The organism is Bacillus sp. DE0042 (assembly GCF_007680225.1).
Classification (GTDB): Bacteria; Bacillota; Bacilli; order Bacillales; family Bacillaceae_G; genus Bacillus_A; species Bacillus_A wiedmannii.
In genome coordinates this window covers 402,992-518,334 of record NZ_VEJP01000001.1, presented here as the reverse complement: position 1 = coordinate 518,334, position 115,343 = coordinate 402,992, and the positions used below count along the sequence as shown (strand labels likewise).

Below are 115,343 nucleotides of genomic sequence, written 5' to 3'. Positions count from 1 at the left end.
TTATGTGTTATATGGTGAGGCAAGCGGAGAAGAACGTAGTGATACGAGCATGCTTCGCAGTCAATTTGCTGATGATAATATGTATACAAGTGTAGAACTAACCTTTCAGTTAAAAGGGAAACGTTATGAAATAAAACGGCAACTTGGACATAAAAAACAAGGGAACAAGACAATTACGGGACATGCAGTAGAACTATATGAAGTGATTGATGAAGAGAAGGTTCCAGCTGTTGATCGTTTCCATGTAACTGATGTAAATAAAAAAGTGGAAGATTTAATCGGTTTAAGTAAACATCAATTTAGCCAAATTGTTATGTTACCACAAGGGGAATTCCGAAAACTATTAACATCTGAGACAGAAAACAAAGAAGAAATTTTACGTCGTATTTTTAAAACGGATCGTTATAAGTTAATGCGTGAGTTACTTGATCAAAAACGAAAACAATGGAAAGACGTTTTACAAGAAAAACAGAAAGAGCGAGAGCTATACTTCCGTAATGTTTTCAAATTACCAATCCGCGATGGAGCATTATTAGAGACATTAGTGGAACAAGAACATGTAAATACGCATCAAGTAGTAGAAGCATTAGAACAAGAAACAGATGTGTATAAGGTAGAGGTTGAGCAATTACAAGTAGAACAAGATGTTCAAACGAAGCAATTAAAGGATGCTGAAACAAGTTTTCATGCAGCGAAATCCATAAATGAGAAATTTATAGATTTACAACAAAAGAATGAGAAATATAACATTTTACAAGAAAATCGTACCGTTATTGAAATGAAAGAAAAATCTTTTAAACGTGCGGAAGAAGCGAAGCGCTTATTACCATTTGAACAATGGTATGAAGAAGCAATGCAAAATGAGCAGAAGGCTGAAAGTTTATTAAAACAAATAATCGCCAAAAAAGAAAATATAACGAATAGCTTTGAACTTGCTCAGGAGAAATATGAAGTAGTAAAGAATAAAGAACCTGAGAGAGAAAATGCAAAAAAACTTGTTCAAAGATTAGAAGAGTTACAACCGATTATTGCATCATTAGCTGAGAAACAGTTGAATTTACAAAATGCAGAAATTCAAATAGGAAAATTAAAAGAAAGTATGCAAAACTTAGATCGACAATTAGATGAGCATACAAATCAAAAACAGCTAATGTCTAGTGAATTAGAGCAATTAGAACGAGCACTTGAGCAATATGTAGCTAAAGTAGAGGAACTAACGAATATGCGAGAAGATGCCAAAGTTTTAAAGCAAGCATATGATGTTTGGCAAGAAAAGCAAAAATTCGAGAAAGAAAAAGAAGCGGCATATAATAAGATGCAATTGGCAGTTAATGCATATGAAAATATGGAACGTCGCTGGCTAAGTGAACAAGCTGGTATATTAGCTCTTCATCTACATGATGGCGAATCTTGTCCAGTATGTGGTAGTACGAACCATCCGAAAAAAGCTACAGAGCAAAGTGATGCGATCGATGAAAAAGAGTTAAATGATTTAAGAGAAAAGAAAAATGTTGCTGAAAAATTACATGTTCAATTAGAGGAGAAATGGAATTTCTATCACCTTCAATATGAGCAAGTAATAGAAGAGGTTAAGAAGCGAGGCTATCGCTCGGAAGAATTAGTTGAAACATATAGTGCGCTTGTTCAAAAGGGAAAACAATTAGTAACTGAAGTGAATACGCTAAAAGCAAGCGAAGAAACGCGTAAGCAAACTGCTGTGAATATAAAAAGCGTAGAAGAAAAAGTGGATGCACTTCAGAAGCAACAGCGTGAGGTAGAAACAGAGCAGCACCGTATAGAAATGGAGTGTATGCAGCTTCGTACGTCATATGAACATGATAAGAAAAATATTCCTGAAAACTTACAAACAGTCCAAGCTTGGAAAGTCCAGTTTGACCAAGCTATGCATGAACTCAAATTAATGGAGGACGAATGGAAGAAAGTGCAGGAAGCGTATCAACATTGGCAAAATGAAAATATACGAATTCAAGCAGAACAGGAAAGTGCTTCTAATCAATTTGAAAGTACAAAATTGAAGAAAGAAGAGACTTTCGTGCGCTTTATGAAAGAGCTTGAACAGAGCGGATTTACAGATCAATCTACGTATAAAGAAGCTAAATTAAGTGATGCCGAGATCGAGATGTTACAAAAAGAAATTCAAAGCTATTATTCATCTCTTGAAGTACTTGCAAAACAAATTGAAGAGTTACATGCTGAATTAAAAGATAAAGAGTATATGGATATTACAGCGTTAGGTGAACACATACAAGAACTAGAAATTAATCTTGATATCATTAAAGAAAAACGTCAACGTGCACAAAATGCGGTAACATATATTTCTGATTTACATGAAAATATTAAACGTATTGATGAGCAAATTCATGAGGAAGAAAAAGCTTTCCAAGAACTTGTTGACTTATATGAAGTAATGAAAGGTGATAACGAAAGCCGTATATCATTTGAACGTTACATCTTAATTGAGTATTTAGAACAAATTGTTCAAATTGCAAACGAACGATTACGTAAATTATCAAATGGACAATTTTATTTAAAACGAAGTGAGCGAGTTGAGAAGAGAAATCGTCAAAGTGGATTAGGCTTAGATGTTTACGACGCATATACTGGCCAAACACGGGATGTAAAAACATTATCTGGCGGCGAGAAATTTAATGCATCGCTTTGCTTAGCGCTTGGAATGGCAGACGTCATTCAATCGTATGAAGGCGGTATTTCCATCGAAACGATGTTTATCGACGAAGGATTCGGTTCATTAGATGAGGAGTCATTAACAAAAGCAGTTGACGCCTTAATTGACTTACAAAAATCAGGCCGATTTATCGGTGTCATTTCACACGTTCAAGAGCTGAAAAACGCAATGCCGGCTGTATTAGAAGTAACGAAGCAGAAGGATGGTTGTAGTCAGACGAAGTTTGTGGTGAAGTAAGTTCAATTGTAATTCATGCACAAAGTATTGTTTGCGATTTTCTAGTAAAGAACTTATGAACAAACAAATGCCGTCTCTTTTTAGAGACGGCATTTGTTTGTTATTCAGAATTAAATAATTCACCTAAGAGTTATCTGTAGAAGGCGGTGTATTTTCCAAGCGATTATATGTTTTAAAGGCCGAAATTGCCGAGATAACACCACCTACTAAAAATAAAGCTGATCCACCGACCAATATGATACGACTGACATATGTTTCGCGCGCTTCTTCAACTTCTTCTTGTAACATTGTTGGCATTTGAAATCCCCCTAAACAACATTTATTTTGTAGATAGTATATACAAACGCCTAAAATATGTTAAAATCACTGGATAGTATTATGAGGAAGTATATAGTTAGATGTGAATTGTTTGAAAAATCTTCATTATAAATATATGCTAACTTCACATAGAGCACATATTAACATTGTATTATGTATATGTACCAAATAAATAAAGTGAATTGTATTTCGTTCTGTTTTTAAAAATTTAAAATTCTATTATTTTTATATAAAGGTTTCTTGTCGGAGTTTTAAATATTTTGGAAATAGATCTAAATAAGAGAAATTCATATAAAAGGGGAATGTCTTATGACAACATATACGAGTGAAATGAGAAAAAGTTTAGTTTCAGAAGAAGATGTAGATATTTTAAAAATTATGGCTCACCCAATCCGATTACAAATTGTAAATGAATTAAGTACGAGAAAAACATGTAATGTAACGCAATTAACAGAATTACTAAATATTCCACAATCGACTGTTTCGCAACATTTATCAAAAATGAAAGGTAAAGTGTTACGAGCTGAGAGAAGGGGCTTAGAAATTTATTATCATATTAATAATTTAAAAGCGAGTAAGATTGTAAGTGTTTTAGGATATATAAACTAATGAAGTATTTTCATATAAAATAGCCGCTGCTGGTGAGCAGGGGCTATTTTTTGTTGTTTTATGTATTCGTATTTAAAATTTTATAGTTTTTATGATTTACAATCGTTCGATCAAATTCAAAAGTACCACCGCTTACATTTGTAATTTCAACTAAGACCGATTCAGTATAAAGTTTTAATACAGATCCTGTAATCTTTAAATTATTTCGTTGAAAAAGTATAGTATCCCCTACGTTTGCTTTCATAGTACCTCCTCATTAAAGACAGAAATATTTTTTTATTATATATATTAAACCACGTATAGATATATTAGTGAATATTTAGTTTTATTTATCAATAAAATATTTTTTATTTTATAAAAAATAAAGTGCATCGTAGTGTGAAAATAGTTTTTTTTGTTTGTATAGGTAAATCGGAATATCGCAATATAGGTATCGTATAACTTGAGACATAATTTTTATAAAGAGAGATGATAAAACAGCTGTAAGTCGTATTGATGCAAAACATTATAATAGCTACTTACGTATTTAATAATTCGTTTTTTGTATTTCGACCTTCGTTTTCTGTAACTGATTCCATATTTTTGACGCTCTATCTTGTAAGTGCTTACATAAGCGGGGACATCTTATACAATGAAGGTGTTAAATCAAATGAGGTGACCAATATGAACATAAAAAAAGAAAATTTAGCTAATAGCATTGAAATAGAAAGAGGAGGCGGAATGATATGAAAAAATCAAAAGTTAATCCATGGCTTGTTGTCCTTGGCACAGTCATAGTACAAATGGGACTTGGGACGATATATACATGGAGTTTATTCAATCAGCCTTTAGTTAGTAAATACGGTTGGAGCCTAAACGCTGTTGCTATAACTTTCTCAATTACTAGTCTTTCCTTAGCATTTTCAACTTTATTTGCGAGTAAATTGCAAGAAAAATGGGGACTGCGTAAACTTATTATGATAGCTGGACTAGCATTAGGACTAGGATTAATACTTAGTTCACAAGCTTCCTCATTAATATTGCTTTATGTACTAGCAGGGGTTGTTGTAGGTTATGCAGATGGTACAGCATATATCACTTCATTATCCAATTTAATAAAGTGGTTTCCAAAGCGTAAAGGTTTAATTGCTGGTATTTCTGTCTCTGCATATGGTTCGGGTAGCTTAATCTTTAAATACGTTAACGCACAGTTAATTGAATCAGTTGGTGTATCACAAGCGTTTATATACTGGGGTTTAATTGTTACAGCTATGATTGTCCTTGGTGCTTGTTTAATCCATCAAGCTGCAGATCAAGGAGCAGTTCATGAAACAAAAACTCAGGAATATACAACGAAAGAAATGTTAGGCACAAAACAAGTATACTTATTATTTATTATGTTATTTACATCATGTATGAGTGGCTTATACTTAATTGGTATGGTAAAAGACATTGGTGTTCAACTTGTAGGGCTTAGCGCAGCGACAGCAGCTAATGCGGTGGCTATGGTTGCAATCTTCAATACATTAGGTCGTATTATTTTAGGACCGTTATCAGATAAAATCGGCCGTTTAAAAATCGTTACTGGTACATTTGTTGTTATGGCAGCTTCAGTCTTGGTTTTAAGTTTCGTAGATTTAAATTATGGTATCTACTTCGTATGTGTAGCAAGCGTAGCGTTTTGCTTTGGTGGAAATATCACTATTTTCCCAGCTATCGTTGGTGATTTCTACGGTATGAAAAACCATAGTAAGAACTACGGGATTGTGTATCAAGGATTTGGATTTGGAGCACTTGCAGGTTCCTTTATCGGTGCACTTCTAGGTGGATTCAAACCAACCTTCATGGTGATCGGTGTATTATGTGTCGTATCATTTGTTATCGCAATTTTAATTCAAGCACCTAAGCAGAAAAAAGAACAAGAAGAAGAGTATCGCAGCGTAGCATAAGTATATAAATCTTTTATCACACTATAAATACGAAAAAGCATCCTATTAAATAGGGTGCTTTTTTTATGAATGATTGTAACGAGGTTATATAACATTTGGGATTTTTTGAGACAAAAAAGTGAGTGAAATGCCTATTTGGATTATATTGGAATATCAAAAAATGATACATCATATTCGAAATACGTATTAAATCTTAAATTATAAACAAGACATACATCAGTAATTGCAAGATATATTTTCAGAAAAATGTTGAGAAAATATATACTTGGTTTTTTGATAAGGCTTTGTAAAGGAAGGTATCTACAGTTAGTCTTCTACAAGTTTAAAAAGAGGAGTATGAATTAAATGTGTAATGTAAGTACTTATTAATGCTTTTAGATGTAATTGTGTTGAGAATCATTAAATTATTTTATCTGAAAAATAAAAATAGGTTGACAAGTTTATTGAGAAAGATTATCATTTCGGTGTAAGAATATTAAATGAAAAACATTATCAATGAATAATATTTTGATGAAAAGTACACTTGACCAATTAGTTTAGTAAGTGTATTATTTTTTACATCAATAATGATAATCATTATCATTATTTGTTTAATTAGATTAATTTTCAAATGAAAGGATAGAGGAAATGAACATAGGGGAATTTGATGGGAAAACGGTTTTAGTAACTGGTGCAGCGCAAGGTATAGGTAGTGTTGTAGCAAACATGTTTTTAGAAAGAGGAGCTACAGTTATTGGGGCTGATCAAACTGAAGAGGGGTTAAACGTACTCTTAAATGAAACACGTGTGAAAACCTTTCGTTTAGATGTGAGTGATAGTGCCGCTGTTGAAGAAGCAGTAGAACGGATTGAAAATGATATAGCACCGATAGATATATTAGTAAATGTTGCAGGGGTTTTACGTATGGGAGCGATTCACTCTTTAAGTGATGAAGATTGGAATAAAACATTCTCTGTAAATTCTACAGGAGTTTTCTATATGTGCCGAGCAGTAAGTAAATATATGATGCAAAGAAAGTCAGGGGCAATTGTTACAGTTGGCTCAAATGCGGCAAATACTCCGAGAATGGAGATGGCTGCGTATGCTGCATCAAAAGCTGCAACGACGATGTTTATGAAATGTTTAGGGTTAGAACTTGCAGCATACAATATTCGCTGTAACTTAGTTTCTCCAGGTTCTACTGAAACTGAAATGCAAAGATTATTATGGGCTGATGAGAATGGAGCTGAAAATATAATTGCTGGTTCTCAAAATACATATAGAATCGGTATTCCGTTACAAAAAATTGCACAACCTTCAGAAATTGCTGAAGCAGTATTGTTTTTAGCCTCTGATAAAGCGAGTCATATTACAATGCACAATTTATGTGTCGATGGCGGAGCTACATTAGGAGTTTAATAAAAAATTCAGGAGGTTTTAATACTATGAATGAACTTATAGCCGTAAAGGAACTGTCGGAAAAATTATTAGAAGATTATAAAACTGAATCTTCGTTCTTTTTTGCTTCACCAACTCGAACGATATTGACAGAAGGAGAGTTTACTAAAGTAAAACATCATGAAATTGAAAGTTTTACAGAACTTGTACAAGCGGTATTAAGTAATGCAAAACAAGCTGGAAATCCGAATCCTATCGTTGTTGGTGCTTTGCCTTTTGATCGTAGAAAAGAAGTTCAACTTATCGTACCAGAACATAGTAGAATTACTGAGCGTTTACAGTTAGAGAAAACAAATGAGATAAAACGAAATGAGAAACTGACATTTGAAATGACACCGGTTCCAGCTCCTGAAGTTTATATGAATGGTGTGAAGCAAGGGATTGAAAAAATTCAGGACGGAGATTTAAAGAAAATCGTTCTATCTAGATCGTTAGATGTTAAATCTTCAGAGAAGATTGATAAACAAAAACTACTTCGCGAATTGGCAGAGCATAATAAGCACGGTTATACATTTGCTGTGAATTTACCGGAAGATGAAAACGAGTGTAATAAAACATTAATTGGAGCAAGTCCTGAATTACTCGTTTCACGTAATGGTATGCAAGTTATTTCTAATCCATTAGCTGGTTCAAGACCACGTAGTGATGATCCAGTGGAAGATAAGAGAAGAGCAGAGGAATTACTTTCTTCACCAAAAGATTTACATGAACATGCGGTAGTAGTTGAAGCGGTTGCTGCTGCGCTTCGTCCATACTGTCATACATTACATGTTCCGGAAAAACCATCCGTTATTCATAGTGAAGCGATGTGGCATTTGTCTACTGAAGTGAAAGGTGAACTAAAGGATCCGAATACTACTTCTTTGGAATTAGCAATTGCTCTTCATCCTACGCCAGCAGTTTGCGGAACGCCGATGGAAGAAGCGAGAGAGGCGATTCAAAAAATTGAGCCATTTGATCGTGAATTCTTTACAGGAATGCTAGGATGGAGCGATTTAAATGGAGATGGTGAATGGATTGTTACAATTCGCTGTGCTGAAGTGCAAGAAAATACACTTCGATTATATGCAGGAGCAGGAGTTGTTGCTGAGTCAAAACCAGAAGATGAGTTAGCAGAAACATCAGCTAAGTTCCAAACAATGCTGAAGGCTTTAGGATTAAGAGATAATTCGCTGAATGAAAAATAGGGGGAAGAAATAATGTTATCAGGTTTCACGGAATGGCCAGAAGAATTTGCAAATCGTTATCGAGAAGAAGGATGTTGGCTTGGAGAAACATTTGGTTCGTTGTTAAGAGAACGTGCTGAAAAGTATGGAGATGAAATTGCAGTTGTAAGTGGTAATATGCATATGACGTATAGTGAGCTTGATAAAAAAGTAGATCGCTTAGCTTCAGGTTTACTGAATTTAGGAATAAAGCAAGAGGATCGAGTTGTAATACAGTTACCCAACATTATCGAGTTTTTCGAAATATGCTTTGCGCTATTTCGAATTGGAGCACTTCCTGTTTTTGCACTACCTTCACATCGAAGCAGTGAAATTAGTTATTTTTGTGAGTTTGGTGAGGCGAGTGCTTACGTTATTTCAGATAAGGCTCTCGGCTTTGATTATCGAAAACTAGCAAGAGAAGTGAAAGAGAAAGTACCAACTTTACAACATGTAATTGTAGTGGGAGAAGAAGAAGAGTTTGTGAACATAAGTGATCTGTATATAGATCCCGTTCCATTACCAGAAGTTCAGCCAAGTGATGTTGCGTTTCTCCAATTATCAGGAGGGACAACAGGACTTTCTAAATTAATTCCTAGAACACACGATGACTATATTTATAGTTTACGTGTTAGCGCTGAAATTTGTAATTTGAATACGGATAGCGTCTATATGGCAGTTCTTCCAGTAGCGCACAATTACCCGATGAGTTCTCCAGGGACATTTGGAACTTTCTATGCGGGTGGAAAAGTAGTGTTAGCAACTGGTGGTAGCCCAGATGAGGCATTTGCTCTTATAGAAAAAGAAAAAGTTACGATTACTGCTCTAGTTCCACCATTAGCAATAATTTGGCTTGATGCAGCTTCTTCTCGTAATAACGATTTATCGAGCTTAGAAGTGATTCAAGTAGGTGGTGCTAAGTTTAGCGCTGAGGTTGCAAAGCGTATACACCCTACATTTGGATGTACGTTACAGCAAGTGTTCGGTATGGCAGAAGGGTTAGTAAATTACACGAGATTAAATGATCCGGAAGAAATCATCATTCATACACAAGGGAGACCGATGTCTACATTCGATGAAGTAAGGGTCGTTGATGAAAATGATAACGATGTGAAACCTGGTGAAGTAGGTAGTTTGTTAACAAGAGGGCCATATACAATTCGTGGCTATTATAAAGCAGAAGAGCATAATGCACGATCATTTACAAAGGATGGATTTTATCGCACAGGTGATCTTGTAAAAGTAAATGAACAAGGTTACATCATTGTAGAAGGTAGGGATAAAGATCAAATTAACCGTGGTGGTGAGAAAGTTGCTGCGGAAGAAGTTGAAAATCATCTATTAGCACACGATGCAGTACATGATGTAGCCATTGTATCAATGCCTGATGATTATTTAGGAGAACGTACTTGTGCCTTTGTTATAGCTCGAGGACAAGCTCCAACAGTAAGCGAATTAAAAATGTTTTTAAGAGAACGCGGTATAGCAGCTTATAAGATTCCAGATCGAATTGAATTTATTGAATCATTCCCGCAAACAGGTGTTGGAAAGGTAAGCAAAAAAGAGTTACGTAAAGTCATTACTGAAAAACTTATTACGGTAAAACAATAAAAAATATAAAAATTGGAAGGAAGTGATTAGATGGCTATCCCATCTATTTCAGTATACAAAATGCCAGTTGAATCAGAACTACCAAAAAATAAAGTGAACTGGACACCAGATCCGAAACGTGCGGTTCTTCTAATCCATGACATGCAAGAATATTTTCTTGATGCATATAGCGATAAAGAATCACCAAAAGTAGAACTTATTTCAAATATTAAGGTGATAAGAGAAAAATGTAAGGAACTTGGTATACCAGTTGTTTATACAGCACAACCAGGTGGACAAACGTTAGAACAACGAGGGTTATTACAAGATTTTTGGGGGGACGGTATTCCTGCTGGACCAGATAAAAAGAAAATTGTCGGTGAACTTACTCCTGATGAGGATGATATATTCTTAACAAAATGGAGATATAGTGCATTTAAAAAGACAAATCTATTAGGAATTTTAAATGAACAGGGAAGAGATCAACTTATTATTTGCGGTATTTATGCGCATATCGGCTGCCTTTTAACAGCTTGCGAAGCATTTATGGATGGTATAGAGCCATTTTTTGTAGCAGATGCAGTTGCTGATTTTTCACTAGACCATCATAAACAAGCATTGGAGTATGCATCTAATAGATGTGCAGTAACGACATCAACAAACTTACTGTTAAAAGATTTACAAAGTGTAAAAAGTGATGAGAGTGAAGGAATCACTATACAGGAAGTGCATGAACTAGTTGCACAACTACTTCGTGAGCCAGTAGAGAGTATTGATATTGATGAGGACTTACTAAATAGAGGACTTGATTCGGTCAGAATTATGAGTTTAGTAGAGAAGTGGCGTCGCGAAGGGAAAGAAATAACTTTTGCAGATTTAGCAGAACGTCCAACTGTTTCCGATTGGTACAGTTTACTATCTTCACAGACAGCACAGGTGCTGTAACAAATAGACTACATAATAAAGGGGTAGTAAAGAATGCCTAATAGTCAAAAGGTTCGTCATTCGTTATCATCTGCGCAGACTGGTATGTGGTTTGCACAGCAATTAGATCCGCTAAATCCGATTTATAATACTGGGGAATATGTTGAAATAAACGGAAATATTAATCAAGAAATTTTCGAATTAGCAGTACGTAAAGTTGTAACAGAAGCAGAAGTACTACATGTTCGTTTCGAAGAGGATGAAATTGGCCCGTGGCAAGTTATTGAGAAATCGTCAAATTTTCATATGCATTTTATTGACGTTCGTAAAGAAGAAGATCCTGAAGAGGCTGCTAAAATATGGATGAAAAATGATTTATATATGCCAGTCGATTTGAAAACAGATAAATTATTTACTGAAGCACTTATTCAAGTTGAAAATAATCGTTTCTTTTGGTATCAGCGCATCCATCACATTGTGATGGATGGCTATGGATTTTCACTTCTTAGCCAAAAGGTAGCGAAAGAGTATACATCACTTATAGAAGAAATAAGAAAGAATGAAAAGCCATTTGGTTCTCTTGCAAAAGTTGTACAAGAAGATATGGAGTATCGTGAGTCTAAACAATTTCAGGAAGATCGTACTTTTTGGTTAGAAAAGTTTGCAGATGAACCAGATGTCATAAGTTTAGCAGAACGAGCGCCGAGAACATCAAATGGATTTTTACGAGAAACAGCTTATTTATCCAGTTCTAGCACGAAAACTTTACTAGAAGATATCAATGTTTCGTTAACAAATTGGCCGGAATTTATTGTCGCTGTAACAAGTATTTATATGCATAAATTAACAGGTGCAAATGATATTGTTTTAGGTTTACCAATGATGGGGCGTCTCGGTTCTGCATCTATTTATACACCGAGCATGGTAATGAATTTAGTACCACTTCGTATTACAGTAACTCCAAATATAACTCTTGCGGAATTATTACAGCAAGTTTCTAAAGAGATTCGAGAAGTACGTCGTCATCATAAATACCGTCATGAGGAATTAAGAAGAGACTTAAAGTTACTAGGTGAAAATCAAAGGTTATTCGGGCCGTTAGTGAATGTGATGCCTTTTGATTATGGGCTTAATTTTGCTGGGAATCGTGGTATTACACATAATTTATCAGCAGGACCTGTCGATGATTTATCGATAAATGTTTATAAACGTTTCGATGAAAATGAGTTAATGATTCATTTTGATGCGAACCCGGAGGTATATAGTGATTCGGAACTAGCATTGCATAAAGAGAGATTTATGAATGTATTAGAATTAGTGATAAATGACTATGAAAAAGACGTGTCGATTGGAAATATAAACATTACTCTTCCAGAAGAGAATCATAAAGTTTTATTCGAATGGAATGAAACTAAGGAAGCTGAGGATCTAATCACTCTACCTTTATTATTTGAAAAACAAGTACAAAAAAATCCAAATAAAATAGCGGTTACGTGTAACGGAGTAGACCTTACGTATAAAGAGCTAAATGAACGGGCGAATGAACTAGCGCACTATTTAGTAGAAGAAGGAATAGGGCCAAATCATTTTGTAGCTTTAGTATTTCCAAGGTCAATAGAGATGGTAGTTAGTATGCTAGCAGTTTTAAAGGCTGGTGCAGCGTATTTACCGATAGATCCAGAATATCCAGCCGAGCGAATAAATTATATAGTAAATGATGCAAAACCAATTTATATCATCACACATTCATCTGTTTCATCTACTTTAGTTATAGAAAATGATATAAAAAAAATCGAATTAGATCGAGAAGAAACAGAACTAGCATTAAAAGCATATTCTCATAGGAACCTACCATTTAGAAATGAAGAATCACTTTTAAAGCCTGCGTATACAATTTATACGTCAGGCTCAACCGGAAATCCAAAAGGTGTAATTGTTCCTATGAAAGCTTTAAGTAACTTTTTATTGGCTATGGACGATATGTTTTCACTAAATGAAAACGATCATTTAGTAGCAGTTACAACGTTTGCTTTTGATATTTCTGCACTAGAAATTTATTTGCCTCTTATTAGTGGTGCAAGTTTAACGATTGTACAAAAAGAGGTAATTCAAGAACCTTCGGCGTTAACGGCACTGTTACATGAAGAAAGAGTAACAATTATGCAAGCTACACCGACGTTATGGCAGGCGTTAGTAACTGAATATCCAGAGAGGCTACAAGGGCTAAATGTGCTCGTTGGTGGTGAAGCGCTTCCGGCCCATTTAGTAAATACATTAAAAGAATTAGGTTGCTCTATTACAAATTTATATGGACCAACTGAAACGACTATTTGGTCTACTTTCATGAACATCGATGAAAGGGAAAGTGGTATACCTCCTATTGGAAAGCCAATTTGGAGTACAGACGTGTATGTATTAGATGCAGGTTTACAACCAGTACCACCTGGAGTAATTGGTGAATTATATATTGCAGGGGAAGGGCTTGCGAACGGATATTTAGGAAAATCAGAGTTAACGGCTGAACGGTTTGTTGCAGATCCTTATGGAAAACCAGGGAAGCGCATGTACCGCACAGGTGATCTTGTGAAATGGCGTAACGATGGTGTGTTAGAGTACATGAGCCGCGCAGATCATCAAATTAAAATTCGTGGTTTCCGAATTGAATTAGCTGAAATTGAAATGGTATTACAACGACATGAATATATTCAACAAGCGGTAGTAATGGTACGAGAAGATCGCCCAAATGATAAACGAATCATTGCGTATATCGTTGCCGAAGGGAGTGAAGGGATTAACCTTTCAGAAATTCGTTCTTATGTTTCAGAAAGTTTAGCGAATTATATGGTGCCATCGGCATTTGTTGTGCTAGAAGAATTACCATTAACGCCAAATGGTAAGGTTGATAGAAAGAAATTACCTGCTCCTGATTTTAATGAAATGAACAAGGAGAGAGTTGCTAGAAATCCGAAAGAAGAAATATTATGTGATTTATTTGCAGAAGTACTTGGTGTTTCTCGCATTAGCATTGATGATAATTTCTTTGAAATGGGTGGCCATTCGCTTCTTGCATCTCGTCTAATGGCAAGAATCCGTGAAACGTTAAGTGTTGAATTAGGAATTGGAAAACTATTTGAATCGCCAACTGTTGCTGAACTTGCGAAACAATTGGATCAAGCAAAAACTGCAAGACCAGCTATTAAGAAAGTAAGTAGACCAAATGAAGTTCCACCTTCATTTGCACAGCGCAGGTTATGGTTTTTAAATTGTTTAGAAGGTCCAAGTCCTACTTATAATATTCCATTAGTCATTCGTATTTCTGGAAAGTTGAACGAGGAATCATTGCAAGGTGCCTTTTATGATGTAGTTGAGAAACATGAAACGCTTAGAACGATTTTCCCTAACGTATTAGGTAGTTCCTATCAGAAAATTTTAGATATGGAAAATTTAAATCTAGAGATGATAATAACAAAAACATGTAAAGATGAATTAGAAAGTGTGCTTGCAGAGGCGGTAAGATATAGTTTTAACCTTGATGTTGAACCAGCAGTTCGTCTGCAACTATTTACAGTGAATGAAAACGAACATGTATTACTAATTCTATTGCACCATATTGTAGGGGATGGCTGGTCATTACAACCGTTAACGAGAGATTTTACAGCGGCATATAAAGCACGATGTCAAGGTAACAGAGTTCAGTTAGAGACACTTCCAGTTCAATACGCAGATTATGCACTTTGGCAACAACAGTTGCTTGGTGATGAAACTACAGAAGAGAGTCTTATTTCAACACAATTAGAGTTTTGGAAGAAAGAGCTAGAAGGTTTACCAGATCAGCTGGAGTTACCTACAGATTACCAGCGACCAATTGAAACGAGTTATCGCGGAGAAACAATTCATTTTCAAATAGATGCGGGTATGCATAGTAGGTTAGTAGAGCTTGCACGGAAAAACGGAGTTAGTTTGTTTATGGTGTTGCAAGCAGGACTTAGTGCGCTATTTACAAGATTAGGTGCAGGTACTGATATACCAATCGGTAGTCCGATTGCTGGAAGAAACGATGATGCACTCTCTGACATAGTCGGTTTATTTGTAAATACATTAGTGTTACGTACAAATACATCAGGAGATCCAAGTTTTAAAGAATTATTGAATAGAGTGAAGCAATCAAATCTTGCAGCTTATGAAAATCAAGATGTTCCATTTGAGCGACTCGTTGAAGTGTTAAACCCAGTACGTACTCGAAATAGTCATCCGCTGTTTCAAGTTATGTTAGCTTTCCAAAATACGCCAGAAGCAACATTTGATGCTCCGGATATAGAAGCGAACCTTGAAATCCAAAGTGTTGGCTCTGCGAAATTTGATCTAACATTTGAAATTAGCGAGAGTAACGGAGTTCATGGTACGCCAGACGGCTTACACGGGTTACTAGAGTTTAGTACCGATTTGTATAAACGTGAAACGGTTCAACAATTAGTAGAACGATTCATTCTGTTATTGGATGATGCAGCGAAACATCCGGATCAATCAATTGGCACATTAGAAATTTTAACAGTAGCAGAGAGAAATACAGTGCTAGAAAAGTGGAATGGTGGTTTTCAAATTGTACCAGAAATAACATTATCACAATTATTTGAAAAGCAGGCTCATATAAATCCAAATTCTATTGCTGTCGTCTTTGAAGATGAAAAGTTAACTTATGAAGAGTTGAATAAAAAAGCGAATAAAATAGCTCGATTGCTAATAGCAAAAGGAGTTGGTCCTGATCAACTCGTTGCTTTAGCAATGCCGAGATCTTTAAATATGGTTGTAAGCTTACTAGCTGTTCTGAAAGCGGGAGCAGGTTATCTTCCATTAGATCCGGATTATCCGTCAGATCGTATTTCATTTATGCTCCACGATGCGAAACCATCATGTGTTTTAACAAATTCAGATGTGGAAATTGAATGTGATGAGGAATTGAAAATTTTAGTTGATGATGTGAAGGTAATAGAAGAAATTGAGAAATATAGTGAAGACAATATTGATGAAATGGAGCGTGTGAAGCCGTTAACTCCTTCACATATTGCTTACGTTATTTATACGTCAGGCTCAACTGGTAGACCGAAAGGCGTTATGATACCTCATCAAAATGTAGTAAGACTTTTAGGGGCAACTGATCATTGGTTCCAATTTGACGCAGACGATGTTTGGACGATGTTCCATTCATACGCTTTTGATTTCTCGGTTTGGGAAATTTGGGGACCTTTATTATATGGAGGACGTCTAGTCGTAGTACCACATACTGTAAGTCGCTCGCCGAAAGAATTTTTACAACTTCTTGTTAAAGAAAAGGTAACTGTTTTAAACCAAACTCCATCAGCGTTCTATCAATTGATGCAAGCAGATCGTGAAAATGAAGAGATTGGCCAAACATTATCTTTACGATATGTTGTTTTTGGCGGAGAAGCACTTGAACTAAGTCGATTAGAAGATTGGTATAGTCGACATCCTCATAACGCACCGAAGCTTATTAATATGTACGGTATTACGGAGACGACAGTACATGTTAGTTATATTGAATTAGATGAAACAATCGTCTCTTTACGAGCAAACAGTTTAATTGGGTGTAGTATACCTGATCTTAAAGTGTATGTGTTAGACAACTATTTACAACCGGTGCCGCCTGGAGTAGTTGGAGAAATGTATGTTGCAGGTGCAGGGCTTGCTCGTGGATATTTAGGAAGAGCAGGCTTAACTGCAGAACGTTTTATTGCAGATCCATTTGGTAAGCCAGGTACAAGAATGTATCGTACTGGAGACTTAGCACGTTGGCGTCAAGATGGGACGCTAGATTATATAGGACGTGCAGATCATCAAATAAAAATTCGTGGATTCCGAATTGAATTAGGGGAAATAGAAGCGGTCATAATGAAACACCCTAAAGTTGAGCAAGTAGCCGTTATTGTACGGGAAGATCAACCAGGGGATAAACGGTTAGTTTCTTATATCGTCGCATCAAATAATGAAATGATTGATACGAATGAAATGCGTAAGTATGCTGGAGGTAGTTTACCAGATTACATGGTTCCATACGCTTTTGTAGTAGTAAATGAGTTGCCTTTAACTCCAAACGGTAAATTAGATAGAAAGGCATTGCCGGCTCCAGAATTTATCGCATCATCTTCTAGTCGTGGACCAAGAACACCGCAAGAAGAAATGTTATGTGACTTGTTTACAGAAGTTTTAAGTGTGCCGCAAATTGGAATTGATGACGGATTCTTTGATCTAGGTGGCCATTCACTTCTTGCAGTGCAGCTTATGAGTCGTATTAAAGAAGCACTTGGGGTTGAACTAAATATCGGAACTTTATTTGCAGCACCTACTGTTGCGGGTCTTGCTGAAAGACTTGAGGTGGGAAATGGACAAAGTGCACTTGATGTGTTGCTTCCATTACGAGCAAGCGGAGACCAATTACCATTATTTTGTGTACACCCAGCAGGTGGATTAAGTTGGTGTTATGCAGGACTTATGAAATCTTTAGGAACAGATTATCCAATCTACGGTGTCCAAGCACGTGGTATCGCTAAAAATGAAGAACTTCCAAGAAGTTTAGAGGAGATGGCAGCGGATTATTTAAAACACGTTCGTGAAGTACAGCCTCACGGACCATATCGGTTACTCGGTTGGTCGCTCGGAGGAAATGTTGTTCATGCAATGGCGGCGCAACTACAAAGTGAAGGGGAAGAAGTAGAATTACTCGTTATGCTAGATTCTTACCCAGGTCACTTCTTACCGAATACGGAAGCACCTACTGAAGAAGAAGCGTTAATCGCATTACTTGCTTTAGGCGGATACGATCCAGATAACATGGATGGTAAACCACTTACGATGGAAAGTGCAGTAGAAATACTTCGTAAAGATGGAAGTGCATTAGCAAGTCTGGAAGAGGAGACTATTTTGAACTTGAAAGAAACATATGTAAATTCGGTAGGATTGTTAGGGAAATATGTACCGAAAGTTTATAACGGAGATATTTTATTCTTTAGATCTACTATTATACCAGACTGGTTTGATCCTATCTCTCCAAATACGTGGCTAAATTATTTAGCTGGGCAAATTGTGCAACACGATATTGATTGTAGACATAAAGATTTATGTCAACCAGGACCACTTACAGAAATTGGACAAGTGTTAGCGAAATATTTGCAGAATAAGAAAGGGGTAAGTACAGTATGACGAATCCATTTGAAAATGATAATTACACATATAAAGTATTAAAAAATGAGGAGGGCCAGTATTCTCTCTGGCCTGTCTTTCTTGATGTACCTATTGGTTGGAATGTCGTACATGAAGAGGCTAGTAGGAATGATTGTTTACAATATGTTGAAAATAACTGGAAAGATTTGAATCCAAAAAGTAATCAAGTTGGCGAAAAAATATTAGTAGGAAAACGATAATGAAGGCAAAAATAAATCAAAAAGTAGTTGTAAGTATCGTATATATAACAGCGATGTTTATGGCTGCGATGGATGCAACGATTGTGAATGTAGCACTGCAAACGATAAGTAAAGAATTACAAGTGCCACCATCTGCAATGGGGACGGTTAATGTTGGGTATTTAGTTAGCTTAGCTGTTTTCCTTCCGATTTCTGGTTGGTTAGGAGATCGCTTCGGTACGAAAAGGGTATTTCTAACCGCTCTTTTCGTATTTACAACTGCGTCTGTATTATGTGGAATAGCGAACGATATTACTTCATTGAATATTTTTCGTATCATTCAAGGTGCTGGCGGGGGGCTTTTAACGCCAGTTGGGATGGCGATGTTATTCCGAACATTCTCACCAGAGGAAAGGCCGAAAATTTCACGGTTTATTGTTTTGCCAATTGCTGTCGCACCGGCGGTTGGACCAATTATTGGCGGTTTCTTTGTAGATCAAATGTCTTGGCGCTGGGCATTTTATATTAATTTACCGTTTGGAATCGTAGCGTTACTATTCGGTCTACTATTTTTAAAAGAGCATATTGAAAAATCAGCTGGTCGCTTTGATTCTCTCGGTTTTATTCTTTCAGCACCAGGATTCGCGATGCTTATCTATGCACTTAGTCAAGGGCCGTCAAAAGGCTGGGGTTCTTCAGAAATTATAAGTACTGGAATAGCTGGGATTGTATTCATTACATTGTTTATCATTGTAGAACTTAGAGTAAAGCAACCGATGTTAGATTTACGCTTATTAGAAGAACCAGTCTTTAGAAAAATGAGTCTTATTTCATTGTTTTCATCCGCTGGTTTACTAGGAATGTTATTTGTTTTTCCGCTTATGTATCAAAATGTAATAGGAGTTTCCGCATTGGAATCAGGTCTTACGACATTCCCAGAGGCGATTGGGTTAATGATATCGTCACAGATTGTGCCATGGTCATATAAGAAATTAGGAGCTCGAAAGGTAATTTCTATTGGATTAATTTGTACGGCGATTATTTTTGTTTTATTAAGTTTTGTAAATCACGATACGAACCCATGGCAAATTCGGGCATTATTGTTTGGTATCGGTATTTTCTTAGGTCAGTCTGTTGGAGCAGTTCAATTTTCGGCATTTAATAATATCACGCCACCTTCTATGGGGAGAGCTACGACTATATTTAATGTGCAAAATCGATTAGGTTCAGCGATAGGAGTTGCAGTTTTAGCTAGTATACTAGCCGGTTTTGGAAATAATAGTGTACAAAATAATGCTCAGTCAGATTTCTTACCATATCAAGCTGCATTAATTGGATCAGCAATATTTTTACTCGTAGCATTACTATTTTCTTTACGTATTTCTGATAAAGAGGTAATGGCAAAGAAGAAGAAAAAGCCGTTACCTGTATTACAAAAAGAGAAAGAAGCTGTAAATGAATAAGTTATAGCATGATAATATTTTTGGAATAAAGTGATATTCGTACTAAGAAGGAGAGAGTTTACATGATAGAGAGTAAAGTTGTAGATTCTGTACCAACTCTTAATGAGAATAGTTGTCAAATATGGTGGGCAAGAATTTCAGATTTACAATCATGGCATTACAATTTACTAAACGATGTTGAACGAGAGAAAGCAAATTCATATCATCAATCGGCAGATCGTGCACGATTTATAATAGGTTGTGTAATTAGTAGATTAGTTCTTGGAAAGATCCTTTCTATGTCGCCAGTTCAAGTACCGATTGATCGAATGTGCCCTGTATGTAAGTTACAACATGGTAGACCACAATTACCAGAAGGAATGCCGCAAATATCTGTTTCACATTCGGGTGAGTGGGTTGTTGTTGCATTTACAAAGTCTGCACTTGTTGGCGTTGATGTTGAACAAATGAATCCAAATGTAGATGTTATGAAAATGGCAGAGGGCGTATTAACAGACATTGAAATAGCACAAGTTATGAAATTACCTAATGAACAGAAAATAGAAGGTTTTTTAACATATTGGACTCGAAAAGAAGCAGTACTAAAAGCGACAGGTGAAGGACTAATGATTCCGCCAGTACATATTACTGTGTCGGCTCCAAATGATCCTCCAAATTTGTTAGTTTTTAAGGATAGGCAAGAATTAGTAGAAAATACAATGATGGCAGATATAAGGCCTAGTGTAGATTATATGGCTTCAATTGCAATATTTAGTAAAGAAGTAACTGAAATCACACAGTTAGATGCAGTAGCGCTTTTAAATTATAAATAAGTTAAATAAAAAATCTTATAGAAGAGGTGTTCCTCATGTTAGTAGCGGAAAATAGAACAAATGAATTCACTTATAATGTACAAGCAATTAAAAATATTTTATTTTCTGGAGATACATCATCTATTCATGCATTAGAAAAGCTTTTGAATGATACAGTTCAGTTTGATGTTCTCGAACAAGAGGTACTTGATAGACAGTACATCCCGAAAGAAGCAAAGAATTTCTTTGATAAAAACGGAACATTTCTTTACCGTGTATCCAATGTTAGTTATAAAGGAAAAGTGTTATCTGAGAATCTAATTTTTGCGGACACTTCGTTTTTACCAAATACAATTAAGAGTGAATTAGAGAGTGGAAATATTTCAGTTGAAAAACTTATAGAAAAGATGGAAGTAAGAAGAAACGTACTATACGAAGGATATCAGCCATCTGGGAATATTATTGAATTGTTTGATGGATGCTCTGTTACGGCGAATGTGTATCCAACTAGAAAATATCAAATTGTAAGTAACTGCAAATGTATATTTTATATTTGTGAAGTGTATCATGCTGAGAATATAAAGGAATTACTTAAATAAAACAAGAAACCAGCCTATAAAATGGCTGGTTTCTTGTTTATTTAACAGCTTCTTTTAACTCTTTACCTGCTTTAAATGCTGGAACTTTACCAGCAGCGATTTGAATTTCTTCGCCAGTTTGCGGGTTACGTCCTGTACGAGCAGATCTTTCGCGCACTTCAAAAGTTCCAAAGCCGATTAATTGAACTTTATCGCCTGATTGTAATGCAGTAGCAATTGTGTCAAATACGGATTGTACCGCTGCAGAAGCTTCCTTTTGAGAAATATCAGCGGATTGTGCCACGTTTTTAACTAATTCTGTTTTGTTCATGTTTTCACCTCATAAAAAGTTTTTTAGAATGAATGTTTTAGTATAATGGATAGTATAGAGAAAGCTATTTATATGGTTAGAAAGAATACTATATAGTTATGTTAATTTCGTTGTAAGAGACTGAATCCCTGCTAATAATTAGGGATTAATTAAGAATTGATGTATAGAAAACGCTGTAATATGAGGATGAGGGGGAATATATGAATGATTTTTCGTGAAAAGAATGAGAAAGAAAGTATATTAATTCGTCAACATGATCATGGTTTTTTAGCTGGAGAGATTGCAAAGCATATAAAAGAAGATCTTTTTGAAGATGAAACATACTTAAAAGAGACAATTGATGCAATATATGAGCATGATAGAGGATGGATAGAACTTGATAAAGTACCAATTTTGAATGATGCTAAAAATATTCCATATACATTTATGGATTGTCCAAGTTCATTGCGTTTTGTTTTTTATACGATTGGTTTGAATGAAATTGAAGATTCGAATCCATACGGAGCATTAATTTGTAGTAAACATTTTTTATCATTTTCATTAAATGACGAAGACGAAGAAATGATGTCTTTTTATAAACATGAATTGGAACGACAAAAAAGAATTTTGAAAACGTTAACAAAAGAACAGTTTGCGATGTTCGATAAACATTATAAATTATTAAAGTTTTGTGATGAACTTTCATTATATGTATGTATGAATAAACCTGGTGTAGACAAGACAGATGAAATTGATTTATTTAAAGGTGGTTTTGAGGGAACAGAAATGTTTAATAGTAAAGAGGAGAAACCTATTCAAGCTGAATGGGTGGACGAGGAAACAATTCGGATTACACCGTTTCCATTTCAAACGGAATTTCATACGTATGTAAATTATAAAACTATAGATAAACGTGAAATTGAAGAAAAAGGAATTGCAAAAGCTGATAGAGAATCGGAAATGGAGAAACAAAACATTCGTTTCGTACAATAAGGAGGCGATTTAGATTGAAAGAGTACATGTTAAAACAGGTGGATTACCATGCTTGGGCTAATATACGGTTATTCAATCGACTAAAAGAATTACCAAGCTATGAGACTATTTTTAATGAACAGATACAGAGTGTATTTCCATCAATTAAGGATACTTTTACGCATATTTATATTACAGATCAAGTGTGGTTACACATATTGCATGGTAAAAGTATGAATGAAGCAATACAAGACCGAGAAAATTTACGAAAACAAATCGAAACTAAATCGTTACATGAATTAGAAAAAATGTTTGAAAACATGGCAAATCAATATAAAGACTTCTTAATTACAATACAAGACGTGAATGCTGTATTTGTTATCGAGAATCCATATGCAGGGAAATTAGAAACTTCAATTTTAGAGTTAGTACAACATGTCGTAAATCATGGGACATATCATAGAGGAAATATAACAGCGATGATCCGTCAACTTGGTCATCCGTCGACAATGATGGATTTTGTACTGTATCTACATATGGTGCAGAAGGAGGGGGAGTAATATAGTTTGTAAGAAGGAGAGCCTTTAATTGTAAAAGACTCTCCTTCTGTTTTATCCCGCACTAATGGCAGATCGACTGATTAAAGTTTTACATTATTTCTTAAGAGGCTTTATTTTCTTGTAATTGCTTAGCGTATTGTATAGCTTTATATGCATTGACTCTACCGTTTTTCCAATACGTACCTGTACCACTAATTTTATCAGACGTTGACTCAATAATTTGGCGGATTTGTGTATTGCTATATCCTTGATTTGCTAAAAGAGCAGCGACTCCTGCAACATGAGGTGTTGCCATAGATGTACCACTTAATGATTGATACGTGCTTCCTTTATATGTGGAATATATATTTGAACCTGGTGCTGCAACATCTACCCAGCTACCATAAGTAGAAAATGAAGATTTTCTATCTGATTGATCTGTAGAAGCAACTGCAATCACCTCGTTGTAATAAGCAGGGTAATTAGCTTTTGTATTTCCAGCATTTCCAGCAGCTGCAACAATAACAGAGCCTTTATTCCATGCATATTGAACGGCTTGTTGTAAAGCAGTCCCACCATTTGGGGCGCCTAAGCTTAAACTAATTACTTTTGCACCTGAATCAGCAGCTTCTCTAATCCCTTGCGCTACAGCATCAAGAGTACCACTCCCTTGATTATCTAATACGCGGACAGCATAAATTGAAGTTTGTGGGGCAACACCAGCAATTCCAACACTATTATTCGTAAGTGCTCCAGTAATTCCAGCGCAATGCGTACCATGACCATTACCATCATCAGATGTATTGTCGTTATCAACATAATCATGTCCGTAAATTACTTTCGAAGCTAAATCAGGATGTGAACCTTGAACTCCTGTATCAATAATAGCTACTTTTACACCAGGATCACTTCGTTGACTATCCCAAGCTTGTGGAGCTTGAATTTTTTGCAATCCATATTGATTTTTAAAAAATGGGTCGTTCGGAGTCCAAAAGGCGTGAACGTAATAATTCGGTTCTGCATATTCCACATCTGGATTATTTTTATAACTTTTTATTTTTTCTTTGACAGTACCTTTTGAAAATTGAACGACTTCAAAACCTAACGAATCATCTTTAGATAAAACGTTAGCACCGACAGATTTGTGAAAAGATTGAACATTACTTAAAGAGGCATTTTGTTTGAACTTAACGATTAATTGGTTAGGGACGTAATCAGTAGATGATGTTTCAGCACTTGAAGTATTTGTGTTAAAAAAGAAACCACCGATAACGAATGATAAAACAGATAGGAAAACAATGATTTTGTTTTTCAAAAGATTTTTCCTCCCTTTTCTCGGATGAGTTTTTCGGCGACACTTTAATATCGCATTCCTTTTCAACTATATAGTTAGACCATACGATTTATGTCATTTATGTGAAAAACTTTTAGTGGAATAAAAAAGGGAAAGATTGATATAAATATATTTTTAATGATATTTACTGAGTTAGAAAACGAAAAAAGGAATGCTCATTATGTATGAGTCATTCCTTTTTTTTAGATTAACTTGCCTGTTTTTTATGACTTTCTTTCAATTTCTCTTCTTGTAAAAAGCGATTCGTTTCAGCAACAACAATACCACTTAACCCAATAAGTCCAATTAAGTTTGGAATCGCCATAAGTCCATTTGCAATATCAGCAAATGTCCATACGATACCTAGTTTTAAATTAGCCCCAATAGCAATCATGACGATAAAGATTGCTTTATAATATTTAACAGCACCTTCTCCAAATAAATAAGCCACGCACTTCTCGCCGTAATACGACCATCCTAAAATAGTAGAGTAGGCAAATAATATAATTGCGATACCAAGAATCATACTACCAGCAGTGCCAAATACAGATTGGAACGCAAGTGTCGTCGCTTCAACGCCAGTTTTACCTGATTTCCATGCACCTGTAGTAATTAATACTAGCCCTGTAATGGTGCATACAATAAACGTATCTAGAAAAGTACCAGTCATAGAAACTAAAGCTTGCTTTGCAGGTGAATCAGTTTTTGCGGCAGCTGCGGCAATAGGGGCACTCCCTAAACCAGCTTCGTTCGCAAATACACCGCGCGCCATTCCGATTTGAATTGCAGATGCAATTGTTGCGCCAATAAAACCACCAGCAGCTGCAGTCCCATTGAATGCGCCAGAAAAAATAAGTGAGAATGCTTCTGGAATTTGATCGTAGTGATAGAAAATAATAATAAGCCCAGCAATGATATAAAAGAAAGCTTTAATAGGAACGATGTATCCTGTCACTTTCCCGATTTTTTTCACACCGCCTAAAATAACAATGGCGATTAAAAACGACATGAATATACCAGTTAAAGCAGGGGGGAAAGAGAAATTAATTCGCATTGCCTCTGCTACTGAGTTAGATTGCACCATATTACCGATACCGAAAGAAGCAGTTGTGCCGAATATAGCGAATAAAACAGCAAGCCATTTCTTACCTAAACCACATTCTAAATAGTACATTGGTCCGCCTGAATATTCACCATTTTCATTACTAACACGGTATTTCACCGCAAGAATTGCTTCGGCATACTTTGTTGCCATACCGAACAAAGCAGTAATCCACATCCAAAAAATTGCACCGGGTCCACCGATCGTTACAGCAGTTGCAACACCAGCTATATTCCCCATACCAATCGTTGCTGCCATAGCTGTCATAAGTGCTTGGAAGTGGCTAATATCTCCAGTGGAAGATGTATCTTCTGATTTTTTAAAAGCTAGTTTGTGAGCGTATAATAGTTTACTAAACTGTAATCCTTTTAAACGCACTGTGAGAATGATACCAGTACCAACAAGTAGCAACAACGTTGGTAATCCCCACACATAGTGATTGATTTGTTCTAATACTGTACTTACTGTCTCCATCTGTATTCTCCTTTTTATGAAAAAATAAAAACCACTTCAAGTAAATGAAATGGTCTCTGGAGAAACAAGGGATAGAAAAATAAACCGATACAAATCGGCATTTTCTTTCGCTTGTCTCTGTCCTTTTACCTGAGAGATTATCCGCTATAGTAGCGGATTTGCTCCTTCGGTGCTCTTTTTCCTCCGCGCTATATCAAGCGAGAGGGAGTCTCTCCAGAGATTCGTCCCCATGCAGTTCTACTTGTAACCAAGACCTGAGAGTTTCAAAGTTGATTCAGCAACTTTTTGCCCCGTCGGTAGATCAATAGACCTTCTCCTGAATGGTTCATCCGAATTATAAAATTTATAAAAACATTGATTGTAAATCAATAAAAACATTATAGACAGACAAAATGTGAATTGCAATCTTTTTTTATTTTAAAATAGTAACCAGTTTTATTTTTTTGCAAGTCCTAATTTAACTTCAACTTCATTTAACGTAGATAAAGCGAGGACAATATGTTGGTCCGCAAGTCCTAAAGCATGTTTAGTATTTTCAATTGTTTCATTGGAAGGAGTAGAGTTATTTGCTCCGTCTATAATTAAATCTGCTGCGTTTTTCATAAATTTAGAAGCAGTCTTAAATTCAGTTGTGAAATAAATTAGTTGTTCTTGTATTTGTACTTCCGATATATTTTCTTTTATTTTCACAGTGTCTATTTCGTTTATTATTTTTTCATATTGCTTGGAAATAGCAGTCATTGTGACTAATAGTTTATTTCTGTCTACTGAATCTCCGTTCGTGTTAATCTCTTCCCAGGCAGGCAACCAATCTTTTTCGATGATGTCATTATAATTTGTAGTTAATTCATCAATTTTTGGTTGTAATTTAGTTTTAAAAGTTTTTGTATCAATTGTTTCTACGGTGGTTTTTTCGTTATTATTTTTATCTTTAGTTGCGTAGAAAATCGTACAGGTAATAATAAAAATAGAAATAACTATTGTCCATTTATTAAAAAATAATTTCTTCAATGGGTAATCCCTCCAAAAATAAACATTTTATAATTATAATATATAACAATAATATTATTAATGGTAGAGAATATAGTATGTAATTGATTTTAATTATATTTTTTATATACATAAATAACTAAGATTAGTAAAATGATGAAAGTAATATGTGAGAAAAGAGGGTTTTTAGTGAAAACGAATAGAAAAAAGCTAGTTTCAAATATTTCAATGGCTATGATATTAGTTGGCTTATTTGCACTCATATATCTGGACAAAGAATCTAAAATGGAAGATTTTCCAGTACCAATGTCAGCAATCCATATTAACGATGATAATGAAGCGGATTATAAATATATAAGTGTAATACCTATTACAAAGGCAAGTGGATGGGAGCACTTAGGGGAAAACGGGCATACTAATAGTTTTAAAAAAGGGGAGAGGAAGGTAACGGTAGTACATTATCCGGGAGAAATTACGTATTATTTATTTGAACAAAAGATGAATAAGGAAGGGAGGTAAGATAAAGTTGTAATTCGTTAAGGGTTACATCTTTTCTTTTGATTCAGAATTATTTGAAATAAAATCAGATAGATGGTTTGATAGATATAGTGATAAATATGATTAGTTCTATATGCACATAAAGAGCAATGAGGAGATTATAAAAATATTATGTAAACTAAAAAATATAAGTGGAAGATAAATTATATCCTAAGGGGGAGTTAAAAATGTTACTAAAAACAATCTACTGTAAGGTGGAAGAAGAGAAAAAAGAGTTATTTTCAATCGCACAAGAAAAATGGCGTGATATACAGCATCTAGATGGTTTTCACGGACAATTTGGTGGATGGAATGAAGATGAGGCGTGTGTTTATACTTTATGGAATGATAGGGGGGCGTATCAATCATTTATGAATGGTGCTCACGATACCATTTATTTAAATAGTAATCAAGAGGATACGTTTCTTTCATGTGAAATTGAACTGTTTCAAACATTGTATGATATAACTGATATGCCTTTGAAAGAGGTTGTTACAGAAGGGTCATTTGTCAGAGTTGCTATATGTGATGTAAAGGTGGAACAGGAAAAGCAGTTTTTACATAAACAAGAAACAATTTGGAATAAAGGAATGAAAAAAGCAAACGGGATGATAGGTGGAGTAGTTGGGAAGTCTTTAAAAACTGAAAATCGTTACATAGTGTTAACTTATTGGAAAGATGAAATGGCGCATCAAAATTATGTAGAAGAGATTTTCCCAGAGCTGTATAAACTAGCTAATATTCATGAGGATTTAAAAGATATAAGAGGTAAACAAGCTGTATGTAAGGAAGAGTGGCTTGTATATTAAGTGTTCAAAACGTGCATAAATGAATGTATAATAAAGATATTTTCTTATAAACGAGTAATTAATAGAAGACGTTATATACCCTTTCATGTTAATATATTTAAGTTATAATAGAAGGCTTACCCTTTTGTATTGTACGGTAGAAGCAGTGTGAGCTTGAAATTTTGTTTAGAAAAGGATGTGCCTAATTTGCGTATCAATAAATTTATTAGTGAAGCTGGAAAAGCGTCTCGACGTGGAGCAGATAAATTAATTAATGAGAGAAGAGTAATTATTAACGGTAAGGTTGCAAAAATTGGTGACCAAGTAAATCCAGGTGATGATGTACGCGTAAATGGAGAGCAGCTTCGTATTGCTCGAGATCACGTATATATCGCTTTAAATAAACCAGTAGGTATTACATGTACGAGTGAAAAAGCTGTAAAAGGTAATATTATCGATTTAGTGAATCATCCATTACGAATTAGTCACATTGGACGTCTTGATAAAGACTCAGACGGTTTAATTTTATTAACGAATGATGGTGATATTGTTAATGAAATTTTACGTGCTGAAAACAAACATGAAAAAGAATACATCGTTTCAGTAGATAAGCCAATTACACCTGATTTTCTAGAGAAAATGGCAGCTGGTGTGAAAATATTAGGAACGAAAACGCTTCCTTGTGAAGTAACACAGTTATCAAAATATGAATTCCAAATTATTTTAACTCAAGGGTTGAATCGTCAAATTCGTCGTATGTGTGAAGCTTTAGGTTATCAAGTATACACGTTAAAGCGTACAAGAATTATGAATATAGAATTAAATAATTTACCTGTTGGACAGTGGAGAGATTTATCGAAGAAAGAGAAACGACGTCTATTTTCAGACTTAAATTACGAACCACAAGATTGGTAAAATTGAGAAGGGAAACCAAAAATCTATTTTTGGTTTCTTTTTTTATTAAATAAAAAATCATTTTTAAACACTTGCAAAAATAAAATGAATAAGATATAGTAAATAACAATTAATGGATGTACTTTTAAAAGCAAAGAAAAGGACACGAGTTATTTTATCCGGTTATACAGAGAAGGAAGGAAAGCTGAGAACTTCCTAACGCAGAAAAATAACTTACCACCTTAGAGCTGCACTGGGGAAATTAAGTATCTAGTGCCGTGTAAGCGACGTTATCGCAATAGAAGCCATTATGTTTTTTGTGATGGGAATCTGGGTGGAACCACGGATATAAGCATATTCGTCCCTATTTTAGGGATGAATATGCTTTTTTGTATTCAATTTCATAATAAGCGAAGAAAAGGACACGAGTTATTTTACCCGGTTATACAGAGAGGGAAGGAAAGCTGAGAACTTCCTAACGCAGAAAAATAACTTACCACCTTAGAGCTGCACTAGGGAAATTAAGTATCTAGTGCCGTGTAAACGACGTTACCGTAAAAGAAGCCATTGTATGTTTACGATGGGAATCTGGGTGGAACCACGGGTATAAGCACGCTCGTCCCTATTTTAGGGATGAGTGTGCTTTTTATTATGAAATGGAGAGATGAAAAATGAAAGAACAAATGATTGAAATTAAATTTCCAGATGGTAGTCTTAAAGAATTTGTAAAAGGAATTACTTTAGAAGAAATTGCTGGATCCATTAGCAGTAGTTTAAAAAAGAAAGCAGTCGCAGGGAAAGTTAATAATCAGTTATATGATTTACGCCGAATTATTGAAGAAAATGCGGAAGTAGAAATCGTTACTATAGATTCAAATGAAGGTGTAGAAATTGCAAGACACTCTGCGGCACATATTTTAGCGCAAGCTGTAAAGAGAATGTATGGTAATGTAAACCTTGGTGTAGGGCCTGTTATTGAAAATGGATTTTATTATGATATGGATCTTCCGAGTAGTGTAAACGTGGAAGATTTACCGGAAATCGAAAAAGAAATGAAAAAGATTATAAATGAAAATGTAAAAATAGAACGAGTTGAAGTCTCAAGAGAAGAGGCGAAAAAACTGTTTCAAGAAATGAATGATCACCTAAAGTTAGAATTGTTAGAAGCAATTCCTAGTGAGGAAAGTGTAACACTATATAAACAAGGTGAATTTGTAGATTTATGTAGAGGACCACATGTACCGTCAACAGGCTATTTGAAAGCCTTCCAATTAACTCACGTTTCTGGTGCATATTGGCGAGGTGATAGTAACAATCAAGTGCTTCAGCGTATATATGGTGTTGCGTTCTCTTCTCAAAAAGAATTAGAAGAGTATTTACATTTCGTTGAAGAAGCAGCAAAAAGAAATCATCGTAAATTAGGTAGTGAGCTGGAGTTATTTATGTTTTCTGAAGAGGCTCCGGGAATGCCATTTTATTTACCGAAAGGACAAATTATTCGTAATGAATTAGAAGCATTTTTAAGAGAAATTCAAAAAGAGTATAAGTATCAAGAAGTACGTACTCCGTTTATGATGAACCAAGAATTATGGGAGAAATCAGGACACTGGGGACATTACAAAGACAACATGTATTTCTCTGAAGTAGACAATAAAAGTTTCGCATTAAAACCAATGAACTGCCCAGGACATATGTTAATGTTCAAAAATAAATTACACTCTTATCGCGAATTGCCAATTCGTATGTGTGAGTTCGGTCAAGTACACCGACACGAATTTAGCGGGGCATTAAATGGATTATTAAGAGTACGTACTTTCTGCCAAGATGATGCTCATTTATTTGTGACTCCAGAACAAATTGAAGATGAAATTAAATCAGTAATGGCGCAAATTGATTACGTTTATAAAACTTTTGGATTCGAATATGAAGTAGAGCTTTCTACTCGTCCAGAAGATTCAATGGGTGATGATAAGTTGTGGGAGCAAGCAGAAGAGGCATTAGAAAATGTATTACATTCATTGAATTATAAATATAGACTAAATGAAGGTGACGGTGCATTTTATGGACCGAAAATCGACTTCCATATTAAAGACGCTCTAAATAGAAGTCATCAGTGCGGGACAATCCAACTAGATTTCCAAATGCCAGAGAAGTTTGACTTAAATTATATAGATGAGAAGAATGAAAAGAGAAGACCAGTTGTCATTCACAGAGCAGTTTTAGGATCTTTAGACCGTTTCTTAGCGATATTAATTGAGCACTTTGGAGGTGCGTTCCCGGCATGGGTGGCACCAGTTCAAGTGAAAGTTATTCCAGTTTCGAATGCAGTCCATGTACAATATGCAGATGTAGTTGCAGATAAATTAGCACAAGCTGGTGTTCGTGTAGAACGAGATATACGAGGCGAAAAGTTAGGATATAAAATAAGAGAAGCACAAATACAAAAAGTTCCTTATATTCTTGTTATTGGGGATAAAGAAATGGAAAGCAAAGCTGTAAATGTACGTAAATATGGTGAAGACCAGTCAGAAGTGATTGAACTAGATGGGTTTGTGGAAAGTGTAAAAGAGGAAATAAAAAATAAGAAATAGAGATTGATAATAAAATACACCATTAACATGTATTACTGAATTTAAACTCATTAAAGAACCATAATAAATGATGAAGGGATAGCTTAATCGCTATCCCTTCATCATTTATTTCCATATACTTCACTTCAGACTGTTAAATCATTTTCTGATTTTATATTAATGGCTTCTTGTAAGAGCTTTTGGAGAACTGCAGTAAAAACGGCAATTACGATAGAGGAAAAAATAATGATCAATCCAATTGGTATAAAACTTGGAGGATCAATTTTTTTTGCCATTAGATAGTAAAGTGGCATACCTAGTAAGTATATAGTGCCGATCGTGAGGGCACAGTATTTTATATTTTTTAAAGCCTTTACTGATAATTCCGAGAACGCTTTGTACTTATCAATATAGCTTAAAAGTTTAAAAACTTGATACAGAGCGAAGTAAAAAGGGATCGTCGCTACGTACATATCGATTAAAACGAGAGATTTCATATAAGCAATAGCTGGATACAATTCTCCAGCGAAATTCCCGATTTTAGGAACTAAAAATATGCACAATGCAAGTACTACTATACCTATAAAAATAATAGCTAGTTTTAAAAAGAGTGTTGTAACTTGTTTCATAAAAAGCACCTCGTTTATTTAATGACAACATGATTTTATCATATAATTTATTGTTTTAAAATAAAATTATATTGTTTTTTAACTTATTATTATTGTTATTTATGTATCCTATTAATTTTGATGAAAATAAAAAGCCTTTTTCATTACAAAGAAAATTCCCTTATAAAGTGGTCTGTAATATTTTTACCTTACAAAAATGTAAGGTAAATGTAAGCGAAATCGAAGGAACGAGTTGTAGAAAAGTGAGAATATGAAATAGGAAAAAGGTTTACGTTACCTGTGTAATCCTTACTGATTGAAAAATTATTAAGGGTTTACATGAGAAAAAGATAAGAAATATGTGAGAAATTAATTTTATACAAAAGAGATGGAGTGAAAGAGATGTCAACAAATGTAGTTACTGTAGAAAGTGTAGAAAAAACGTATGGGAAAAGAAATGAGAATCAGTCAAAAGCGTTAAGGGGTGTGTCATTAAGTATTAAAGAAGGAGAATTCGTCGGGATTATGGGTCCTTCTGGATCTGGAAAAACGACTTTACTTAATGTGATTAGTACATTGGATCAAGCGACAGGTGGCAGTGTGACAATAGCTGGTACTAATATTACTTCGATGAAGGGGAATGCATTATCTGATTTTCGATCTCAAAAATTAGGATTCATTTTTCAAGATTTTAACTTACTTGAAAACTTATCAATTTATGAAAATATCGCTTTACCACTTTCTCTGCAAGGCGTACCTTCAAGTGAGATTACTGGAAAGGTGAATGAGGTTGCGAAGAAGTTAGGGATTACTGAAATTTTAACGAAATATCCAACTGCTGTTTCTGGTGGACAAAAGCAAAGAACAGCGGCAGCACGAGCTTTAGTACATAATCCAGCAATCGTATTAGCAGATGAACCGACAGGAGCGTTAGATAGTAAAAATGCAAAAAGCTTGTTAGAAGCGATGCAAGACTTACATGAAAATCACAATGTAAGTATTTTAATGGTTACACACGATGCATTTAGTGCAAGTTATTGTGAACGTATTTTATTTATTCAAGACGGACTTCTATATAAAGAGCTAAAGCGTCAAGGAACGCGAGAAAATTTCTATCAAGACATTTTAGGTGTGCTCGCTCATATGGGCTCAGCTGCTGAGTCTAAGTAGGGGGGCGAGACTATGTTATTCAAATTATCACGTCATAGTATGAAAAAGATGTTAAAAGATTATATGGTGTTACTAATTGGTCTCGTTATTAGTATTAGTATTTTCTACATGTTCCAAACAATGGCGATGAATAGTGAATTTACGAAGGATAATAGTCTTATTAGTAGTATTAGACTCGTATTTTGGGTAGGTGCCATACTATTATCTTTCATTACTGTATTTTATATTATATATGCCAATTCGTTCTTACTCACATTAAGAAGAAAAGAACTCGGTATGTATATGATGCTCGGTGCGAAAAAGAAAAAAGTAGCACAGTTACTATTTATTGAAACATTCGGTATGGGTATTGTCAGTATTATTATCGGTATTTTAGTAGGGATGTTACTTGCAAGTGTAGCAGGAAACCTTTTAATGAATGGTATGGAAATTTCAGCAAAAGGTAGTTATTCATCTGTATATACACCAGCAATCTTAGTTACAGCTATTTTCTTCTTAATACTATTTTTTATTACTGGTTTAATGAATAGCATCCGGTTATTACGTAAAACAGAATTGGAGTTAATTCGTGAAGATGAAACACTAGATGAAGTAAAGAAAAGTAAAACTCGCATTATTATAATGACGGTACTTGGTATATTGCTAGTAAGTATAGGATACTACTTTATGATCAATGTAAAAATATATGCTGAATTAGGCTTTATAATAGCGACAATCGTTACAACTCTTGGAACATATTTTATCTTTAGTTCATTACTCCCATTTTTTGTGATGAAAATTAAAGGGAATAAAAAACGAAATGAAACGGGCTTAAATAGTTTTACATATGCACAGCTGCGCTTTCGCGTAAATAGTTTATCGAGAGTATTAGGCACTGTAGCGATGTTAATTGCATTAGGCGCAGGTGCGATGACGGCAGGGATGGCATTTCAAAAAAATGTAGGTATTATGACAGACTTCTCACGTGTATATGATGTTGTAATTCATGATCCAAATGATCAAGATAAAGCGGCATTAAAAGAAATGGAAATTGTGGAAGAAAGCAAGTATAAATATAAAGTAGATGGAGAAGCGGTGTATTACTTACGTAACGACTTAACGGCGAAACCACCACTCGTTTCCGATCACTTCGATACAAAAACTTTAAAAGAGCCTGCTCGTAAACGTGTTGCTGAACCTTTAACTGAACCTGTCTATTCTGCTTTGGAAGCTCCCGAAGCAGCCAATAAGCTTCCTCGTATGCCAAAAGATTGGGAAGATGCAGTTGTAAGAGAAATACAAATTACACATAATCAATTTAACGGAAAACCTGTAAGAATTGCTGATGAAGAACACTACAAAGCAGTTCAAGGAACGGAACATAGTGTAACATTAGCAAAAGTAGATGATATGAAAAAATATAAACCGTTGTTGCTCGATATAGATAAGAGACAAAAAGAGCAAATTGAAAAAACAACAGGTACAAAAGTAGACTTATTTACAAAAATGACAATTTATCAGTTTATGAACAGTTTCATGAGTGGAACAATGTTTATGGGATTTTTCCTTGGAATTGCCTTTTTAGCAATGATGGCAAGTTCGCTAATGTTCAAAATATTAACAGGTGCTTCTCGTGACGTACGCCGTTATGAAATGTTACGAAAAATTGGTGTGAGACGTAGTATGTTAACGAAAAGTATTTATAAAGAAATTTCATATTTATTTATCTTCCCAGCGATTATCGGAATTTCCCACGTGTTAGTAGGGCTTAACTTATTCAGTTTTATATTAGTTGACCCGTTTGTAAAAGTATGGGTGCCGATTGGGATTTTCTTAGTCATTTATTTCATCTATTACTGGATTACTGTCCAACTTTATAAAGGTATGGTAATGCCGAAAGAAGAAGTAGCGAAATAGTTAAAGGAAAAAGTCTTTGTTTTGAAAACAAGGGCTTTTTTCTTTATTTCTAATACATTGTGATCGAGTCATTCTATGAATTTTATATTGAAAATTAAGGAAATATTAAGAGTTTATATAGCGGAAAGTTAAGAAGTGTATGGGATATTAAGAATGTGCAAAAGATCAAGGTGAAATTGTTGTATATTTATATTTTTTTGAGGTAGTTTTACTGAACTAAATTGATGTTTTTATAAATTTAAAAGAAAGGAAACTACTTATGAAGAAGATAAAAAAATTAATAAAACTTATTGGAGTCATCATTTTACTATTATTAATCGTAGCACTAATATTTCCTACATGGACCTCGCAAATAAAAGGGAAAAACAGTATAAGTACATTAGAGCAAGTAGAGATAAATGGAAGTGATCATGAAATTATGATACGCGGAAAAGATAAGAACAATCCGGTTATTATTTTTGTACATGGTGGACCAGGTACTTCAGAAATACCATATGCGCAAAAATACCAAAACTTATTGGAAGAGAAATTCACAGTTGTTAATTACGATCAAAGAGCGAGTGGGAAGTCGTATCATTTCTTTGAAGACTATTCGAATCTTACATCAGATCTTCTTGTAGAAGATTTATTAGCTATGACAGATTATGTTTCAAAACATCTTGGTAAAGAAAAAGTAATATTGGTTGGTCATTCTTACGGTACATATATCGGAATGCAAGCTGCCAATAAAGCCCCTGAAAAATATGAAGCATATGTTGGCATAGGGCAAATGAGTGATACAGTAGAAAGTGAAATGGATAGTTTAAACTATGTGATTGAACAGGCACAAAGTGCTGGGAATACAGATGAGGTTGCCTATTTAAATGAGTTGACTGAAAAAATTAAAAATGGCGATACATACACTCCGAGGAATTATGTTGCAAAATATGGTGGAACATCAAGACTCATTGAAAATCCAGATGGTGATAATATTGGGATGCTACTCAGTAATGAATATAACTTTTTAGATGTAATTCGTTATAACGTTGGATTATCACATTCTCAAACTGTCTTATTAGAAAAGGATTTAAAGAACCCATTGCCTACTAAGGTGACTGAAATGAAGCTACCGCTTTATTTCCTTATGGGAAAATACGACTATAATACTTCATTTCATGCAGCGAAAAAATATTTTGATATGATTGAAGTGAATCAAAAAGAATTCATTACTTTTGAAAAGTCAGCTCATTATCCGCAATTTGAAGAGAAGGAAAAATTTTATGAGTGGATGTGCGATACATTCATAAAATAAATAAAGTATATCCGAACTTTAGAGAATTAAAATAGTTAGCGAGACGTATAAAGATTTTAGCTACATATCATTACGTGAAGCGAAGTTAAATAAAAAGACTCTTGTATAAAAAACAAGAGTCTTTTTTATAATGTGCTCTATACAGAAGGAAAAGATTGGATAATAGTCGAAAAATATAATATAACTTCCGAGAAATGACTAGAATAATAAAATTTTGTCGAGAGAAAGGATACGAAGTATGAAAGAAATGCTACAGTTATTTCGTAACAAAGTGTATGCACGTTTTTTTCTAGCAAATATTTTAGAGCGACTCGGTTCTATGATTGCTGGAGTTTCTTTAATGTTTTATTTGTTAGACCAATACGGAAAACAACCAGTTTACGCAACGATGACACAAATTATGATGGCATTACCTGCATTAATCTTTTTTCTATTAGTAGGGACAGTAGTGGATCGTTTTGATAGACAGCGTATATGCACGGTAAGTAACATATGTTGTTCGCTCTGTAATATCGGAATTCTAATTTCGCTTTATTACGGGATGATTATACTCGTCTTTATATTTTTATTTTTGGAAAATGCATGTATACAATTTTTCTCTCCATCAGAACAGTCGATGATACAGGGAGTAGTTGAATCCGACCAATACGGTGCAGCAGCAGGTGTGAATCAAATGGTGAATAGTTTGTATGCTTTGTTTGGTGTAGGAATTGCAACGATGGTGTACTGGACTTTTGGAATATACGGGAGTATTTTAGTAAATACGCTCACTTTTATTATGAGTGGTATTTTGATTCAAACGATCTCCATTCCAGAAAAAGTGCGTTTGCCAAACGGTAGAACAAAATGGAAAGAAGTTAATTTGAAAATGTTAATAACAGAGTTTCAAAAAGGGATCAAGTATATATATCAAAATGACACTTTAAAAAAATTACTTTTAGGATTTATCGTGTTTGGACTATTAAATGGTATTTTAAGCGTATCCACAACTTACATATTAAAATATAAATTAGCACCAGCAACGTATGAAAGTTTAGCGATGGTGGGTGGTGTAGTTGGAGGGATTTCATTACTAATTGGAAGTGTAGTAGCAACAAGTGTAGGGAAGAAATATGCACCCAAGCCTATTATTGTCTTTGGTATGGCTGGCTCAGGGGTCTTTTTCGGTATGTGTTACTTTGTAAACCACGTATGGTCTTTTTATGTATGTATCGCTTTTGCGACTTTCTTTTTACCGTTTATTAATGTTGCAATTATGGGCTGGATGTATGAAATTGTAGAAGAATCATTCATGGGACGTGTTCAAAGTTTACTTAGTCCATTAACGACAGGATTCCAGCTGTTATCTCTCGGTGCGATAGCGATGTTGTTCCCGAAATGGATTAGTGCAGATACGTTGTATATTATTTTATTTGGTTTATTATTTTTTGTTACGTGTTTATATCAAACCATTTTACCGAGTGGGAAGAAACGGGTGCAAAGTATAGCTGAAGAGATGTAATATATGTGGTTTTTGATTTCTGAATATTCTATCGGATGGTAAGGGGAAATCGTTATGTTGATGCGAATTGTTAAATGGTGTGGGGTTACTTGTTTACAACTAGTAGCTGCAATTTTATGTATAATCTGTCTAGGCGCGCTACCGCGTTTATTTAAGGGATTGCAAATTGATTTAATCGGTTTTTGGAACACGATTGTCTTTCTTGGAGGGAAGATACTTCAACCGGGTGAAATTACATATGGATTTCGAGACTCAAGAAAATTATTTCCGCAAATATGGATTCATTATTTTGAAACGATGATTGTATTTCTATCAGCGTTTTTACTATCTTTGCTTATAGCGTATATACTTGTCGTTTGGGTATTGCAGCGTTCTTATATGAAACAGAAAATGTGGAACGGGGTTTTTCTTACGCTTGAGAGTATACCGGATATTTTACTTATTTTATTATCGCAACTTCTTGTCGTAATTATGTTTCAAAAAACAGGATTTATGCCGGTCAAACTGGCTGGATTAGGGGAAGAAAGGATACGTTTGTTACCAATTATATGTCTTACAATACCAACAACATTATTGTTTATTAAACTGTTGTTATTACGGTTTAAAGAAGAATTAGAGAAAGATTATAGTTTGTTTGCCAAGAGTAAAGGGCTAAGCTTCCGGCATATTTTGACACATCATATTTCAAGAAATGTTTTATTAACGACAATTTATTACGCGAAAACAAATATTTTATTCATGCTTTCCAATTTATATATTATTGAATGGATATTTAATACATATGGTATGTTTGTTTTTGTAAAAGAAAATTCAAAATTGGAAATATTTACAGTGAGTCTAGTAATATTATACGTACCGCTTTTTATACTATTTCGTATATTACATACGCTTTTACAAAATGTTATAAAGGAGCGTGTGTAACATGTGGCAAGTTGTAAAAAGAGATGTGAGATTTTGGATAGGTATTACTTTTTTGAGTGTACTAACGATTGTTAGTATTGGATATACGGTGTTTTTTGATGGGAATATTCGTGAACTTACGATGATGTATAACGAAAAAGGGGAACTAGAGGCAGCACCATTTTCGCCATCGAGTAAATTTTGGTTTGGAAGTGATGTGAAAGGTCGTGACCTTGTTCAATTAATAATAGAAGGTGCAAAATGGACAGTTGGAGCGAGTATAATTATAGCGATTTTACGAGTTATAGTTGGAGGGGGAGTTGGTTTACTTCTTGGTATGTATGGTAAACGTTCTTTTCCAGTTATTTCATCCTTTTTTGATCCTTTTAGTATTGTACCGATGGTTATGATTTCTTATTTTATGTTAAATGAAGTTTTAACGTTTGATAGTGGAGCAGAAGTTGTGCCGTTGTATTTGCGTGTGGCATTTCAAATTATAGTTCTTGTATGTCTTGCTGTACCAACGGTTATGTTGTATGTAGCGCAAGAAGTAAAGCGTATTAAGAAAGAAGAATTTATGTTGGCAGCTACTGTGCTCGGCGGAAGTAAGTGGCATAGGTTGAAGCGCCATATATGGCCGCATATGTTACCGCCATTTCTTTTATTAGTAGCGCAACAATTTGTAAGTACTTTATTACTACTTTTACACCTTGGTTTGTTGCAATTATTTTTTGGTGGAACAATAACCTTCAGTGGAATGGATCCAGATAGTGTAACAAAGGAATGGACGGGCCTAATTGGTCAAAACTTCCGCCATTTAACTACACATACGTGGATTGTACTTATACCAATTACTTTTTATAGTATGACAATTTTAGCGGGAAATCTAGTTAGTAATAGTATGCAAGATGCGATTAAACTAGGAAATGTAAAAATACCTAAGAGCAAGGATAAAGAAGTAAAGGAAGAAAAACGAGTACAAACTAATGTGAATGATTTTTCTTTTTATAGAGAGATACAAAAATAAAAAAGATAGCTGAAGACAAATTGTTTTCAGCTATCTTTTTTTGTTTATAGTGGTGGTAAATCAATCTTACCTTCTTCAAATAATTCTTTTATCATATGTTTCGTATAACCAGCTGCTTGACCAAAGGTGATTTTTGCTGGCATTGGTGCTTCGTTTGCATCTACAACTACATCGATAATACATGGTTTATTTTGTTTTACCGCACTTTCGAAAGCAGGAAGTAGTTCATCTAAATTTTCAACGCGGTATCCAATACCTCCGCACGCCTCTGCGTATTTTGCGAAATCAGGGTTTGTTAAGTCTGTACCAAATTCGATATTACCCATAACTTCTTGTTCGAATTTAATCATGGCAATCTTATTATTATTTAATACGATGACAACGATTGGCAGTTTATATTTAACAGCTGTTACAAAGTCGTTCATTGTCATTCCAAAACCACCGTCACCACAAACTGCAAACACTTGTTTATCCGGGAAAGCAATTTTTCCAGCAATTGCACCAGGTAAACCGCAGCCAAGAGTTGCGAGCCAGCTAGAAATGATAAATTGCTGGTTTGTCATACGGAAGTGCCTTGCAGTCCATACTGTTACATTTCCGACATCGACTGATAGTATTGCATCATCATGAGCTACTTGTTGCAGTGTATGCATAACGCGTTGTGGTTTAATTGGAGTAGAAGAATCGTCTTCTTGATTGTGTAATTTTTCTTCCCAATTTTTCATCATTTCTTGGTGATGCTTTAAGAAGGAGTGATTCTCGTGTTTTTCTACATTTTCAATTAACCATTTTAATGTTTTATCAGCATCACCAGCTAAGCCGATATCAGTTACATAACGTTTTCCGATTTGGGCAGGATCAGTATCGATATGGATTGTTTTTGCTTTTTCGGGTAAGAAACCGGTGAACGGATAAGAAGTACCAATCATAATTAAAGTATCCGCATGTTTCATTGCTTCATAAGAAGGTTTCGTTCCAATTAATCCTAATCCACCGATACAAAGTGGATGTTCATCAGGGATAATGCCTTTAGCTGGTAATGTAAGTACGATTGGAGCACCGATGTGTTCTGCGAAAGTAAGTAAAGATTCTCTCGCATGTTTCGCACCTTTTCCAGCTAAAATTACAGGCTTTTTCGCTTCATTTATTGCGAGTTTTGCAGCATGTAAATCTTCTTCTTGCGGAAATAACTCAGGTAATGTAAAAGAAGTATTTGTAACACGAGCACCACTTTTTACTTCGAATTTCGGAACATCATCTGGAATCGTAAGAACAGATACACCTTTTTTCGTATAAGCCATTCGAATCGCTTGATTCACGACAGCAGGCAACTGTTCTGCTGACATAATGCGCTGGTTATATACCGCAACATCATCGAATAATCTTTCTAAGTTTACTTCTTGGAAAAAATCCGTCCCGAGTAAATCTGTTTCTACTTGACCTGAAATTGCTAGAACAGGGGCTTTATCGAGTTTAGCATCATATAAACCATTTAATAAATGAATAGCGCCCGGCCCTGCGATTGCCATACAAACGCCGAGTTTTCCTGTTAACTTAGCATAGGCAGCTGCTGCTAGTGCACCAGCTTCTTCATGGCGCACTTGAATGAATTTGATTTTATCTTGTTTTTTTCTTAAAGCTTCAATTATAGAATTGATAGAATCTCCAGGCATTCCGTAAATGTGTTCTACTCCCCAGTCAATTAATAGGTCAACTAATGCTTCACCGGCTGTTTTCCCAAACATAATTTTTCCTCCTTATAATAGGTAGATACTATTATGTTTTGGAGAAAAAGGAAAAATATACAAATGATTATATTATTATCTTTAATGATGACCAGTAAATAGTGTAAATACTGTTATTAGTAAAAACCCGCTAGTTGCCCATGTTAAAAATGTAAGGAAGGAGAGCTGTTTTTTAGCCTTCCAAAGCATTTCATGAATTGTGACATAGCCAAGTGAACCGATAGCGCTCCCCATAATGAGCCCTTGTAAATGTAGAGCCTTTCCTTCCATCAAAATACCAAAGACAGTACCAGTTCCGAGAATAAGTGAAAGTAATAAAGTCGTAAATAAAAATGAAATGCATTTATGCTTTGTAAAGAGGAAGGGGATGATTAATGCTAGGCCTTCAGGAATATGGTGAATTATAATCGCAAGTAAGAAAGGAATGGCAGAATCATTATGATTTATAAATGCTGTACCTAATGCAAAGCCACTCGGCAAATTATGAATAAATATAGCAAAAGAAAGAAAAAGGAAAGTTTGCCACGCTTGTTGATCTTTTTTATGTATCATTGGATGATGACAATAGTTATCTAATAAGTTCATAACCAAAATACCGATAGCTATACCGAGTATAGGGCCGATTATTTCATAGCTTGTAAAGGTTTCAGGAATAATTTCAAGGGATAAAAGCCCAAGCAAAATTCCGCCACATAATGCATATAAACGATGCATTTTTTCTTCGATTAGCTGGCGCGTAGCAATGCCGACAGCGCCGCCTAATAGTAATCCACCGAATGAAAAAAATGTAACTATCATAGGAATCCATAATCGTTCCATCGTATCACACTCCGATTCTTCCACTTATTTTTAGCTTACGAAAAGGAAAGTTAGATTAGTCCAAGTAATTGTGTTTGATTATAGAGAAAAAACTAATAATTCGTTATAATTTATATATTAAGCTTAAGTGGAAATATGAAATGGGGAATACGTTTGCAAACAAAATGGAGTCTATCTGAATATGAAAATCCAAAACGATATGATGTGGAAAATAAAAGTTTGTCAGATTTTCCGTTCTTACTATCATGGGCAAAAAAACTAAGTATACAAAATGAATGGATTCTAGATATTGCCTGCGGAACAGGAAGGGTTACAATTCCATTTATAGAAAACGGATATAAAATGATTGGTGTAGATATACATGAAGGTATGCTTGCTGAGGCGAAGAGAAAATCTATGAAATATAAGAAAGTAAAATAGTTACAACAAGACTGCTTACAAATGAAGATTGAAGAAACAATTCCGTTAGCATTTATGGTTGGTCATGGATTTCAGCATTTTCTTACGAATAATGATCAAAATAAGTTATTAACATCTATTCATCATGTGTTAGCTAATAATGGTATATTCATATTCGATACACGTTTTCCTTCAAAAGAAGAATTAATACAACCATCTACAGAAGAATATTGGACAACTATTCGTGATGAAATGGGAAGAAAATGTGATTTATATACTGAAATGACATATGATTCAATTCAGCAAATACAGCACTACATAACAACAAGAAGGTTTTATGAGGATGATGGGCAAGTAGAGGAACTGAAAACAACGATTGACCTTCGCTATACATATCCGCAAGAGTTAGAAAGATTATTAGTAGCGAATGGTTTTGAATTATTACATATATATAATGATTGGGAAGGAAATGAGTTAGGGGAAGATTGCTATTCTATGGTAGTAGTTTGCGGGAAGAAAAAATAGTGTTATTTTAAAAATATGAGTGTAAAAAGCTTTTAAGGAGAGAAAAAGATGTCTTGGTACTTAGATAATGTTTATGAATTAAATAAAGGAGCACCATATACTTTCTATCTACCTAGCTCAGAAGTGTTGGAGAAATTAAAGGTTGGAGATTTGGTAAAGTTAATTTTTGTAACTAAAAATGAAGAAGAGGATGGGTTTAATGGAGAAAGAATGTGGGTTGAAATTACTGAAAGAAATGAGAAGAAGTTTGTAGGGAAACTCAATAATAATCCGTATCGTTTAAATTTAAAAATAGGTGATGAAATTTCATTTGGAATTCAAAATATATGTGATACGGAATATCAGGATCCAGCTTCAAAAGATTGGGATTTTTATTTTGATACGAAGGTAATTGTTAGTAATGATGTACTGGAAAGAAGAGAATTTAACTTTATGCTTAAAGAGGATTCGAGAGAAGAAGGCGACTCTGGTTGGTCAATATTAAGTGGCTATGAAAGTGATGACTATGTAAATGATCCTAAAAATTTTCAAGTTATTTCAGTTGGAGTCATATTGAATATAGATGATTCTATTTTAAAATTTCTTGAGGAACCACCTTTATGTGCATATGAAAGAAATGATAAAGGTAGATTCTATAAGATTGAAGACTATGATTGGGATGCGTATTTAAATGGATAGAAGAATTTACTACGTTGTAAAGAAAAGTACATTTTGTTTCGGAATCATATTAACGTTATTTTTAAGTGGATGTATCAGTTTTGGTAAAGAAACTACAGATACAATTTACGTAATTCCTGAAGAATATGAAGGGGATTTAATTGTTTTATATAACGTACCTGGTGCTGAATTGTTACCAAAAGAAGAAGAGTTTAGTGTTGTCACTTTCGCAGCTGACGGTACTGCTGTTACATCTACAAAAGATATGAAATATGGTACAGTGAACGATTTATATTACACAGTAAATAAAGAAGGGAGGCGTACGAAGCTTGATTCTAGCTGTATACGCCTTGCTTCAACTGGAAGTAGAACCGAAAATTCGTGGGAATTTCCACTTGCAAACTTAGAAGTAACTCGTACAGCATGTTCTAAAGAATTTTCAGCAAATGGTAGAGAGGTACCAGAGAACCAAGAGCATCCTGCTGAAAAGAAGATGAGAGATTTAATGCAGCATGTACAAGAACAGTATATGAATAAAGGGAAATAGTTAGTATGTTAGATGGAAGAAATTCATAAGTAGTATAAATTGCAGAGAATAGTAGTAAATGGAGGAACTAATTATGCAACAAATTAAAAAAATAGGAAACTCATTTTGGTATATGACACCTGTTTCTGAAACAGATAGACCTATATTAGGAATGGTCGTCGGACAAGAAAAAACTTTAATGATTGATGCAGGGAATTCAGAAGCACATGCACAATTATTTTTAGAAATGCTAAAAGAACAAAACGTATCAAATCCTGATCTCGTAGCACTAACACATTGGCATTGGGATCATATTTTTGGATTGCCTGTACTACAAAATGCATTAACTATTGCGCATACTGAAACGAAAAAAGAGATGCAGAAACTAGTATCTTATGAATGGACAGATGAAGCATTGGACGCACGCGTAAAAGAGGGTACTGAAATAGAATTTTGTGCGGATTGTATCAAAAAAGAGTTCAGTGAAGAACAAAGAAATATTAAAATTATTCCTCCGACCTTAACGTTCCAGGATCAACTTGAATTAGATCTTGGTGAAGTGACATGCGTGTTAAAACATATAGGCGGAGATCATGCACATGACTCTGTTGTTATGTATATAAAAGAAGAGAAGATATTGTTTTTAGGAGACTGTATATATGCAGATATTTTTTCTTCGAAGTGGAACTATACGACGAAACGAACGTCTAAATTAATAGATGAATTAGAAAAATTTGATGCTGAGACATATATTCTTTCTCATGGGACAGCTATAAATCGGGATGAGTTTTTACAAGAAATGCATTTGCTGAAAACAGTAGGAACATATACAGAAGCTCATAAAGGCGATGAAGAGAACATAAAGGCAGCGTATAAACGAGACGTAGATAGAGAATTAAACGAAGATGAACTAGAAACAATAACGTTTTTTGTAAATGGTTATGAAATGGTGAATCTATAAAACGCAACTTTAATCAGATAACATTAAACTGCACAAAAAGAGTATTGAATTAACTTTCAATACTCTTTTTAATATTAAGTTCCAACCAATTTCTAATTATTTTTACTGTACCATCTGAAGCTACATCATTTTTGGGTTTTCCATATAGATAAGTTTTTAATTAGAGACTTTCTTTGCTAACCCAGTTATATAGTCGAAAAACTCATTGTGGTTTACATCATATACTACATTTACCGGCCGTCCATCAGCAGTTTCCTCTGTACGTCCTTGGCTTGGTCCATATGTATGAACGATACTATTAATCGCTTGAGATTTTGCAAGGCTAGTGTTTCCGACAAGTGCGGTAGTTAATACATCCCACAAATAGTAAGTAGAGTTCGTTGAGAAATGAACGAGGGGAGGAACCATCGCATAGCATTGACCAAGGAAATCCATACCAATATATTTACGCTCTTTTGCCCACTGTTCACGTATGTCTATAGTTAATGGGACTTGGTTTGTACTTTCTAGTGTCACTAAGTCGATTTTAATTTTTGATTCCCATACACGAGCTACTGCTTCAGGATCCCAAAAAGAATTCCACTCAGCTGTTCCATCATGTTCTGGTTCATGTACATTGCCGGCAGTACGAAATGTTCCTCCCATCCAAACAAGGCGCTCAATTTCCCCCTCGATTACAGGTGCTTCATATAGTGCACGAGCTAAATCGGTAAGAGGACCTGTAAATAATAAAGTTGTTTTCTCTTCAGTTTGTAGTAGGGTTTCAATTAAGTGATGATGTGCAGGTTTTGCCGCTATAGGTGTTACATCTTTTCCAGACTCATTTAAAATTGGTAAAGCATCTACATAAAATGCATGCATCCGCCAGTCTTTTGGAAATGGATTTTTCGCACGGGAATTTGATGCGGCAACTTCAATATTTTCTTTGCTGAAGCGATCAATAATTTTGCGACTTGCTGAGATTGCTGGTTCCAAATAGCAATCTGCTGGGATAACTGAAACACCTGTAAGCTTGACATTATCCATCTGGAGTAATAAAAATAGTGAAATTAAATCATCTACACCACCATCATGATTGAAGTACACTTTTTTCATCATTGTAATCTCCATCCTATATGATTTAGTTAGGAATTAAATATGAATTGTGGAAAAATCATCAATGATTTCCACCACTTCAATTTTTCCATTGATTAATAACTCAGGAAGTCCATTATTTACAGTTCCTTTCCAATACTCTCTAGCTTGTTCAATTTTTTGAGAGAAAGGAATACCATCTTCTTTCGGTAAAAGATTTCCGTCACCTTCAAAACAATGTCCAATTACTCGTAGTTTAACAATCTGCAAAACTTCTCGATTGTAAGAATCAAATAATACTTTCCATTTTAAAGCATCATCATAGCTCTTTGCAGCATATAAACAAGATAATCTTGAAGGGTATTCAGGAAATTCTTGTAGTCTAACCATTTCTACAATCGTTTCTCTAACCGCTCTAATTGTTTGATCGATATAACTCATAACTACTTTAGCATTTTCATTCTTTATATGTAATTCTTCATTTTTATAGTGGTTATTTATAATTTTTATGCCATCTTCACCACTAGAATTCAAATGTTCTCTTTCAAAAAAGAAATGAAATAGGGTATTAGTTTGATTTTTATCGAAATGAATGATTTGTCTAATATCCATTTTTTTCCTTGTAACGATGTGGTATACGTAAAATTCTGTGTCATTCATGGTTATCCTCCTAGTAGTAATGTAATTCAATGTTAAATTTAGTAATTCAACATTGAAATATATAAAACCTTTATAAGTAAGAGTGAGAATTTAATCAGAAAGTATAGTGAATATATGATAACGCTTTAAATTTGTTCACAAAATGTTCACTTACGAAGAGGTTTCCACAATCGATATAATGACAAAGACTCAAACAGAAAGGATGATAAAAATTGCCAACAACAAGAAAGGAAAACCTCCAATTTGGTATGATGATGTGCCTTGGGATGGTTATTGTAATGACGTTTTATAATTTATTACTGAATGGAGCAGGAGGGCCAATTCATATTAAGGAGATCGCATTAGAACTAATAATTGGATTCATTATTGCATTATTAATTGAAATATGTATCGTTGGACCTTGTGCGAAAAAACTTGTATTCATGTTACCGTTTGATAAATCGAAGAAAATAAATATTATAGTTGCGATGGCGACAGCTATGGTAATCGGAATGGTTTTCTTTATGTCTTTTTACGGAATGGCTATGATGTATTTACATGGTGGACTACAAGGAGACTCATTTGTATCAATGTATTTTTCAATTTTCATTAAAAATTTCATTTTGGCGTATCCACTACAATTAATTATTATGGGGCCAATTGTGCGTGTTTTATTTGGAAAGTTTGTTATGAAGAATAAACCTGTTAATATAGCGTAGTTATAATTATTAAAATATTATATAACGATAAAACAATAAAAAACACATCTCAAATATTTTGAGTTGTGTTTTTTATTGTTCATTTGTAGCTATTTTCATACTGATGTGACATTTGTCCTTTTGCCTTTATAGGATTATAGCTTTTAATTAAGTTAGAAATAGAAGATTAGGAGATGATTTTTTGAAAGGCGTTGTATTTGCTATTTTAGCTGGCGTATTTATTACACTTCAAGGTACATTTAATGCAAAACTTAGTTCACATATCGGTATATGGTCAACGAGTATTATAACGCATTTAATTGGAGTCCTTATTGCAACAACTGTATTTTTGTTAAAGAAAGAAGAGAAAGTAGTTGCTTTAAAGGATGTGAAAAAAATATATTTAGTAGCTGGTGCACTTGGTGGGTTAATTATTTGTGCAGAAACAATAGCAATACATTCAATGGGAGTTACATTAACAGCTGGAACACTTATGGTTGCTCAATTATTAACAGCAACTCTAATTGAAATGAAGGGATTATTTCAAATAAAAAAGATACAGATGGAGAGATATCATATTGTGGGAACAATAGTAATGATTATAGGTATTGTTGTATTTAATATGTAAATGAAAGGAGGAAATGAAAATGGAGAATAGATCAGATTTAATTATCCATTATTTGAAAACTAATAAAATGCTTGAAATTTTTTCAGAGATAGATACAGCTTATTTTCAAGTAAATCATTTTGAGAAAGGTAAGTTTATATGCAATATAGATGACGCAATGGATCGTTTATACTTTGTTGTTAAAGGTAAAGTAAAAGTTTATACGATTACACCAGAGGGGAAGAAACTGATCCTTCGTTTTATCAACCCATTGGCGGTTGTTGGTGATATTGAATTCATACAAAATAGCAAAGCGCATAATGTCGTTGAAGCTTGTTCAGATGTTATAGCCATCTCTATTTCTCATGCTGTAATTAGAAATAAGTTATTACATGATCCTATATTTATGAACTTCTTGCTTGAAAACATTGCAAACACATTAAAAATATCGACTCGTTTTACAGCACTTAATTTACTTTATCCAGTAGAAGTACGTGTAGCTAGTTATTTACTTTCTATTTCTACTGATAGTAATGGGAATATGAATAAAAAAGATTTGGATGCAACTTCGATATCAAGTATTGCGGATTTTATAGGAGTAAGTTATCGGCACGTAATTCGGGTGTTACAAAAATTTTATAAAGAAAAATTAATTGAAAAGAGAAATGGAGTTATTGTAATTAAAGACTTTTTTAAAATGAAGGAAGTTGCTAAAGATAATATATATGAGTAATGAAAGGGAGAGGGAGATTTTGATTGGATTTAGTTTAGCTATATTAGCAGGAATATTAATTAGCTTACAATCTGTTTTTAATACGAAAGTGAATGAAAATATAGGGCAGTGGTTAACAACTACATGTGTTCTTGGAATAGGTCTTATAAGTTCAGTGTTATTTTATATCATTACAGAGAAAAGTATAAGCGTTAATTTTTACACTACAAATTATTTGTTTTATGTAAGTGGGTTATTTGGTATCGGATTAATTATTTGTATAATGGGTGCAATAAAGAGTTTAGGTCCAGCGTATACGGTGTTAATTAGTCTTATTACACAATTAGTTGTTGCATTATGTATTGATACATTCGGATTGTTTGGAATGGAGAGCGTTCCAATACAAATAAATAAATTAGTTGGAATAGGTGTATTAATTGTAGGGGTAGGAATTTTTAAAAATCTATTTTCGAATAAGAAAGCTATTCATATAAACAAGGATAGGGTCTAAAGAATTTAAAGGAAAAAGGTGTTAATGATTAGAATAATTACACTTAGCTCGAATGGCTGAGGAACAATTAACTGGCCAATATAGATTAGACTAAGTTAAAGAAATGAAAAAAGAAACTATATATAAAATGGGTTCTTTTTTTACATAAATTTCAAGATTTTTGATGGTGAACTAGAAAAATGGCTTCTCAAATTCTTTTAAAATGATCCTTTAAAGTGAAGTTAATACCATAGGTATCATTAGAGAAAAAATCTCATATGAGTAGTCAGAGGGTGTTTAAATAGCATTTCGTTTTTATTTATAGTATTTAATAAACTATAATACAACTTCATTTAAAGGCATTTTGATTCTTAATTAAAAATAAAGTGGAAAATTAAGAATATGTTGATGTGGTGCGGTATTAAAGCTAGGTAGCATAAAGATTAATAATACAAAGATGAACAACATATAAATAAAGTTTATTCATATGTTCTATCTCCTCTGCAATTCCTAGTATTTTTGAAATCTATATATTTCTTCCTCATTTGTGGAAAATAAAACTAATGTTGGGACCAGTAATATTGTGGGGATTAGATAAAAATAGTTGTCCTTATATCGCCAGAATTTTAAATATTCCATTCGTTTTTTATGTTTTCTTTTTTTATTTTTGTACTGATGATAAGATTCTTCTCTCAATTAGATCTTTAAATAACGTAGACCTATTTGGTGCTTGAATTTCTTCCAACGTGTACTTTCCGAAGCATAGTGGTTCATAAATAGTCTTATCATTGTCCTCTGTTGTTAATTTCCCGACTTTTTGTTATCTTTGTCTAAAATTTGAAACACAGTAGGTTTTCAGTTTTACATTTAAATTAGCATTATCTATTTTTGGAATTCAATTTGTACAAGTAATTGAATTGAAATTTTGATTGTTGTTTCTTGCGGTGGTACAGTATCTCCTGTTACTTTCGCTGTATTTTGAATCTTTTTTCCAGCTTGGTCCTCGCATTGAGTACCACTGTATTTTGTATGTTCTCCACTGTTTTCTCAAGTGTAATGATTAGATCTTGTAGAATTAAGAAATGACCTTCGTTCATTTCATTTTCTTATCTACTCTACTCTGATATTTAGGTGCTAATTACAATTAAATAATATATGATTTTCATAAAAAAGATATAGTAATATTTTGTCGTGAATTGTACTAATTTGATATTTTATAGTATTATTTGTCGTGAATTATACCTAGCAGAATATATTTTATGAAACTATAAAAGGAACAATGCGGAAATTCATCAAATAATTTACTTAAAAGGAGAATGTAATGAATACTTCCATCGATATACAACACTTGTGTGATCTTGCACATAAAGTATTTAATGCCCCTGTACATATTTTATCTACAGACAAAAAAATTTTATATCATTCTATATCTGATGATGTTTATAGTCCTTTTTATTCTTCAAAAGAAGAACATCTTAGTGATATTTATCAAGAAAACGATCCCTTTAACTTACCACTTTTCAGATGTAACAGCTATCTTGAAAATTTTGTTCTAATACATATAGAAAATCATGATCACATTAAAGGGACTATTATTATCGGTCCCACTATACATCCAAAAGGTTCAGATGATATGACCATAAAACTTCAAAAAGAATTTAAATCAAATGATAAAATTCAAGAAAGACTAACCTATTATCAGTGTTTATCTGAAATTAAAAAAACTACATTAATTGATATGGGAATTTTATTACATTACATGATTTTCAATGAAAAGTTAGATGTAGGTATTGTTTTAGAAAAAAATAAAGTACTAGAGGAAGTTCCTAATAAAATTGTGAAACCTGATTTATATATTTTAAAACGCCGACAAAACAAACCTAAAACTCACAACATGGCATTAGTAAATGATTTCTTTTTGACTATCAAAGAAGGAAATAAAAAAAAGTTAATACAGTATATGTATGCAGTTTCACAAGAGGATGTTGAACTTATGTTAATAGAGGATCCGCTCAGGAACCAAAAAAACCTTGGAATTATTGCGATTACCTTAGCTACTCGATATGCGATAGAAGGAAACCTGCCACCAGATATTGCTTTTGCTCATAGTATTTTATATATACAAACCTTGGAACAATTAGATAACGTAGAATCTGCAAAGCGATTGTCAGGAGACGCTTTACGTACCTTTGCAGATCGTGTGAAAGAATACAATGCACAAAAGTATTCATACGCGGTTACTACATGTATGAAACATATTAATAAAAATGTTTACGATGGAATAACTCTCAATGAACTTGCTAATCATTTGGAAATTACCCCTACTTATCTGTCTAAACTATTTAAAAAAGAAATGGGAATTACTTTAAGCGAATATATTCAAAGGGAACGAGTGGAAGAAGCAAAAAAATTATTAACTCTAACTACTTATTCGTTATCAGATATCTGTGCTTGGCTTAACTTTAATGACCAAAGTTATTTTACGAGGGTTTTCAAAAAAATTACTAGCATGACCCCTAGACAGTACCGTGAAAAATATACAATAATATAGGTTTGTTATCTGGTTTCAATGTAAAAACTTAAACATAGGTGTAAGTAATCTCTAAAACTTGAAAATACTGAGCTTATTACTCTAGAAAAAGTGTGTGATTTGTTTAGATAAGGAACTTGTATTCAAATAGACGTATGATCAACCTGATATTATCTTGTTAGCGGAACAGTTTCAATTTTCAGGAGTTGGCAAAAATAATGGAGAAACGAAGCTTATCTATTTTTTAAATAATAATTATGCGCTGGATTTATCAGTATAGTTCTGAATTAGACAAACGAGTTTGACGTCAGCTCAAACAAATAGCTTTTGAAGAGTCCATGAAACATATATCCAAGCAAAATGGAAATGTTTATACCATATTGTTAACTTGAAAGAATACACTAACCACTATTTTTCTAAAGAAAACAAAAAAACAGGAGGCTGCAAAGGATTTTTAAGAAAGCTTTGCAGCTATTTTATATTTTAAAACCTATGGTTATAACGATGGATAAGATTATAGATTAATATCTCCATTTTAAATATTTATTAATGTTAATATTAGGGTATATTTCGTGAAAATTAATAATGTAACATATATCACATGATATATCTATGTTTTATGCAATTATACATAACTAAATAAAGGTAAAAAAGTATAAAAAAACCTATTAAATTATTCTATAAGTATTTTTTCTAAAATATAATTTCTTGGTTAAGCTAAAATAGTTATTTTTTAACCTTATACATATTAATTTATAATCATTACAATTGCAGAGGTGAAATTTTTAATTAATTATATTTGTATAATGTTTTTGGCTGGTGTTTTTACTTAACAGTTAAATTATTGAGTACAATCGACAAAATTTTGCTATTTACGCATTAAAAATTTAATGTTTTAATGAACAACATAACTGGTATGACCAGAGAGAAAGGAGAAGATTACGCTAATAGGAGTATAGCGAAGTTGTAAGTAACATTATGTCGGATATAATTTTCCTAATAATCAGTTAATTAACGAGAGACCTAGAATCTCAGAAGGATCAAGTTTGTAATAAAAGTGTTCTAAGTTTTTGCATAACAAAAGTGAATTTATTCCGCAATAAAAGTATAAGCAATGTACAGTATAAGTTCATCTTTTGTAGTCTTGTAAGGCTCTTGCTGACAAAACTAAGAGACATATTATGTAATTGATATTAAACAAGGTCAAAACAGGATTAACTGTAAGCATTGGTTTATCTATCTTCGCGGCTCTGTAAGTTAAACCGCAACTCTATGGGAGAATTAATATTTTACTACCCATTGGGTGTCTAATTCAAATATAGCTAATGAATTTTTATTGTTTATTTTTGAAAAATAGAGTATCTAAATGAGAGATGAGTAAAATTCTTACATCCTATTAGAAGTAAAAAATAAGGATAACACCCTATCTGAAAGACTTCTCTTTCCTCATCCGTGTACAAAGAGAGAGCCTAGCGCTAGGTCGTACAAGTTATATGAATCAAGTTATAAAAAAAAATGGTAAAGGAGTGTACGGAATGAAGAATAAAATAATGACAGGATTTTTAATAACATCCATTGTAACTGGAGCGACTATTCCTATCAATACTCTCGCAACACCAATCGTTCAAGCAGAAACTCAACAGGAAAACATGGATATTTCTTCATCATTACGAAAATTAGGTGCGCAATCTAAATTAATCCAAACGTATATTGATCAATCTTTAATGAGTCCTAATGTACAGCTAGAGGAAGTCCCAGCTTTAAATACAAATCAATTCCTAATCAAACAAGATATGAAGGAATGGTCATCGGAACTCTATCCACAGTTAATTCTATTAAATTCAAAAAGCAAAGGATTTGTAACAAAATTTAATAGCTATTATCCGACATTAAAATCATATGTAGACAATAAAGAAGATAGAGAAGGTTTTTTGGATAGACTTGAAGTACTTCAAGAAATGGCTATGACGAATCAAGAAAATGCGCAACGACAAATTAATGGGTTAACTGATCTTAAATTACAGCTTGATAAAAAATTAAAAGATTTCGATACTGATGTGGCAACGGCGCAAGGCATATTAGGTACAGATGGAACGGGAAAAATAGATCAGTTAAAAAATGAAATATTAAATACCAAAAAAGCAATTCAAAATGATTTACAACAAATTGCATTAATACCAGGAGCTTTAAATGAGCAGGGATTTGCTATATTCAAAGAAATTTATAGTCTTTCAAAAGAAATTATTGAACCGGCTGCTCAAGCAGGGATGGCAGCGTATAACAAAGGAAAAGAAATTAACAACTCTATTCTAGAAGCTGAGAAAAAAGCAGCGCAAGAAGCGACAGAACAAGGTAAAACTGCTCTAGAAATTGAATCGGCCAAAAAAGCAGCTCGTGAAGCAGTTGAGAAAAGCAAACAAGGTGAAATAGCTGCAGCTGCAGCCGCAAAAACGCAAGAATATGACCTGATGAAAGCCATTGATACCGAAAAGATTAAGAAAACATTTGGTGTCTTCGCAGAAGTAAATAAACTAACAGCAGAGCAGCGATCATATTTAGATGACTTAGAGAAACAAAACCAAAAAATATATGATTTAACAACGAAACTATCAATAGCAGATTTGCAAAAATCAATGCTTCTTCTTTCACAAAATGATTTGCATACGTTTGCAAATCAAGTAGATGTAGAACTTGACCTACTAAAATGCTATAAAGAAGATTTAGATTTAATAAAAAATAACATTACAAAATTATCTACTAATGTTGATGTAACTAACGAGCAGTCTCAAAAAGATACATTAAGACAATTAAAAAATGTAATAAGTTACCTTGAAGAACAGGTATATAAATTTTGATATTACGTTTTTGAAAAAACTATAAAGATTATAAGAATCTAGCGAAAGAAGGAGAAAAGTGATGAAAAAATTCCCATTCAAAGTGCTAACTTTAGCCACGCTGGCAACGGTTATAACTGCTACTACTGGTAACACTATTCATGCATTTGCACAAGAAACGACCGCTCAAGAACAAAAAGTAGGCAATTATGCTTTAGGTCCTGAGGGACTGAAGAAAGCATTGGCTGAAACAGGGTCTCATATTCTTGTAATGGATTTGTACGCAAAAACAATGATTAAGCAACCGAATGTAAATTTATCTAATATCGATTTAGGATCAGAAGGAGGAGAGTTGCTCAAAAATATTCACCTTAATCAAGAACTGTCACGAATCAATGCGAATTATTGGTTAGATACAGCGAAGCCACAGATTCAAAAAACAGCTCGTAATATTGTAAATTACGATGAACAATTTCAAAATTATTACGACACATTAGTAGATACTGTACAAAAGAAAGATAAGGCAGGTCTAAAAGAGGGCATAAATGATTTAATTACAACAATTAATACAAATTCAAAAGAGGTAACAGATGTAATTAAGATGCTACAAGACTTCAAAGGGAAACTATATCAAAATTCTACAGATTTTAAAAATAATGTTGGTGGTCCAGATGGGAAAGGTGGATTAACTGCAATATTAGCAGGTCAACAAGCAACGATTCCACAACTTCAAGCTGAAATTGAGCAACTTCGTTCTACTCAGAAAAAACATTTTGATGATGTATTAGCATGGTCAATTGGTGGTGGATTGGGAGCAGCTATTTTAGTTATTGCAGCTATTGGAGGAGCAGTTGTAATTGTTGTAACTGGCGGTACAGCAACACCGGCTGTTGTTGGTGGACTTTCAGCTCTTGGAGCAGCTGGTATCGGTCTAGGAACTGCGGCTGGTGTCACGGCATCTAAGCATATGGACTCTTATAACGAAATTTCTAACAAAATCGGGGAATTAAGTATGAAAGCAGATCGGGCTAATCAAGCAGTTCTTTCGCTTACTAACGCGAAAGAAACATTGGCATATCTATACCAGACTGTAGATCAAGCGATATTGTCTCTAACAAATATTCAAAAGCAGTGGAATACAATGGGCGCAAATTATACAGATTTACTGGATAATATCGATTCTATGCAAGACCACAAATTCTCTTTAATACCGGATGATTTAAAAGCTGCTAAAGAAAGTTGGAATGATATTCATAAAGATGCAGAATTCATTTCAAAAGACATCGCTTTTAAACAAGAATAGAACTGAAAATGAAAACTTATATTGGAGGAATAGAAAATGATGAAAAATATCCCGTACAAACTAATCGTTGCATCGGCTCTTTTAACTATGACAGCAACTTCAGTAGTCTCACCAGTAGCAACTTTTGCAAGTGAAATTGAACAAACGAACAATGGAGATATGGCTCTTTCTGCAAATGAAGCGAGAATGAAAGAGACCTTGCAAAAGGCTGGATTATTTGCAAAATCTATGAATGCCTATTCTTATATGCTAATTAAGAATCCTGATGTAAATTTTGAAGGAATTACTATTAATGGATATGTAGATTTACCTGGTAGAATCGTACAAGATCAAAAGAATGCAAGAGCACATGCTGTTACTTGGGACACAAAAGTAAAAAAACAGCTTTTAGATACATTGACTGGTATTGTTGAATATGATACCACGTTCGACAATTATTATGAAACATTGGTTGAGGCGATTAATACAGGGGATGGAGAAACTTTAAAAGAAGGAATTACAGATTTACGAGGTGAAATTCAACAAAACCAAAAGTACGCACAACAATTAATAGAAGAATTAACTAAATTAAGAAACTCTATTGGACAAGATGTTAGAGCATTTGGAGGCAATAAAGATCTTTTGCAGTCGATTCTAAAAAACCAAGGTGCAGATGTTGATGCAGATCAAAAGCGTCTAGAAGAAGTATTAGGATCAGTAAACTATTATAAACAATTAGAATCTGATGGGTTTAATGTAATGAAGGGTGCTATTTTGGGTCTACCAATAATTGGCGGTATTATAGTGGGAGTAGCAAGAGACAACTTAGGTAAGTTAGAGCCTTTATTAGCAGAATTACGTCAGACCGTGGATTATAAAGTAACATTAAATCGTGTAGTTGGAGTTGCTTATAGTAATATTAATGAAATGCACAAGGCGCTTGATGATGCTATTAACGCTCTTACTTATATGTCAACGCAGTGGCATGATTTAGATTCTCAATATTCGGGCGTTCTAGGGCATATTGAGAATGCAGCTCAAAAAGCGGATCAAAATAAATTTAAATTCTTAAAACCTAATTTAAATGCAGCGAAAGACAGTTGGAAAACATTAAGAACAGATGCGGTTACATTAAAAGAGGGGATAAAGGAATTAAAAGTGGAAACTGTTACTCCACAAAAATAGGGAAATATTTATTCTATTGCAAAGTGATCCATAACATAGAGAGTCTATGATTACACTGTTAAACAGTAAAGCGATAATTAATAAATCCTTATATATTAAAAAGGCGGAGTCTCATTAAAGACTTCGCCTTTCACTTATATATAAGTTTTATCCAAATAAAAAGATAGTCATGTAGTTTACTTGTTTTTAAAAATCTGTAACAGAATTAATCAATAGGGGACAGGTTATATAGATTTGCTTAATAATATCGAATCTATGCAACAACATCGTCTTTTAATAAGAATAGGACTTGAAATCATACTCTATACAGGAGGAATAAGAAAAGATGAAAAAAAAATCTTATAAAATACTGGCTGTATCAGCATTTTTAATTATGACAACTACCTATGCAGTCACACCAGTAGCAACCTTTGCAATTGAAACTGAACAAACGAACACTGGAGATATGTCTCTTTCAGCAAATGAAGAAAAGATGAAAAAAACTGTACAAGATGCTGGGTTATTTGCAAAAGCTATGAATGAATATTCTTATTTGCTAATTAATAATCCGGATGTGAGTTTTGAAGGAATTTCTATTAATGGATATGCAGATTTACCTAGTAAAATTGTACAGGATCAAAAGAATGCAAGAGCACATGCTGTTACATGGAATACAAAAGTAAAAAAACAGCTTTTAGATACATTGACCGGCATTATTGAATACGATACAAAGTTTGAAAATTATTATGAAACATTAGTAGAGGCGATCAATAATGGAAATGGGGATACTTTAAAAAAGGGGATTACAGATTTAAGGTTGGGGATTCAACGAAACCAAGAGTCTGCAAAAGCATTAATAGAAGAATTAACTAAATTTAAAAACGCTATTGGAGAAGATGTTAGAGTATTTGGAAGCCATAAAGAGACCTTGCAATCGATTTTAAAAAACCAAGGAGCTGATGTAGAGACTGATCAAAAGCGTTTAGATGAAGTTTTAGGACAAGTAAACTATTATAAGAAATTAGAATCTGATGGGTTAATAATGGTGAAAGTCCCTTTTATCCCCACGCTTATTTCTGGTGGCATAATGATAGGTACTGCTAGAGATAATTTAGGTCGATTAGAGCCTGCTTTAGCAGAATTACGTAAAACTGTAGATTATAAAATTACATTAAATCGTGTAGTCGGAGTTGCATTTCATAATATTAGTGATATGCATAGTACGATTGATAGTGCTATTACTGCTCTTACTTATATGTCCACACAATGGGATGATTTAGACTCTCAATATTCGGGCATACTGGGGCATATTGATAAAGCTGATGAAAAAGCTGATCAAAATAGATATAAATTTTTAAAGCCTAACTTGAATTCAGCTAAAGACAGTTGGAAAACATTAAGAACAGATGTTGTCACATTACTGGAATGCATAAAAATTGCAGAGAAGAAAGAACAAGATTTTATGAATCTACTTCGTCCATCAAACGTTTTTTACTTTTATAAAAAAATCCATAACGCATACACTTTTGAAATAAAGACTGGAACAAATGCACCAAATGCGTCTTATAAAGTTATGAATTTAACTAAAAACACTGTTCATCATATGTGGAGTGGAGGTGCTAATACAAGCATGTGGGCTGACTGGCTTTCATTCAATCCAAATGATGAATTTGCGGTGGTAGCAGTAGTGGATGGAAAAGAATATGTTGTATATAAAGACAAAGTAGAAAATATAATGAACTGAACCCGAAAAAACGCATTAATTGGAGATGGTACACTAAACTAGACACCAAGTTAATTGAAAAATTGACCGGCATATGGCTCCTTATTTCCTAGAACACCTAGCTAAAGCAAAGGAATTCGTACATAGATTAGTTGACATTAATGTAGGTTTCATCCATTTTCAAAGATAGTTTTTCTTTTTTATTTTATTTTTCAAAAATCACGAATGAAATTTCCGCATTCACGAACTCAGCACATAATGGTTGTTAGATGAATTGACATACCACGTCCCTTTAGAATTTCAGGCATATTACGATAACTTAAAGAAAAAATAATAGTAGCAAATGGCTACTATTATTTTTCTTAAACTATTTTCTTTAAAATATCACATCTGTCATGTTCCTTATTTGCTTTCCCAGAATTTATTCTAGTTAAAAAAACCTTGCACCAGAACACATATTGTTCTGATGCAAGGTTCGCTGAAATATAAAATACACGACAGTAAGGGCAAGACATAAAATGTGATTTCAAATGAAACATATGTATATGTGAAGTAAGGTAAAAGAGGGGCTGCTCATAACCAGTAGCCCTTCTTTATAACGTTATTTTGCAGGGAAATGTTCAAATATACGTTATATATCATATTCCTCTTTTTCGGAAGAGCAACAAGAACATCTAGCTTAAAAATTTTCACAACAGAGCCAGATAACGTGTTAAAGTATTAATTACTGTGCATGTAAAGATAAAAAAAGAGCCTTACAAAAAGATGTTTGTAATAGTTTAGCTTATACGATTTCAGGGGATTAATAGCATTTTGTGCCGTTATTATTAACCTAATTTCCAAGAAAAAGAGGTGAATGTAGGATGACTAAACCTTTTAAAAAAAATAGTCGTTATATGGTTGGATTGGACAGTCTAAGGGGTCTAGCTATACTAGGTGTTATTTTGTATCATATTAATTTTAATTGGATGCCTGGAGGATTTTTAGGAGTTACTGTATTTTTTGTACTTTCAGGTTATTTAATTACAGATATTCTAGCCATAGAGTGGAAGAGAAATAAGAGAATTGATTTAAAAAAATTCTGGCTTAGTAGGGCAAGGAGATTGCTTCCAGGAATGCTTGTTATGCTCGTTATAACGTTGGCATGGATTACGGTTTTTCATAGCTCTTTACTTGAAAAAATGCGCGGAGATTCATTAGCGGCATTATTTTATGTTAGTAATTGGTGGTATATTTATCATAAATTATCGTACTTTGATAATTTTAACCAGCTTTCTCCATTGAATCATTTTTGGTCGTTAGCAGTTGAGGAACAATTCTACGTTGTTTGGCCGTTTATCATTAGTTTAGGGCTTTACTACATAAAAAAACAATCCCGTATGATTTTATTAATTTGTCTGGGAGCCGTTGCTTCAGCTTTAGCGATGGCAATTTTGTATGAACCTGGAGCTGATCCGAGCAGAATATATTATGGTACAGATACGAGGGCCTTTTCCTTACTTATCGGAGCGGTACTTGCCTTAGTTTGGCCAAGCAATAGGCTTGCAAATAAAATTATCCCAAAGGCGCGTTTCATTCTTGATGTAGTGGGGGGCATTGCCCTTATTATTATTTTGGTTATGTTTTGGAAGACCAATCAATATGATCCATTTCTATACAAGGGAGGAATGGTTCTCTTATCAATTGCAACAGCATTGTTAGTGGCAAATCTAGCTCATCCAGCTAGTCGTATTGCTCAATTTTTACGATTTAGACCTTTACGTTGGATAGGGATAAGATCGTATGGCATATACCTCTGGCATTATCCAATTCTTACATTGACGACTCCAAAGGTAAATGCTGGGGATTTTTCATTAATAAGAGCAATCCTTCAATTTCTTTTGATTATATTGATTGCGCAAATTTCATGGAAGTTTATTGAAAAACCAATCCGACAAGGTGCGCTCCGGAACATTCAGTTTAAGAATTTAAGAATTCAAAATGTCACTTTAGGTGTTAAGTTAGCTTTAATTTGTACATTATTCGTTTCGTCGATAGCAGTTGTAGGGGTATCAAAAGCTAGTAAGGCTAAGGAGAACTCTCAACAAGATAAGGTGGAAGCAGCACAAACACAACCGGCGCCACATCCAGTTGCAGTTTGGGAAGATCCAAATCAAGAGACGCCTCAAAAACAAGGGGAATCAAGAGAAGTAAATTCTGGGCAACCTAAAAATTCACTCACAGTTACTGCGATAGGCGATTCCGTTATGATTGATATTACTCCGTATTTAAAAAATACTTTTCCTGATATTAGGATTGATGCGCAAATTGGTCGCCAGCTGTCAAAAGCGATTCCGGTAGTTGAACAGTTAAAATATGAAGGGAATTTAGGAAACTATGTCATTATTGGATTAGGTACAAATGGAGCCTTTACTACTGAGCAACTTGTTTCATTAATAAAAGTAATTGGAAACGAACGTAAAATCATATTTATTAATACGAGAGTACCACGTCCGTGGGAATCAATCGTGAATGAGAGACTGAAAGTAACGGCATCTGAATATCCGAATGTAACTCTAGTTGATTGGTATGCAGCAAGTGCTGGAAAGAAAGACTACTTTGCACCTGACGTTGTGCATTTAACCAAAGTAGGTGCAGAAGCATACGCAGCACTTGTAGCCAAAGCGGTGAAGCAATAATTAACTATGTTTTATTAACTTCTGTTGGGTAAGGAAATGGTTCTGAGTATGAGGTGCCACTCTGAGGTTTAATTACAATTCAAAAAAGAATATTATTCATGTTCTTCTAATCTACGATTTAGAGTGGCCTGACTCACTCCTGTAATTTGACATGAAATATAGGCGAACTTGAAAAGAAAGAAAAGGCACTAGAAGAGGCTACAAAGGATACAAAATATGAAGTTGAAATATTAGGAAGAGGCTCTGCAGGTGGAAGCACTGCAAATACATTAAAAGAGCAACAAGTAATAAAAAAGTTAATTCAAATCCATAAAGTATAGTTCTAGCGAGAATACCAATGACAGATCCTCGTTGGCCCAAAGAAGGCGACTGGGTGAAAATGAAAACTTGCCTTCATGGTAGCCAGCTGAATTGTTTGAAGTATCTAACCCTTTAGAACCTTTAGAATGGTATTTTGCGGATCATAAACATAGTAAAGCGACAACAATAGAATTATATATGGGGTTATAAAGAATTGATTTTAAATGATAGACATGCTCTTGGTTTAATAGAAAGGGAGAATAGAGATATTGCAATATTTTTAAAGCGAAAAGCCGAAATTGAGGAATTAGAAGAATTGTAATAGTGAAGGAATTGATTAATTTATAAAAAACGTAGGAATTAAATATTCCTACGTTTTTTTGTACATAACATTTAAAAAAACACCTTATTTTTGGGGGATTTGAAGGTTCTGATGGAAGATTCCCTGGTTTTCGATTTGAATTAATATGATACTATTTACATGTACTGTCATGTAGGGAATTATATTTTCTGCACCTGAACTGTTTGTAATAATTGTAGGATTTTCTGTTTTCTTGTCGAATATATCTTTAATGCAAGGAGGGACATTACATGATTATTAAAGAATATTTCATCAATCTTTCTATTTTTTCTTTATTAGTTAGCGCAGCGATATTTATTCAAGTGTTTTTGATTCATTCCAGGCGATATTTCGAAAAATTCTATGGAGGGATTATTGCAGTTACTTTGATGCTCTTTTCTTTTCCATACATGGGATTTTCCTACGATCTTCGAGTTGTTCCTCTTATTCTATCTTTTATTTACTTTGGTCGCATTGCTGGCTGGATTACACTAATTAGCATAATTATAATGCGTATCTTTTTCATTGGTGGGTATTGGGAGCCACCTGTGATTGCATATTTAAGTATGAGTGTTCTATTTTCTACTTTTAAAACATATTTTAAAAACCTTCATCCTTTTAAAAGTGCATCTTTATATTTTTCTGTTTTTGTCGGAATAAAGTGGTTAGTTGGTGTATTCTTTAATACTACGTTACTTTACTCTGGAGGTTTATTATATATAGCGTTAGGACTTTTAATTGGGCTATTTCTTATGGAAGCCTACCAGAGATTATATTATTTAACACAGGACTTATCTAAAATGAATCGGGAATTAAAAAAATCAAAGCAAGAACTCACAGATACCGTACATGAGCTTCAAGGAGGGATTTTTAAATTTAAAAAAGTGGGTAAGCACTTTATACACACTTTATGTGATGGACAGTTTTATTATCAAAAAGGATTTTATTCTGAACAGGTGGTAGGAAAAAGCTTACGGACTATTGATGCTTCTATTGTTCCACCACATTTAGTTTCACAATTGATGAAGTATTATCTTCAGGCATGGGAAGGGAAAGAAATTATATTTGAATTACCCTGGCCAGATGATAAAACGATTATTCTTATTGCACTTAGGCCGATTAAACGAAATGGACAAGTTATTGAAGTTGTTGGTTCTACAGTCGATATAACCGAAAGGAAAAGGGTAGAATCAGAATTAAGAGCTACCAAAGAATTACTAGAATCATTTATAAAGCATAATGTAGATGCTATTACCATATCTGATCGAGAAGGGCATATTTTACAAGCAAATAAAGCTTATGAAAAGATATTTGGATGGTCATTTCAAGAAATCATAGGTAAGAGATTACCCTGTGTACCAGATTTCTTAATGGAAGAATCACTTGAAAACATTCGGAAAATTCTAACAAGAGAATCCGTAGTTACTAGATTAGAAACTGTTAGACGACGTAACGATGGAAGTTTTCTTGATGTCAGTCTGACAGTTTCTCCTATACTAGACGTAAGAGGAAATGTGATAGCTTTATCTGCAATATGTAGAGACATCTCTGAAAGAAAACAAGCAGAAAGAGAACGACATCGATTACACAAACAATTAAAAGATAGTGAAATGAAGTACCGTGCACTAATCGAACAAGCAACTGATGCAGTATATGTAGTAGAGCTGAATGAAAATTATGTTCCAAGTCGATTCATTGAGGTAAACCCTGTTGGTTGTAAAAGATTTGGATATAGTAGAGAAGAGTTGCTCTCGTTATCATTTCCAAATGTAGTACCGCAAGATTCTAAAATGATTGTAAGGTTGTTAGAAAAAATTAGAGAGGGACAAACTTCCTTCACCTTGCAAGACGAATATGCTTTTCCAACAGGAAAAATAATAACAACTGAGTTTAGTGTCCGTGTTTTTAACTTAAATGGTAAAAAAGTTTTCCTGAGTATTTCTCGTGATATCACTGAACGGCTAAAAACAGAAGAATTACTACGGAAATCTGAAAAACTTGCAGTCGTAGGACAATTAGCGACTGCAATGGCTCATGAAATTAATAATCCATTAACCGCAATGAAAGGGTTTATGCAATTACTAAAATCAACGGAAACTGAGAATAATCAGGGGTATATAAATATAGTATCATCAGAGATTGAGCGTATAGAAAGTATTACTAATGAATTTATGGCGGTAGCCAAACCACAGGTGTTAAAGATACAACCTAATGATATTAGTGTGCTAATGGATCAAGTTTTAATGCTACTGCAACCTCAAGCAATGATGAATAATATAAAAATTAGAATTGATTTTACACCTGGTATTCCACTGATTCCATGTGAAGGAAATCAATTAAAACAAGTATTTGTTAATATTATAAAAAATGCAATTGAATCCATGCCAACAGGAGGAGAAATTTTGATTCAATTTGATAAACTTGATAATAATCAAATAAGGATTCGCTTTATTGATCAAGGATGTGGGATTCCAAAAGAACGTATACCATATTTAGGAGAACCTTTTTACAGTATTAAGGAAGAGGGAATCGGCTTAGGATTAATGGTCTGTTATAAAATTATTGAAACACACCAGGGGAAGGTATTTATTGAGAGTGAAGTGAATAAGGGAACTATAGTTGAAGTCACACTTCCAATTTGCACACTTCAAAATTAATACATTCTTTTACTGAAATTTTATAAATTAGTAAGCAGTTAGCTTTGGCTAGCTGCTTTTTTGTATATATTGTAATCGATTCTTCATATTACGGCTTTTTAATGTTTCATATATAGATTTTAAAAACTCTGTAAGTGTTTTGTAACATTTACGAGAGACTTTTTTAACAGTTATGAGAGAGAAAAGAAAGATTTGTTATATATGATGAAATTAATCTTACTAGTAGGTGTTCTAATTGACCTAGAAACCAAGGAGGGAAAATTACAATGAAACAATTGAAGCCAGCAATTAGTGTATTAGGTAGTGTATCGATGGCACTGACTTTAGCATCTCCTGCTTTAGCAGATGTAAAACAACCGAATCCAGGAGGTACAGTTGAAATATTCAAAGAGAATGCAAATGTAAAAAAAGAAGATAAGAATTTCACGCTCGGATCTGATGGGGAAATAGGTTCACTCATTACACAAAACATTGAAATGGCAAACAACGATTGGGATAAAGATGGTATTTCTAACGACTTAGAGATGAATGGATATAAAATTGAATTCAATTCACAAACTGGAAAAAATGAAGTGAAAGCATGGGATCCCGAGAAGGATAAAGGGAAACCAAAATTTATATCGAATCCTATGAATGCAAATACGGATGGTGATCCTTTTACTGATATGTATGAGGTTGAGAATTATAACAACGATTCTGATACTAATTTCAATCCGATAGTTGCCAACATGCCGAATTTGCAAATTGGTGTCAAACGAATTGAAGTAATTCCTATTGCAACCATTACGGATAATAATGGCGGATCAGTTAGCAGAGGATGGGAAAAAAGTGTATCTACACAACATTCATTTAATGTAGGTTTAAGTGGTTCAGGTGGTGTAGAAGGCTCAGCAGCTGGTCCTGTTCCTTCCGGAAGTGTTTCAGCAAATGTGGGATACGGATATTCAAAAACAACTACGGAAACGGAGAGTTATACAAATAATTTTGATTGGTCTACTGCAACAACTGTGGATACAGCGAACGCAGCAAAATTACGGGTACATTTGGAATATAAGAATGTAGGAACAGCATCCGCTGAAAATGTTTCGCCTCATTTTAATATTCGTTTAGGAAACAAAATTATTAATACTGTAAAGGCAACACAAGATCGTTATAAAGCAAACTATTTAAGTACAGAAAAAGGTGGACGGAATAAAACAGAAGTAGTAATTGACAGTTTAGAAGGACAAGCAGATGCGAATATTGTCTTATCTTTGGATGAATTGAAAGCTGTTGAACAAGGGGAACTTCTTTCGATTGAAGTTTTACCTACAAGTACAATGGATTTATCTATTGAAAAAGGTGAAGAAATTATGCATTTGGGGGATTCAGGGAGATATGAGTCTAGAGTAAATGCAGCTACTGAACAATTAGAAACAGATATAGGAAATATACCAAAGTTTAGGCTATACACTCCTAAAGACAAATCCCTTGCTGATAAGCCAGTTTTATCCTATAATGAAGTTTTTCAACATGTAAATATAGATACGAAAAAAGTAAATCATATTGTAAACAAGGCTAAAAGTACTAATAACGTATCAGTGGTTTCAGCTAATAATGGAACTGATGCATTGAACAATTTAAAAGCGGGACAGGGAGATCGCGGTTATTTACATAAAGACTCTGTACACGGTGCTTTTGCAAAACTACAGCAACCAACATTAGTAGAAGGTAGTTATGATTCTGTGACGCAAAAGATTAGGGCAACAATTTTACCTGGTTTATTTGGTGTGAGTCAAGAGATTCCTACTACTTATAGTAAGAAATGGAATGCTCCGTCACAAACAGTAACACTAGTTAAACGTGAGAATGGATTTACATATGAGTCTAGAGAAAATATACACCCTATTAAATCTGAAATTGCTGCGCACAGAAAAGTTATATTTGAAATCAATGACGCACACAATCTAACGCCTACACAAAAGATTGATATTGAAATTAAAGCTAATAAAGAATTTGAAGATTATGTAGTAGATAATTCAGGTGAATTTGTTACAGAAGGGGTTCCTTATACCGTAGCTTCATATGGAAATACAGCTTATTGGGGAAGTCATCATGCCGGGAATAAATGGGAGTATCTTTGGGCTGAAAAATCTAGTGATGAAAAAGTGAATGTAATTATTGAAAGAGTAGGTCAACCTAAACCTGGAAAACCAATTAAAAAGGATGAAGAGGTATTAATTAAATTTCGAAATCCTATTTATTCAGATTATGCATATTTAAAACTTCAAGATAGTTATATCCATTTAGATCAAAAACAGAATGCAAGTACTTTTAAATTTAATCATGCATATCCAAAGAATTTCACTGGTTACCATAAGCAATGGAACATACTATCTAATGGTAACAAGTTAAAGGTAGGATATTTAATCGATTATATGAAATATGGTAATGGAGAGAATGGGACTGATACTATAGCATGGAATCTATCAAGAGTTCAGTAATAGGTAACAGTTCTGTTGCTAAGTTTGGAAAGAGAACCGGAAATGAATTGAATCCGAAAAGTTAGATACAATAATTTAGGTTACTAATAAGGAATGAGTTCGATGTTGAATCGGACTCATTCCTTTTAATTTATATAATTTAGTAACTACTATTTAAAATACCTATCTAGTCATATAAGTAATCAAATGTTAAGATTACTATCTGTATTACATGAATTATTTTCTGAATCTTCATTCGTTTCGAGGCTAAAATGAGGAATTCTGATTTATTTATGTGATTAGTTTCTATATCTTTACCTATAAAGATATTTTTATTGGATAATAGAAAAAATAAATTTTGCGTTATTGGTGAAAAAGAAGTGAGGATAGTATATGAAGAAAAGAATTTTAATCGTAGAAGATGAAGAAAATATTCGAGAAGTATGCAAACGGTATTTAGAAAGAGAAGAATATGAAGTTTATACCGCTGTAAATGGTAAAGAAGGTGGGGATTTATTTCTTACACATCAACCAGATTTAATTATATTAGATTTGATGATGCCAAAAAAAGATGGATGGGAATTATGCGAGGAAATTCGTCAACAGTCAAATGTCCCTATTATTATGTTAACTGCTAAGGGAGAGGAAAGGGATCGAATTTTAGGCTTAACAATGGGGGCAGATGATTATTTAACAAAGCCATTTTCCCCTCGTGAATTAGTATTAAGGGTTCAAATTATACTAAGAAGAGGAAGCCATGTACCAATACAAGCGAAAGAATCTCTATTGGAAGTGATAGAGTTTCCAGATTTAAAAATATATCCAAAGACAAGATATGTACTTGTTTGTGATAAGGAAGTGGAGTTAACGGTGAAAGAGTTTGAGGTACTTTATCTCATGGCAAAGCATCCAAAACAAGTATTTTCTCGCTCGCAGCTTCTTGAATTAATTTGGGATTTTGGACATGAAGGAGCATCAAACACAGTTACCGTGTTAGTGAGTCGTTTACGTGAAAAGCTCGAAAAGCATACGATAAAGAATCGTTGGATTCATACGGTTTGGGGTATAGGATATCGCTTTGAGCCAAATGGAGGAAATGAAACATGAGATTACGTATTCAATTGTTACTCATGAATCTATTAAGTACCAGTATTATGGTAATTGCTATATGGTATAGTGAGACGAAAATGTTACTTGAACCGGAACAAACGCGGTTATTAACAGTAATTGCATTTGTGGCATTCATTATTTCAACGTTTATTTATTGGTTAATGACACGTCCTATCATGAGATCTATACAAAATTTAATAAAATTGACGAAACAATTTAGTGATAGACACTTTGAAACGATGTATATAATTGGGCAAGAACCACATGAGTTTAAAGAATTGGCAACAGCCTTTCAACAGATGGCAAAAAAATTAGAAGAAGGGTTTACTAAGTTAGAGGAACAGGAAAACTCTCGTAAGGAGCTAATTACCAATATCTCACACGACTTACGAACACCTATGGCTAGCATGCAAATGATGATAGAAGCATTACAAGATAACCTGATTGAAGATCCTGAAATGAAAAAGCAATACTTAGCAACGGTTTTAAAAGAAATAGAAAGATTAAATGGATTAATTAACGACTTATTTGATCTTTCAAAGTTAGAGTTTGAGCAAGTAGATTTTCACCCAAGTTTCACACATTTAGATAAAGTTCTATTAGATGTATTAGAGTCACATTCTGTCTTATTAGGAGACAAACAAATCCATGTGCAATTGGATGTCCCTGATACATTACCTCGACTTTTGATTATGCCTTGTAAAATTGAAAGGGTCATAGGTAATTTATTACATAATGCAATTCGATATTCTTCTATCTCTGGAACAATTGAATTGACTGTAGTGGAAAATAAACCAACTCAACAGGTCCAATTCACTATGCGGGATGAAGGAATGGGAATTCCTCCAAATGATCAATTACGTGTATTTGAACGTTTTTTTAGAACAGATCGATCAAGAAGTTCACAATCTGGAGGTTCCGGACTTGGATTAGCTATTGCAAAATCATTGATTGAAATGCACAAAGGGGAAATTGGTGTAAGGAATCGCGCAGATGGTAAGCAGGGAAGTGAATTTTGGTTCACTCTTCCCATCACATCAGTAAAAAAATAAGATGGCTGAAAGACTTTTGTAACATTTACGTTAGAAAAATGAAAGACCTTCTTGTTAACATACTACTACACAGTATGTTACAGGAGGTTTTTTACTTTATGAAAAGAAAATATGTATGGCTTATAGGTGGTTTAATAATTGTATTGGGGATTTTATGGTCATTGTTCCGACCAGAGAAATTATTTATTGATAAGCACGTAAATGAATCATTGCCACAAACAGAGATACAATCAACTGAAGTAAGGCAACAAAGTGATCGAGTAATAAGGGAAGGTCAGTTTCAAAACGGTGTCCATGAAACAACTGGAACGGCAAAAATTCACCAATTAGCGGATGGAAAACGTGTTTTACGACTTTCTAATTTTGCAACATCAAATGGGCCAGATGTACGAGTTGTATTAGTTCCTACAAATCGTTTGAAAAATAATGAAGACGTAAAAAACTATCAGTATATTGAATTAGGAAAATTAAAGGGAAATAAAGGAGACCAAAACTACGAAATTCCTGAAGGGATAGATGTAAGTGAATATGGTTCGGTTTCTGTTTGGTGTAAAAGATTTAATGAAAACTTTGGTGCGGTTTATTTTAATAATTAAATATGAACTTAAAATTTCCTCTTACAGGCGAAATTCATATGGGTTATGATAATAGCTGTAGTGGACTTAGTTGCTAAGAAGGGCACTCATAAGAGTGTCTTTTTCATATTTCTCAATTTTTGTATATTTTAGTGTAATTGGACGTTTACGGAGAGATTTTATTCGTGCATAAATAATTTTAAGGGTATGCCAGGAAATCTTTCATTTATCAAGAAAAATTAAATTTTAAATGTGTTATATACAGAAGCCACTTGAGGGGTGTTAAGATGCCAAATTTCTCATTTTGGGGTAGTTGCTTTTCATAGCTAGATGACTATGGATCGGTACCCATAATAAAAGGGCAGGAACATATCAAATATGTTCCTGCCCTTTTATTAAGTTTAACATTTATGACCTAAATATAAATGTATTGCGGCCTTCTTTATTTATTATTTTTCAAACCGCAAATGAACAAACTTCAACATCTTTATTACGTTTACAATTCGCATCATAATACGTGTACTACCATCCCAATCTTTATTTGTAGGTATACCTTTAAAGAAAGGGGAGCAGCTTAATACTTTTATGGTAGAAGACCATTTTTCTATTGATTTTGGATTGTTTACATAAAAATACATCATCGCGCCGTTATTGCCAGATTTTTTTACAGTTGCATTCGAAAGGTTCAGTGCGAATTTTGATTCAGCATCAAAATATAGCTCTCCTCCAGGAAAACGTTTTGACATAGCAACTATGATCTCTTTTAAATCTTCTTCTTTAAAGTAATAAAATACACCTGCTGATATAAAAAGAATACCGTCGTTTGGATCATATCTTATATCGTCAAACCAAGAAGTATCAAAAAATGACTTAGCGATGCTAATATTCCTCGGTGTATCTTCAATTAAAGTCTTGCGAAAAGAGATTGCATCGGGTAAATCAAGGTTATACCAATGTATTGTACCGTTATCAATTCTTGAAAAAGTAGTATCTAGTCCTGAACCGATATTTACTATAGTGGCGTTCGGGTGTTTTGCTATAAATTGTTTTATCGTATCATCAATTTTTCGTGCACGGGTAATGTATGTGATACATCCGTATTCGCCAAATGTATTTGCTATTGTTGAGAAGTCGAAATCGCATTCTTTAATTATTCGAATAGCCTCTGTATCATCTAAAATATCCTTATTTTTCTCACTGCCATATGCTCGTCCCCATAGGGGAATAAGCATCGTACCTTGTACTGATTGTAAATCTAACTCTTTAACCATGAAACATCCTCCGTTGCATAATAAAACAATATAGTTAGTCGTTATTTAACATTTTTGAGAGCATTGTATTTGTTTTATATAGTCCGTAAGTTAAATCCCGCCTATCTTCTTCGGATAACTTTTCGAGGTTTACTGTGAAATTTTTATAAATTTGTTTCCATCTCTCATAATGTACCTTTTCAGCTTTTTCTGTCAGAGAAATTAATACAGCTCTTTTATCTACCGTATCTTGCTTTTTTACAATATATCCGTTTTGTTCTAAGTTACGTACAGTTACACTTAATTGTTGCTTAGGAATGTTTAAATAATTAGCAATCATCTTTGAATTTACAGGTACTTTTTGCTGGGCGATATACTCCACTACGTGTTGTTCTAAATGTGTAAATTCAGAGGATTTTTCTGATAGTAATTTGAAAGTACCTGACATATTTAATAATAAATTCATGTATTCATTTAATAATTCTTTATGGAACATTATTTTCGCTTCCTTTTTGGGTTTAGTCATTATTTTATTACTATTTTAGCTGTAAATCAAATATTTAAACTTATTATAGTAAATTAACATTTACTAATTTGTTATTTTGAAATTATGTGAACTAAAGAAGAGGAGGATGAGAAGTGATTTTAGAAAAGACGAATATGGCCAAAAATAAAATATTACTAAATATACATAACTAATGAATGCAATGTCTTTTTCAGTTATTATGTTGTAAATAATTTTATGATAAAATCTTTTACATAATGAAATAAAGGGGTAGTATTCTATGGGTTATTTCTCAAATAGTTTATTAGTTTTGTTCGTTCTTATCGTATGTAGCTGCATAATTTTTGGGTGATAATATAGTGTTAGATTTATATAAAAGAAGTTATCTCAGGTGAGGTAACTTCTTTTTATTTTATGTTGAGAAGGAATTCTATTTTTCTTATTGAAGTTTGTTCAAGTTAAGTTGGTGAGGGGCTAAAATTTTTAATAGAGTAATGTAAAAGAGGATATAAATAGGAGAATAGGGAGGCGTTTATGAAAACTAAAATAAGCTATACAATTGAACACCCAACAAATTTCAATGAATTATTAGCTTTATATGAATCTTTAGGATGGAATTCTCTAAAATTAACGGTTAATGAATTGGAACAAATGTGTAAACAAAGCTGGTATGTGATATATGCTTTTAAAGAGCAACAATTAATTGGCATGGGGCGTGTTATATCCGATGGTGTAATAACAGGCGTCATTTGTGGTGTATGTGTATTGCCAAAATATCAGTCCATTGGCATTGGAAAAGAAATAGTGGAACGATTAATCCAGCACTGTGAACAAAACAAAGTTATTCCCCAACTTATGTGTGTGGAAAAATTGCAATCTTACTATGAATCTATAGGGTTTGAGGTATTCTCTATTGGGATGACAAAACATATTAAAAGATAGTGGCGCTTTATATTTTCAGTTTACTCGTACATATTTTTAAACTTCAGTATAAAGGAGAATTGCTGTATGGAGATTGCTAAAGGGGTAGAAATGTTACAACTTGAGTTTCAAGAATTTATTATTCACCCAATTCTTTTATGGGATGATGAAATGGCAGTGTTAATAGATACTGGTTTTCCTGGACAATTTGAAGATATACAAATAGAGATGGAGAAAGTTGGGGTATCTTTTGATAAGCTAAAAGTTGTGATTTTGACACATCAGGATTTAGATCATATAGGTAGCCTTCCTGATTTATTGGAGAATGGTGTAAGCGATATTAAAGTTTATGCGCACGAGCTAGATAAGCCATATATTGAGGGAGAGTTACCTTTATTGAAAGATGGAAATGTAGAGAATCCACCAAAAGGAAAAGTTAGTAATACGGTGATAGATGGGCAAGAACTTCCGTATTGCGGTGGGATACTAATTCTACATACCCCAGGACACACTCCAGGTCATATTAGTTTATATTTGAAACAAAGTAAAACCCTTATTGCAGGAGACTCGATGTATAGTGTGAATGGAAAGTTAGGAGGAATTCATGCCCCAACAACTTTAAATGTTAAGGAATCACAGCAGTCTTTAAAGAAGTATTCAAATCTAGATATTGAATCGGTAGTTTGTTACCATGGAGGATTAAGTAAGGAGAATATAAAGATTCAAATTCAAAATTTGTAAAAGTTGAAGAGGAATTTTTTGTTAAACTGTGCTGAAGTATAATCTAATTAATAGTTAATAAATAATAAAAGAGCATGTTTGAAAAAAATTCAAACATGCTCTTTTATTAAATGAAATCTATTTAAGATTAACGGCCTAACCCTTTCCAATAAAAAGAAACGATTTCTTGGGCTAATTCATCTATATTTGTAAGAATAGGATTGTGATTTTCATCTTTAAAATTCCCAATTGATAATAAAGATACGAATGCATGAGCCGCAAACGTAGCGTTTCCTCTTGGGATTTCTCCAATTTGCATTGCATTATCAAGTGCTTTTTCTAATACTTCATACATGTTGTCTTCAGCATTTTTTAATTGTTTCAATTGTTCTTCAGATAATGATAGTTTTGCATCTTTCATAAAATTCTTCATATCAATATCCATCGTTGCGTGTAAGTAGACTTTAGCGAAGTCCAATAATCTTTCTTTTAAAGTCTTATTTGTAGAAAGGATTTGAGACATATTTTCGCGTATACGTACCATCATTTGAATCATAGTAGCGGTAAATAAATCTGCTTTTGTTGAATAGTAATAGTAGACGGTTGCTTTCGTAACACCACAAACTTTTGCAACTTCATCCATGGAAACGACTTGATAATTTTGAGTAAGAAATAGTCGAGTTGCAACTTCCAAAATCGTTTCTTTTGTAGATTTTGTATTTTTATTTTGACGAGGCCTTCCGAGAGGACGTTGTTTTTGTTCCAAATCCATTCGCTCCTGACATGTATTGTTGAGATAATTATAACACAAAGTTTTATTCATTCTTGATTAATTAACCGACCAGTATATATAATTAATGTTAGAGGAAAAAAGGAAGGTGGGTTTTTATGAAAAAGCACCCGTTACATATGTTAGGGAGGCTTGTAGCAGGGAAGCATACACAGTGGATAACTTTATCGGTTTGGATTCTTATTACATTATTACTTTCATTTACATTGCCACAAGTAAACAGTACGAAAGAACCGAATCCGAAAAATTTACCTGAAACAGCTATGTCGCAGCAAGCGGAAGCACTTATGAAAAAAGAGTTTCCGAATAATGCAGGAAATCCTTTGTTAGTAGTATGGTATAGAGATGGTGGATTACAGTCACAGGATTATAAACTCATACAAGACGTTTATAAAGAATTAAAGGCTAGTCCTTTAAAGGAACAATCAACGTTACCACCATTTGATACAATTCCGGAACAAGTATTATCAAAAAGTGCATCAAAAGATGGTACATCATTTGTTACACCAGTATTCTTTAACAAGGCTGCTGGAACAGATATATTAAAAGGAAATCTTGATGATTTAAAAAACATAGTGAATAGTAAGATCGATGAAGATCCATTCAAACGAAAACTAAGTGACGCTGGTTTACACGTTCGATTATCTGGACCTGTAGGTATTCAAACGGATGCAGTTAGCTTATTTAGTCAAGCAGATGTGAAATTATTAATTGCTACTGTATTACTCGTATTAGTTTTATTAATTTTACTGTACCGTTCACCGATTTTAGCAATTTTACCCTTACTTGTTGTCGGCTTTGCATACGGTATTATTAGTCCTACACTCGGTTTTTTAGCTGATCAAGGGTGGATTAAAGTAGATGCTCAGGCAATATCAATTATGACAGTATTATTGTTTGGTGCTGGAACGGACTATTGTTTATTTTTAATTTCAAGATATCGAGAGTACTTGCTAGAAGAAGAAAGTAAATATAAGGCGCTGCAACTTGCAATTAAAGCTTCTGGTGGAGCAATTATAATGAGTGCGCTTACTGTTGTACTTGGATTAGGAACATTGTTACTTGCTCATTATGGTGCCTTTCATCGATTTGCAGTACCATTTAGTGTTGCTGTATTCATAATGGGAATTGCTGCTTTAACAATTTTACCAGCATTATTATTAATTTTCGGTAGAGCTGCATTCTTCCCATTTATACCGAGAACAACTTCGATGAATGAGGAGTTTGCAAGAAAGAAAAAGAAAGTCGTAAAAGTTAAAAAATCAAAAGGTGCCTTTAGTAAAAAGCTTGGAGATGTTGTAGTACGAAGACCATGGACAATAATTATGCTCACTGTATTTGTATTAGGTGGATTGGCTTCATTTGTACCACGTATTCAATACACATATGACTTATTAGAATCGTTTCCAAAAGATATGCCTTCCCGCGAAGGGTTTACGTTAATTAGTGATCATTTCTCAGCTGGTGAATTAGCGCCAGTAAAAGTTGTTGTTGATACGAAAGGAAAAGAGCTTCCTATTAAAAAAGAACTAGAGAAGTTTTCATTCGTAAAAACTGTGAAAGATCCAAAAGTGGGCACAGAAAATAAGCAAATACAAATGTATGAGGTTTCTTTAGCTGAAAATCCATACTCAATTGAAGCGTTAGATCAAATCCCTAAATTGAAAAACAGTGTAGAAAAAGTATTAAAAGATGCTGGGGTTAGTAATGCAGAAAATCAACTATGGATTGGCGGAGAAACAGCGTCATTATATGATACAAAGCAAATCACAGAACGTGATGAAGCAGTTATCATTCCAGTAATGATTAGTATTATAGCTTTATTATTACTTGTTTACTTACGATCAATTGTTGCGATGATTTATTTAATTGTAACTGTCGTTTTATCATTTTTCTCTGCATTAGGAGCAGGATGGATATTACTTCATTTTGGTATGGGAGCTCCAGCAATACAAGGCGCGATACCGTTATACGCATTCGTATTTTTAGTTGCTTTAGGTGAAGATTATAATATCTTTATGGTTTCAGAAATATGGAAAAACAGAAAGACACAAAATCATTTGGATGCTGTAAAAAATGGCGTTATACAAACAGGTAGTGTTATTACATCTGCAGGTTTAATTTTAGCAGGAACTTTTGCTGTGTTAGGAACACTTCCAATTCAAGTGCTTGTTCAATTTGGTATTGTAACAGCAATTGGTGTATTACTAGATACGTTTATTGTAAGACCGTTACTTGTACCGGCAATCACAGTCGTTTTAGGCCGCTTTGCTTTTTGGCCAGGGAAACTTTCAAGAAAGAGTGAAGAGATACAAAAAGTGGATGCATAGTTGAAAAGCCAAGGATATTTTCCTTGGCTTTTTCAATGTAATTAATTTTTTGAAGTCAAATCATCCGGTGCAGCATGATCAGCATCTTCAATGGAAGTTTCTGGCATTCCATATAAGCCGTTCATTGCTTGTTCTTCGATATTAAGATTTGCAGTATTATTATTTTGGATAGGTATAGCGTTTTCGATAACATTTTCTTTTTTATTTACATTTTTGTTATTCATGTATGATTCCTCCAAATTTCATTTGATTTATTTATAGTATGTGGATGGATTTCCAGAAATATGTGAATTGATTCTTATAGATGTTATATAATTAAATAAACAATTAGGGTGAAATGTAAACTGTTAGGAGTGAACAATTATGGTGAAAGCAAGGAAATTAGCCTTCTAAAATAAAAAGAAAATTTTAGGAGGCTATTAAAATGAAGTTTCACGTAATTGATAGAGAAAATTGGAATAGAGAGCAGTATTTTGAACATTATTTAAAATTAAAATGTACGTTTAGTATGACAGTAAATGTTGATATTACGCTTTTGATAGAGAAAGTACATCAAAAGGGAATTAAATTTTATCCGACTTTTATTTATATAATTTCGAGAATAATAAATAAACATAAAGAATTTCGAACATGTTTTAATGAAGAAGGAGTTTTGGGCTATTGGGAAAAAATGATACCTAGCTATACAATCTTTCATAAAGATGATAAGTCTTTTTCAAGTATATGGACGAATTATTCAAGTGATTTCCGCATTTTCTATAAAAATTATGAAGAAGATATGAGATACTATGCTAATGTTCATGGTCTCTTCACGAAAGAGAATATTCCGCCAAATGCTTTTCCTATTTCTAGCATACCTTGGGCTAGTTTTACTGGATTTAATCTTAATATTAATAATGATGGTGATTTTCTATTACCGATAATAACTTGTGGGAAATATTTTAATGAAGAGAATAAGATTATACTACCAGTTTCATTGCAAGTCCATCATTCGGTTTGTGATGGGTATCATGCGAGTCGATTTATAGAGGATTTACAGGAGTTAAGTAATAGTTGCAACGAGTGGCTAAAGTAATATGTAATTTTTAATAATATACAATTGAAAATAAATAAAAGAAGAGAACATGTTTATATAGCATGGTCTCTTTTTTATTCATTAATACTAAGTAACAGTGGAAAATATAGGTTGATTTGTAGTTTAATAGTAAAGAGAGTTATTAATTTAATTTTCTTTATTTTATGATTTATTAAAGCTTTAAATGTTTTAATAGGGGGGAAGTAAAGTGAAATTCGTAAGTATTGAAAAAAATGAGATCCTAATTGAGAATATGGCAAAATTGTATTGTAAAGCATTTGAGAAAACAAATTTCAATGAAATAATCGAAAGAATGAAAAGACATATAGAATATACAGATTTTAAAGGTATAGTAGCAATAAATGATGAAAATGAAGTAGTTGGTTTTACTTATGGTTATCGCTCAATGGAGGGACAGTACTATAATCAATTAATGAGAGCAGCGTTAAATCTAGAGAAAGTAGACGAGTGGTTACAAGATTGTTTTGAATTTGTAGAGTTAGCAGTTCACCCACAATATCAAAATGAAGGTCTTGGAACGAACTTACATAATGAATTATTAGAAGGGATTTCAAATAGAACAAGTGTTTTAACAACACAAATCAACAATGAAAAAGCACGTTCGCTATATGAAAGGTTGGATTGGGTAAATGTATTGGAGCCATTTCATCCAAGTAAAAATGATGTTCCATATGTAATAATGGGGAAAGCATTAAAAGCAAAAGTGAATTGATAATTATGTTATTTAAAAAAGTTGTCGGTTTGTAACAATGAAGGGGAAAACAAAAATGACGATAATATCTATAGAAAAAGCTACAATTTTGGATGCTGAGAAATTAACAGAAATAATGAAAAAAACATTTGATGTAGAAGCAAAACAATGGTTATACGGCCAAGATGATGTTATTGACTATAACATCCAACCACCAGGATATTCTTCAGTTGAAATGATGAAATATTCCATCGAAGAATTGGATTCTTTCAAAATTGTAATGGATAAAGAAATAGTCGGAGGAATAATAGTTACGATTTCTGGTAAGGCGTACGGTCGAATTGATCGTATTTTTGTAGATCCTGTGTATCAAGGAAAAGGAATTGGATCACATGTTATTAAATTAATAGAAAAAGAATATCCGAACATAAAGATTTGGGATCTCGAAACATCTAGTAGACAAATTAATAATCATCACTTTTATAAAAAGATGGGTTACCAAATGATTTTTGAATCGGAAGATGAGTATTGTTACGTGAAAAGAATAAAAACAAGCTCAAACAAAGAGAGTGTAGTTACAAATAAAGATATGAAAAATAGTCAATACGAAAACTGTAATTTAGCAAATACAGAGTATTATCAAGTGAATTTAAACAATAGTGCATTTGTTGGCAGCAATATAATGAATATGAACATGAGTAATTGTAATGTAAGTCAATCAAAGTTTAGAAATATAAATTTTAGAAGGTCATCATATGCAGATTTAAATTTTTCTGGTAGTAAATTTAATTTGGTGACTTTAGGTGGAGTACAATTCAAAAATACAAATCTCGGAGACGAGAAGGAACCTATTTTATTCGATAAATGTGATTTGGAAGGTAGTACGATAAGTAATAGTAATCTGAAAAATGTTGAAATAGAAAATTGTGATATAGTCGGTATGATAATAAATGGTATTTCAATTGAAAATCTGCTTGATTTATATAATAAGTTGAAAAGTTAACCATACCGCGTTTATGTTGATAATTTTTTTGGGAATTAAGTGTTATACCAAAATAATTATGTAAAAATAACATAAAGAAATAAGAATGAGAGGGTCATTAATACAGGGTTCTAGAATAACAAAACAACAATATATTATTCAAATGGAGGAGAGAAAAATGGGAATCAACATTAGAGCAGTAGAAATACAAGATGCTAGAGCAATTCATCGTATATGCATACAAGATGATGTTTTACCTTATATGGTTTTCTTACCTAGTATGCGTGTAGATGCGATGGAAAATAGAATTCGTAATTTAGCGCCAAATCAATTTGAATTTGTTGAAAAGTATGATGGAAAAGTTGTCGGATTTGTTGGATTAACCCAAAGCCCAGGACGTAGATCTCATTCGGGGGATTTGTTTATGGGGGTAGATAGTGAATATCATAATAAAGGCATTGGGAAAGCACTTCTTACAAAAATGCTTGATTTGGCTGATAATTGGTTAATGTTAGAGCGAGTAGAGCTTGGTGTTTTAGCAACGAATCCTAAAGCGAAATCGCTATATGAAAAATTTGGATTTGTAGAAGAGGGAATAAAAGTAGGGAATTTGAAGGCTCACGGAAAGTTTATTAATGAAATTATGATGAGTCGTTTTAGACCGGATGGTTTAATCATACATAATGGATAGTGAAAAGCATGACATTATACTGTCATGCTTTTTATTTGTTAGTTGTTGTTAGACAGTTTTGGTTGCACTAAAAATAATGCTAAGCCAATAAAAATAACTGTAATGCCTAGTCCTTGTTGTAAAGAAATAGTCTCATTTAATATAAAGTACGCTAGTATACAAGTTCCAATCGTTTCTCCTAAAATGCTCATAGAGATAACTGTAGCACTCATCCATTTTAATAACCAATTGAATATTGTTTGACCTAAAATCGTAGCAATGAAAGCTAAGCCAATAAAGCACAACCAAGTTTGTGTAGAGTAATGGATGAAAGATTCTTGCTGCATGTAGGCAAATATACCGAGAAAACAGGCGCTACTTCCATAACTAATTACCGAATACGGTATAAGTGATAAATCTTTACGAACATGTTGGCTAATGAAAAAATAAGCGGTAATAATTCCGGCCGCAATAAAGGCTAAAATATCTCCGTATAATGCTTCTCCACTAATTTGGAAGTCTTGCCATCCGATGACGATACTTCCTGAAATAGCGATGAGGCAACCAATAACCGCTCCTTTCGTAAATCTCTCTTTAAATAGAAAGTAACCACCAATCATTGAAAATAAAGGTTGTAACGTTACGATAACTGTAGAACTCGCTACAGAAGTATATTGTAATGATTCAAACCATAGTACATAATGTGCAGCTAAAAATAGCCCGGATATGAATCCGAATCCCCATTGTCTTCTTGTTACTGTTTTTAGCTCGTTTCGATTATTTTTATTAAATAGTAATAACGGTAATAGAATCAGTGCAGCAAAGAATAAACGGTAAAAAGCAATGATAGCCGCAGGAGCATCTGCCAATTTTACGAAAATTGCTGAAGTTGATAGGGCGAATACGCCGAAAAATAAGATGCAATATGAAAGAATAGGTGATTTCACAGTTTGTCCCTCCGATAGGTCGTTTATTATAATGAACTAAATACGATATAATGTACAAAGGTAAGTATATAAGTCCCAGAGACGATAGGAAAGGATTATTTGCCTTTGTTTAGTATGTCAGCACAAAGACAATGAAACATGCAATATGATGGACGAAAGGAAGTTTTTACTATGATACATGATAGACTCGGACAAACTGTATTAAGTTATCGTAAGAAAAATAATATGACAATTCGGGAATTTGCTGATTATGCAGGGATTAGTACTTCACTAATTAGTCAAATTGAACGAGGATATGCGAATCCTTCTTTAAGTGTATTGGAATTAATTGCGAAAGCATTAAATGTACCACTATTTACACTTTTTATTAATGAAATTGATACAGATTCACTCATTTCTAAGAAAAAAGATCGAAAAAAAGTATATCGGGAGAACAATGATCACATTGTATATGATGTATTAACACCGGATTTTATGAAAGCACGTATTGAAATGTTAATAATGGATTTAAATAAACAAGCAAACACAACGGAAAGTCATTATTCACATGAAGATAAAGAAGAGATTGCTGTTGTTATGAAAGGAGAAGTGTATGTGGAGTTAGAAGGAAAAGAATATTTTTTAGAAGAAGGTGATGTTGTACGTATTCCGCCAAATGTGAAACATCGTTTTTTGAATAAAAGTGATGTTTCCAATCATATTTTATTTGTATTGACGCCATCTTTAGGATGAGTATAAAGTGATTTTTATTATGGGGGATAAAAAGATGGAAAATAAAACTGTTTTAAGAGATGGTCTTTCAATTATTTCTCAGTGTAAAAAACAAACAAATGATATTTGGCATGCGCATTTCGGAGCAGCTGCAATTGCTAGTTATTTTTTTATGAAAGATAACAATATGGAAGAAGAGATCGCTCATTGTATGTATTCCCAAACAAAAATGATGTTGAACAATCAAAACTTAGGTGAAATCATCGATAGTAAAGAAGAAATTGATTTTCAAAGTGCTGAAAAACTGATTATAAAATCAATGGGGCATACAATTGATGAACTTCATTGGGTGGGGCATAATGTCATTTATGCTGCATTAAGTTTATTAGCTATGAAAGAGTTACAAAAATGGGGGAATAATCAAGCAATTGAAGGGATTACTAACCTTATATTATCGTTTCGAAAAACAATTCCTGGTAGATCGTGGATTGGTTTTACGACGAAGGAAGTAAAACAATTAAGTATAAACGATGAGATAGAAAGTGAATTCAAAAATCCGAAACAATTATCTAAGTTTATTTTAAAGGAGCTCTCGCAATTTAATATTATTTATAGAGCGGAAGCGCATCATGATTTAATTGGTCATTTGCTTACTTTTTCTCATGCAATTAATATTATGTATGATTTAGGGCATAGAGATATATTCCAACGAGGGATACGTCCACTGTTAAAACTAGTATACGTGTTACGTGCTAGTCAATATCTTATGCCGAATACTGAAATTAACTTGCACTCACCTATAGATCGTTTACCTTTAATCGAATCAAAACGTGCTCATGTATTACCAACAGAAAATCAATTTTGGCTAAAAGACTATAGTGCGTTTGATTGGGATTTCGGGCATGTTTTTAAATTCTCATATAGTTATTTTGATCATATAAAGAGAGCCCCAGAATATAAAGATATTACATTAGAGAAATTCCGATTTGTTATTAATACGTAATGAAGTCTAATGATCTGTATAAAGGGTTAAATTTAAAATTTTTTGTTGATAGTATATTATTTTTATATTTGTAAGATTTTACATGCTTATTTTACTTTTACTAATTATGTAAATAGGCTATACTAAAATACATATATTTTAGTATTGGAGAGAGAAGTAAAACGACATGGAATTAGTAAAATTGGAAAAAGCTATTGAAATAAAGAAAGAAGAACTTTTATATTTAGTATCAGATTACGGCATTCAACATGAAAAAGTATTGGCATTAAGTCAAGAAATAGACAAATTGATTAATTACTTTATGTTTTTAAAATAAAAAGAACTATGGCATGATTTGAAAATGTTATAGTTCTTTTTTATTTGGAAATTCAGATATATATTCTATATACTAGTAATAGATAGAATATTCTGTTTTGTAGGAGAGGGATATATGATATTACATACGCACATTTCAGGCGAAGGGGAACCAATTATGCTTTTACACTCTGGTGGTATGACGGGTTTAGTAGAGTATGAAGAGCAGGTAGCATTTTTTCAAGAAAAAAACTATCAAGTAATTCGTCCTGATTTAAGAGGACATGGAAGATCAGGGGGGACATTGGAGAATTATTTCCTACGTTCTGTAAAGGATCTACATGATACGTTAGTACATTTACAAATTGATAGATGTCATATAGTTGGTGTTTCCCTAGGAGGATTAGTCGCTTTATTATTTGCAAAAAAGTATCCAGATAAAGTGAGAACATTAACTTTTTCAGGTATCTTTCCGGTTAAGAAAGAGAATTGGGAAGAGTCCCAGGAGTATGAAGCGAAGTGCCATCAGGAATTGATGGAAAATGAAGAAGTTGTAACTTATATGAATCAAATTCATGAAAAAAGTGATTGGAAAGCATTGCTTGAATCGTGGCAAGTTAAAGATTGGTACCCATTCGATGAAACTGGTGATGTAGCTAATCTTCAAGTACCTACACTTTGTATTGCAGGGGGAGATTCGGAAGATGAAGTTACAGCTGCTACAACGTTTAAACAATTAAACGACAATATACATATTGCTGTTATTCCGTTTGCTGGTCATTTAGTGCACAATGATCAACCGGAAATATATTCGAATATATTGTCTAATTTCTTACAGAATGCACAAGCTGCTAGTCGAATATAAGGACTTTTGGGTATAATAATAAAGGAATTATTAATTGTATCGGTTAGGAGCGCAGTACATATGAAAACAGTTGTTGTTATCGGTGGAGGTATAACGGGACTTTCTACTATGTTTTATTTAGAAAAATTAAAAAAGGATAATAATATCGATTTAAATTTAATCCTTGTAGAAAAAGAAGAGTACTTAGGTGGTAAAATCCATAGTGTAGAAGAAAAGGATTTTATTATGGAATCAGGAGCGGATTCTATCGTTTCTCGTAATGAACATGTTATGCCGCTTGTAAAAGATTTGAATTTAGAAGAAAAAATGGTATATAACGAAACGGGTATTTCTTACATATATTCTGATAATACTTTACACCCAATTCCATCTGACACTATATTTGGGATACCGATGAGTGTGGAGTCGTTGTTTAGCAGTACGCTAGTATCAACGAAAGGGAAAATTGTTGCTTTAAAAGATTTTATAACGAAAAATAAAGAGTTTACAAAAGATACTTCGCTTGCTGTATTTTTAGAAAGCTTTTTAGGGAAAGAGTTAGTGGAAAAACAAATTGCTCCGGTGCTTTCAGGAGTATATTCCGGTAAATTAAATGAGCTTACTATGGCATCGACATTACCGTATTTACTGGATTATAAAAATAAATATGGAAGTATTATTAAAGGTTTTGAAGAGAATAAAAAACAGTTTCAATCTGCAGGAAACAAAAAGTTCGTATCATTTAAAGGTGGACTATCTACGATTATTGATCGTTTAGAAGAAATGCTGACTGAGACAGTCGTTAAGAAAAGCGCTGTAACGACTGCTGTAAGGAAACAAGGTGATCGCTATGAAATCTCCTTTGCAAATCATGAATCAATCCAAGCTGATTATGTTGTTTTAGCAGCTCCGCATGATATCGCACAAACTTTATTACAGTCTAATGAGTTAAACGAGCAGTTTCATACATTTAAAAACGCATCTCTTATAAGTATTTACTTAGGATTTGATATACTTGATGAACAATTACCGGCGGACGGCACAGGATTTATCGTAACGGAAAACAGCGATTTACATTGTGATGCGTGTACATGGACAAGCCGGAAGTGGAAGCATACATCGGGAAAACAAAAGCTATTAGTAAGAATGTTTTATAAGAATACAAATCCAGTATATGAAACGATTAAAAATTATAGTGAAGAAGAATTGGTACAAGTCGCTTTATTTGATATTGAAAAGAGTCTCAGAATTAAAGGCGAACCAGAAGTAGTTGAAGTTACAAATTGGAAAGATTTAATGCCGAAATATCATTTAGAACATAATCAAGCGGTTCAAACATTACAAGAAAAAATGACGGATTTTTATCCTAATGTATATTTAGCTGGTGCCTCATATTACGGTGTCGGAATTGGTGCGTGTATTGGAAATGGAAAGAACATTGCAAATGAAATAATTGCAACATTAAATGAACCGTCAAAATAGAATACATATATAAATAAAACGTCCCTCCAGTATATTGGAGGGACGTTTTATTTATTTCGCTTGAATTGAGATTTTTTTATTAGTTGTATTATTCTCAGTAATCGTTAATGTTATGTTCCCGGATTCTTTAAATGAATAGGATGAGAGTTGATAAAGCTCTTTTATGCCATGTGTCTCTTTTAATTTATTGGCTGGAAGTGATGTTATGTTCGGTTTCCATGATTCTTGTTTACCTGAAGGGTATTTTACTATTATTTCTGGATTATTTAATTGCATTGTTTCCCAAGAGGCAAAATGTAGTTCAACTTCTGTATCTTTTTTTAGTAATACTTCTGAGAAATATCCAAGCTCCCCAACATTACCGAAAACAGTAAAGTTTTGATTTTGTAACGTGATATCTAAATGTTTAGGTTGATAGGTTGCTGCGTGAAAGATTCCATATGAAAGAGAAAGAGTGGCAGCGATTAACGTGCCAATTGAAAATGTCTTAAAGTTATTGCCTTTAAAACTAGTCATCATGAATGAGTTTGGAACGAATTTTTTTGCAAATAAAAAAATGAGTAATATGAGTAAGAGGGATAAGCCGATGAATATATACATAGAACATTTACACCTCCACAGTAAAATATAATATTAACTACATTTTACTATAAATGTATATATAAGGTGTTGTTTTAGAAGGGAAAGGTGAGCACGGAATCGAATTTATAAGACGTATTATTAAGGGCGGGGTGATGGAGATGAAAATGAAAATAATACAATTAATTATAAAACTAGAGCATAAAGAGGTGATCATAGTATTTTGATCACCTCTTTATTTTTTCTAATCATGCAAAAGCAAGAAGGGTTATTTTTAGTTCGTATTGAATTAAGAGGATAAGCTTCTCTAGAAATATTTGATAAATGGGACATTGAGGACTTTCCTAATTATAAATACTTTTTCTGCTATAATGAATGAGTAGAAAGAAAGGAGTGATCCTGTGGCGTTTCCTATATTAGAAACAGAACGTTTGAGTTTAGTTGAAATAGAACAATCTTATTGTCAAAAAATATATGAAATCTTTTCATTGGATGAAGTAACGTGTTATTACGGTATGAATTCTTTTACGGAGTTTGGACAAGCTTCACGTATGATTGAATCTTTTTCAAAAAATTACTTTGAGAAAAAGGCAATACGATGGGGGATTGTATTAAAAGAAACAAATACGTTAGTCGGTACAATTGGATTAAATAATTTACAACTATGGAGTAAACGGTCTGAAATTGGATATGACTTACATCCTCGTTATTGGGGAAATGGTTATGCCTCAGAAGCGGCTCAAGAAATTATTCATTATGGATTTCGAGATTTAGGCTTATTTAGAATTGGAGCTATTACATACCCTGAAAATGTTACTTCTTGTAAAATGTTATCTAAAATAGGCTTTCATAAGGAAGGATTATTACGTGGATATATTCATCAAGGAAATAAGCAACATGATGCACTATTGTATTCTATAGTTCGAACGGATGTAGAGGATATAAATTTATAATAAAAAACCCCTCTTATAAAAGAGGGGTTAAGTAAAAATTAACCTATTTTAGGTAATAAACGTTCTCCGCTTTTCATGCTACTTTTACATAAAGGGCATTTAGGCTCTTCTTCAAATGAAAAGTTCTTTCTCATCCATCCTAAACAATCCTCTGATTCACATTCCCAGACAGGGGTTTGTTCTGGTGGTACTTCAGCTACATCGTTCTTTCGATTGCGATACATATAACCACTCCTTTTATGTAAAAAATTTTAGTTATATATTAAAAAGGTTGTTAACCGAGCTGGTAACAACCTTTTTATTGTTTGAATTATAGCTTTACAACGTTTTTAGCTTGAGGTCCACGGTTACCGTCTTCAACTTCGAAGCTAACTTCTTGACCTTCGTCAAGAGACTTGAAGCCGTCGCCAGTGATAGCTGAGAAGTGAACGAATACGTCGTTACCGTCTGCAACTTCGATGAAACCGAAACCTTTTTCGCTGTTAAACCATTTTACTTTACCTGTTAATGTCATGGTAATGCCTCCTAAAATTTAAAAAGATTACAATATGATCGGCCTTATTTGAATGAAAAATAAAAGTTCACATATTATCAAACACCCATAAGGAGTACAAAATAATCCTGATTGATACTTGATAATATGCAAAGGAAATATGGTGTTAAATTGACCTTAATTACTATTTTACAACAAATGGTGGGAAATAGCAAGTGCTGGTAATACCAGTGTGCAATAGGATGGAGATAATGGGAAAAGACACAAAGACATCTCTTTTATTTATATATTATTCCTAATTTTGGTTTATGCTAAACTGAGAACTTTTTTTATTGAATATTGTATTAGGAAAACGATTTATAGTATAAGAATAGTGCTGATGTATTTGTTATGGAGGCGAGAATATTGCAATTTACTCAATTTAAAATAATTGAAGCAGCTAAAGAAGGAAGAAAAAAAGTTCATCCAATATTCGCTGTTATACTTGCAATTGTATTTTTAACTTTAGGTGAATTGTTCATGTTATTTATGTTGTTTTTACCGAAAGCAGAAACACTTTTAATGAAGGCAATTTATAGTGATATTGAGATGGTATTGACGTTTGGCGGTGCTATATTTTTTGTTTTTTTATGGGTTAGATTTGTAGAGAAAAGATCAATTTCATCCATTGGTTTTTGGAGAAATCAGTGGATAAGAAAATATTTGAAAGGTGCATTAATAGGTTTTGTTTTCATTTCAATACCAGTAATGATACTTTTATTAACAGGAATTGTACAACTACAAATGCAACAAATTACGCCAACCGCTATAATTGGAATTGTAGGATCTTTAGTTGCTTTTTTAATACAAGGTGCAACAGAAGAAATTGTTGTTCGAGGTTGGTTATTTCCGGTCCTTTCTGTTAGAAGTCGTATATGGATTGGGATTGTTGTGACTTCTTTTTTATTTGGTTTTCTTCATTTACTAAATCCAGGTATTACAATTCTTTCAATATCGAATATAATATTAGTTGGTGTATTTGCAGCTTTTTACGCTTTGAAAGACAGTAGTCTTTGTGGGATATGCGCGTGGCATTCGCTGTGGAATTGGGCGCAGTTTAATATTTATGGATTTGCAGTAAGTGGAATGGCAATGTATTCTACACCAATTTTTAAACCTGTAACAAACGGATCGGAAGTCCTTCATGGGGGCTCGTTCGGAATTGAGGGGAGTATCATTACAACAATCATGCTTTCTGTCGCTTCAATTATTTTATGGAGACAGTTATGGGGAAAAAATGCGAAGCAAAGAGATTTAAGTTAATGAAAGTGGGAGAAACTATGGGGATTATAGCGTTTGAGGGAGCAAGTGCGGTTGGTAAGAGTAGCACGTGTCGTGAATTAGAAAAAAATTATGGTGCGTACATTATACCTGAAGTGAATGTTTTATTTGAAAGACCAAAAAACGAACATAGAACATGGTATTTTGAAAAACAAGTAGAGCGCGGGAAAATAGCAGCGCAGAAATCAGAGCAATATGAATTAGTAATACTTGATGGTGATATTTATCAGCCACTTAGTTATAATTGGTGTTTCCATTTTGATATATTTAATCAACCGTTATCTTTAATAGAGAGCTTTTATATAGAAAAGCTGATCAATAAGGAAATTGGTTTTCCAGATCAATATTTTTATTTATATACAGATGATGAAGAACTTAGAAAACGGAAAGAATTTGACGAGACAAAAAGAAGAAGAAACTTTGAAAAACACTTACATATATCAAAATCGTTTCAACGTTATTATGAAAATTTAAATACCGTTACAGACGGGTATTGCAAAATGATTGATGCGAAAAGTGTAAAATCGAATGAATTAGAAATTGTGAAAAGTTTAAACAGTTTAAATGTGTGTGAAGAGAGACGTTTTGATGTTTCCAGGTTAGATGCGATTACGAAGTGGTTAAAAGAACATCGTGCATAAAAACAACAAGTGCCTTATAAGGTACTCGTTGTTTTTTTATGTATTATATATTGATTTTAAAATTTGTAAGTTTGCTTTTTCATTTTTCTTAATAGCATTTGCATATTTAGCTAGAAAGAGCTGAGAAGGATAAACCGGTAGTTCACCACAAATGTCGATACCATAGACATTTTTATTCCTAATAAGAGAATGTAAACATTTTAATAGTGTAGAAAGTTTCATATGTCCTTGATCCCAATTTGTAATAGTTACTTTTGAATCTAAAACATCTTTATCAATGCTTACATATATAGTATCTGTATGAATATGAGAAAGGATCGTATGTGTAGATACTTCATAAGTTGTATCTATCGGGAATACTTCTACGCATGAATAATCATTAGAATGAATGGTTAAAGAAGAAGGTCCGATAATAATTACTTTCTTTAATTTCGGGTTATTTTGAAGTGCGAATGATACCCATGACCCGCAAGAAATAAGAGAATGTTCATTTTCTTCTTTTAAGTTCATGTCAGTGTGATGATCAAATAAAATAAGGCTAATTGGTTCATCTATTTCTTTTAGTAGTAAATAAGATACATAATGATAATTTCCAGAGCCGATAAAAGTGATTCCTTTTTGTTTTCTACGATATAACTCCCGTTTTATACGCATTAAAGAAGGAGTCTCGCAATACAGATTTGTGTGCTCTAAATGACTAAAATCAATATCTTCATGTGAATAAGAATGAAGTTTATTTTGTAATAAATATGTATCGTCAAAGTTTAAAAAAGTTAAACCGCTATACAATAAACTCATATTTATTCATCTCCTTTATAGGTAGGCTAGCATATATTTTTATAAAATTAAACCGAAATGCTTAGAGATGGATCTGCATTTGAAAAAGATCGAGATTTTTGACGGAATAATCTTTCAATTTATAAAGAAAAGAAATACAATATAAGGAAATATACATGTGGTTCAAGAAATAGAAAATATGAATGGGATATGTGGGAGGAAACAAGCAATATGAAAACATTTTTTAAAATAATAGGTATTTTAGCTGGTATGGCGGTAATCGGCGTAGGTTTAACATATGGTATGCTGTATTATCTAAATAATAGTAAACCAGCTGCGAAAAAGGCATCACCAGCTGCTCCGGCAGCAGAAGTACTAGCGGATAGTAAAGTAAAAGCTGAAGATGCAAAGCTTTTAGAAAATGGCAATCATTCATTACCAAATAGCGGTTTTAATAAAAATTTTAAATGGACAGATGAGAACATACAGACAGCATTACATGAAATGGCACATCAAAAAACGAAAGCTGATCAAAAGTGGGGCTATATTTTTATCACACAAGAACGAATTGAAAGTTTACTTGATATTGTAAAGAGTAATGATCTAGTACAAGGAAATACATATGCAGATATTTTAGAGAGATGGAAACAAGGAATATATGAAAAGATGGACGCGGATCACAATAAGATTTGGAAATTACAAAGCGGGAATTTAGGCGAAGGAAAAGGAGTAATGTCAGAAGCGGAACAAAAAGAGTTAATTAATCAAGTGTTTATACAAAAAGGTACTTATTCAGGCAGTAAATTAATTGCAGATGGGGGACAGACTAATAAATAAGATAATATTGGAAGAGAGTAAGTGCTTATTAGGCAGTTACTCTTTTTTTTGTGCACCTTTTAGTCCCGCTCTAGTAAGGAAAGAAACGATTGTAAAACGGGTGAAATCCATCTAGATTTATGATAAATTACATGGCTTTGAATAACTGCTGGAGTTTCGATAGGCTGAAAACAGAGTTGCTCTTTTTGACAACTTTCTTGTACAACGATGTAAGGAAGAATTGAAATTCCTAACTCACACATCACAGATTGTTTAATGACTTCAACGTTGGAAGTTTCAAATGTTTTAGCTGGAATATTTCCGCTTTGACGTAAAAACCGATCTACCATCTGTCTATAGCCGCAGCTTTGTTCTGTAAAGATAAATTGAGTATCATTTAGTAAACAAAATGGATTAGAGTGTGTAGAGTAATGGGGAGGTAAAATCCATCCAAATGCTTCATTACAAAAAGTACGCGTAATAAAATCATTATGTTCCATACTTTCTCCAATTATGAAAATAACATCTGATTCTCCTTCACGTAGCTTATTCATTGCTTGTTCGTTTGTAGTTGTTTCCAGTACGATATTTACTTTCGGATTCTCCTGTTTGTACATACGTAATAATTGTGGTAATCGGTACACTGCTAATGATTCGTTAGATGTAATCGTTAATGTTCCCTCTAAATCATCACTATTTTGAGGGATTTCTTGCGCTTTTTCATAAATAGCTAGTAATTCTAGAGCATAAGGATGAAATTGATGACCTGCTTTTGTAAGAAGTACTTTTTTCCCTAATCGATCGAAAAGAGGGAGATGTAAATCGTTTTCTAATGCTTTCATATGCGCTGTTACAGTAGATTGCGCATAACCTAACGCATGAGCAGCTTTAGAAAAACCACCATATTTAACAATCGCACAAAATGTTTTAACGTGTCTCATTTCCATAAGCAATCCCTCTTTTATTATCATGATTTGTGAATGATTATATCACGTATTTCAATTTTTCAAATGGTTAAATTCTTTATAAAATGAAATTGTAGAAATATTCATTTAAGTGATATTGGAGGAGAAAAGATGATCAAAAAGGGCTATCATGTAGCTGTAGTTGGGGCTACAGGTGCAGTCGGACAGAAAATTATTGAACTGTTAGAGAAAGAAACTCAATTTAATATAGTTGAAGTTACATTGCTTTCGTCAAAACGATCCGCTGGTAAAGTAGTGCGATTTAAAGGACGGGAGATAATAATAAAAGAGGCAAAAACAACTAGCTTTGAAGGTGTAGATATTGCCTTTTTTAGCGCTGGAGGAGAAGTTTCTAGACAATTTGTCAATCACGCAGTCACTAGTGGTGCTATCGTAATTGACAACACGAGTGAATACCGAATGGTACATGATGTACCGCTCGTTGTTCCAGAAGTAAATGCGCACACTTTAAAGAAGCATAAAGGGATCATTGCAGTTCCGAATTGTTCAGCATTACAGATGGTGACGGCACTTCAGCCAATTCGAAAAGCATTCGGATTGGAACGAATTATTGTTTCCACATACCAAGCTGTATCAGGTTCAGGAATTCATGCGATTCATGAATTAAAAGAACAAACTAAGTCAATGCTTGCAGGTGAAGAGGTTAAGGGTACGATATTACCTGTGAAAAAAGATAAAAAGCATTATCCAATTGCGTTTAATGTACTGCCTCAAGTAGATATATTTACAGATAATGATTTTACATTTGAAGAAGTAAAAATGATTCAAGAAACGAAGAAAATTTTAGAAGATCTCAATTTAAAAATGGCAGCTACTTGTGTGCGTGTTCCAGTTGTTTCAGGGCATTCAGAATCGGTTTATATTGAACTTGAAAAAGAAGCGACTGTTGCAGAAATAAGAGAAGTGTTGCTGGATGCACCAGGTGTTATACTGCAAGATAATCCTAGTGAACAGCTGTACCCAATGCCAGTATATGCAGAAGGGAAAATAGATACATTTGTGGGGAGAATTAGAAAAGACCCTGATACACCAAAAGGATTCCATCTTTGGATTGTTTCCGATAATTTATTAAAAGGGGCCGCTTGGAACTCGGTTCAAATTGCAGAAACGTTGGTGGAGGAAGGGATAATATAGTATAGGTAAATTAGGAAACTGTTAATGATTACAGTTTCCTAATTTTTATTTTATAATTGTTTTCTTTATTCCAGCCAAATTTGATTTGAAAGACAGTAAAAAACATCAAGAATGAATAAAATCCTTTTAGTATGATATGGATATAATCAATGAGAGGGGGAAATGTGATGTATGAAGTAAAGGGGTACTTTTCATCATTAAAAGGAAGTCATTATGATATTGGAAGGCAACAAGGAGAGTTTGTGAAAAGTCATCCGTATCTCATTCCACAATTTATACAACAAGAACATTTAGTATCAGATAATTATTGGACAGAATCTAGAAATATATTAAATCAATATTGTCCAGGAATTAATGAAGAAATTGACGGGTTTTGTGAAGTGTTGAAAATTCCTGCTAGAAATATGATGTATTATTATCAAACACTATTAAAAGCAGGATGTAGTCATTGTGTCGTATTACCTAAAAAGACAGATTCAAAGCACACATATGTATTAAGAAATTATGATTTGTCACCAAAAATAGATGATATGCGTTTTTGCTCTACACATGTTGAAGGCGCGTATGCCCATAGTGGATTTTCTACTTTTTATTTTGGTCGAACTGAAGGTGTTAATGAGCATGGGTTAGCTGTTACATTTTCAGGATGTGGTCAACCAGTAGGGAGTATTGAAGGCTTACGAAAGCCGGTGTTAAATGGTTTACAATGTTTTGCGGTAATTCGAGTATTATTGGAGAAATGTAAAAATGTGCAGGAGGCGATATCACTAGTTGATGAAATGCCAATTGCAAGTAATATTAATCTAATTGTAGCAGATCCTTTAGACGCAGCGCGTATTGAAATATTTGACGGTTTTAAATCAATAACCACAATTGATGAGGAAAGCCATGATTTTATCGTATCAACAAACCATGCGATTAGTTTACCTATTCAAAAATTGAATAATAGAAGATTAGAACAATCCACAAACAGATATCACACATTGTATGAATATTTAAATCAAAATGAACTAGTGAGCATGAAGTCTTTAAAAGGATTAGTAGAAAAAGAGTATCCTACTGGGCTGACAGTACATAATTATGAAGAATGGTTTGGAACTTTGCATTCTGTCTTATTTGATTTGCATAACCGTACAATGAATATTTGCTTCGGATCTCCACTATTCAACGACTGGTACTCATTGAAAGTTGGAGAGAGCCTATCCTTTTCTAAGGTGAATGTGAAATTTAATAATAAAACGTATACTGACTTTTGGAAAGAAGAACGCTATTAATTGATTCAAGAAGAATAAATGAGATAAAATGGTAATAGTAAGGTGTATATACGGGAGGGATTGCCATTGCTAAAAGTAATGTTACCGATTGTTCTTATCTTATTTGTTGCCGTTTCAATGTATATTACTTATGAAAAAAGAAAAAAAGCAGGGGTAAAAGGATTGAAGAGTGCGTTAACTTCAATTTGTTTCTTTACACTAGCAATCTTAAATTTGCTTGCATATTGGTTTAACTTTGGCGGTATTTTTATTTGGTTCATTTCAATTGTTTTATTACTAGTGGGGGCATATTTTACGAAATATATTCCAATATCTAAAAAGGTACATTGAAATTTATTTGAGTTTAAAAGTTATGTTGTATTTTGTTTTGAAAAGAGATTATTCTACTAGAGCGTTGTGAAACGGTTTTATAGGATAATCTCTTTTGTTCGTTTAGCTTTGTAAAGAACGTACTGTTCTTTTTAGTTGTTCAATAAATTCTCGAGTTGCAGCACACATATATTTATCTTTTCTATAAATAAGCCCAATTTCTATTGTTGGGGTAGGATCTTCTATTTTAATTGCTTGAATGATTTTATTTTGTAAAAAGTCTATATACGGTTTTGGTAACACTGTAATTCCCATTCCTTTTGAAACCATTTGGATTAAAGATTCCATCGTACTAATTTCTAAAATTGGTTTTGGTTTAAAGTTAAATTTTTGACAATAAGATGTAATTAGTTCGGTTAAAAAGAAATTTTTAGGTAAAAGAATTAAAGGGTAGTTCTGTAATTCAGCAATAGATACATGATTACGTTCAGTTAATTGATGATCGGTTGGTACGACTAATGTAAGTTCACTTTTGTATAGAGGGATAGAAATAATCTCCTTATCTTGCACCGGGAGAAATGTAATGCCAATATCAAGTTCGTTTTGTAATAATTTTTCGCGAATATCTCCTGTACGAAGCCCTAATACAGAGAGTTCTATATTAGGATATAATTGATTAAAATTTAAAATAGCGGGTGGTAGTAAATAATTTACGACGGTTAACAATGATCCTATTGTTAAGGAACCTTGTTGTAACCCGTTTAAATCTTGAATAGCAGAACGAGCTTGTTCGACTTCATGAAAAATGGTTTTACTATGTAATAATAAAATCCTTCCTGCGTTAGTTAAAGATATTTTTTTACCAATGCGATCGAAAAGTGGCATTCCAACTTCATGTTCTAATGCACGTATTTGCTGACTTAGTGAAGGCTGTGAAATATTTAATTTCTCAGCTGCTTTTGTGAAATGTAATTCTTTTGTAACAGCTAAAAAATATTCAAGTTGTCGTAATTCGATTGGGACCACCTCAAGTTTGATGATAGGTTATACCTATCATTATTATATAAATAATTGGATTGAACAATGATTTTGTTGAGCTTATAATCACTTTATTAGAGAGGGATTGAAAAGTTTTTGAAGTAAGGATAGATAAGTATCGGAGCAAGGATATTTGAGTGGTTATTACATTTGCTGATCTTTTGTCATTTTAAATGAAAAATAGACAGAGAGTTTGAAAGTATAAATTAATCTATTGAAAAATTTTGGGGTAAGTAAGAGGAGCGATTAAGATGAATAAAGTATATGAGGTACTATCTTTAAATATAGGGTTACCAAAAGAGGTTACATACGGCGGAAAGGTAATTCATACAGGTATAAATAAGAATCAAGTAAGGGAACCAGTGTTTTTATCCTTTTTAAAATTTAATGGAGATGGGCAAGCGGACTTAGTTCATCATGGCGGAGTAGATAAAGCAGTTTGTGTGTATTCTGGAGAACATTATAGATACTGGGAAAAAGAGTTGAATGAAGACCTTGTATATGGAGCATTCGGAGAAAATATAACAATTAGTCGTATGTGTGAAGAGGATGTTTGTATAGGTGATACATTTCAAATTGGAGAAGCGATTGTCCAAGTGACGCAACCAAGACAACCTTGTTTTAAATTAGCTAAGAAATACAATATTCCAAAGTTACCACTATATTTTCAAGAAACAGGATATACAGGATTTTATTTTCGCGTATTAAAAGAAGGATGGGTATCACCTGCTGATACGTTAAAATTACTGAAGTCTGATCCAAAAGGTGTTACGGTAGCATTTGCTAATCGTATCATGCATAAAGAAAAACAAAATGTAAAAGGGCTAAAAAGGATTTTAGAAGTACAGGCACTTTCTACGAGTTGGAGAAATACATTTGAAAGGCGAATGAGGGGAGAAGAAATTAACACGCAGGAGAGACTAGAAGGAAAAAAATAATAAAAAAATATTTTTTATAAATGGTGCATTTCTATTAGTAAAAACGACTTAGAAAGCACTATTTTTATATAACAAACTTATTAATATTCAAAAATCCTAATATTATTTTATTCGACTTATTTTCGAATAGTCAAAACATAAAATAAATTAGACTTTTTTTTTATATTTTATGATAGTATATTGATTGGTAAGACCTATTACTTTAAGAGTAGGTTCTACAACTACATCTAATTTGATGGAATTAACGTATGGAGGGACAACATGGGGAATGTTGAAAATTTTGAAAAACTTCTTTTAGAAGAACCGAAAAGAGAGCAGTTATTTCCTTTATTTGAAGAAGTGTTTGGGATTACAATTCAAACATTGAATGATTTTTCAGAGAGAGGTTATTGGGATGATACATACAAAGCTTTATCATTTTTACATGACGATAAAGCAATTGCAAATGTTGCGGCATTTTCGCTACCATTGCTAGTAAATGGTGAAAGAATAAATGCAGCGGGAATTCAATCGGTAATGACACACTCTAATTTTCGTAGACAAGGACTCATGACACAATTAATGAGTAAAATGATAGAAGAAATCGATAAGAAATGTGAATGTACTTTATTGTTTACGGAAATACCTGAACTATATGCATCATTTGGGTTTAAAGTTGTGCAGGAGTATTTGATGACTATTCCATATGATAAAAAGAATAATAATGATTCTTTACTTAGAAAGTTAGATTATTATATGGAAGAGGATAGAAAGTTAATACATGAAACTATTGATAGTAGCCAAAGACTTTCAAATAATTTTGCAACATTAAACTTCCGCCCTTCGTTTTATTTGAATATGTATGACTCGGAATGGAATGAGAAATTGTATTATTCAGAGAAGCTAGATGCTCTTATTGTGTATGAAGTAGATAATGAAAAGTTGAAATTATATGGAGTGTTTGCACCAGTACTTCCAGTTTTAGATGAAATATGCGGGGAAATCGCTGAAAGATTTACAGAAATCGAATTTTACTTCTCACCAGATCAATTAGGGATTGAGGATGTACAATTTACAGAATTACAGTCAAGTAAGTGTTTAATGGTTCGAAGTAATAAAGAGTTAGATTTTAAAGGATTTAAATTCCCAGTGTTAACGGAATTTTAAATGTTTATATAGATATTTTTGAGGGGGATACAAGTATACATACTATTAAAATAGGTTTATACATATGAAGTCCACTTGAAAAAATGAATTTGAGATTGAATTTTGCAATCTAACAAATAAATAGAAAAACCGTATTCTTTCTATTTGAGAATACGGTTTTTCTATTTGCGTAATATAAAGCACATTTATTGACCGGAAAGTCATTAATGCTTATCATTTAATAATGTTAAATATTAATTTACATAATATAATAGAAGTACTGGGAAAATCAAAAATTATATGGCTTAAGTAAGGAGGGTATGAATTATTAAATGGTAATTTCATAGGAAAAAGGAGATTAAGTATGAAATCATTTCGCAAATTATTACATTATTTAAAACCATACATGTTCTTCGCTATTATTGGACCACTATTTATGGTACTTGAGGTTGCGATGGACTTAATTCAACCGACTATTATGCAACATATTATTGATGTTGGGATAGCAAATCGTGATTTGAATTATGTAATAAAAATGGGGCTTCTTATGATAGGAGCTGCAGCACTCGGTTTAGTTGGAGGACTTGGGTGTATGATGTATTCTACAAAAGCAGCTGTTAATTTCGCTACAGACATACGAAAGGATGTATTTGCGAAAGTAGAAACATTTTCTAGTGAAAATCGTGATTCATTTGGAACTGGGAAATTATTAACGATTGTGACAAATGATATTACTTCTATTCAATCGGCGATGACGATGACATTACGTGTACTTGTTCGTGGTCCTTTGTTATTTATCGGAAGTATAATAATTGTTTTTGTAACAGCACGCGAGTTATTTCCTATATTACTTGTGGTTGTTCCAATTTTATTACTTGCGATTATATTCATTGCAAGTAATGCGAGCGGAACGTTCAAAAAAGTGCAAGAAGCATTAGATAAAGTGAATACAAAGCTACAAGAAAATTTATCTGGAGTACGTGTTATTAAAGCGTATGTAAGACAAAAATATGAAATTACTCAGTTTGGAAATGTTAATACAAATTTAACGAAGATAAATATTCGAGCGGTGCAGCTTATTTCTTTAATGATGCCAATCATTATGTTAGTTGTAAGTGGCGGGATTGTCGCAACATTATGGATTGGTGGAGAAAAAGTATTTAATGGAACGCTTCAAGTAGGAGCTATTTTAGCGTTTATAAACTATTTGAATATTATTTTAATGTCACTTATGTCTATAAGTATGGTATTTATGCAAATCGCGCGAGCATTTCCATCTGCGGATCGTGTACAGCAAGTTTTAAATACTGAGGTTGATATTATGAGTGAAAAAAATGCGCTTGTACCTAAGCAAATCGAGGGACATATTGACTTTAAAAATGTTAGTTATAGTTACACGAAAAATAATGAATATGTATTAAAAGATATTTCATTTAACATATGTAAAGGCGAAAAAGTAGGAATTATCGGTTCTACAGGGAGTGGTAAATCCACTTTAGCAAAACTATTACCGCGTTTATACGATGTTGATCAAGGGGAAGTATGCATTGATGGAATAAATGTTAGAGCATACGATTTACAAAAACTTCGTGCTTCAATCGGGTTTGTACCTCAAAAGGCATTATTGTTTTCAGGTAGCATAGAAGAGAACTTACGTTATGGTAAAGAAGATGCAACGAATGACGAACTGGAAGTAGCGGCTTCATCAGCTTGTGCGACTGAGTTTATTAACAAGTTGGAAGATTCATATCAATATCATTTAACACAAGGTGCGACGAATTTATCAGGTGGACAAAAACAACGTGTATCCATTGCAAGGGCACTTGTGAGAAAGCCATCCATTCTTATATTAGATGATTCTACTTCAGCAGTTGATGCGAATTCGGAATCTAACATTCAATCGGCATTAAGAACAGAATATAAAGGAACAACAACATTATTAATTGCCTCTAAAATTTCATCAATAATAGATGCTGATAAAATTCTCGTTTTAGATAACGGTGAATTAGTTGGTGATGGTACACATGAAGAATTGTTAGAACAATGTGAGGTATATCAAGAAATCTATCTTTCCCAAGGTGGCAATTTACATAAAGAAGGTGGGAAAGAACATGCGTAATTTTCAAGGGCAATTTGCTAATAAAGGTGCGCGTAACGCGCCTAAAATGGGTGAGGCTAGAAACACTAAAGGAACTGTATTGCGAGTATGGAACTATATGGGGTATCAAAAGGCTGCTCTTACGTTCGTTATATTTTTAGTATTTGTTACGACGTTACTTGGGCTATTAGGTCCGTATTTAATGGGAGTAATTATAGATCAATATATTGTACCGAAAGATTTAAGCGGTACGGCGAGAATGTGTTTGTTACTTATCGCGATTTACGGTGTAACAGTATTGTTAACTTGGCTACAAACATTTGTCATGGTTAACGTTGCATTAAAAACAATACAAAAAATACGACAAGATATTTTTGAGAAAATCCAAACGCTTTCTTTACGGTTCTTTGATGTACGTTCTCAAGGGGATTTAATGAGCCGTGTTACAAATGATATAGATAATTTGAATCAAGCGTTGACGCAAAGTGTTGTACAAATTATTTCATCAGCATTAACCTTTATAGGTGTAACGATTGCGATGTTCGCATTAGATTGGATTTTAGCGATTGTTACTTTAATTACAGTACCTATTATGTTTTTCGTTACAAAAAAACTAGTTACTTATAGTGGTAAAAACTTTGCAAAGCGTCAACGAGATTTAGGAGAATTAAATGGTTTTATTGAGGAAGCTATAACAGGAGCGGATGTTACAACGTTATATGGGAAAGAAAAAGAAACCGTACAAAATTTCAATAAAATTAATGAACAATTAAGAGTTTCAGCTACGAAGGCGGATACATTTTCAGCTTTTATTTTTCCAAGTATGAACTTTATAAATAACTTAGGTATGGGGCTTGTAATTGGGACTGGTTCAGTTATGGTTTTAAATGGAATGACAACAGTAGGTGTCATTGCGGCTTTTATTAATTATTCTCGTCAATTCTCAAGACCACTAAGTCAATTCGCAACTTTAATGAATACAATTCAAGCGGCAGTTGCTGGTGGAGAACGTGTCTTTGAAATTATGGATGAAGTACCAGAAATTCAAAATAAAAAAGATGCGTTCGTTGTACAAAATTTACAAGGGCATGTTGCACTTGAGAATGTTTCATTTGGTTATGAGGGAAATAAAACGATTTTAAAAGAAGTGAGTCTTAAGGCGCAACCAGGGGAGACAATTGCTTTAGTTGGTCCCACTGGATCGGGTAAAACAACTATCATTAATTTGCTAACTCGCTTTTACGATATACAGCAAGGGCAAATTCATATCGATGGAAAAGATATAAAAGATTATGATATTAATTCGTTGCGAAGTAAAATAGGAGTAGTTTTACAAGATACGTACTTATTTGCAGGGACGATTATGGATAATATTCGTTATGGTCGATTAGATGCTAGTGATGATGAAGTAATCAATGCAGCTAAGGCAGCATCTGCACATTCTTTTATTAAACATTTACCGAATCAATATGAAACAAAAATTGCTTCAGAAGGATCGAATTTAAGTCAAGGACAAAAACAACTTCTTGCGATTGCGCGGGCGATTTTAGCAGATGCAGATATATTAATTCTCGACGAAGCAACATCAAATATTGATACGAGAACAGAATTGCAAATTCAAGAAGGACTAAATAATTTAATGAAAGGTCGAACAAGTTTTGTAATCGCTCATCGACTGAAAACGATTGAAAAAGCAGATCAAATCCTTGTTATAAAAGATGGAAGTATTTTGGAAAGAGGGAATCATGAATCTCTTATGGAAGATAGAGGGTTTTACTTTGATCTGTATACGAGTCAGTTTAAAATATAATAAGAACTTTGATATGATGCGGTTTCTCTAGGAAAGAGAAACCGTATTTTTATATTTGTAAACATTATTATCCAAATAGTTGTTCACTAAATGTTTTAACTGCGTATTCTTGCATCAAAGGTAAAACATGCGTAAGGTTATGAAAACACCTTTATGACCCAATCGTTCACTTGTAATTTTCGGATGTACAAATTGTTCAAAAAAGTGTTGCATGAGTCTGACGTAAACTATGAAATTGAATTTTTTAAATTCAGATTTCATTAAATAAGCCTTAAAAATATCATGAAACCCATTGCGACAACCCCATGTAGCTTTTTTGATGCTAACAACTCAATCACAGTCCGTAATACGCTTGACCAAGTATTGCTTTATCAGTGTGTGTTATAATTTTAGGTTATTATAATGCTTCAATTGCTTTTTTAACAATTGAGACTAATCGTTTGGAAATTGAAGTTTTTGTATTTAATAGTGAAATAATTGAACTTTGATTATACAACGGCAGTGGAACAAATAGAGCGAATGAAGACAACCTTAATGAGTGCTTCACGTTATATTTATACGTTTTAATGATTTAATAAATAATACAATTTGAATTTTATTAAAAAAAGACACTGTTTCCAGTGCCCCAACTTACTACGAGAGTTTTATGAGGAAACTTAAATAGGTGAATTTAAGTTTTTCTATAATATATGAAACTACAATTAGAAAATCACATATTTTTTAAAGGAGTTAATGGGTAATTGTACGTGTGAAAATCTTTATTAAAAATATCCTGTACTAATTGGATAGTTTCATGATCATAAAAACTATCGTATGTTGGGAGGCGTGGGAATAAAGGATCGGTAATATCAGCATCTGCAAAATCACCTCTAAAAATCGCCCTTCCCTTCTGATGATGCCATGATTTGGTTAGTATGTGTAAAGGAGAAGTTTTTAATTGATATGTTTGTTCTAAGCGCGCAATTTCAGTAGAGAAATTTTCAAGGTAGATATACTTTGTAACAAACTCCTCCTCAGCTGGTTCATATTGCTGCATTAAATGTGGATCTACTTGTTCTAAATCTTTCATTTGCGCTTTTAAATAGTAGAGGAAGATTTTAAATGAAATAGGCTTATTACAAAATTCATTACCATAATAAAAATTCCGAATAGGATTCCATGCTGGGTTTTCTATGTGAGGGGGGGCAATTAGTGAAAAGAATGAACTTACAGCTCTTGTATAGGGGTTTCTCACTAATTTATAGGAATCTTTTCCGTTTGTATATAAAGCAGCAGCTAGTTCAATAAAGTAGTCGGAGGAGTTTTTGTATATTTCATTTTCATAATTATGGATGAAGGAATCGTATTTTATGGCTTGTTTAAATAAATTTATTTGATAAAAAAACCAATGTGCAAGTGAAGTACAGCCACTTTTCTGACTCCAAAATAAAATCAAAGGGAAGTTAGAGTTAAAGTGCGGAACGCGTCCGTATTTAATAATATTTGCAAAAGACATAGTTAGCCTCCATTCAGTTATGTCAATTATTTTTAATTTATGAATAAACAACTGGGTATATGAACAAGAGAAGTAGAAAAGATAATTTAAAACAATATAACTTTGAAATGAAAGCGTTATTTTATAGGAATATGAAAAGAGCACACAAAAAATGTGTACTCATAACAATCTAAATTATTTTAAGGACCATGATATATCATCAAGGGCTTTATAAATATAACTATACATGCGGTAAAAGAGATACTTTGGATTGTATTTTTGTTTCCAGTTTATAGTAATCACCTCTCATGCAAATAGTTTAATTATATTATACAGTTGTTAATTCGAATGTTAAGAAAAAATGATGTGAATTAAGGTGAATTTAAACAAAATAGTTAATTTATAAAAAGCAGTTAGCTTTCGCTAACTGCTTCACTCCCAACTGGAGTTCTAGTTATGTAATTTAGATGAAGATACTACCTACTAGGATTAAGGCTCCTAGCAAAATTAGAGAATCAACTAAAATCAAGAACTGGTTTTTCTGTGGCTTTTTCAATTCTTTTATTAAGCTGAAAACTGCACTTAATCCGAAACAAATGTATAACAAAATCATTATCGTTCCTGACATAATTAACACTCCTAATATATCGATATTTTAATTATATAACAAAAAATATATACATGTAAGTTTTTAATAAAATCCTTATTTAAATAAAAGAAACCCCGATTGTCTGCAGGGCTCCTAAGGGTAATCGTCAAGTAATGACGTACTTGACTAATTAACGATATCATGAATTTTTTGGTAAAAACACTGGTACATGCGTCCAAATTAATAAGATTATCATTTGAAACAAAAACGCTATTTTAGTAGAAAACGAGGTGAATTTAGTGAAAGTTGATAACACATTATCCGAGTTATGGCATCTTAGAGGTAATACAGATGGACCAATAACTCATGAAGAGTTCAAAAAAGAAGCTAAGGATACAGCGTATATGGCCATAAGCACGATAAAAAAGTTACGGAGAATAAGTGAACTTGAATTAGAAAATGATCAACTAAAAGGTGTAAATAAGTTTTCTTAATAAAAATTTCATTTTGTAGTAAAAAGGGAGCATGGCCAGCGTTTTGTCTGATTTAAAAAACGCTGGTGCTAGTTATAATATTTTTTAACTTTATAGATTTTTATAATCACAAAAATCAGTAAAGATATGATCATATAAGTGATTAAGTATTTATAACCAAAGGAACTAAAATTAAAAACTAAATTTTTGAAAGTGATAATGCCTTCAAAAAAAATTTATAAAATCAAATATACTGTTATGGTTAATGGAATCGCTAGCCTAAAATCCCTTGGAATCGATAACCAAAGTTTAAATAAAAAAATTTGAAACTTATTCAAAATAATACCCCTCACTTAATTGCATTATATAGTAAAATATCCTAATTTTGTAAAGTGATTAGAGAGTTTAAGGGAGATTTAAACAAAATAATCCTTTGAAAAGAAAGCTAGGTTAAAAGAATGGAAGGTAACGTAAAACTTTTAGGTGATGATGGGATGTTAGGGATGGAGTTCAAGGAAAGAACGATTCGTGTTTATAACACAGAAGACGATGTGATGGAATTACTTTCTATGAGAGTGCAGACTCAAGAGGATATCGATTTTCTTGAATAATGTAAAAAAGAAATGAAGTAAATGTTCAGCAGATTAGATCAAACGGAGGAGAACCGTATCGTATGAATCAATCAATTGTCATTTTTTGAAGACATCGATGAGAAGGAGATGCGAAGACTTGTGGTGAAAGAGCTGAAAAACTACAAAGCATTGTGCGTCCGGATGAAGAATCAAGAAGAACAGGAAGCACAGGGAAATCAGCAAAAAGAGATTATTTATAAGTTAGTAAGTTTATACTTTGAAAAACTAGTTAAGTAAGAAGAAATAAAGGAAGTAAAAAGAAGCAAAAGATATAGAAATAGATGATTCGGTAAAAAGCAACCATTTGGATGCTTTTTCTTTTACACAAAACAAATGGAATCAATGAATGAAAAAACAACGATGTATGAGATTTGTATACGAGTCAGTTTTAAATTTAATATAGTGCGGTTTCTCTAGAAAGGAGAAACCGCATTTTTATATTTGTGAAGATAATTAAAAATATAGAGTTGTTTTTTTAGATACATGAATTGTTAGCAAAAACTAGCAACTTCAGTGCTAGATGGAAGAAATAATTTACGTGGTATTGTAATAATCTCAAGAGCCATCTGAGCTGAATAGAGAAGTATTGGAGCTAATTCTAAAGCGTGAGTTAATAATAATATAAAGCTTGTTAGGATTGCAAAGCTCCCCCACAAGAAACTTTTTGAAATGTTACGGAAATCTTTTATTAAGGAAAAGAAAGAAACAAATGCTGTAACAAAGAGAATCAAAAATTTATATTTATCAGCCATTAAACCCCTCCTAAAGAACAGTAGCTTATATTATAATGTATTTTTATGTATTATAATAAAAAGATTTCGAAATAAATAGTTTAAATGCGTAAAAACCGCAACTAAAAAATATTAGTTGTGGTTTTTGTTTATGAGTCCTTTGTTTTAGAAAATAGATAATCTAGAATTAAAAATTAAAAAATAGATTAGTGCCCTTATTATTGTTTGCTGGAGCTTTACTGGATATTTGACCGGACAATAAGACGAGCTTTGAATATATTAATAAAAAAGGGGATGTTGAACAATGGCTAGATATAGTTTACATGGAGGTCACAATAGTATTGTACAGGGTGCAAATTATGGGAATCGGAAAGAACATATTATGGATCGCCAAGTTAAGGATGCAGTTGTTGCTAAATTAAGAGCATTAGGGCATACAGTTTATGATGATACTGATGAAGTAGGGACCACACAAGCGCAAAATTTAAATAACATTGTATCTAAAACAAACTCACATGATGTAGACTTAGTAGTTTCATTTCATTTAAACTCATATGATACGAATGCTAATGGTGTTGAAGTACTGTATTATGACCAACAAGCTTTATCAGCAAAGATAGCAGCGCAACTTTCAAAAGATATTGGCTGGTCAAATCGTGGCGCGAAGGAGCGAAAAGACCTTTATGTATTAGCGAATACGAAAGCACCTGCAATCTTAATTGAACTTGGATTTATCGATAATGAAGCAGATATGTCAAAATGGAATCCAGATAAGATTGCAAATTCAATTGTTTATGCGTTAACGGGGCAATCTGGTGGGACAACTCCGCCATCGAAAAAAAATATCATTCAATCAGGAGCTTTTTCACCGTATGAAACCCCCGATGTAATGGGAGCATTAACGTCACTAAAAATGACAGCTAACTTCATCTTACAATCGGATGGTCTAACATATTTTATCTCTGAACCAACTTCAGATGCGCAACTTAAAGGAATGACGGATTACCTTGATCGTAAAGGCTGGTGGTATGAAGTTAAGTAAAGATTTTAGTTTAGTGGAACAGAATATTTAAAAATCAATAGTCAAAAAAGAGGATTACTTATAATGAGTAATCCTCTTTTTATTTTATCTCGTATGAATAAGAGTAGATATAGAAGATTACCGCTTTAAAACTAAATAAGTAATGCATGTAAGCGGGAGGTTCATTTGGTATATCAGCTATATTTGTAAATCATACTTTTAAACAGAAATGAAATTTAGAATTTGAATTTAATTGACTACAATTGAAATAGCACTAAAAACTAATAAAACGGCCATAATGATGTTAAATGATTTAGTATGTTTTAATAAAATTTTTTGGAACATGGAACCAAATAAGCTCCAACTAAATGTACTCATTAACCCAACTACACCTAGAAATAATGAGAAGAGTAGAAAACTTGAATATGAATTATAGTAAGGGAGAATAAAAGTTGACACTACAGTTAGGCCGAATAGTATCCCTTTAGGGTTAACAAACTGAAGAAAAATCCCCACTGTAAATAAGTTTTTATTATGTTTTTCATCGGGATCTGTACTAGTTTTACTAGTGAGTATTTTAAAAGCTAAATATAGCATATATGCTACACCTAAAATTTTTAAAGGGAATTCGATTATGGGTAGGATATTAATTAGTACAATATTAAAGAAGCTACATAAGGAAGTGAGGATGAAAAACCCGAAAGCTACTCCAAAACAAAATTGCATACTCCTTTTTAAACCATGTTGATTAGCGTATGTCATAGCTAAAAAATTGTTAGGACCGGGTGTGAAGCTACTTATAAAAACAAATAACAAAAAAGAAAATATAGGCATTTCAAAACCCCCTAATTATTTAGTGTGTTATAATGACCGGAAAGAACAATATAACGTGTGCTTTTTATTATACATAACGGTCGTTATATTGTATATAGTGTAGGAGTGTTTCTTATGGAAGAAATTCAACTTATTTTGGCGAAAAATTTAAAAACAATACGAGAGAAAGAGAAAATGAGTTTGGAAAAGGTCTCGCAATTAACAGGTGTGAGTAAAACGATGATTGGACAAATTGAACGAGGGGAGTCAAGTCCAACATTAACAACGATATGGAAAATTGCTAATGGTTTGAAAGTGTCTTTTACTTCTTTAATCAATAATCCGCAACCAGATACGAAAGTTGTTTTACGAAATGATGTTCAAGTATTATCAGAAGACAATGGGAGATATAAAGTGTATCCTTCTTTTCCTTTTCAAGATGATAGGAACTTTGAAATCTATACGGTTGAAATTGAAACAGAAGGAAAATTAAGTTCGGAAGGCCATAAAGAAGGGACCGAAGAATTTATAACGGTGTTTGAAGGGGAATTGATAATTGAAATAAATGATTGTCAATATACATTAAATAGCGGAGATGCAATTCGCTTTAAGGCGGATAGACCGCACTCTTATCATAATTCCGGAAGTACGCTAACTCGGTTAAGTATGACCATTTATTATCCAGCTGCATAAACTTACAATTGCATCAAGAATATAAAGAAATGTGTGTTGATAAACCATCTATAAGAGATGGTTTTATTTTTTAAAATTCATAAAAAAAGACACTCGTTTGAGTGTCGACATAGTATTGCTCTCGCGTATAGGATTGGAGTATGTTTCTCAAATACGTTTTGAGATGGTTCGCATTTTGGGAAACTGTCTTCTTATTTAATGTAACATTGGCAGGGAGAAGTGTAAATTGATAATGTATATACGGAAAATTTAGTATAGATAGTTATTACTATGAGTATAGTACAAATTGTTTTTATTGCTTAATCACTGTCGTGAAATTATTAAAATATTATTAGCTTTAGGAATGACGTAATAGTTACTACTTTAGCAGCTAAGAATGTTTATTATAAAAAAGAATGAATCATTTATTAATCGATTCGTATAATTGTTAAAGAGGCACCAGTTGAACCACCTCCAACTAAATTAACTATGGATAATACGCCGAATAGTTGAAGGGAAATTGTATTACCAGCAATTAAATTGGTTATTAAATTATTATTATAATTTGAAGTTGATATTGCGGGTGAAAAAATAGATCCGGGAAGTGGAGTCGAAGAGTTTAATAGTAGCCTTGTACCAGCAAGTAGAGAAGTTGTTGTATTAATTTGATAGGTTAAATAATATCTTCCAGTAACAGGAATTGTATATATATCATTTGTAGCGTTCACTGTAAAATTACCGAGACTTTGGTTATTAGAAAGTGGAATATTAGTTCCACCTAATATGACTGAGATGGGACCACCTAATGTATTATTAGCGAACATAGAGTTTGTTGTAATAATGGGTCCAGTAATACCTGTGGGTCCAGTAATGCCTGTAGGTCCAGTAATACCTGTGGGTCCAGTAATACCTGTGGGTCCAGTAATGCCTGTGGGTCCAGTAATGCCTGTAGGACCGGTATTACCTGTGGGCCCAGTAGGACCTGTAAGTCTGTATGGAAGAATAATTTCAAGAGCCAGTGATAATAGTTCTTTTTTCATTTTTTCATTCTTATCTTGAATATAAATCACCTCATTTTTAAATTAGAACGTAACCGATTTAGTATTTTGAAATGGAACTATCATTTTATTATATTATTACTACTAGTTATAGCAAAGGTAAAAAGTTTACTATATGTAAAAATCATTTGAGAATGAAAAAAGTAGTTATGGAATTCTTCTAAAATGATAGATGTATTATTTTGTTAAGTAGTAAACAAAAATGTGGAACGAGGTATTAAAGTGAAGCGAGATGATAAATCATCAATAAATAAAGCTATGATAGAACCTGAAAACATTGGACCTACGTTTCCAGTTCTTCCCCCAATTTATATTCCAACGGGCCCAACGGGAATGACCGGTCCAACGGGTTTAACAGGATCACCGGGAGTAACAGGTCCAACGGGTTTAACGGGATCACCGGGAGTAACAGGCCCGACCGGTTTAACGGGATCACCGGGAGTAACAGGTCCAACGGGTTTAACAGGGTCACCGGGAGTAACAGGTGCGACGGGTTTAACAGGATCACCGGGAGTAACAGGTGCGACTGGTTTAACGGGGTCACCGGGAGTAACAGGTCCAACGGGAGTAACAGGAACAAGGGGAGTAACAGGCCCAACAGGTTCAACGGGAGCAACAGGATCACCGGGAGCAACAGGTCCAACGGGTTTAACAGGGTCACCGGGAGTAACAGGTGCGACGGGTTTAACAGGGTCACCGGGAGCAACAGGTCCAACGGGAGTTATTGGTCCCATAACAACAACTAATTTATTATTTTACACTTTTTCAGATGGAGAAAAACTTATATATACAGATTCAGATGGGATAGCTCAATATGGTACAACACACATATTACCTCCTGATGAGGTTTCCTATATTAATTTGTTTATTAATGGAATACTTCAACCACAACCATTATATCTGGTTAGTAATGGTCAGCTAACTTTATTGGATAATCAACCACCTACGCAAGGTTCTTCAATTATTTTGCAATTCATCATTATTAATTAAAAAAGACAGATTCTTAAATAAAAAGAATCTGTCTTTTTGTTCTACATTAAAGTAGTTAAACTAAGTGACGATAAATTCAATTGTAATTGGAATTCCGCCGTCTAATGCATCTCCGCCAGGAATTGTAATAGCACCAGTAGGTCCAGTAGTAATACTGGAGTTCACACTAGGTTGAAGAATGCCGTTTACATAAAAGTTGTAATACGTAAAAGTCGGAAAAGCAGTTGCAGTAGTACCAGCATCGTTTAAACAAGCTGTAGCAGCAATTGCAAAAGCTGCACCTGTTCCTGTTCCAGCTCCTAGTGTAGATGTAAATCTTCTAGATGCCATAAATGGTTGGATGATTGGCAATTAATTCTCACCTCCTAAATTATTTTTTGAACGAAGTATAGAATAACTTGTCCGATATATTGTATGAGAGTTTTCTATAATAGAAACGGCTTCTTAATTATTGAGAGAATATAATTTTAGTAAAGATATTTTTACTTATCTGAAAAGATGGTGTTGTTACTTGTTGGTTATATGCTAATGCTTAGTTTTAATATTTAAATTAAAATGTGCTTTTGGACCTAAGAGATAAACGTGGAAAATTAAAATAAACTCTTAAGTTTAGGTGTTTAATCTAAGCAGTCAATTATTAAAAACATATAATTAATATGTGAGTCATGAACATAATTAAATTACGTTTTCAAGTTTGATTATAATTCATGTTTCCTATTTTAAGAGAAACATATAACTTAACTACTTTTTTCAATCGCATCTTTTATAGTACTTAGAATAGGAAAACACTCAACTATAAGAAAAGTAAGGAGGAAATAAATGAAACATAATGATTGTTTTGATCATAATAACTGCAATCCGATTGTTTTTTCAGCAGATTGTTGTAAAAATCCACAGTCAGTTCCTATTACTAGGGAACAATTAAGTCAATTAATTACTTTACTAAACTCATTAGTATCAGCTATTTCAGCATTTTTTGCAAATCCAAGTAATGCAAACAGATTAGTGTTACTCGATTTATTTAATCAATTTTTAATTTTCTTAAATTCCTTATTACCTTCTCCAGAAGTTAATTTTTTGAAACAATTAACTCAAAGTATTATAGTTTTATTACAATCTCCAGCACCTAATTTAGGACAATTGTCAACATTATTGCAACAATTTTATAGCGCCCTTGCACAATTCTTCTTCGCTTTAGATCTTATCCCTATATCCTGCAACTCAAATGTTGATTCTGCAACTTTACAACTTCTTTTTAATTTATTAATTCAATTAATCAATGCTACTCCAGGGGCGACAGGTCCAACAGGTCCAACAGGTCCAACAGGTCCAGCAGGAACAGGAGCAGGTCCAACGGGAGCAACAGGAGCAACAGGCCCAACAGGAGCGACAGGTCCAGCAGGTACTGGTGGAGCAACAGGAGCAACAGGAGTAACAGGAGCAACAGGCCCAACGGGAGCAACAGGTTTAACAGGAGCAACAGGCTTAACAGGAGCGACAGGTCCAACAGGTCCAACAGGTCCAACAGGTCCAACAGGAGCAACAGGTCCAACGGGAGCAACAGGCTTAACAGGAGCAACTGGTGCAACAGGTGGCGGAGCTATTATTCCATTCGCTTCAGGTACAACACCATCTGCGTTAGTTAACGCATTAATAGCTAATACAGGAACTCTTCTTGGATTTGGATTTAGTCAGCCTGGCATAGCTTTAACGGGTGGAACAAGTATCACATTAGCGTTAGGTATAGGTGATTATGCATTTGTAGCACCACGTGCAGGAACTATTACGTCATTAGCAGGTTTCTTTAGTGCAACAGCTGCATTAGCTCCATTATCACCTGTTCAAGTGCAGATACAAATATTAACTGCACCAGCAGCGAGTAATACGTTTACAGTACAGGGCGCACCTTTATTATTAGCACCAGCATTTGCTGTAATAGCGATTGGTGCTACAGCATCGGGAATCATTCCTGAAGCTATTCCAGTAGCTGCTGGAGATAAAATACTGTTATATGTTTCATTAACAGCAGCAAGTCCAATAGCTGCAGTTGCTGGATTTGTAAGTGCAGGTATTAATATCGAATAACTTGTGGTAATGTATTCTGTATATAGCCCTTCCTAATTTTATTAGGAAGGGCTATATTTTATGGGAAGATAGGTGATAAATCAAAATGTATGATTTATACTTTATTATTTATGGAATAAGTTAAATGATTTGAAAAAATTACCTATAAATAAAAAAAGATGAATTCTATTAAAAATAGAATTCATCCATTTCATAAATGGTATACAAGGGAAGAAAGTTATTTATCGTGAGCGTTGAAATGTTATAGTTCAAATTAGTAATAAACTATTTGTTTTTATTACAGTTACATCCTTTTTTCTTTACATAGCCTTGCTCGGCTAAATCTCTTTGTGATTGGGAATTGGAAGATTGAGAATTCGAAGACTGAGAGGATGCTGATGAACTACTATTTTTATTATTAGAGTAGTTTTTTCGATAGTTATAATTACTCATAGTACTATCACCTCCAATTAGATATATAAATATTATATGTATGTACTCTATTAATTGTTACGAAAAAAATAGGAATGGTGGATATACAATAAAAAATCTCCTACGTATTTTCCGAGGAGATCAATAATTGTCTATTAATGAAATAAATTAATATCCCCAGTAAAGAGGGAAATAGTATGAATCTTGGTAATATAAATTTTGTTGTTGATTAGGAGGATGAGTTGGTGGGTTTATCATTCCTCGGTTTTTATTACAGTTTGCTGGGGGACCAATTACTGTAGTGGATTGAATAGGGGATACCGCTTGTTTCCATTGTTGTTCATCGAGACAGTAAGTATGAGCCATCATATTAGCGGGAGTTAATCTTAAAATATCAGAACCAAAAATAACTTCTGGGGTTGGGGCATCGAAAATAGCTAATAAATGAGTACCATCTGCTGTAGCAATTTCATAATGCCACCACGCTTGTGGAATGTTGGCAACTTGCCCTGGTTTTATCGGTAAGTTTAATATTTGGTTTGTAAAAGGATTAAGTAAGGAAACAACAGCAGATCCTGAAATACAGTAAACAAGTTCAGCTGCATTTTGATGAATATGCGGCTCTATAACATTTCCTGTACTTAAATAGATATCTAATAAAGAAGTATTTTCTAACGTATTTAATTGTTTCATGCCAAGTACGTTTATATAATTTTGGGCATTTTTCTTAAAAAAATTACTTTTACTTAAATCATGGGTGAAATTAGTTGAGGGGGAAGTGTAGTCGATACTAGCAGTCATTTGTATTACCTGCCTTTCTTATATTTTCATGCAATTTGAATTTAGGATATGAGTCTAGTTATTGAAATGTGAAAGCGTTGCTGCTCTTCGTTTGTAAAGTGATAAAATTGTTCGTTTGAATGCACTATAATTACAAGAGTTTCATTGCGAAAAATGGTGCTATTAATTACAATTAATGTAAAAGATAGCGCTTTTTTAATTTGGAGTACAAGGGGAGTGCAGAAAATGAACCATAATATTTTAAAAGAGTTGGAAGTTGAATTAACAAATTACTTTCAACCGTTTTTGAATGCACCTGCAACAATAGAAGAAATTCAATATGCCGAAAGTGAAATGGGAATTTCGTTTCCAGATGAATTACGTAATCTTTATCTCGCACATAACGGTGAGGATAAATCAGGACCAGGGTTATTTTTTGGTTTGCCATTTCTCTCGTTAGATGAAGTTTTGGATGAGTGGAGAATATGGAAAAGAATTGAAGAGGATGATTTTTTTAATTTTGATGCATTTTCAATACCAACAGAATGGATTAAGGAAAGATATGTGAATCACAATTGGATACCTATTAGTAAAGATTATGGCGGTAACAATATAGGAATAGATGTTGATCCGGATGAAAAGGGGGAAATGGGACAAGTAATTAATTTTGGAAGAGATGAAGAAGTGAAATACGTAATTGCAAATAGAATTTCAGATTTATTACTATTTATTTTACAAACGCTAAAAAGTAAAAATTTCACCATTCATCAAGAGGAAGATTATATATATTGGAGTTATGGTGCTAACGATAATATACATTTTTTAGACGCTTTATTTAATATTGAATTACCTGTTTTACATCCTCAATTTATATTTCAATCTGAAAATAACGTGAAAGATTGGTACGATAGTTTAGATGAGAATTGGAGAAATATAGTGGGTGCATCTGAACGTGCAGACAGGTTTATTAGAGAGAAGAGATTATATTTAGGTCGAAAAGGGTTAGTAGATATTAGTCCATTACAGATTTGTACAGAAGTGAGAGAACTAATTTTATCCGGAAATGAAATTCGAGATTTAGCAGGATTAGAACGAATGAATTCTTTAAAGAAGTTATATTTAGTTAATAATCCGGTTAAAGATTTAACGCCAATCATACATCTAAAACACTTACAAGAAATGAATATAAAGAATACGAAGATAAATAATTTATCGGAACTTGTAGAAATGTCATCATTAAAAAAATTAAATATTTCACATACTAGTATTCAAGATTTTTCGTTGCTACCGCGGTTTCAAAAATTAGAATCGCTTTCTGTACATATTTCAAATCGTGAGCAGCTCTATGCGATTTCGAAAGTAGATAATTTAAAGCATTTATATATTTTAGGTTTAGTGAATGTTAGTGAATTGGATTTACTTGT

General features: G+C 33.3%; 102 protein-coding genes, 3 pseudogenes, 1 riboswitch and 2 other annotated features (2 of these 108 running past the window's edge). Of the genes and pseudogenes, 75 read left to right on the top strand and 30 right to left on the bottom strand.

All coding sequences use genetic code 11. The features are described from left to right. Positions 1 to 2,944, top strand: partial view of an AAA family ATPase gene (locus FS802_RS02330; protein WP_098654726.1) — the 3' portion only. The gene continues 146 nt to the left of window position 1, outside the view; only the last 2,944 of its 3,090 coding nucleotides appear in the window; its start codon lies off the left edge, out of view; its stop codon occupies positions 2,942 to 2,944. A gap of 123 nt (positions 2,945 to 3,067) precedes the next feature. Here the strand turns inward: FS802_RS02330 and FS802_RS30920 are convergent, their stop codons facing one another. Continuing rightward, positions 3,068 to 3,241 carry a hypothetical protein gene (locus tag FS802_RS30920; protein WP_001142748.1) on the bottom strand — a complete coding sequence of 58 codons (174 nt, stop codon included), beginning with the start codon at positions 3,239 to 3,241 and terminating at the stop codon, positions 3,068 to 3,070. Positions 3,242 to 3,571: 330 nt separating this feature from the next. On the opposite strand from FS802_RS30920, the gene FS802_RS02325 reads away from it, so the two are divergent. Beyond that, a complete protein-coding gene (locus FS802_RS02325; RefSeq protein WP_000214798.1) occupies positions 3,572 to 3,871 on the top strand; it encodes an ArsR/SmtB family transcription factor in 300 nt (99 codons plus the stop codon). 58 nt (positions 3,872 to 3,929) lie between these two features. On the opposite strand, the gene FS802_RS02320 is transcribed toward FS802_RS02325, so the two are convergent. Beyond that, on the bottom strand, positions 3,930 to 4,115 hold the full coding sequence (locus tag FS802_RS02320; RefSeq protein ID WP_000646791.1) for a YkvS family protein: 186 nt from the start codon (positions 4,113 to 4,115) through the stop codon (positions 3,930 to 3,932). A gap of 481 nt (positions 4,116 to 4,596) precedes the next feature. On the opposite strand from FS802_RS02320, the gene FS802_RS02310 reads away from it, so the two are divergent. The 10 genes from FS802_RS02310 to FS802_RS02265 all read left to right on the top strand — a co-directional run bounded on the left by FS802_RS02310 (position 4,597) and on the right by FS802_RS02265 (position 21,223). Next, positions 4,597 to 5,799, top strand: coding sequence for an L-lactate MFS transporter (locus FS802_RS02310; protein ID WP_088107142.1), 1,203 nt, complete (start codon positions 4,597 to 4,599; stop codon positions 5,797 to 5,799). 627 nt (positions 5,800 to 6,426) lie between these two features. After that, the gene (dhbA, locus tag FS802_RS02305) at positions 6,427 to 7,197 is read left to right on the top strand and encodes a 2,3-dihydro-2,3-dihydroxybenzoate dehydrogenase (RefSeq protein ID WP_098654727.1); all 771 of its coding nucleotides are present in this window, start codon (positions 6,427 to 6,429) and stop codon (positions 7,195 to 7,197) included. Positions 7,198 to 7,223: 26 nt separating this feature from the next. Beyond that, positions 7,224 to 8,423, top strand: a complete 1,200-nt coding sequence (gene dhbC / locus FS802_RS02300) for an isochorismate synthase DhbC (RefSeq protein ID WP_001003905.1) — start codon at positions 7,224 to 7,226, stop codon at positions 8,421 to 8,423. A 12-nt stretch (positions 8,424 to 8,435) separates the two neighbouring features. Next, complete coding sequence (locus FS802_RS02295; RefSeq protein WP_098654728.1) at positions 8,436 to 10,052, top strand: (2,3-dihydroxybenzoyl)adenylate synthase; 1,617 nt, start codon at positions 8,436 to 8,438, stop codon at positions 10,050 to 10,052. A 30-nt stretch (positions 10,053 to 10,082) separates the two neighbouring features. Next, entirely contained in the window at positions 10,083 to 10,976 is an 894-nt protein-coding gene (locus FS802_RS02290) for an isochorismatase family protein (protein ID WP_001007295.1), read from the top strand. Between the two features lie 33 nt (positions 10,977 to 11,009). Beyond that, the gene (locus FS802_RS02285) at positions 11,010 to 18,170 is read left to right on the top strand and encodes an amino acid adenylation domain-containing protein (protein ID WP_098654729.1); all 7,161 of its coding nucleotides are present in this window, start codon (positions 11,010 to 11,012) and stop codon (positions 18,168 to 18,170) included. Next, a complete protein-coding gene (locus tag FS802_RS02280) occupies positions 18,167 to 18,391 on the top strand; it encodes an MbtH family protein (protein WP_000184070.1) in 225 nt (74 codons plus the stop codon). The genes FS802_RS02285 and FS802_RS02280 overlap by 4 nt, the downstream gene beginning before the upstream one ends. Further along, positions 18,391 to 19,833 (top strand): MDR family MFS transporter, encoded by a 1,443-nt coding sequence (locus FS802_RS02275; protein ID WP_098654730.1) that lies wholly within the window; start codon positions 18,391 to 18,393, stop codon positions 19,831 to 19,833. The genes FS802_RS02280 and FS802_RS02275 overlap by 1 nt, the downstream gene beginning before the upstream one ends. 62 nt (positions 19,834 to 19,895) lie before the next feature. Next, on the top strand, positions 19,896 to 20,645 hold the full coding sequence (gene sfp, locus FS802_RS02270) for a 4'-phosphopantetheinyl transferase Sfp (RefSeq protein WP_098654731.1): 750 nt from the start codon (positions 19,896 to 19,898) through the stop codon (positions 20,643 to 20,645). Positions 20,646 to 20,680: 35 nt separating this feature from the next. After that, positions 20,681 to 21,223 (top strand): cold-shock protein, encoded by a 543-nt coding sequence (locus tag FS802_RS02265; RefSeq protein WP_098098614.1) that lies wholly within the window; start codon positions 20,681 to 20,683, stop codon positions 21,221 to 21,223. A gap of 37 nt (positions 21,224 to 21,260) precedes the next feature. Here the strand turns inward: FS802_RS02265 and FS802_RS02260 are convergent, their stop codons facing one another. Further along, complete coding sequence (locus tag FS802_RS02260) at positions 21,261 to 21,533, bottom strand: HU family DNA-binding protein (protein ID WP_001043960.1); 273 nt, start codon at positions 21,531 to 21,533, stop codon at positions 21,261 to 21,263. A gap of 204 nt (positions 21,534 to 21,737) precedes the next feature. On the opposite strand from FS802_RS02260, the gene FS802_RS02255 reads away from it, so the two are divergent. Together FS802_RS02255 and FS802_RS02250 are read left to right on the top strand one after the other, a co-directional pair. Beyond that, positions 21,738 to 22,505 carry a DUF3891 family protein gene (locus tag FS802_RS02255; protein WP_098720549.1) on the top strand — a complete coding sequence of 256 codons (768 nt, stop codon included), beginning with the start codon at positions 21,738 to 21,740 and terminating at the stop codon, positions 22,503 to 22,505. A 14-nt stretch (positions 22,506 to 22,519) separates the two neighbouring features. Continuing rightward, the gene (locus FS802_RS02250; RefSeq protein WP_098091216.1) at positions 22,520 to 23,044 is read left to right on the top strand and encodes a DinB family protein; all 525 of its coding nucleotides are present in this window, start codon (positions 22,520 to 22,522) and stop codon (positions 23,042 to 23,044) included. 100 nt (positions 23,045 to 23,144) lie between these two features. Here the strand turns inward: FS802_RS02250 and FS802_RS02245 are convergent, their stop codons facing one another. From FS802_RS02245 to FS802_RS02235, 3 genes are all read right to left on the bottom strand, one after another. Continuing rightward, positions 23,145 to 24,338, bottom strand: coding sequence for a S8 family peptidase (locus tag FS802_RS02245; protein WP_048546687.1), 1,194 nt, complete (start codon positions 24,336 to 24,338; stop codon positions 23,145 to 23,147). A gap of 226 nt (positions 24,339 to 24,564) precedes the next feature. After that, entirely contained in the window at positions 24,565 to 25,932 is a 1,368-nt protein-coding gene (locus FS802_RS02240) for an alanine/glycine:cation symporter family protein (RefSeq protein WP_098654733.1), read from the bottom strand. Between the two features lie 107 nt (positions 25,933 to 26,039). Then, positions 26,040 to 26,159, bottom strand: a riboswitch (glycine riboswitch). A 208-nt stretch (positions 26,160 to 26,367) separates the two neighbouring features. Continuing rightward, positions 26,368 to 26,943, bottom strand: coding sequence for a hypothetical protein (locus tag FS802_RS02235; protein WP_098654734.1), 576 nt, complete (start codon positions 26,941 to 26,943; stop codon positions 26,368 to 26,370). Positions 26,944 to 27,075: 132 nt separating this feature from the next. On the opposite strand from FS802_RS02235, the gene FS802_RS02230 reads away from it, so the two are divergent. The 4 genes from FS802_RS02230 to thrS all read left to right on the top strand — a co-directional run bounded on the left by FS802_RS02230 (position 27,076) and on the right by thrS (position 31,732). Then, positions 27,076 to 27,441: a hypothetical protein gene (locus tag FS802_RS02230; RefSeq protein WP_098058109.1), complete on the top strand. Its 366-nt coding sequence runs from the start codon at positions 27,076 to 27,078 to the stop codon at positions 27,439 to 27,441. Between the two features lie 206 nt (positions 27,442 to 27,647). Then, the gene (locus FS802_RS02225) at positions 27,648 to 28,268 is read left to right on the top strand and encodes a YdbC family protein (protein WP_098654735.1); all 621 of its coding nucleotides are present in this window, start codon (positions 27,648 to 27,650) and stop codon (positions 28,266 to 28,268) included. Between the two features lie 186 nt (positions 28,269 to 28,454). Further along, a complete protein-coding gene (gene rluF, locus FS802_RS02220; RefSeq protein ID WP_001222161.1) occupies positions 28,455 to 29,162 on the top strand; it encodes a 23S rRNA pseudouridine(2604) synthase RluF in 708 nt (235 codons plus the stop codon). A gap of 124 nt (positions 29,163 to 29,286) precedes the next feature. After that, positions 29,287 to 29,510, top strand: a binding site (T-box leader). 35 nt (positions 29,511 to 29,545) lie between these two features. Then, positions 29,546 to 29,768, top strand: a binding site (T-box leader). 44 nt (positions 29,769 to 29,812) lie between these two features. Continuing rightward, positions 29,813 to 31,732: a threonine--tRNA ligase gene (gene thrS / locus FS802_RS02215; RefSeq protein ID WP_098654736.1), complete on the top strand. Its 1,920-nt coding sequence runs from the start codon at positions 29,813 to 29,815 to the stop codon at positions 31,730 to 31,732. A 125-nt stretch (positions 31,733 to 31,857) separates the two neighbouring features. Here thrS and FS802_RS02210 read toward each other — a convergent pair whose 3' ends face one another. Continuing rightward, complete coding sequence (locus tag FS802_RS02210) at positions 31,858 to 32,340, bottom strand: DUF2975 domain-containing protein (RefSeq protein ID WP_098654737.1); 483 nt, start codon at positions 32,338 to 32,340, stop codon at positions 31,858 to 31,860. 381 nt (positions 32,341 to 32,721) lie between these two features. On the opposite strand from FS802_RS02210, the gene FS802_RS02205 reads away from it, so the two are divergent. The 6 genes from FS802_RS02205 (at position 32,722) to FS802_RS02180 (ending at position 40,104) form a co-directional block, all read left to right on the top strand. Next, positions 32,722 to 33,489 (top strand): ABC transporter ATP-binding protein, encoded by a 768-nt coding sequence (locus FS802_RS02205; protein ID WP_000106429.1) that lies wholly within the window; start codon positions 32,722 to 32,724, stop codon positions 33,487 to 33,489. Between the two features lie 12 nt (positions 33,490 to 33,501). Then, positions 33,502 to 35,385 (top strand): FtsX-like permease family protein, encoded by a 1,884-nt coding sequence (locus tag FS802_RS02200; RefSeq protein WP_000897900.1) that lies wholly within the window; start codon positions 33,502 to 33,504, stop codon positions 35,383 to 35,385. 259 nt (positions 35,386 to 35,644) lie between these two features. Beyond that, the gene (locus FS802_RS02195) at positions 35,645 to 36,676 is read left to right on the top strand and encodes an alpha/beta fold hydrolase (RefSeq protein ID WP_088046884.1); all 1,032 of its coding nucleotides are present in this window, start codon (positions 35,645 to 35,647) and stop codon (positions 36,674 to 36,676) included. 238 nt (positions 36,677 to 36,914) lie between these two features. Further along, a complete protein-coding gene (locus FS802_RS02190; protein ID WP_336619807.1) occupies positions 36,915 to 38,177 on the top strand; it encodes an MFS transporter in 1,263 nt (420 codons plus the stop codon). Positions 38,178 to 38,231: 54 nt separating this feature from the next. After that, positions 38,232 to 39,098, top strand: coding sequence for an ABC transporter permease subunit (locus tag FS802_RS02185; RefSeq protein ID WP_098058115.1), 867 nt, complete (start codon positions 38,232 to 38,234; stop codon positions 39,096 to 39,098). A gap of 1 nt (position 39,099) precedes the next feature. After that, positions 39,100 to 40,104: an ABC transporter permease subunit gene (locus tag FS802_RS02180; protein ID WP_098654739.1), complete on the top strand. Its 1,005-nt coding sequence runs from the start codon at positions 39,100 to 39,102 to the stop codon at positions 40,102 to 40,104. 44 nt (positions 40,105 to 40,148) lie between these two features. Here FS802_RS02180 and FS802_RS02175 read toward each other — a convergent pair whose 3' ends face one another. Both FS802_RS02175 and FS802_RS02170 read right to left on the bottom strand, forming a co-directional pair. Continuing rightward, positions 40,149 to 41,849 (bottom strand): pyruvate oxidase, encoded by a 1,701-nt coding sequence (locus FS802_RS02175; RefSeq protein ID WP_098654740.1) that lies wholly within the window; start codon positions 41,847 to 41,849, stop codon positions 40,149 to 40,151. A gap of 81 nt (positions 41,850 to 41,930) precedes the next feature. Continuing rightward, on the bottom strand, positions 41,931 to 42,668 hold the full coding sequence (locus FS802_RS02170) for a ZIP family metal transporter (protein WP_098654741.1): 738 nt from the start codon (positions 42,666 to 42,668) through the stop codon (positions 41,931 to 41,933). Between the two features lie 135 nt (positions 42,669 to 42,803). Between FS802_RS02170 and FS802_RS02165 the strand changes: the two are divergent. The 4 genes and pseudogenes from FS802_RS02165 (at position 42,804) to FS802_RS02150 (ending at position 45,736) form a co-directional block, all read left to right on the top strand. Beyond that, positions 42,804 to 43,592 (top strand): annotated as a pseudogene (locus FS802_RS02165) (class I SAM-dependent methyltransferase). A gap of 48 nt (positions 43,593 to 43,640) precedes the next feature. Beyond that, entirely contained in the window at positions 43,641 to 44,270 is a 630-nt protein-coding gene (locus FS802_RS02160) for an immunity protein Imm33 domain-containing protein (RefSeq protein WP_098654742.1), read from the top strand. Next, entirely contained in the window at positions 44,263 to 44,796 is a 534-nt protein-coding gene (locus FS802_RS02155) for a DUF6843 domain-containing protein (protein WP_000375923.1), read from the top strand. Before FS802_RS02160 ends, FS802_RS02155 begins: the two co-directional genes overlap by 8 nt. 73 nt (positions 44,797 to 44,869) lie before the next feature. Then, positions 44,870 to 45,736 (top strand): MBL fold metallo-hydrolase, encoded by an 867-nt coding sequence (locus FS802_RS02150; RefSeq protein ID WP_016087936.1) that lies wholly within the window; start codon positions 44,870 to 44,872, stop codon positions 45,734 to 45,736. Positions 45,737 to 45,892: 156 nt separating this feature from the next. Here FS802_RS02150 and FS802_RS02145 read toward each other — a convergent pair whose 3' ends face one another. Continuing rightward, positions 45,893 to 46,846, bottom strand: a complete 954-nt coding sequence (locus tag FS802_RS02145; RefSeq protein ID WP_098707943.1) for a nucleoside hydrolase — start codon at positions 46,844 to 46,846, stop codon at positions 45,893 to 45,895. Between the two features lie 21 nt (positions 46,847 to 46,867). After that, positions 46,868 to 47,470: a DUF2441 domain-containing protein gene (locus tag FS802_RS02140; RefSeq protein WP_098654744.1), complete on the bottom strand. Its 603-nt coding sequence runs from the start codon at positions 47,468 to 47,470 to the stop codon at positions 46,868 to 46,870. A 212-nt stretch (positions 47,471 to 47,682) separates the two neighbouring features. Here FS802_RS02140 and FS802_RS02135 point away from each other — a divergent pair, with 212 nt between their 5' ends. The 9 genes from FS802_RS02135 (at position 47,683) to hblB (ending at position 59,510) form a co-directional block, all read left to right on the top strand. Then, positions 47,683 to 48,168: a DUF2798 domain-containing protein gene (locus tag FS802_RS02135; RefSeq protein WP_098654745.1), complete on the top strand. Its 486-nt coding sequence runs from the start codon at positions 47,683 to 47,685 to the stop codon at positions 48,166 to 48,168. A 181-nt stretch (positions 48,169 to 48,349) separates the two neighbouring features. Then, positions 48,350 to 48,775: a DMT family transporter gene (locus tag FS802_RS02130; RefSeq protein WP_000679406.1), complete on the top strand. Its 426-nt coding sequence runs from the start codon at positions 48,350 to 48,352 to the stop codon at positions 48,773 to 48,775. Between the two features lie 19 nt (positions 48,776 to 48,794). Further along, positions 48,795 to 49,487 (top strand): Crp/Fnr family transcriptional regulator, encoded by a 693-nt coding sequence (locus FS802_RS02125; protein ID WP_141545972.1) that lies wholly within the window; start codon positions 48,795 to 48,797, stop codon positions 49,485 to 49,487. Positions 49,488 to 49,506: 19 nt separating this feature from the next. After that, positions 49,507 to 49,977: a DMT family transporter gene (locus FS802_RS02120; protein WP_098654747.1), complete on the top strand. Its 471-nt coding sequence runs from the start codon at positions 49,507 to 49,509 to the stop codon at positions 49,975 to 49,977. A gap of 1,300 nt (positions 49,978 to 51,277) precedes the next feature. Then, a complete protein-coding gene (locus FS802_RS02110; RefSeq protein WP_098654748.1) occupies positions 51,278 to 52,507 on the top strand; it encodes a helix-turn-helix domain-containing protein in 1,230 nt (409 codons plus the stop codon). Between the two features lie 1,514 nt (positions 52,508 to 54,021). After that, positions 54,022 to 55,341 carry a hemolysin BL lytic component L2 gene (gene hblC / locus FS802_RS02105; protein ID WP_000791001.1) on the top strand — a complete coding sequence of 440 codons (1,320 nt, stop codon included), beginning with the start codon at positions 54,022 to 54,024 and terminating at the stop codon, positions 55,339 to 55,341. A 61-nt stretch (positions 55,342 to 55,402) separates the two neighbouring features. Further along, complete coding sequence (gene hblD / locus FS802_RS02100; RefSeq protein WP_000714431.1) at positions 55,403 to 56,623, top strand: hemolytic enterotoxin HBL lytic component L1; 1,221 nt, start codon at positions 55,403 to 55,405, stop codon at positions 56,621 to 56,623. 36 nt (positions 56,624 to 56,659) lie between these two features. Further along, positions 56,660 to 57,787, top strand: a complete 1,128-nt coding sequence (gene hblA / locus FS802_RS02095; protein WP_098654749.1) for a hemolysin BL binding component B — start codon at positions 56,660 to 56,662, stop codon at positions 57,785 to 57,787. Positions 57,788 to 58,112: 325 nt separating this feature from the next. After that, positions 58,113 to 59,510: a hemolysin BL regulatory component HblB gene (gene hblB, locus FS802_RS02090; protein WP_000730544.1), complete on the top strand. Its 1,398-nt coding sequence runs from the start codon at positions 58,113 to 58,115 to the stop codon at positions 59,508 to 59,510. 233 nt (positions 59,511 to 59,743) lie between these two features. Here the strand turns inward: hblB and FS802_RS31995 are convergent. Further along, positions 59,744 to 59,846 (bottom strand): annotated as a pseudogene (locus FS802_RS31995) (IS6 family transposase); the annotation flags it as partial. A 506-nt stretch (positions 59,847 to 60,352) separates the two neighbouring features. Between FS802_RS31995 and FS802_RS02085 the strand changes: the two are divergent. The 7 genes and pseudogenes from FS802_RS02085 to FS802_RS02055 all read left to right on the top strand — a co-directional run bounded on the left by FS802_RS02085 (position 60,353) and on the right by FS802_RS02055 (position 70,684). Beyond that, positions 60,353 to 62,167, top strand: a complete 1,815-nt coding sequence (locus FS802_RS02085) for an acyltransferase family protein (protein ID WP_000165415.1) — start codon at positions 60,353 to 60,355, stop codon at positions 62,165 to 62,167. Positions 62,168 to 62,536: 369 nt separating this feature from the next. After that, positions 62,537 to 62,789: pseudogene (locus tag FS802_RS02080) on the top strand (hypothetical protein); the annotation flags it as partial. A gap of 269 nt (positions 62,790 to 63,058) precedes the next feature. Next, complete coding sequence (locus tag FS802_RS02075) at positions 63,059 to 65,464, top strand: PAS domain S-box protein (protein ID WP_098707942.1); 2,406 nt, start codon at positions 63,059 to 63,061, stop codon at positions 65,462 to 65,464. Between the two features lie 266 nt (positions 65,465 to 65,730). After that, a complete protein-coding gene (locus tag FS802_RS02070) occupies positions 65,731 to 67,947 on the top strand; it encodes a binary toxin-like calcium binding domain-containing protein (protein WP_098654751.1) in 2,217 nt (738 codons plus the stop codon). A 372-nt stretch (positions 67,948 to 68,319) separates the two neighbouring features. Further along, positions 68,320 to 69,033, top strand: a complete 714-nt coding sequence (locus FS802_RS02065) for a response regulator transcription factor (RefSeq protein ID WP_000746046.1) — start codon at positions 68,320 to 68,322, stop codon at positions 69,031 to 69,033. Further along, positions 69,030 to 70,088, top strand: a complete 1,059-nt coding sequence (locus FS802_RS02060) for a sensor histidine kinase (protein ID WP_002096621.1) — start codon at positions 69,030 to 69,032, stop codon at positions 70,086 to 70,088. Before FS802_RS02065 ends, FS802_RS02060 begins: the two co-directional genes overlap by 4 nt. Positions 70,089 to 70,186: 98 nt before the next feature. Then, positions 70,187 to 70,684, top strand: a complete 498-nt coding sequence (locus tag FS802_RS02055; RefSeq protein WP_000824735.1) for a DM13 domain-containing protein — start codon at positions 70,187 to 70,189, stop codon at positions 70,682 to 70,684. 428 nt (positions 70,685 to 71,112) lie between these two features. Here FS802_RS02055 and FS802_RS02050 read toward each other — a convergent pair whose 3' ends face one another. Further along, on the bottom strand, positions 71,113 to 71,934 hold the full coding sequence (locus tag FS802_RS02050; RefSeq protein ID WP_098654752.1) for a class I SAM-dependent methyltransferase: 822 nt from the start codon (positions 71,932 to 71,934) through the stop codon (positions 71,113 to 71,115). A gap of 34 nt (positions 71,935 to 71,968) precedes the next feature. Next, positions 71,969 to 72,409 (bottom strand): MarR family winged helix-turn-helix transcriptional regulator, encoded by a 441-nt coding sequence (locus tag FS802_RS02045; RefSeq protein WP_000468590.1) that lies wholly within the window; start codon positions 72,407 to 72,409, stop codon positions 71,969 to 71,971. 543 nt (positions 72,410 to 72,952) lie between these two features. On the opposite strand from FS802_RS02045, the gene FS802_RS02040 reads away from it, so the two are divergent. After that, on the top strand, positions 72,953 to 73,360 hold the full coding sequence (locus tag FS802_RS02040) for a GNAT family N-acetyltransferase (protein WP_098654753.1): 408 nt from the start codon (positions 72,953 to 72,955) through the stop codon (positions 73,358 to 73,360). A 66-nt stretch (positions 73,361 to 73,426) separates the two neighbouring features. Continuing rightward, the gene (locus tag FS802_RS02035; protein ID WP_048563042.1) at positions 73,427 to 74,080 is read left to right on the top strand and encodes an MBL fold metallo-hydrolase; all 654 of its coding nucleotides are present in this window, start codon (positions 73,427 to 73,429) and stop codon (positions 74,078 to 74,080) included. A 127-nt stretch (positions 74,081 to 74,207) separates the two neighbouring features. Here FS802_RS02035 and FS802_RS02030 read toward each other — a convergent pair whose 3' ends face one another. Next, complete coding sequence (locus FS802_RS02030; protein ID WP_098654754.1) at positions 74,208 to 74,831, bottom strand: TetR/AcrR family transcriptional regulator; 624 nt, start codon at positions 74,829 to 74,831, stop codon at positions 74,208 to 74,210. Positions 74,832 to 74,947: 116 nt separating this feature from the next. Here FS802_RS02030 and FS802_RS02025 point away from each other — a divergent pair, with 116 nt between their 5' ends. Continuing rightward, entirely contained in the window at positions 74,948 to 77,179 is a 2,232-nt protein-coding gene (locus tag FS802_RS02025) for an MMPL family transporter (RefSeq protein ID WP_098654755.1), read from the top strand. Between the two features lie 41 nt (positions 77,180 to 77,220). Here the strand turns inward: FS802_RS02025 and FS802_RS02020 are convergent, their stop codons facing one another. Next, positions 77,221 to 77,403 carry a DUF4021 domain-containing protein gene (locus FS802_RS02020; protein WP_001060697.1) on the bottom strand — a complete coding sequence of 61 codons (183 nt, stop codon included), beginning with the start codon at positions 77,401 to 77,403 and terminating at the stop codon, positions 77,221 to 77,223. Between the two features lie 200 nt (positions 77,404 to 77,603). Between FS802_RS02020 and catA the strand changes: the two genes are divergently transcribed. From catA to FS802_RS02000, 4 genes are all read left to right on the top strand, one after another. Next, positions 77,604 to 78,254: a type A chloramphenicol O-acetyltransferase gene (gene catA, locus FS802_RS02015; RefSeq protein WP_098654756.1), complete on the top strand. Its 651-nt coding sequence runs from the start codon at positions 77,604 to 77,606 to the stop codon at positions 78,252 to 78,254. Between the two features lie 208 nt (positions 78,255 to 78,462). Further along, complete coding sequence (locus FS802_RS02010) at positions 78,463 to 78,987, top strand: GNAT family N-acetyltransferase (protein ID WP_098654757.1); 525 nt, start codon at positions 78,463 to 78,465, stop codon at positions 78,985 to 78,987. Between the two features lie 37 nt (positions 78,988 to 79,024). Further along, complete coding sequence (locus tag FS802_RS02005; protein WP_141545971.1) at positions 79,025 to 79,969, top strand: GNAT family N-acetyltransferase; 945 nt, start codon at positions 79,025 to 79,027, stop codon at positions 79,967 to 79,969. Positions 79,970 to 80,111: 142 nt separating this feature from the next. Further along, the gene (locus tag FS802_RS02000) at positions 80,112 to 80,639 is read left to right on the top strand and encodes a GNAT family N-acetyltransferase (RefSeq protein ID WP_098654783.1); all 528 of its coding nucleotides are present in this window, start codon (positions 80,112 to 80,114) and stop codon (positions 80,637 to 80,639) included. A 38-nt stretch (positions 80,640 to 80,677) separates the two neighbouring features. Here FS802_RS02000 and FS802_RS01995 read toward each other — a convergent pair whose 3' ends face one another. After that, positions 80,678 to 81,565: a DMT family transporter gene (locus tag FS802_RS01995; protein WP_098654759.1), complete on the bottom strand. Its 888-nt coding sequence runs from the start codon at positions 81,563 to 81,565 to the stop codon at positions 80,678 to 80,680. Between the two features lie 138 nt (positions 81,566 to 81,703). Here FS802_RS01995 and FS802_RS01990 point away from each other — a divergent pair, with 138 nt between their 5' ends. The 5 genes from FS802_RS01990 to FS802_RS01970 all read left to right on the top strand — a co-directional run bounded on the left by FS802_RS01990 (position 81,704) and on the right by FS802_RS01970 (position 85,899). Next, positions 81,704 to 82,297 (top strand): helix-turn-helix domain-containing protein, encoded by a 594-nt coding sequence (locus FS802_RS01990; RefSeq protein WP_306471594.1) that lies wholly within the window; start codon positions 81,704 to 81,706, stop codon positions 82,295 to 82,297. Positions 82,298 to 82,331: 34 nt separating this feature from the next. Next, a complete protein-coding gene (locus FS802_RS01985; protein ID WP_098654760.1) occupies positions 82,332 to 83,279 on the top strand; it encodes a hypothetical protein in 948 nt (315 codons plus the stop codon). A gap of 166 nt (positions 83,280 to 83,445) precedes the next feature. After that, complete coding sequence (locus tag FS802_RS01980; protein WP_000424360.1) at positions 83,446 to 83,595, top strand: aspartyl-phosphate phosphatase Spo0E family protein; 150 nt, start codon at positions 83,446 to 83,448, stop codon at positions 83,593 to 83,595. Between the two features lie 114 nt (positions 83,596 to 83,709). Further along, positions 83,710 to 84,438 (top strand): alpha/beta fold hydrolase, encoded by a 729-nt coding sequence (locus tag FS802_RS01975; RefSeq protein ID WP_098654761.1) that lies wholly within the window; start codon positions 83,710 to 83,712, stop codon positions 84,436 to 84,438. Between the two features lie 60 nt (positions 84,439 to 84,498). Further along, positions 84,499 to 85,899 carry a protoporphyrinogen oxidase gene (locus FS802_RS01970; protein WP_098654762.1) on the top strand — a complete coding sequence of 467 codons (1,401 nt, stop codon included), beginning with the start codon at positions 84,499 to 84,501 and terminating at the stop codon, positions 85,897 to 85,899. Positions 85,900 to 85,950: 51 nt separating this feature from the next. Here the strand turns inward: FS802_RS01970 and FS802_RS01965 are convergent, their stop codons facing one another. Next, positions 85,951 to 86,499, bottom strand: a complete 549-nt coding sequence (locus FS802_RS01965; protein ID WP_098654763.1) for a hypothetical protein — start codon at positions 86,497 to 86,499, stop codon at positions 85,951 to 85,953. A 380-nt stretch (positions 86,500 to 86,879) separates the two neighbouring features. On the opposite strand from FS802_RS01965, the gene FS802_RS01960 reads away from it, so the two are divergent. Beyond that, positions 86,880 to 87,431, top strand: a complete 552-nt coding sequence (locus tag FS802_RS01960) for a GNAT family N-acetyltransferase (RefSeq protein WP_098654764.1) — start codon at positions 86,880 to 86,882, stop codon at positions 87,429 to 87,431. Positions 87,432 to 87,469: 38 nt separating this feature from the next. On the opposite strand, the gene FS802_RS01955 is transcribed toward FS802_RS01960, so the two are convergent. Next, a complete protein-coding gene (locus tag FS802_RS01955) occupies positions 87,470 to 87,655 on the bottom strand; it encodes a cold-shock protein (protein ID WP_000286202.1) in 186 nt (61 codons plus the stop codon). Between the two features lie 86 nt (positions 87,656 to 87,741). Next, a complete protein-coding gene (gene cspD, locus FS802_RS01950; protein WP_000176365.1) occupies positions 87,742 to 87,945 on the bottom strand; it encodes a cold-shock protein CspD in 204 nt (67 codons plus the stop codon). A 384-nt stretch (positions 87,946 to 88,329) separates the two neighbouring features. Between cspD and FS802_RS01945 the strand changes: the two genes are divergently transcribed. Both FS802_RS01945 and FS802_RS01940 read left to right on the top strand, forming a co-directional pair. Continuing rightward, positions 88,330 to 89,226, top strand: a complete 897-nt coding sequence (locus FS802_RS01945) for a CPBP family intramembrane glutamic endopeptidase (protein WP_098654765.1) — start codon at positions 88,330 to 88,332, stop codon at positions 89,224 to 89,226. After that, positions 89,226 to 89,885: a P-loop NTPase family protein gene (locus FS802_RS01940; RefSeq protein ID WP_144525003.1), complete on the top strand. Its 660-nt coding sequence runs from the start codon at positions 89,226 to 89,228 to the stop codon at positions 89,883 to 89,885. Before FS802_RS01945 ends, FS802_RS01940 begins: the two co-directional genes overlap by 1 nt. Positions 89,886 to 89,921: 36 nt before the next feature. Here the strand turns inward: FS802_RS01940 and FS802_RS01935 are convergent, their stop codons facing one another. Next, complete coding sequence (locus FS802_RS01935) at positions 89,922 to 90,683, bottom strand: arginase family protein (protein ID WP_098654767.1); 762 nt, start codon at positions 90,681 to 90,683, stop codon at positions 89,922 to 89,924. A gap of 189 nt (positions 90,684 to 90,872) precedes the next feature. On the opposite strand from FS802_RS01935, the gene FS802_RS01930 reads away from it, so the two are divergent. Then, on the top strand, positions 90,873 to 91,499 hold the full coding sequence (locus FS802_RS01930) for a PRK06770 family protein (RefSeq protein WP_141545970.1): 627 nt from the start codon (positions 90,873 to 90,875) through the stop codon (positions 91,497 to 91,499). Positions 91,500 to 91,558: 59 nt separating this feature from the next. On the opposite strand, the gene FS802_RS01925 is transcribed toward FS802_RS01930, so the two are convergent. Continuing rightward, a complete protein-coding gene (locus tag FS802_RS01925) occupies positions 91,559 to 92,425 on the bottom strand; it encodes a LysR family transcriptional regulator (RefSeq protein WP_000425882.1) in 867 nt (288 codons plus the stop codon). Positions 92,426 to 92,554: 129 nt separating this feature from the next. On the opposite strand from FS802_RS01925, the gene FS802_RS01920 reads away from it, so the two are divergent. The 3 genes from FS802_RS01920 to FS802_RS01910 all read left to right on the top strand — a co-directional run bounded on the left by FS802_RS01920 (position 92,555) and on the right by FS802_RS01910 (position 95,202). Continuing rightward, complete coding sequence (locus FS802_RS01920; RefSeq protein ID WP_098654769.1) at positions 92,555 to 93,598, top strand: aspartate-semialdehyde dehydrogenase; 1,044 nt, start codon at positions 92,555 to 92,557, stop codon at positions 93,596 to 93,598. A gap of 167 nt (positions 93,599 to 93,765) precedes the next feature. Then, positions 93,766 to 94,872: a C45 family autoproteolytic acyltransferase/hydrolase gene (locus FS802_RS01915; protein ID WP_098654770.1), complete on the top strand. Its 1,107-nt coding sequence runs from the start codon at positions 93,766 to 93,768 to the stop codon at positions 94,870 to 94,872. A gap of 66 nt (positions 94,873 to 94,938) precedes the next feature. Beyond that, the gene (locus FS802_RS01910) at positions 94,939 to 95,202 is read left to right on the top strand and encodes a hypothetical protein (protein WP_116891928.1); all 264 of its coding nucleotides are present in this window, start codon (positions 94,939 to 94,941) and stop codon (positions 95,200 to 95,202) included. A gap of 102 nt (positions 95,203 to 95,304) precedes the next feature. On the opposite strand, the gene FS802_RS01905 is transcribed toward FS802_RS01910, so the two are convergent. Continuing rightward, a complete protein-coding gene (locus FS802_RS01905; protein WP_098654771.1) occupies positions 95,305 to 96,207 on the bottom strand; it encodes a LysR family transcriptional regulator in 903 nt (300 codons plus the stop codon). Positions 96,208 to 96,470: 263 nt separating this feature from the next. Here FS802_RS01905 and FS802_RS01900 point away from each other — a divergent pair, with 263 nt between their 5' ends. The 4 genes from FS802_RS01900 to FS802_RS01885 all read left to right on the top strand — a co-directional run bounded on the left by FS802_RS01900 (position 96,471) and on the right by FS802_RS01885 (position 102,190). Next, positions 96,471 to 97,157, top strand: coding sequence for an MOSC domain-containing protein (locus FS802_RS01900; RefSeq protein ID WP_098654772.1), 687 nt, complete (start codon positions 96,471 to 96,473; stop codon positions 97,155 to 97,157). Positions 97,158 to 97,418: 261 nt separating this feature from the next. Further along, the gene (locus FS802_RS01895) at positions 97,419 to 98,303 is read left to right on the top strand and encodes a GNAT family N-acetyltransferase (RefSeq protein WP_000528686.1); all 885 of its coding nucleotides are present in this window, start codon (positions 97,419 to 97,421) and stop codon (positions 98,301 to 98,303) included. 343 nt (positions 98,304 to 98,646) lie between these two features. Continuing rightward, a complete protein-coding gene (locus FS802_RS01890) occupies positions 98,647 to 100,401 on the top strand; it encodes an ABC transporter ATP-binding protein (protein ID WP_098654773.1) in 1,755 nt (584 codons plus the stop codon). Continuing rightward, positions 100,394 to 102,190, top strand: coding sequence for an ABC transporter ATP-binding protein (locus FS802_RS01885; RefSeq protein ID WP_098654774.1), 1,797 nt, complete (start codon positions 100,394 to 100,396; stop codon positions 102,188 to 102,190). Before FS802_RS01890 ends, FS802_RS01885 begins: the two co-directional genes overlap by 8 nt. Positions 102,191 to 102,899: 709 nt before the next feature. On the opposite strand, the gene FS802_RS01880 is transcribed toward FS802_RS01885, so the two are convergent. Then, the gene (locus FS802_RS01880) at positions 102,900 to 103,685 is read right to left on the bottom strand and encodes a sulfotransferase family 2 domain-containing protein (protein ID WP_098654775.1); all 786 of its coding nucleotides are present in this window, start codon (positions 103,683 to 103,685) and stop codon (positions 102,900 to 102,902) included. Between the two features lie 442 nt (positions 103,686 to 104,127). Beyond that, a complete protein-coding gene (locus tag FS802_RS30915) occupies positions 104,128 to 104,292 on the bottom strand; it encodes a hypothetical protein (RefSeq protein ID WP_000017081.1) in 165 nt (54 codons plus the stop codon). Between the two features lie 260 nt (positions 104,293 to 104,552). On the opposite strand from FS802_RS30915, the gene FS802_RS01870 reads away from it, so the two are divergent. The 3 genes from FS802_RS01870 to FS802_RS01865 all read left to right on the top strand — a co-directional run bounded on the left by FS802_RS01870 (position 104,553) and on the right by FS802_RS01865 (position 105,595). Further along, positions 104,553 to 104,747 (top strand): hypothetical protein, encoded by a 195-nt coding sequence (locus FS802_RS01870; protein ID WP_098654777.1) that lies wholly within the window; start codon positions 104,553 to 104,555, stop codon positions 104,745 to 104,747. A gap of 437 nt (positions 104,748 to 105,184) precedes the next feature. Continuing rightward, positions 105,185 to 105,337, top strand: a complete 153-nt coding sequence (locus FS802_RS30910) for a hypothetical protein (protein ID WP_176545816.1) — start codon at positions 105,185 to 105,187, stop codon at positions 105,335 to 105,337. Positions 105,338 to 105,445: 108 nt separating this feature from the next. Continuing rightward, a complete protein-coding gene (locus FS802_RS01865) occupies positions 105,446 to 105,595 on the top strand; it encodes a hypothetical protein (protein WP_255291338.1) in 150 nt (49 codons plus the stop codon). 254 nt (positions 105,596 to 105,849) lie between these two features. Here the strand turns inward: FS802_RS01865 and FS802_RS01860 are convergent, their stop codons facing one another. Further along, positions 105,850 to 106,110, bottom strand: coding sequence for a hypothetical protein (locus FS802_RS01860; RefSeq protein WP_098654778.1), 261 nt, complete (start codon positions 106,108 to 106,110; stop codon positions 105,850 to 105,852). Positions 106,111 to 106,393: 283 nt separating this feature from the next. Between FS802_RS01860 and FS802_RS01855 the strand changes: the two genes are divergently transcribed. Then, the gene (locus tag FS802_RS01855; RefSeq protein ID WP_087980418.1) at positions 106,394 to 107,131 is read left to right on the top strand and encodes an N-acetylmuramoyl-L-alanine amidase; all 738 of its coding nucleotides are present in this window, start codon (positions 106,394 to 106,396) and stop codon (positions 107,129 to 107,131) included. A gap of 228 nt (positions 107,132 to 107,359) precedes the next feature. Here the strand turns inward: FS802_RS01855 and FS802_RS01850 are convergent, their stop codons facing one another. Continuing rightward, complete coding sequence (locus FS802_RS01850) at positions 107,360 to 107,944, bottom strand: LysE family transporter (protein ID WP_098654779.1); 585 nt, start codon at positions 107,942 to 107,944, stop codon at positions 107,360 to 107,362. 57 nt (positions 107,945 to 108,001) lie between these two features. Between FS802_RS01850 and FS802_RS01845 the strand changes: the two genes are divergently transcribed. Next, positions 108,002 to 108,616: a helix-turn-helix domain-containing protein gene (locus FS802_RS01845; protein WP_097860314.1), complete on the top strand. Its 615-nt coding sequence runs from the start codon at positions 108,002 to 108,004 to the stop codon at positions 108,614 to 108,616. Positions 108,617 to 109,023: 407 nt separating this feature from the next. Here FS802_RS01845 and FS802_RS01840 read toward each other — a convergent pair whose 3' ends face one another. Continuing rightward, positions 109,024 to 109,635: a BclA C-terminal domain-containing protein gene (locus tag FS802_RS01840; RefSeq protein ID WP_255291337.1), complete on the bottom strand. Its 612-nt coding sequence runs from the start codon at positions 109,633 to 109,635 to the stop codon at positions 109,024 to 109,026. Between the two features lie 240 nt (positions 109,636 to 109,875). Between FS802_RS01840 and FS802_RS01835 the strand changes: the two genes are divergently transcribed. After that, positions 109,876 to 110,643, top strand: coding sequence for a DUF4183 domain-containing protein (locus FS802_RS01835; RefSeq protein WP_260989055.1), 768 nt, complete (start codon positions 109,876 to 109,878; stop codon positions 110,641 to 110,643). A gap of 60 nt (positions 110,644 to 110,703) precedes the next feature. Here FS802_RS01835 and FS802_RS01830 read toward each other — a convergent pair whose 3' ends face one another. Continuing rightward, entirely contained in the window at positions 110,704 to 110,994 is a 291-nt protein-coding gene (locus tag FS802_RS01830) for a DUF4183 domain-containing protein (RefSeq protein ID WP_001121646.1), read from the bottom strand. A gap of 468 nt (positions 110,995 to 111,462) precedes the next feature. Between FS802_RS01830 and FS802_RS01825 the strand changes: the two genes are divergently transcribed. Further along, positions 111,463 to 112,728 carry an exosporium glycoprotein BclB-related protein gene (locus FS802_RS01825; protein WP_186367208.1) on the top strand — a complete coding sequence of 422 codons (1,266 nt, stop codon included), beginning with the start codon at positions 111,463 to 111,465 and terminating at the stop codon, positions 112,726 to 112,728. Between the two features lie 579 nt (positions 112,729 to 113,307). Here FS802_RS01825 and FS802_RS01820 read toward each other — a convergent pair. After that, the gene (locus tag FS802_RS01820; protein ID WP_064469547.1) at positions 113,308 to 113,940 is read right to left on the bottom strand and encodes a cupin domain-containing protein; all 633 of its coding nucleotides are present in this window, start codon (positions 113,938 to 113,940) and stop codon (positions 113,308 to 113,310) included. Between the two features lie 225 nt (positions 113,941 to 114,165). On the opposite strand from FS802_RS01820, the gene FS802_RS01815 reads away from it, so the two are divergent. After that, on the top strand, positions 114,166 to 115,343 hold the 5' portion of the coding sequence (locus FS802_RS01815) for an SMI1/KNR4 family protein (protein WP_098655157.1). The gene runs 355 nt beyond the window's last position; 1,178 of the gene's 1,533 nt are visible here — the first part of the coding sequence; the start codon lies at positions 114,166 to 114,168; its stop codon lies beyond the right edge, outside the window.

What these genes read in the sequence shown, in the direction of transcription:
- FS802_RS01880 (WP_098654775.1), bottom strand. Translation starts at nt 103,685, where the DNA reads ATGTCTTTTGCAAATATTATTAAATACGGACGCGTTCCGCACTTTAAC.
- FS802_RS02040 (WP_098654753.1), top strand. Translation starts at nt 72,953, where the DNA reads ATGAAAACTAAAATAAGCTATACAATTGAACACCCAACAAATTTCAAT.
- FS802_RS01940 (WP_144525003.1), top strand. Translation starts at nt 89,226, where the DNA reads ATGAAAGTGGGAGAAACTATGGGGATTATAGCGTTTGAGGGAGCAAGT.
- FS802_RS02070 (WP_098654751.1), top strand. Translation starts at nt 65,731, where the DNA reads ATGAAACAATTGAAGCCAGCAATTAGTGTATTAGGTAGTGTATCGATG.
- FS802_RS01895 (WP_000528686.1), top strand. Translation starts at nt 97,419, where the DNA reads ATGGGGAATGTTGAAAATTTTGAAAAACTTCTTTTAGAAGAACCGAAA.
- FS802_RS02140 (WP_098654744.1), bottom strand. Translation starts at nt 47,470, where the DNA reads ATGAATGACACAGAATTTTACGTATACCACATCGTTACAAGGAAAAAA.
- FS802_RS01955 (WP_000286202.1), bottom strand. Translation starts at nt 87,655, where the DNA reads ATGTATCGCAATCGAAAGAACGATGTAGCTGAAGTACCACCAGAACAA.
- FS802_RS01920 (WP_098654769.1), top strand. Translation starts at nt 92,555, where the DNA reads ATGATCAAAAAGGGCTATCATGTAGCTGTAGTTGGGGCTACAGGTGCA.
- FS802_RS01925 (WP_000425882.1), bottom strand. Translation starts at nt 92,425, where the DNA reads ATGGAAATGAGACACGTTAAAACATTTTGTGCGATTGTTAAATATGGT.
- FS802_RS01890 (WP_098654773.1), top strand. Translation starts at nt 98,647, where the DNA reads ATGAAATCATTTCGCAAATTATTACATTATTTAAAACCATACATGTTC.
- FS802_RS02280 (WP_000184070.1), top strand. Translation starts at nt 18,167, where the DNA reads ATGACGAATCCATTTGAAAATGATAATTACACATATAAAGTATTAAAA.
- FS802_RS02110 (WP_098654748.1), top strand. Translation starts at nt 51,278, where the DNA reads ATGAATACTTCCATCGATATACAACACTTGTGTGATCTTGCACATAAA.
- FS802_RS02320 (WP_000646791.1), bottom strand. Translation starts at nt 4,115, where the DNA reads ATGAAAGCAAACGTAGGGGATACTATACTTTTTCAACGAAATAATTTA.
- FS802_RS01865 (WP_255291338.1), top strand. Translation starts at nt 105,446, where the DNA reads ATGCGAAGACTTGTGGTGAAAGAGCTGAAAAACTACAAAGCATTGTGC.
- FS802_RS02185 (WP_098058115.1), top strand. Translation starts at nt 38,232, where the DNA reads ATGTTGATGCGAATTGTTAAATGGTGTGGGGTTACTTGTTTACAACTA.
- FS802_RS02145 (WP_098707943.1), bottom strand. Translation starts at nt 46,846, where the DNA reads ATGGAGATTACAATGATGAAAAAAGTGTACTTCAATCATGATGGTGGT.
- FS802_RS01900 (WP_098654772.1), top strand. Translation starts at nt 96,471, where the DNA reads ATGAATAAAGTATATGAGGTACTATCTTTAAATATAGGGTTACCAAAA.
- FS802_RS30910 (WP_176545816.1), top strand. Translation starts at nt 105,185, where the DNA reads ATGGAAGGTAACGTAAAACTTTTAGGTGATGATGGGATGTTAGGGATG.
- FS802_RS02125 (WP_141545972.1), top strand. Translation starts at nt 48,795, where the DNA reads ATGGAGAATAGATCAGATTTAATTATCCATTATTTGAAAACTAATAAA.
- FS802_RS02190 (WP_336619807.1), top strand. Translation starts at nt 36,915, where the DNA reads ATGAAAGAAATGCTACAGTTATTTCGTAACAAAGTGTATGCACGTTTT.
- FS802_RS02210 (WP_098654737.1), bottom strand. Translation starts at nt 32,340, where the DNA reads ATGAAACAAGTTACAACACTCTTTTTAAAACTAGCTATTATTTTTATA.
- FS802_RS02035 (WP_048563042.1), top strand. Translation starts at nt 73,427, where the DNA reads ATGGAGATTGCTAAAGGGGTAGAAATGTTACAACTTGAGTTTCAAGAA.
- hblB (WP_000730544.1), top strand. Translation starts at nt 58,113, where the DNA reads ATGAAAAAAAAATCTTATAAAATACTGGCTGTATCAGCATTTTTAATT.
- FS802_RS02170 (WP_098654741.1), bottom strand. Translation starts at nt 42,668, where the DNA reads ATGGAACGATTATGGATTCCTATGATAGTTACATTTTTTTCATTCGGT.
- FS802_RS01820 (WP_064469547.1), bottom strand. Translation starts at nt 113,940, where the DNA reads ATGACTGCTAGTATCGACTACACTTCCCCCTCAACTAATTTCACCCAT.
- FS802_RS02310 (WP_088107142.1), top strand. Translation starts at nt 4,597, where the DNA reads ATGAAAAAATCAAAAGTTAATCCATGGCTTGTTGTCCTTGGCACAGTC.
- FS802_RS01970 (WP_098654762.1), top strand. Translation starts at nt 84,499, where the DNA reads ATGAAAACAGTTGTTGTTATCGGTGGAGGTATAACGGGACTTTCTACT.
- FS802_RS02275 (WP_098654730.1), top strand. Translation starts at nt 18,391, where the DNA reads ATGAAGGCAAAAATAAATCAAAAAGTAGTTGTAAGTATCGTATATATA.
- FS802_RS01860 (WP_098654778.1), bottom strand. Translation starts at nt 106,110, where the DNA reads ATGGCTGATAAATATAAATTTTTGATTCTCTTTGTTACAGCATTTGTT.
- FS802_RS30915 (WP_000017081.1), bottom strand. Translation starts at nt 104,292, where the DNA reads ATGTCAGGAACGATAATGATTTTGTTATACATTTGTTTCGGATTAAGT.
- FS802_RS02085 (WP_000165415.1), top strand. Translation starts at nt 60,353, where the DNA reads ATGACTAAACCTTTTAAAAAAAATAGTCGTTATATGGTTGGATTGGAC.
- FS802_RS02175 (WP_098654740.1), bottom strand. Translation starts at nt 41,849, where the DNA reads ATGTTTGGGAAAACAGCCGGTGAAGCATTAGTTGACCTATTAATTGAC.
- FS802_RS01980 (WP_000424360.1), top strand. Translation starts at nt 83,446, where the DNA reads ATGGAATTAGTAAAATTGGAAAAAGCTATTGAAATAAAGAAAGAAGAA.
- FS802_RS02255 (WP_098720549.1), top strand. Translation starts at nt 21,738, where the DNA reads ATGATTTTTCGTGAAAAGAATGAGAAAGAAAGTATATTAATTCGTCAA.
- FS802_RS02025 (WP_098654755.1), top strand. Translation starts at nt 74,948, where the DNA reads ATGAAAAAGCACCCGTTACATATGTTAGGGAGGCTTGTAGCAGGGAAG.
- FS802_RS02290 (WP_001007295.1), top strand. Translation starts at nt 10,083, where the DNA reads ATGGCTATCCCATCTATTTCAGTATACAAAATGCCAGTTGAATCAGAA.
- FS802_RS01930 (WP_141545970.1), top strand. Translation starts at nt 90,873, where the DNA reads ATGTGGGAGGAAACAAGCAATATGAAAACATTTTTTAAAATAATAGGT.
- FS802_RS02150 (WP_016087936.1), top strand. Translation starts at nt 44,870, where the DNA reads ATGCAACAAATTAAAAAAATAGGAAACTCATTTTGGTATATGACACCT.
- FS802_RS02180 (WP_098654739.1), top strand. Translation starts at nt 39,100, where the DNA reads ATGTGGCAAGTTGTAAAAAGAGATGTGAGATTTTGGATAGGTATTACT.
- FS802_RS02060 (WP_002096621.1), top strand. Translation starts at nt 69,030, where the DNA reads ATGAGATTACGTATTCAATTGTTACTCATGAATCTATTAAGTACCAGT.
- FS802_RS02195 (WP_088046884.1), top strand. Translation starts at nt 35,645, where the DNA reads ATGAAGAAGATAAAAAAATTAATAAAACTTATTGGAGTCATCATTTTA.
- FS802_RS01825 (WP_186367208.1), top strand. Translation starts at nt 111,463, where the DNA reads ATGAAACATAATGATTGTTTTGATCATAATAACTGCAATCCGATTGTT.
- FS802_RS02030 (WP_098654754.1), bottom strand. Translation starts at nt 74,831, where the DNA reads ATGGATTTGGAACAAAAACAACGTCCTCTCGGAAGGCCTCGTCAAAAT.
- FS802_RS02045 (WP_000468590.1), bottom strand. Translation starts at nt 72,409, where the DNA reads ATGTTCCATAAAGAATTATTAAATGAATACATGAATTTATTATTAAAT.
- FS802_RS01840 (WP_255291337.1), bottom strand. Translation starts at nt 109,635, where the DNA reads ATGAAAAAAGAACTATTATCACTGGCTCTTGAAATTATTCTTCCATAC.
- FS802_RS02155 (WP_000375923.1), top strand. Translation starts at nt 44,263, where the DNA reads ATGGATAGAAGAATTTACTACGTTGTAAAGAAAAGTACATTTTGTTTC.
- FS802_RS02050 (WP_098654752.1), bottom strand. Translation starts at nt 71,934, where the DNA reads ATGGTTAAAGAGTTAGATTTACAATCAGTACAAGGTACGATGCTTATT.
- hblD (WP_000714431.1), top strand. Translation starts at nt 55,403, where the DNA reads ATGAAAAAATTCCCATTCAAAGTGCTAACTTTAGCCACGCTGGCAACG.
- FS802_RS02325 (WP_000214798.1), top strand. Translation starts at nt 3,572, where the DNA reads ATGACAACATATACGAGTGAAATGAGAAAAAGTTTAGTTTCAGAAGAA.
- FS802_RS02065 (WP_000746046.1), top strand. Translation starts at nt 68,320, where the DNA reads ATGAAGAAAAGAATTTTAATCGTAGAAGATGAAGAAAATATTCGAGAA.
- FS802_RS02285 (WP_098654729.1), top strand. Translation starts at nt 11,010, where the DNA reads ATGCCTAATAGTCAAAAGGTTCGTCATTCGTTATCATCTGCGCAGACT.
- FS802_RS02020 (WP_001060697.1), bottom strand. Translation starts at nt 77,403, where the DNA reads ATGAATAACAAAAATGTAAATAAAAAAGAAAATGTTATCGAAAACGCT.
- thrS (WP_098654736.1), top strand. Translation starts at nt 29,813, where the DNA reads ATGAAAGAACAAATGATTGAAATTAAATTTCCAGATGGTAGTCTTAAA.
- cspD (WP_000176365.1), bottom strand. Translation starts at nt 87,945, where the DNA reads ATGACATTAACAGGTAAAGTAAAATGGTTTAACAGCGAAAAAGGTTTC.
- catA (WP_098654756.1), top strand. Translation starts at nt 77,604, where the DNA reads ATGAAGTTTCACGTAATTGATAGAGAAAATTGGAATAGAGAGCAGTAT.
- FS802_RS01975 (WP_098654761.1), top strand. Translation starts at nt 83,710, where the DNA reads ATGATATTACATACGCACATTTCAGGCGAAGGGGAACCAATTATGCTT.
- FS802_RS01885 (WP_098654774.1), top strand. Translation starts at nt 100,394, where the DNA reads ATGCGTAATTTTCAAGGGCAATTTGCTAATAAAGGTGCGCGTAACGCG.
- FS802_RS02005 (WP_141545971.1), top strand. Translation starts at nt 79,025, where the DNA reads ATGAAGGGGAAAACAAAAATGACGATAATATCTATAGAAAAAGCTACA.
- FS802_RS02075 (WP_098707942.1), top strand. Translation starts at nt 63,059, where the DNA reads ATGATTATTAAAGAATATTTCATCAATCTTTCTATTTTTTCTTTATTA.
- FS802_RS01985 (WP_098654760.1), top strand. Translation starts at nt 82,332, where the DNA reads ATGGAAAATAAAACTGTTTTAAGAGATGGTCTTTCAATTATTTCTCAG.
- sfp (WP_098654731.1), top strand. Translation starts at nt 19,896, where the DNA reads ATGATAGAGAGTAAAGTTGTAGATTCTGTACCAACTCTTAATGAGAAT.
- FS802_RS01990 (WP_306471594.1), top strand. Translation starts at nt 81,704, where the DNA reads ATGCAATATGATGGACGAAAGGAAGTTTTTACTATGATACATGATAGA.
- FS802_RS02265 (WP_098098614.1), top strand. Translation starts at nt 20,681, where the DNA reads ATGTTAGTAGCGGAAAATAGAACAAATGAATTCACTTATAATGTACAA.
- hblA (WP_098654749.1), top strand. Translation starts at nt 56,660, where the DNA reads ATGATGAAAAATATCCCGTACAAACTAATCGTTGCATCGGCTCTTTTA.
- FS802_RS01915 (WP_098654770.1), top strand. Translation starts at nt 93,766, where the DNA reads ATGTATGAAGTAAAGGGGTACTTTTCATCATTAAAAGGAAGTCATTAT.
- FS802_RS30920 (WP_001142748.1), bottom strand. Translation starts at nt 3,241, where the DNA reads ATGCCAACAATGTTACAAGAAGAAGTTGAAGAAGCGCGCGAAACATAT.
- FS802_RS02055 (WP_000824735.1), top strand. Translation starts at nt 70,187, where the DNA reads ATGAAAAGAAAATATGTATGGCTTATAGGTGGTTTAATAATTGTATTG.
- FS802_RS01855 (WP_087980418.1), top strand. Translation starts at nt 106,394, where the DNA reads ATGGCTAGATATAGTTTACATGGAGGTCACAATAGTATTGTACAGGGT.
- FS802_RS02260 (WP_001043960.1), bottom strand. Translation starts at nt 21,533, where the DNA reads ATGAACAAAACAGAATTAGTTAAAAACGTGGCACAATCCGCTGATATT.
- FS802_RS02230 (WP_098058109.1), top strand. Translation starts at nt 27,076, where the DNA reads ATGATGAAAGTAATATGTGAGAAAAGAGGGTTTTTAGTGAAAACGAAT.
- FS802_RS02295 (WP_098654728.1), top strand. Translation starts at nt 8,436, where the DNA reads ATGTTATCAGGTTTCACGGAATGGCCAGAAGAATTTGCAAATCGTTAT.
- FS802_RS01935 (WP_098654767.1), bottom strand. Translation starts at nt 90,683, where the DNA reads ATGAGTTTATTGTATAGCGGTTTAACTTTTTTAAACTTTGACGATACA.
- FS802_RS02000 (WP_098654783.1), top strand. Translation starts at nt 80,112, where the DNA reads ATGGAGGAGAGAAAAATGGGAATCAACATTAGAGCAGTAGAAATACAA.
- FS802_RS02205 (WP_000106429.1), top strand. Translation starts at nt 32,722, where the DNA reads ATGTCAACAAATGTAGTTACTGTAGAAAGTGTAGAAAAAACGTATGGG.
- dhbA (WP_098654727.1), top strand. Translation starts at nt 6,427, where the DNA reads ATGAACATAGGGGAATTTGATGGGAAAACGGTTTTAGTAACTGGTGCA.
- FS802_RS01850 (WP_098654779.1), bottom strand. Translation starts at nt 107,944, where the DNA reads ATGCCTATATTTTCTTTTTTGTTATTTGTTTTTATAAGTAGCTTCACA.
- FS802_RS01965 (WP_098654763.1), bottom strand. Translation starts at nt 86,499, where the DNA reads ATGTATATATTCATCGGCTTATCCCTCTTACTCATATTACTCATTTTT.
- hblC (WP_000791001.1), top strand. Translation starts at nt 54,022, where the DNA reads ATGAAGAATAAAATAATGACAGGATTTTTAATAACATCCATTGTAACT.
- FS802_RS02240 (WP_098654733.1), bottom strand. Translation starts at nt 25,932, where the DNA reads ATGGAGACAGTAAGTACAGTATTAGAACAAATCAATCACTATGTGTGG.
- FS802_RS02225 (WP_098654735.1), top strand. Translation starts at nt 27,648, where the DNA reads ATGTTACTAAAAACAATCTACTGTAAGGTGGAAGAAGAGAAAAAAGAG.
- FS802_RS02200 (WP_000897900.1), top strand. Translation starts at nt 33,502, where the DNA reads ATGTTATTCAAATTATCACGTCATAGTATGAAAAAGATGTTAAAAGAT.
- FS802_RS02160 (WP_098654742.1), top strand. Translation starts at nt 43,641, where the DNA reads ATGTCTTGGTACTTAGATAATGTTTATGAATTAAATAAAGGAGCACCA.
- dhbC (WP_001003905.1), top strand. Translation starts at nt 7,224, where the DNA reads ATGAATGAACTTATAGCCGTAAAGGAACTGTCGGAAAAATTATTAGAA.